General features: G+C 46.2%; 112 protein-coding genes, 1 tRNA gene and 1 pseudogene. 64 read left to right on the top strand and 50 right to left on the bottom strand.

Annotation, left to right across the window (positions count from 1 at the left end; translation table 11 throughout):
* Positions 1-7: 7 nt before the first annotated feature.
* Complete coding sequence (locus QUB08_RS04350; RefSeq protein ID WP_333223618.1) at positions 8-832, bottom strand: NAD-dependent epimerase/dehydratase family protein; 825 nt, start codon at positions 830-832, stop codon at positions 8-10.
* A gap of 112 nt (positions 833-944) precedes the next feature.
* Here QUB08_RS04350 and QUB08_RS04345 point away from each other — a divergent pair, with 112 nt between their 5' ends.
* The gene (locus tag QUB08_RS04345) at positions 945-1796 is read left to right on the top strand and encodes a DUF1232 domain-containing protein (RefSeq protein WP_333223617.1); all 852 of its coding nucleotides are present in this window, start codon (positions 945-947) and stop codon (positions 1794-1796) included.
* 163 nt (positions 1797-1959) lie between these two features.
* On the opposite strand, the gene QUB08_RS04340 is transcribed toward QUB08_RS04345, so the two are convergent.
* Complete coding sequence (locus QUB08_RS04340; RefSeq protein ID WP_333223616.1) at positions 1960-2274, bottom strand: zinc ribbon domain-containing protein; 315 nt, start codon at positions 2272-2274, stop codon at positions 1960-1962.
* A 361-nt stretch (positions 2275-2635) separates the two neighbouring features.
* Here QUB08_RS04340 and QUB08_RS04335 point away from each other — a divergent pair, with 361 nt between their 5' ends.
* Both QUB08_RS04335 and QUB08_RS04330 read left to right on the top strand, forming a co-directional pair.
* On the top strand, positions 2636-3217 hold the full coding sequence (locus QUB08_RS04335; RefSeq protein WP_333223615.1) for a hypothetical protein: 582 nt from the start codon (positions 2636-2638) through the stop codon (positions 3215-3217).
* 304 nt (positions 3218-3521) lie between these two features.
* Positions 3522-3995, top strand: a complete 474-nt coding sequence (locus tag QUB08_RS04330; protein ID WP_333223614.1) for a TspO/MBR family protein — start codon at positions 3522-3524, stop codon at positions 3993-3995.
* Positions 3996-4408: 413 nt separating this feature from the next.
* On the opposite strand, the gene QUB08_RS04325 is transcribed toward QUB08_RS04330, so the two are convergent.
* The gene (locus tag QUB08_RS04325; protein ID WP_333223613.1) at positions 4409-6472 is read right to left on the bottom strand and encodes a hypothetical protein; all 2064 of its coding nucleotides are present in this window, start codon (positions 6470-6472) and stop codon (positions 4409-4411) included.
* A gap of 246 nt (positions 6473-6718) precedes the next feature.
* Entirely contained in the window at positions 6719-7618 is a 900-nt protein-coding gene (hslO, locus tag QUB08_RS04320) for an Hsp33 family molecular chaperone HslO (RefSeq protein ID WP_333153692.1), read from the bottom strand.
* Between the two features lie 698 nt (positions 7619-8316).
* Here hslO and QUB08_RS04315 point away from each other — a divergent pair.
* The gene (locus tag QUB08_RS04315) at positions 8317-8970 is read left to right on the top strand and encodes a Crp/Fnr family transcriptional regulator (protein WP_333223612.1); all 654 of its coding nucleotides are present in this window, start codon (positions 8317-8319) and stop codon (positions 8968-8970) included.
* Positions 8971-9649: 679 nt separating this feature from the next.
* Here QUB08_RS04315 and QUB08_RS04310 read toward each other — a convergent pair.
* A complete protein-coding gene (locus tag QUB08_RS04310; protein ID WP_333223611.1) occupies positions 9650-10870 on the bottom strand; it encodes an FtsW/RodA/SpoVE family cell cycle protein in 1221 nt (406 codons plus the stop codon).
* A 36-nt stretch (positions 10871-10906) separates the two neighbouring features.
* On the opposite strand from QUB08_RS04310, the gene QUB08_RS04305 reads away from it, so the two are divergent.
* Positions 10907-11329: an EamA family transporter gene (locus QUB08_RS04305; RefSeq protein WP_333223610.1), complete on the top strand. Its 423-nt coding sequence runs from the start codon at positions 10907-10909 to the stop codon at positions 11327-11329.
* Between the two features lie 118 nt (positions 11330-11447).
* On the opposite strand, the gene QUB08_RS04300 is transcribed toward QUB08_RS04305, so the two are convergent.
* From QUB08_RS04300 to QUB08_RS04285, 4 genes are all read right to left on the bottom strand, one after another.
* Complete coding sequence (locus QUB08_RS04300; RefSeq protein ID WP_006634929.1) at positions 11448-11651, bottom strand: phycobilisome linker polypeptide; 204 nt, start codon at positions 11649-11651, stop codon at positions 11448-11450.
* A 268-nt stretch (positions 11652-11919) separates the two neighbouring features.
* Positions 11920-12405 carry an allophycocyanin subunit beta gene (apcB, locus tag QUB08_RS04295; RefSeq protein ID WP_006634930.1) on the bottom strand — a complete coding sequence of 162 codons (486 nt, stop codon included), beginning with the start codon at positions 12403-12405 and terminating at the stop codon, positions 11920-11922.
* A 176-nt stretch (positions 12406-12581) separates the two neighbouring features.
* Positions 12582-13067: an allophycocyanin subunit alpha gene (apcA, locus tag QUB08_RS04290; protein WP_333036136.1), complete on the bottom strand. Its 486-nt coding sequence runs from the start codon at positions 13065-13067 to the stop codon at positions 12582-12584.
* 505 nt (positions 13068-13572) lie between these two features.
* Complete coding sequence (locus QUB08_RS04285) at positions 13573-13719, bottom strand: hypothetical protein (RefSeq protein WP_333223609.1); 147 nt, start codon at positions 13717-13719, stop codon at positions 13573-13575.
* A 406-nt stretch (positions 13720-14125) separates the two neighbouring features.
* On the opposite strand from QUB08_RS04285, the gene QUB08_RS04280 reads away from it, so the two are divergent.
* Positions 14126-15397 carry an FHA domain-containing protein gene (locus tag QUB08_RS04280; protein ID WP_333223608.1) on the top strand — a complete coding sequence of 424 codons (1272 nt, stop codon included), beginning with the start codon at positions 14126-14128 and terminating at the stop codon, positions 15395-15397.
* 126 nt (positions 15398-15523) lie between these two features.
* Here QUB08_RS04280 and QUB08_RS04275 read toward each other — a convergent pair whose 3' ends face one another.
* Positions 15524-16108, bottom strand: a complete 585-nt coding sequence (locus tag QUB08_RS04275) for an endonuclease dU (protein WP_333223607.1) — start codon at positions 16106-16108, stop codon at positions 15524-15526.
* A 98-nt stretch (positions 16109-16206) separates the two neighbouring features.
* On the opposite strand from QUB08_RS04275, the gene glpK reads away from it, so the two are divergent.
* Together glpK and QUB08_RS04265 are read left to right on the top strand one after the other, a co-directional pair.
* Complete coding sequence (gene glpK / locus QUB08_RS04270) at positions 16207-17694, top strand: glycerol kinase GlpK (protein ID WP_333223606.1); 1488 nt, start codon at positions 16207-16209, stop codon at positions 17692-17694.
* Between the two features lie 144 nt (positions 17695-17838).
* Entirely contained in the window at positions 17839-18210 is a 372-nt protein-coding gene (locus tag QUB08_RS04265) for a c-type cytochrome (protein ID WP_333223605.1), read from the top strand.
* Positions 18211-18226: 16 nt separating this feature from the next.
* Here QUB08_RS04265 and QUB08_RS04260 read toward each other — a convergent pair whose 3' ends face one another.
* Complete coding sequence (locus tag QUB08_RS04260; RefSeq protein ID WP_333223604.1) at positions 18227-19747, bottom strand: NB-ARC domain-containing protein; 1521 nt, start codon at positions 19745-19747, stop codon at positions 18227-18229.
* Between the two features lie 279 nt (positions 19748-20026).
* Between QUB08_RS04260 and QUB08_RS04255 the strand changes: the two genes are divergently transcribed.
* The 7 genes from QUB08_RS04255 to QUB08_RS04225 all read left to right on the top strand — a co-directional run bounded on the left by QUB08_RS04255 (position 20027) and on the right by QUB08_RS04225 (position 25030).
* Entirely contained in the window at positions 20027-20974 is a 948-nt protein-coding gene (locus QUB08_RS04255; protein ID WP_333223603.1) for a hypothetical protein, read from the top strand.
* Between the two features lie 110 nt (positions 20975-21084).
* Complete coding sequence (locus QUB08_RS04250) at positions 21085-21594, top strand: DUF3122 domain-containing protein (protein ID WP_333223602.1); 510 nt, start codon at positions 21085-21087, stop codon at positions 21592-21594.
* Positions 21595-21922: 328 nt separating this feature from the next.
* A complete protein-coding gene (locus QUB08_RS04245; RefSeq protein ID WP_333145179.1) occupies positions 21923-22138 on the top strand; it encodes a hypothetical protein in 216 nt (71 codons plus the stop codon).
* Between the two features lie 263 nt (positions 22139-22401).
* Positions 22402-22794, top strand: coding sequence for a 50S ribosomal protein L21 (gene rplU / locus QUB08_RS04240; protein WP_333036112.1), 393 nt, complete (start codon positions 22402-22404; stop codon positions 22792-22794).
* A gap of 27 nt (positions 22795-22821) precedes the next feature.
* Positions 22822-23121, top strand: coding sequence for a 50S ribosomal protein L27 (gene rpmA, locus QUB08_RS04235; RefSeq protein WP_190738131.1), 300 nt, complete (start codon positions 22822-22824; stop codon positions 23119-23121).
* Between the two features lie 143 nt (positions 23122-23264).
* A complete protein-coding gene (locus tag QUB08_RS04230; RefSeq protein WP_333223601.1) occupies positions 23265-24281 on the top strand; it encodes an ATP-binding protein in 1017 nt (338 codons plus the stop codon).
* Between the two features lie 560 nt (positions 24282-24841).
* Positions 24842-25030, top strand: a complete 189-nt coding sequence (locus QUB08_RS04225; RefSeq protein ID WP_333223600.1) for a hypothetical protein — start codon at positions 24842-24844, stop codon at positions 25028-25030.
* Between the two features lie 7 nt (positions 25031-25037).
* Here QUB08_RS04225 and thiS read toward each other — a convergent pair whose 3' ends face one another.
* Complete coding sequence (gene thiS, locus QUB08_RS04220; protein WP_333223599.1) at positions 25038-25250, bottom strand: sulfur carrier protein ThiS; 213 nt, start codon at positions 25248-25250, stop codon at positions 25038-25040.
* A 97-nt stretch (positions 25251-25347) separates the two neighbouring features.
* Complete coding sequence (locus QUB08_RS04215) at positions 25348-26430, bottom strand: thiamine phosphate synthase (protein ID WP_333223598.1); 1083 nt, start codon at positions 26428-26430, stop codon at positions 25348-25350.
* A gap of 212 nt (positions 26431-26642) precedes the next feature.
* On the opposite strand from QUB08_RS04215, the gene QUB08_RS04210 reads away from it, so the two are divergent.
* Complete coding sequence (locus tag QUB08_RS04210) at positions 26643-28520, top strand: DUF1565 domain-containing protein (RefSeq protein WP_333223597.1); 1878 nt, start codon at positions 26643-26645, stop codon at positions 28518-28520.
* Positions 28521-29197: 677 nt separating this feature from the next.
* Here QUB08_RS04210 and QUB08_RS04205 read toward each other — a convergent pair.
* Positions 29198-29878: a peptidoglycan-binding protein gene (locus QUB08_RS04205; RefSeq protein WP_333223596.1), complete on the bottom strand. Its 681-nt coding sequence runs from the start codon at positions 29876-29878 to the stop codon at positions 29198-29200.
* Positions 29879-30102: 224 nt separating this feature from the next.
* On the opposite strand from QUB08_RS04205, the gene QUB08_RS04200 reads away from it, so the two are divergent.
* The 4 genes from QUB08_RS04200 (at position 30103) to QUB08_RS04185 (ending at position 36321) form a co-directional block, all read left to right on the top strand.
* Positions 30103-32022: an SdrD B-like domain-containing protein gene (locus QUB08_RS04200; RefSeq protein WP_333223595.1), complete on the top strand. Its 1920-nt coding sequence runs from the start codon at positions 30103-30105 to the stop codon at positions 32020-32022.
* Positions 32023-32681: 659 nt separating this feature from the next.
* Positions 32682-35249, top strand: a complete 2568-nt coding sequence (locus QUB08_RS04195) for an SdrD B-like domain-containing protein (RefSeq protein ID WP_333223594.1) — start codon at positions 32682-32684, stop codon at positions 35247-35249.
* Between the two features lie 102 nt (positions 35250-35351).
* Positions 35352-35483: a hypothetical protein gene (locus QUB08_RS04190; protein ID WP_333223593.1), complete on the top strand. Its 132-nt coding sequence runs from the start codon at positions 35352-35354 to the stop codon at positions 35481-35483.
* Complete coding sequence (locus QUB08_RS04185) at positions 35461-36321, top strand: SDR family oxidoreductase (RefSeq protein WP_333223592.1); 861 nt, start codon at positions 35461-35463, stop codon at positions 36319-36321. Before QUB08_RS04190 ends, QUB08_RS04185 begins: the two co-directional genes overlap by 23 nt.
* Positions 36322-36601: 280 nt before the next feature.
* Here QUB08_RS04185 and QUB08_RS04180 read toward each other — a convergent pair whose 3' ends face one another.
* Positions 36602-37630, bottom strand: a complete 1029-nt coding sequence (locus QUB08_RS04180) for a hemerythrin domain-containing protein (RefSeq protein WP_333223591.1) — start codon at positions 37628-37630, stop codon at positions 36602-36604.
* A 436-nt stretch (positions 37631-38066) separates the two neighbouring features.
* Here QUB08_RS04180 and QUB08_RS04175 point away from each other — a divergent pair, with 436 nt between their 5' ends.
* On the top strand, positions 38067-39332 hold the full coding sequence (locus QUB08_RS04175) for a pitrilysin family protein (RefSeq protein ID WP_333223590.1): 1266 nt from the start codon (positions 38067-38069) through the stop codon (positions 39330-39332).
* Positions 39333-39666: 334 nt separating this feature from the next.
* Positions 39667-40935: a pitrilysin family protein gene (locus QUB08_RS04170; protein WP_333223589.1), complete on the top strand. Its 1269-nt coding sequence runs from the start codon at positions 39667-39669 to the stop codon at positions 40933-40935.
* Here QUB08_RS04170 and QUB08_RS04165 read toward each other — a convergent pair.
* Both QUB08_RS04165 and QUB08_RS04160 read right to left on the bottom strand, forming a co-directional pair.
* Positions 40904-41068 carry a hypothetical protein gene (locus QUB08_RS04165; protein ID WP_333223588.1) on the bottom strand — a complete coding sequence of 55 codons (165 nt, stop codon included), beginning with the start codon at positions 41066-41068 and terminating at the stop codon, positions 40904-40906. The genes QUB08_RS04170 and QUB08_RS04165 overlap by 32 nt on opposite strands.
* Before the next feature lie 117 nt (positions 41069-41185).
* Positions 41186-41674, bottom strand: coding sequence for a GFA family protein (locus QUB08_RS04160; RefSeq protein ID WP_333223587.1), 489 nt, complete (start codon positions 41672-41674; stop codon positions 41186-41188).
* A gap of 770 nt (positions 41675-42444) precedes the next feature.
* On the opposite strand from QUB08_RS04160, the gene QUB08_RS04155 reads away from it, so the two are divergent.
* The 10 genes from QUB08_RS04155 to QUB08_RS04110 all read left to right on the top strand — a co-directional run bounded on the left by QUB08_RS04155 (position 42445) and on the right by QUB08_RS04110 (position 51796).
* Positions 42445-44265 (top strand): efflux RND transporter periplasmic adaptor subunit, encoded by a 1821-nt coding sequence (locus QUB08_RS04155; protein WP_333223586.1) that lies wholly within the window; start codon positions 42445-42447, stop codon positions 44263-44265.
* Between the two features lie 427 nt (positions 44266-44692).
* Positions 44693-45958, top strand: coding sequence for an ABC transporter permease (locus QUB08_RS04150; protein ID WP_333223585.1), 1266 nt, complete (start codon positions 44693-44695; stop codon positions 45956-45958).
* Positions 45959-46424: 466 nt separating this feature from the next.
* Positions 46425-46760 (top strand): cation:proton antiporter subunit C, encoded by a 336-nt coding sequence (locus QUB08_RS04145; RefSeq protein WP_333213781.1) that lies wholly within the window; start codon positions 46425-46427, stop codon positions 46758-46760.
* Positions 46757-48187, top strand: coding sequence for a cation:proton antiporter (locus QUB08_RS04140; RefSeq protein ID WP_333223584.1), 1431 nt, complete (start codon positions 46757-46759; stop codon positions 48185-48187). Before QUB08_RS04145 ends, QUB08_RS04140 begins: the two co-directional genes overlap by 4 nt.
* The gene (locus QUB08_RS04135; protein WP_333223583.1) at positions 48184-48567 is read left to right on the top strand and encodes a Na+/H+ antiporter subunit E; all 384 of its coding nucleotides are present in this window, start codon (positions 48184-48186) and stop codon (positions 48565-48567) included. Before QUB08_RS04140 ends, QUB08_RS04135 begins: the two co-directional genes overlap by 4 nt.
* Before the next feature lie 461 nt (positions 48568-49028).
* Positions 49029-49259 (top strand): hypothetical protein, encoded by a 231-nt coding sequence (locus tag QUB08_RS04130; RefSeq protein ID WP_041622563.1) that lies wholly within the window; start codon positions 49029-49031, stop codon positions 49257-49259.
* A complete protein-coding gene (locus QUB08_RS04125; RefSeq protein ID WP_333223582.1) occupies positions 49256-49543 on the top strand; it encodes a monovalent cation/H(+) antiporter subunit G in 288 nt (95 codons plus the stop codon). Before QUB08_RS04130 ends, QUB08_RS04125 begins: the two co-directional genes overlap by 4 nt.
* On the top strand, positions 49533-50120 hold the full coding sequence (locus QUB08_RS04120; RefSeq protein WP_333223581.1) for a DUF4040 domain-containing protein: 588 nt from the start codon (positions 49533-49535) through the stop codon (positions 50118-50120). Before QUB08_RS04125 ends, QUB08_RS04120 begins: the two co-directional genes overlap by 11 nt.
* The gene (locus QUB08_RS04115) at positions 50120-50785 is read left to right on the top strand and encodes a Na(+)/H(+) antiporter subunit B (RefSeq protein WP_333223580.1); all 666 of its coding nucleotides are present in this window, start codon (positions 50120-50122) and stop codon (positions 50783-50785) included. The genes QUB08_RS04120 and QUB08_RS04115 overlap by 1 nt, the downstream gene beginning before the upstream one ends.
* A 183-nt stretch (positions 50786-50968) precedes the next feature.
* Positions 50969-51796, top strand: coding sequence for a methyltransferase domain-containing protein (locus tag QUB08_RS04110; RefSeq protein ID WP_333223579.1), 828 nt, complete (start codon positions 50969-50971; stop codon positions 51794-51796).
* A gap of 115 nt (positions 51797-51911) precedes the next feature.
* On the opposite strand, the gene QUB08_RS04105 is transcribed toward QUB08_RS04110, so the two are convergent.
* The 3 genes from QUB08_RS04105 to QUB08_RS04095 are packed head-to-tail and all read right to left on the bottom strand — an operon-like array spanning position 51912 to position 54297.
* The gene (locus QUB08_RS04105) at positions 51912-52532 is read right to left on the bottom strand and encodes a Uma2 family endonuclease (RefSeq protein WP_333223578.1); all 621 of its coding nucleotides are present in this window, start codon (positions 52530-52532) and stop codon (positions 51912-51914) included.
* A 50-nt stretch (positions 52533-52582) separates the two neighbouring features.
* Positions 52583-54046, bottom strand: coding sequence for a class I SAM-dependent methyltransferase (locus QUB08_RS04100; RefSeq protein ID WP_333223577.1), 1464 nt, complete (start codon positions 54044-54046; stop codon positions 52583-52585).
* Positions 54043-54297: a hypothetical protein gene (locus QUB08_RS04095; protein ID WP_333223636.1), complete on the bottom strand. Its 255-nt coding sequence runs from the start codon at positions 54295-54297 to the stop codon at positions 54043-54045. Before QUB08_RS04095 ends, QUB08_RS04100 begins: the two co-directional genes overlap by 4 nt.
* Here QUB08_RS04095 and QUB08_RS04090 point away from each other — a divergent pair.
* Complete coding sequence (locus QUB08_RS04090; RefSeq protein WP_333223635.1) at positions 54188-54460, top strand: HNH endonuclease signature motif containing protein; 273 nt, start codon at positions 54188-54190, stop codon at positions 54458-54460. The genes QUB08_RS04095 and QUB08_RS04090 overlap by 110 nt on opposite strands.
* A 204-nt stretch (positions 54461-54664) precedes the next feature.
* Here QUB08_RS04090 and QUB08_RS04085 read toward each other — a convergent pair whose 3' ends face one another.
* From QUB08_RS04085 to ndhC, 8 genes are all read right to left on the bottom strand, one after another.
* The gene (locus QUB08_RS04085) at positions 54665-55030 is read right to left on the bottom strand and encodes a hypothetical protein (RefSeq protein WP_333223576.1); all 366 of its coding nucleotides are present in this window, start codon (positions 55028-55030) and stop codon (positions 54665-54667) included.
* A gap of 41 nt (positions 55031-55071) precedes the next feature.
* Positions 55072-56997 carry a pentapeptide repeat-containing protein gene (locus QUB08_RS04080; RefSeq protein ID WP_333223575.1) on the bottom strand — a complete coding sequence of 642 codons (1926 nt, stop codon included), beginning with the start codon at positions 56995-56997 and terminating at the stop codon, positions 55072-55074.
* Between the two features lie 276 nt (positions 56998-57273).
* Positions 57274-57522 (bottom strand): DUF4926 domain-containing protein, encoded by a 249-nt coding sequence (locus tag QUB08_RS04075; protein WP_333223574.1) that lies wholly within the window; start codon positions 57520-57522, stop codon positions 57274-57276.
* An 85-nt stretch (positions 57523-57607) separates the two neighbouring features.
* Positions 57608-57835 (bottom strand): type II toxin-antitoxin system HicB family antitoxin, encoded by a 228-nt coding sequence (locus QUB08_RS04070; protein WP_332967673.1) that lies wholly within the window; start codon positions 57833-57835, stop codon positions 57608-57610.
* Entirely contained in the window at positions 57832-58056 is a 225-nt protein-coding gene (locus tag QUB08_RS04065; protein ID WP_006635497.1) for a type II toxin-antitoxin system HicA family toxin, read from the bottom strand. Before QUB08_RS04065 ends, QUB08_RS04070 begins: the two co-directional genes overlap by 4 nt.
* A 164-nt stretch (positions 58057-58220) precedes the next feature.
* Positions 58221-58724 carry an NAD(P)H-quinone oxidoreductase subunit J gene (locus tag QUB08_RS04060; RefSeq protein ID WP_333223573.1) on the bottom strand — a complete coding sequence of 168 codons (504 nt, stop codon included), beginning with the start codon at positions 58722-58724 and terminating at the stop codon, positions 58221-58223.
* On the bottom strand, positions 58717-59442 hold the full coding sequence (gene ndhK, locus QUB08_RS04055) for a photosynthetic/respiratory NAD(P)H-quinone oxidoreductase subunit K (protein ID WP_333223572.1): 726 nt from the start codon (positions 59440-59442) through the stop codon (positions 58717-58719). The genes QUB08_RS04060 and ndhK overlap by 8 nt, the downstream gene beginning before the upstream one ends.
* Positions 59433-59795 carry a photosynthetic/respiratory NAD(P)H-quinone oxidoreductase subunit C gene (gene ndhC / locus QUB08_RS04050; RefSeq protein ID WP_006635500.1) on the bottom strand — a complete coding sequence of 121 codons (363 nt, stop codon included), beginning with the start codon at positions 59793-59795 and terminating at the stop codon, positions 59433-59435. The genes ndhK and ndhC overlap by 10 nt, the downstream gene beginning before the upstream one ends.
* A 366-nt stretch (positions 59796-60161) precedes the next feature.
* Here ndhC and QUB08_RS04045 point away from each other — a divergent pair, with 366 nt between their 5' ends.
* From QUB08_RS04045 to QUB08_RS04010, 8 genes are all read left to right on the top strand, one after another.
* Positions 60162-60497, top strand: coding sequence for a rubredoxin (locus tag QUB08_RS04045; RefSeq protein ID WP_333223571.1), 336 nt, complete (start codon positions 60162-60164; stop codon positions 60495-60497).
* Positions 60484-61500, top strand: coding sequence for a photosynthesis system II assembly factor Ycf48 (locus tag QUB08_RS04040; protein ID WP_333223570.1), 1017 nt, complete (start codon positions 60484-60486; stop codon positions 61498-61500). The genes QUB08_RS04045 and QUB08_RS04040 overlap by 14 nt, the downstream gene beginning before the upstream one ends.
* 56 nt (positions 61501-61556) lie before the next feature.
* The gene (psbE, locus tag QUB08_RS04035) at positions 61557-61805 is read left to right on the top strand and encodes a cytochrome b559 subunit alpha (protein WP_006635503.1); all 249 of its coding nucleotides are present in this window, start codon (positions 61557-61559) and stop codon (positions 61803-61805) included.
* Positions 61806-61825: 20 nt separating this feature from the next.
* Positions 61826-61963 carry a cytochrome b559 subunit beta gene (gene psbF, locus QUB08_RS04030; protein WP_006635504.1) on the top strand — a complete coding sequence of 46 codons (138 nt, stop codon included), beginning with the start codon at positions 61826-61828 and terminating at the stop codon, positions 61961-61963.
* Positions 61964-61972: 9 nt separating this feature from the next.
* On the top strand, positions 61973-62095 hold the full coding sequence (locus tag QUB08_RS04025) for a photosystem II reaction center protein L (RefSeq protein ID WP_015176850.1): 123 nt from the start codon (positions 61973-61975) through the stop codon (positions 62093-62095).
* Between the two features lie 69 nt (positions 62096-62164).
* A complete protein-coding gene (locus QUB08_RS04020; RefSeq protein WP_006635506.1) occupies positions 62165-62287 on the top strand; it encodes a photosystem II reaction center protein J in 123 nt (40 codons plus the stop codon).
* Between the two features lie 337 nt (positions 62288-62624).
* Complete coding sequence (locus QUB08_RS04015; protein WP_333223634.1) at positions 62625-64880, top strand: transglycosylase domain-containing protein; 2256 nt, start codon at positions 62625-62627, stop codon at positions 64878-64880.
* 978 nt (positions 64881-65858) lie between these two features.
* Complete coding sequence (locus QUB08_RS04010) at positions 65859-66629, top strand: hypothetical protein (RefSeq protein WP_333223569.1); 771 nt, start codon at positions 65859-65861, stop codon at positions 66627-66629.
* Between the two features lie 196 nt (positions 66630-66825).
* Here the strand turns inward: QUB08_RS04010 and cobA are convergent, their stop codons facing one another.
* From cobA to QUB08_RS03990, 4 genes are all read right to left on the bottom strand, one after another.
* Positions 66826-67635, bottom strand: a complete 810-nt coding sequence (gene cobA / locus QUB08_RS04005) for a uroporphyrinogen-III C-methyltransferase (protein WP_333223568.1) — start codon at positions 67633-67635, stop codon at positions 66826-66828.
* On the bottom strand, positions 67632-68408 hold the full coding sequence (locus QUB08_RS04000; RefSeq protein ID WP_445300885.1) for a sirohydrochlorin chelatase: 777 nt from the start codon (positions 68406-68408) through the stop codon (positions 67632-67634). The genes cobA and QUB08_RS04000 overlap by 4 nt, the downstream gene beginning before the upstream one ends.
* 230 nt (positions 68409-68638) lie before the next feature.
* The gene (locus QUB08_RS03995) at positions 68639-69322 is read right to left on the bottom strand and encodes a manganese catalase family protein (RefSeq protein ID WP_333223567.1); all 684 of its coding nucleotides are present in this window, start codon (positions 69320-69322) and stop codon (positions 68639-68641) included.
* Positions 69323-69518: 196 nt separating this feature from the next.
* The gene (locus QUB08_RS03990) at positions 69519-71045 is read right to left on the bottom strand and encodes a serine/threonine-protein kinase (RefSeq protein WP_333223566.1); all 1527 of its coding nucleotides are present in this window, start codon (positions 71043-71045) and stop codon (positions 69519-69521) included.
* A gap of 639 nt (positions 71046-71684) precedes the next feature.
* Between QUB08_RS03990 and QUB08_RS03985 the strand changes: the two genes are divergently transcribed.
* From QUB08_RS03985 to QUB08_RS03970, 4 genes and pseudogenes are all read left to right on the top strand, one after another.
* Positions 71685-71757 (top strand) — tRNA-His (locus tag QUB08_RS03985).
* A gap of 482 nt (positions 71758-72239) precedes the next feature.
* The gene (locus QUB08_RS03980; protein ID WP_333223565.1) at positions 72240-76544 is read left to right on the top strand and encodes an AAA domain-containing protein; all 4305 of its coding nucleotides are present in this window, start codon (positions 72240-72242) and stop codon (positions 76542-76544) included.
* Complete coding sequence (locus QUB08_RS03975; protein WP_333223564.1) at positions 76522-77412, top strand: hypothetical protein; 891 nt, start codon at positions 76522-76524, stop codon at positions 77410-77412. Before QUB08_RS03980 ends, QUB08_RS03975 begins: the two co-directional genes overlap by 23 nt.
* Positions 77413-77622: 210 nt before the next feature.
* Positions 77623-77958 (top strand): annotated as a pseudogene (locus tag QUB08_RS03970) (XisI protein).
* A 91-nt stretch (positions 77959-78049) separates the two neighbouring features.
* Here the strand turns inward: QUB08_RS03970 and QUB08_RS03965 are convergent.
* Together QUB08_RS03965 and QUB08_RS03960 are read right to left on the bottom strand one after the other, a co-directional pair.
* Entirely contained in the window at positions 78050-78496 is a 447-nt protein-coding gene (locus QUB08_RS03965; RefSeq protein WP_333223563.1) for an S-layer homology domain-containing protein, read from the bottom strand.
* 145 nt (positions 78497-78641) lie between these two features.
* Positions 78642-79367: a DUF3747 domain-containing protein gene (locus QUB08_RS03960; RefSeq protein WP_333223562.1), complete on the bottom strand. Its 726-nt coding sequence runs from the start codon at positions 79365-79367 to the stop codon at positions 78642-78644.
* Here QUB08_RS03960 and QUB08_RS03955 point away from each other — a divergent pair.
* On the top strand, positions 79359-79574 hold the full coding sequence (locus tag QUB08_RS03955) for a hypothetical protein (protein WP_333223561.1): 216 nt from the start codon (positions 79359-79361) through the stop codon (positions 79572-79574). The genes QUB08_RS03960 and QUB08_RS03955 overlap by 9 nt on opposite strands.
* 226 nt (positions 79575-79800) lie before the next feature.
* Here QUB08_RS03955 and QUB08_RS03950 read toward each other — a convergent pair whose 3' ends face one another.
* Positions 79801-80793, bottom strand: coding sequence for a ribose-phosphate pyrophosphokinase (locus tag QUB08_RS03950; RefSeq protein ID WP_006635514.1), 993 nt, complete (start codon positions 80791-80793; stop codon positions 79801-79803).
* 607 nt (positions 80794-81400) lie between these two features.
* Here QUB08_RS03950 and QUB08_RS03945 point away from each other — a divergent pair.
* From QUB08_RS03945 to QUB08_RS03930, 4 genes are all read left to right on the top strand, one after another.
* Positions 81401-81859, top strand: a complete 459-nt coding sequence (locus QUB08_RS03945) for a GatB/YqeY domain-containing protein (protein WP_333223560.1) — start codon at positions 81401-81403, stop codon at positions 81857-81859.
* A 409-nt stretch (positions 81860-82268) separates the two neighbouring features.
* A complete protein-coding gene (locus QUB08_RS03940; protein ID WP_333223559.1) occupies positions 82269-83954 on the top strand; it encodes a serine/threonine-protein kinase in 1686 nt (561 codons plus the stop codon).
* A 60-nt stretch (positions 83955-84014) separates the two neighbouring features.
* On the top strand, positions 84015-84722 hold the full coding sequence (gene bioD / locus QUB08_RS03935; RefSeq protein ID WP_333223558.1) for a dethiobiotin synthase: 708 nt from the start codon (positions 84015-84017) through the stop codon (positions 84720-84722).
* A 206-nt stretch (positions 84723-84928) separates the two neighbouring features.
* The gene (locus tag QUB08_RS03930; RefSeq protein ID WP_333223557.1) at positions 84929-86146 is read left to right on the top strand and encodes a M20 family metallopeptidase; all 1218 of its coding nucleotides are present in this window, start codon (positions 84929-84931) and stop codon (positions 86144-86146) included.
* A gap of 208 nt (positions 86147-86354) precedes the next feature.
* Here QUB08_RS03930 and QUB08_RS03925 read toward each other — a convergent pair whose 3' ends face one another.
* Both QUB08_RS03925 and QUB08_RS03920 read right to left on the bottom strand, forming a co-directional pair.
* Entirely contained in the window at positions 86355-87335 is a 981-nt protein-coding gene (locus tag QUB08_RS03925; RefSeq protein WP_333223556.1) for an aldo/keto reductase, read from the bottom strand.
* A 360-nt stretch (positions 87336-87695) separates the two neighbouring features.
* Positions 87696-89087 (bottom strand): glycoside hydrolase family 10 protein, encoded by a 1392-nt coding sequence (locus QUB08_RS03920; protein WP_445300884.1) that lies wholly within the window; start codon positions 89085-89087, stop codon positions 87696-87698.
* 230 nt (positions 89088-89317) lie between these two features.
* Here QUB08_RS03920 and QUB08_RS03915 point away from each other — a divergent pair, with 230 nt between their 5' ends.
* From QUB08_RS03915 to QUB08_RS03900, 4 genes are all read left to right on the top strand, one after another.
* A complete protein-coding gene (locus tag QUB08_RS03915) occupies positions 89318-89986 on the top strand; it encodes an FAD-dependent oxidoreductase (RefSeq protein WP_333223554.1) in 669 nt (222 codons plus the stop codon).
* Positions 89868-90599 carry an FAD-dependent oxidoreductase gene (locus tag QUB08_RS03910; protein ID WP_333223553.1) on the top strand — a complete coding sequence of 244 codons (732 nt, stop codon included), beginning with the start codon at positions 89868-89870 and terminating at the stop codon, positions 90597-90599. The genes QUB08_RS03915 and QUB08_RS03910 overlap by 119 nt, the downstream gene beginning before the upstream one ends.
* A gap of 126 nt (positions 90600-90725) precedes the next feature.
* Entirely contained in the window at positions 90726-91388 is a 663-nt protein-coding gene (locus QUB08_RS03905; protein ID WP_333223552.1) for a DUF2834 domain-containing protein, read from the top strand.
* Between the two features lie 200 nt (positions 91389-91588).
* On the top strand, positions 91589-92341 hold the full coding sequence (locus tag QUB08_RS03900; RefSeq protein ID WP_333223551.1) for a gamma-glutamyl-gamma-aminobutyrate hydrolase family protein: 753 nt from the start codon (positions 91589-91591) through the stop codon (positions 92339-92341).
* 4 nt (positions 92342-92345) lie between these two features.
* Here QUB08_RS03900 and QUB08_RS03895 read toward each other — a convergent pair whose 3' ends face one another.
* The 7 genes from QUB08_RS03895 to QUB08_RS03865 form a co-directional block, all read right to left on the bottom strand.
* Positions 92346-92534, bottom strand: coding sequence for a CPXCG motif-containing cysteine-rich protein (locus QUB08_RS03895; protein ID WP_006635525.1), 189 nt, complete (start codon positions 92532-92534; stop codon positions 92346-92348).
* The gene (locus QUB08_RS03890) at positions 92518-92979 is read right to left on the bottom strand and encodes an SRPBCC family protein (RefSeq protein WP_333223550.1); all 462 of its coding nucleotides are present in this window, start codon (positions 92977-92979) and stop codon (positions 92518-92520) included. Before QUB08_RS03890 ends, QUB08_RS03895 begins: the two co-directional genes overlap by 17 nt.
* 13 nt (positions 92980-92992) lie before the next feature.
* Positions 92993-93346: a transcriptional regulator gene (locus tag QUB08_RS03885; RefSeq protein ID WP_333223549.1), complete on the bottom strand. Its 354-nt coding sequence runs from the start codon at positions 93344-93346 to the stop codon at positions 92993-92995.
* A gap of 4 nt (positions 93347-93350) precedes the next feature.
* Positions 93351-93683, bottom strand: a complete 333-nt coding sequence (locus QUB08_RS03880; protein ID WP_333223548.1) for a type II toxin-antitoxin system RelE/ParE family toxin — start codon at positions 93681-93683, stop codon at positions 93351-93353.
* Between the two features lie 122 nt (positions 93684-93805).
* Positions 93806-95443, bottom strand: a complete 1638-nt coding sequence (locus tag QUB08_RS03875; protein ID WP_333223547.1) for a radical SAM protein — start codon at positions 95441-95443, stop codon at positions 93806-93808.
* A 205-nt stretch (positions 95444-95648) separates the two neighbouring features.
* Entirely contained in the window at positions 95649-96161 is a 513-nt protein-coding gene (gene lspA / locus QUB08_RS03870) for a signal peptidase II (protein ID WP_333223546.1), read from the bottom strand.
* A gap of 250 nt (positions 96162-96411) precedes the next feature.
* Positions 96412-96990: a biotin transporter BioY gene (locus tag QUB08_RS03865; protein ID WP_006635529.1), complete on the bottom strand. Its 579-nt coding sequence runs from the start codon at positions 96988-96990 to the stop codon at positions 96412-96414.
* Between the two features lie 475 nt (positions 96991-97465).
* Between QUB08_RS03865 and pstS the strand changes: the two genes are divergently transcribed.
* From pstS to pstB, 4 genes are all read left to right on the top strand, one after another.
* On the top strand, positions 97466-98650 hold the full coding sequence (gene pstS / locus QUB08_RS03860; protein WP_333223545.1) for a phosphate ABC transporter substrate-binding protein PstS: 1185 nt from the start codon (positions 97466-97468) through the stop codon (positions 98648-98650).
* Positions 98651-98894: 244 nt separating this feature from the next.
* Complete coding sequence (gene pstC / locus QUB08_RS03855; protein ID WP_333223544.1) at positions 98895-99851, top strand: phosphate ABC transporter permease subunit PstC; 957 nt, start codon at positions 98895-98897, stop codon at positions 99849-99851.
* A gap of 34 nt (positions 99852-99885) precedes the next feature.
* A complete protein-coding gene (gene pstA, locus QUB08_RS03850; protein ID WP_333223543.1) occupies positions 99886-100779 on the top strand; it encodes a phosphate ABC transporter permease PstA in 894 nt (297 codons plus the stop codon).
* 117 nt (positions 100780-100896) lie between these two features.
* Positions 100897-101694 carry a phosphate ABC transporter ATP-binding protein PstB gene (gene pstB, locus QUB08_RS03845; protein ID WP_445300883.1) on the top strand — a complete coding sequence of 266 codons (798 nt, stop codon included), beginning with the start codon at positions 100897-100899 and terminating at the stop codon, positions 101692-101694.
* 234 nt (positions 101695-101928) lie between these two features.
* On the opposite strand, the gene QUB08_RS32090 is transcribed toward pstB, so the two are convergent.
* On the bottom strand, positions 101929-102192 hold the full coding sequence (locus QUB08_RS32090) for an NblA/ycf18 family protein (RefSeq protein WP_445242851.1): 264 nt from the start codon (positions 102190-102192) through the stop codon (positions 101929-101931).
* A gap of 135 nt (positions 102193-102327) precedes the next feature.
* On the opposite strand from QUB08_RS32090, the gene QUB08_RS03835 reads away from it, so the two are divergent.
* The 3 genes from QUB08_RS03835 (at position 102328) to QUB08_RS03825 (ending at position 104909) form a co-directional block, all read left to right on the top strand.
* Positions 102328-102924, top strand: a complete 597-nt coding sequence (locus tag QUB08_RS03835; RefSeq protein WP_333223542.1) for a phycobiliprotein lyase — start codon at positions 102328-102330, stop codon at positions 102922-102924.
* Between the two features lie 272 nt (positions 102925-103196).
* Positions 103197-103952: a phycobilisome rod-core linker polypeptide gene (locus QUB08_RS03830; RefSeq protein ID WP_333223541.1), complete on the top strand. Its 756-nt coding sequence runs from the start codon at positions 103197-103199 to the stop codon at positions 103950-103952.
* 279 nt (positions 103953-104231) lie between these two features.
* The gene (locus QUB08_RS03825) at positions 104232-104909 is read left to right on the top strand and encodes an NERD domain-containing protein (protein ID WP_333223540.1); all 678 of its coding nucleotides are present in this window, start codon (positions 104232-104234) and stop codon (positions 104907-104909) included.
* Positions 104910-105145: 236 nt separating this feature from the next.
* Here QUB08_RS03825 and QUB08_RS03820 read toward each other — a convergent pair whose 3' ends face one another.
* The 4 genes from QUB08_RS03820 to QUB08_RS03805 form a co-directional block, all read right to left on the bottom strand.
* Positions 105146-106111 (bottom strand): RluA family pseudouridine synthase, encoded by a 966-nt coding sequence (locus tag QUB08_RS03820; RefSeq protein WP_333223539.1) that lies wholly within the window; start codon positions 106109-106111, stop codon positions 105146-105148.
* Between the two features lie 195 nt (positions 106112-106306).
* A complete protein-coding gene (locus tag QUB08_RS03815; RefSeq protein WP_333223538.1) occupies positions 106307-107755 on the bottom strand; it encodes a RecQ family ATP-dependent DNA helicase in 1449 nt (482 codons plus the stop codon).
* A gap of 37 nt (positions 107756-107792) precedes the next feature.
* Positions 107793-108191 (bottom strand): DUF4087 domain-containing protein, encoded by a 399-nt coding sequence (locus QUB08_RS03810; protein WP_333223537.1) that lies wholly within the window; start codon positions 108189-108191, stop codon positions 107793-107795.
* A 142-nt stretch (positions 108192-108333) separates the two neighbouring features.
* Positions 108334-108717, bottom strand: a complete 384-nt coding sequence (locus tag QUB08_RS03805) for a hypothetical protein (RefSeq protein ID WP_333223536.1) — start codon at positions 108715-108717, stop codon at positions 108334-108336.
* Between the two features lie 286 nt (positions 108718-109003).
* Between QUB08_RS03805 and QUB08_RS03800 the strand changes: the two genes are divergently transcribed.
* From QUB08_RS03800 to QUB08_RS03790, 3 genes are all read left to right on the top strand, one after another.
* Positions 109004-109159: a hypothetical protein gene (locus QUB08_RS03800; protein WP_333223535.1), complete on the top strand. Its 156-nt coding sequence runs from the start codon at positions 109004-109006 to the stop codon at positions 109157-109159.
* Positions 109132-110217, top strand: a complete 1086-nt coding sequence (locus QUB08_RS03795) for an RNA-guided endonuclease TnpB family protein (RefSeq protein ID WP_333223534.1) — start codon at positions 109132-109134, stop codon at positions 110215-110217. The genes QUB08_RS03800 and QUB08_RS03795 overlap by 28 nt, the downstream gene beginning before the upstream one ends.
* A gap of 472 nt (positions 110218-110689) precedes the next feature.
* Positions 110690-111244, top strand: coding sequence for a M23 family metallopeptidase (locus tag QUB08_RS03790; RefSeq protein ID WP_333223631.1), 555 nt, complete (start codon positions 110690-110692; stop codon positions 111242-111244).
* A gap of 309 nt (positions 111245-111553) precedes the next feature.
* On the opposite strand, the gene ftsH is transcribed toward QUB08_RS03790, so the two are convergent.
* A complete protein-coding gene (gene ftsH, locus QUB08_RS03785) occupies positions 111554-113488 on the bottom strand; it encodes an ATP-dependent zinc metalloprotease FtsH (protein WP_445300886.1) in 1935 nt (644 codons plus the stop codon).
* Positions 113489-114074: the final 586 nt, after the last annotated feature.

Here is a 114074-nt window from a genome sequence, read left to right as displayed (position 1 = left end):
TTTGTATTTAAAACTCCCTAATTTCAGGATGAACAAACTGATAACCCGCCGCCTTAATCTTTTGATTCGACACCCTCGCATTATAAGGTCGCACGCTAGGACTTCCATCCCAAGAAACTTTAGGCAAATTATTAGCTTCAAAAATGCGATCGAGCAATTCACCACTAGATAGCGATACATCGCCAACTAAATTATAAATTCCCTGCAATCGATTTTCCAAAGCAAATGTCAACCCCCCAACAACATCATCCAGATGCACCCAATTAGTAGCATCTTCCCCCCTACCAGGACGAGTGTTCCCAGCCCAACGTCCAAAGATTTTAACTAATTCTCGCCCCTGCCCGTAAATGCCACCCAAACGGAGAATGCACGCGTGCATATTTGGACTCGATGCTGCTAATAAAACTCGTTCGGTTTCGGCGAGAATTTCACCGTTGGGATTGGCTGGTGCGACGGGCGATTCTTCATTTACGAGTTTACCTTGACAGTCGCCGTACACTGAATAACTACTCGTATAAATCACCTGCTTGACTGTCGGTATCTCCTGTAAAACCGATACCAAAGTTGTCGCAGTCTCTAAGTAACTTTCCTGATAAGCATCAGCATTTCGAGCACCGACGCACAGCATAACAGCATCTTGTTCTTGCAGTACAGAGGCGATCGCATCTTTGTCATTTCCTTTGATCACGGCTACCCGCTGCGCGACACCCTCCAATTCACTAACTCGGCTTGCCGTCGTAGTTGTCGCCGTCACGGTACAATCAGATTTGCTGCGTAAATTTTTAGCTGTCGCAGTACCCACATAGCCGCAGCCGACGATCGCAACTTTCATAAAAAATTCTCCATTGTGTCATCCTCTCTCAAATTATTGCCGGTTTCTGAAATCATGGCGCGCTGAGTTTTGTGGTAAAATGCAAAGCGTCGTTATCAATCGGAGTAGCATCATGTCCGAGAGAGATATTTTTGCCACATCCTCAGAAAGCGAACTTTTAGCTTTTTATGGTTCTTTGTTTGCGATCGCAGCCGCCGATGGTTCCGTTGATATCGACGAACTAGATTTGTTGTTTAAAACCATAAATTTAGACAAATTTTCTGACTCTGCAAAGACTCAAATCCAATCCTACACAGCCAGTCCCCCATCCCTGGGCGACTGTTTGCAAACACTCAGTCAGTCAGAAGAACCCCTGCGTTTGGGAGTCATGTATTTTTTAATTAACATTGCTGGGGCAAATAAGACGCTGCATCCCGCAGAAAGCGAGGCTATCCAATCCGCAAAAAAACTGCTGGCGGTTTCCGACTTGCAAATCCAAGCCATGCAGGAATTCATCGCAGACCTGAAACAAATACGGGAGGCCGCCCCTAATAAAAATCAGGCATCAGCCTCCTTCAATTCTGCTGTTTCTAAGCTTAAAACTAAGGGTATTCCTCTCGATTTGATCGACAGAAAAGGAACCACAACAAATCTCAGCAACCCCAAAATTAACTATTCAGATGAAAGTTTTTGGACTAAACTTAAAAACTTTGCTTTAACCGCAGGAAGAGAAGTAGTTGAAAAAGCTTTGATTCTATACTATACGGCTCAGAACCCAAAGGTGCCTGCTTGGGCCAAAGGAGTTGTAGTTGGAGCTTTGACCTATTTTATATCTCCTGTCGATGCCATTCCCGATGTATTAGTTGGCATCGGATTTACGGACGATTTGGGAGTATTGCTGGCGGCAATAGCTACTGTTTCAGTATACATTAATGCTGATACTAAAGAACAAGCTAAACAAAAGATGAAAGATTGGTTTGGCTGATAATATTATGTCCGGTGGGTCGTTTTGTTTCCGTCTGCATCGGAATAATATAATCTGAATAATATAGCAGTTGTCAATCCGATGAAATACAAGACACGGCAGTGCCCTGTCCCTACCCAATATCTGTAATTCACTCAACTGAAAAGTTGATTATTGTGGGTTATCAGTCTTTAATCGGCTTACCATCTCGATTGACAATACGGCTTTCACCATCATTAGCCGTGACATTTTCATAAACCCCTTCATCCCGCTTCACGTACTTGCTGAACCCCTGATTTTTATAATCGGTGTCGGATGTCGGCTTCATCAACCTCGGAGCGCTCAGGAGTCGGCGTACCGGAGCATCTGCGGGAGTCTCCCCGGGTTCGCACTTAGCCAACTCGCACAGTTGGCCCCAAGTCAAAACTTCCAGGTTCATGCTGTGCCAAACTTCTAACTGCTGGTTGTTTTCGGGACACAAATAATCGTATACAGGCATACTAAGAATCTCGTTTGCAACTACTAAAATTACTAATTGCACGGTTATTGAGAATATTATAGCTCAACATTACTAATAATTCAACCCTAAAAATCAAACTTTACTATTTTTAACGGTTGTTGAAACCTTAAATCCGCTATATTATTAACCCTGTGTGCTTGCTCCCGGATGCGATCGAGACAAAGCCCAAAAGTACCCTACCCTGAAATCCTCTGACTCGATCGCACGATCGACGGCTAGCAAATGCCCGCAAGACTTCCCTCAATACCGTCAAAGGATGGATGATCATTTTCAGACTGTACGCAAATCACAGATTCTAAGTTTCAATTTTATTTATTTACTCACCAGCGAGGATTTACCGATGAGCGATTTCAAAGTTACGCCAGAAGTAGAGCTGAACACAGCTCAAATGTTGGAGCGATATCAACTGCAAGATGAGACAACTCTGCGGCGTTGGGCAAAACTGCACGGCATCAACAGCACTCGCGGTTTCTTCTATCCGAGTGAAGTAGATTTGATGGATCACGCTCACCACCATCTCTACAATTTGGGAATGAGCATTGCCGATTACCAAAGCCTTTTAGACCGGCGCCGCACCCATTCCCAAACACCGGGCGACCAAAATAAAACAGTAGCAAGTCAAGTTGCTGACGAAGCATACGATGCCATAGAAACCCTAACCGATCAGTATGCTGAAGCTATTGATTTAATGGGAGAACGTATAGCAGACCATTTCATCGATGAACTCGATTTATCTGTGATGAGGCACCTTTCTAAAAAAGTGCAAGACCGGCGCACTCTCAACGGTCAAACCAAAAAGCCTAACCGTTTTCTCCAAGTGATTAAAGCCGTGTTGCAACCAAGCAGCGAAAATACGCTTCTGGTTCCCAAAAAAGAGGATGACTCTAGTTTAGAATTAGAACAGCACCACCGCCTCGGCTAGTCGCCGATTTTTTTGAAAGACTAAGAGACTTTTTCTTCAATTTACTGGTCAATTTTACTGAAAAGCAGACCCGAACCCTCCCCTTTTCAAGGGGAGGGAGCAAGAGTCACATTTTTTATATTATGAAACGGAATAGAAGAAAATAAATTGAGGTTTTCCAGAAGTCGAAATTACTTTTCAACTAATGTTTGGTTTCGCGAAGCGGCCCAACCTAATAATATAACTAGGGACTGATTGCGCGATCGCCAAAATCCGAGATAATATCTGCTGAATCGAACCCGTCAACCTCGCCCAAGGTAAAAAAATGATTAAATCCTGGATGGTAATTGGAGGCGTCGCCTTTGTAGTAGCTTTAGCTGCTAACATAATCGCGCCCAGCGACATCCAATGGTTCAACCGCTTGCAGCGTCCGAGATGGCTAGTATTTGAAAGAGCAATTCCCCTAATTTGGACAGTAATTTTTATTGGTGCAGCTTGGTCAGCAGTGATTGTGTGGGAAAAAGAACCAGGAACTCAGGAGACTTGGCTGAGAATGGGTTTGTACCTGCTTTTAGAAATAGTAACTATGTCTTACACCTCGGTTATGTGCAAAGTTAGGAGCCTAAAAGTCGGCACAATAATCGGCGGAACGGGCGCTATTTTAAGCGTAATGCTAGCTTTAAGCGTCTTGCAAGTTTCCGAGCCTGCCACCCTGTTATTGCTGCCTTACATACTTTGGAGTCCGATCGGCACTTACACCACTTGGGCAATGATGCACCTAAATCCGGCGGATGTTTAATTGATCTAAAATTACAGGTAATTGGTAATTGATCATTGGGAAAAAGGTCATTGCTAAGCTGTACCTCACCCAATAAAAAACTATAGCAAGCCTCGTATCAATTGTGAACTCTTTCTCTTGTCTCTCTTCTCTTCCTTTTCTTCCTACCCTACCCTTCACCGAACCCCTGCGGGGAACGGGAACGGCTTCGCCGAACGCGCCCTTTGCGTCTTCGCGGTTCGTTAAATAGAGATTCTCTGAGTTTTATCGCGTGGTGGGGGTGGCTTTATTTAATTTGTTGGCAATGTGAGGATTATTCGTAAACCCACCCCTAGAAGTTGATTGAGAATGATGGTTGATTTGAGTTAAAACTCAAATCAAGCACTAATTCTCAGAATTTAAACCCCCGCCCAATGTCGGGCAAACCAGTTAACCTAACGATTTCCAGAGCTGGTCGGAGGCTCAATTTCCGGCGGTTCAGGAGGGGGAGATTCAGACTCAGGAGGATTCAGCGACTCCTCCCAAACTTTGATTTGCGATCGAGCTTGCTCAAAAGCCCGAGTACCCGAAGGAATTTTCTTCAAAGTCGCGATCGCCCCAGCCAGATCCGACGACGACTCTTCCACACCCAGCGCCAAAATCCGCTGGCTCCACTCATCAATCGCCTCACTCGCCTGCCACCGGAGCGAACTCGACTCCGGCACCTGATTTGCCAGCGCAATAGCCGTTTGCAAAGCGTCAGCAGTCCCGGCTCGGGCCGTCTGACGGGCGTTCTGCAAACCTTGCTCGCCCTGAAATTGAGCCTCCCAAGTCCGAATGTTCGATCGAGCTTCCTCATAAAGCACCCGTCCCGATCGAATCCGGCGGGCCATCTCAATTGCCCCCGCCAAATTGCCGCCCGCCGCTAGCTGCTGAGCTCTATCCAAAAACGGCTGGTCAACAAGCCGCTGTCTCCTCTCGATCCAAGCTTGAATTTTGGTTTGAGCTTCTACGTACAGCGCCCTACCTTGACCGATCCGAGAAGCTTGAGCAACGGCCGCTTCCAGAGCATTCGGATCGCCCGAACTTGCCAAATCGTTCGCTCTTTGCAAATACGGACTGTCTTCCAGCAGCTCGATTTGACGGCTCAAGGTGCTAATTTGACGGCGAGCTTCCGAAGCGCGGGGATTTGATTCCGGGACTGTTTGCAATTGCGCGATCGCAGCCCTCAAATCATTTACCCCACCCGGCGCCGCCAGCCTGCTTGCCATATCCAAAACTTTCACATCAGCCATTTCTTGCTGCCAGCGGCCGACTAAATCTTGAGCTTGTTTGTACAAAGGGCGGCCGGACTTCAAAGTTTGAGCGATAGATATCGCCTTCGAGAAACCCTCAACAGAGCCACTCGAAGCCTGAGCTGTAGCATTCGCCAACTGGTTAAAATCCTCAACTTGGCCCCTTAAATTTGCAGCGTCGGGAATCTTGTTAGCGATCGCGATCGCCTGCTCCCAATCCCCTGCCTGCAAGCGTTTTTGGGCGATCTCCATAATTTTCTTGCTAAATTCCGCGATCGCTTTATTGGCAGCTTGATACAAATAACTGTTTTGACCAATTCCCTGAGCCAGCTTAATCCCCGTCACCAGATTGTCGAGACCTCCCTCGGAGGCTGTATTCCGGGCTTTTACCAACTTATTGCCCTCAGCCCGAGTCGTCTGAATTAGCTTAGTCAATTCCTCGTACTTAGCCGATTCCCAGAAAGTATTTCCCAAATCCAAAAGTAGAGTAGCTTGGCGGAAAGCCAGCGGCCACTCTTCCTGACGCAAGTGGTCTTGGGCCGTGCGGTAAATTTTCTCTGCATCGCTCCATATCGACTGCCACTTTTCAATCTGCTTTTCCATCTTCGGGTAAGCCGGAACGTTTTTAGGAACCTTACGAGCGAGCGCAATCGCCTCATCCAGCTTTCCTTCTTGGAAACTAGCATTTCCCAGCCTAATAATATCCTCCGACCACCGATCGATTTGAGTGTTAATTCTCGGCCGCAGCGGATGGTTTTGTGGCAAAGCATTCACTAATTCGATCGCCCTGAGCAAATCATCCGCCGTCCGCTTGCTTGCTGCTTCTTGAGCGCAAAAAAAGCGATCGTTAGCAGAAGCCGTCGGCCAAAAAATCTTTGAGCAATTTGACTGCGAGGTCAGGTTGAGCAAAGACGCAATTGCCACAAACCCCATACCCACCGATAGCATCAAACTCACCGCCAGCCAAAACTGCCACTTATTCGACCAGTTCCGCCAAAACGGATTGTGTTCCTCCGGCGGCTGCGAGTTTTCCCCAGACAAATTTGGCGGTAGTTCCAGATGCCCTCCCGGCAGTTTTCCCGAAGTAACCAACTCTCGGAGCTCTTTAAGTCGTTCAGCCCGGTTTTTCCTTGCTGGTAGCCGCACCAGCGACGAAGTATCCTTTGTTGACTCCAAGGATTCTGATGCCGACCAACGGCCTGATGTTTTGCGATCTTGACTCATATCCTCACCACAAACAGCAACCAGCCTGTCTTAATTATTTCAAAACAGCGATCGCTGCTATTGACTGCTCTATAGAATGTATTCATCACTTTTAAATACTCCTGCAGGCGAAAGACTGCAAGAGCCGATCGCCAAACCGCCAAAATCAAAATTTTGTGATTAGGTAATTGATAATGCGTAATTGGCAATTGGTCAAGGCCATCATCCCTAACTCGCACTCAATAGAGCCAATTACACATTATCGTCTCAAGAACCGGAGTTTGAGCGCAAATCGCCGATCAGTTCCGCGAGTTGGTCGCTATTAGCTTGGTAAACCTCGTTGCAGAAATGGCACGTAGCCTCAGCCCCCCCATCTTTTTCAATCATGTCTTGGAGTTCGGCTTCGCCCAACATTTTCAAAGCTCCCAAAACTCGATCGAACGAACAGCCACAGTCAAAGCGCACCATCTGAGTTTCCGGGAAAATTTCCAGGCCCATATCTCCCAGTAACTCTTCAAGAATCTGGTGCAGCGTTTTGCCCGATCGCAGCAGTGGCGTAAAGCCCGACAATTGAGCAACTCTAGATTCTAAAGTTTGCACCAATTTTTCGTCCGTTGCCGCCTTCGGCAGAACCTGCAACAGCACACCCCCAGACGCTTCTACCCCGCCCGCCCCCACAAACACCCCCAAAACCAGAGCCGAAGGCGTTTGCTCCGAGGTTGCCAAATAGTGAGTCAGATCGTCGCCAATTTCGCCAGAAACCAATTCCACCGTACTTGAATAAGGGAAGCCGTATCCAACGTCCCGCACCACGTACAAATAACCGTCACCTATTGCCCCGCCGACATCTAGTTTGCCTTTAGCATTGGGCGGCAGTTCCACTTCGGGATTATCCACATAACCTCGAACTGTTCCATCAAGTCCTGCATCAACCAGAAGCCCGCCCAGTGGCCCATCTCCTTTGATGCGAATGTTGACCCTCGATTCGGGCCGCTTCATGCTGGAGGCGAGTAACAGTCCCGCCGACATCGTGCGGCCGAGGGCGGCTGTAGCCACGTAGGAGAGCTTATGCCGCCGTCTTGCTTCTTCGGTGAGGCGGGTGGAAATGACGCCTACAGCGCGAATTCCGCCCTCTGCGGCTGTAGCGCGAATTAATTGATCGGCCATGAAAAACCTTACTTTGTCTTTTGATACCTTCTTGAACTATTTTATAAGTTCTTGAAGGTTGTGGCAGCAGAGAGCAGCAGTTGACTCGGCGGGCCTGGATGTGCGATCGAACTTCACAACTCGCCTCTGTTTTCTTTTTTACCTTGATTAACCGACTATTTCTTAACAAATACTCGGATGGATTATTCAACATCAATATTTATTTGAAAAGCCCCAAATAACGAGTACCTTTATTTTTACAAAGCCAGCTTGTTCTAAGTCATTTTATAACAACTAACAAATAAGCTGTGGAGCATTTAAACCACTAACGAGGCCAGTAGGGTGCGTCAGATCGATCGCTTCCATCGGCAAGGGAAACGCTGCGGACTGACGCACCCTACAATACTATTTTAAATGCTCCACAGCTTAACCACTAATAACTAATAACTATAGTCTAGGACGCACTACGAACAAATAAACCTGGCTTTTTAACCTATCTAGAGGCTTTTAAGCCGATGTACTTAATCTAAAAAACCCGGTTTCTGGCTACCGGTGCATAAGTTTTAAACTAACAACTAATGACTAACAACTAATGACTAACAACTAATGACTAAAGCTTATCTTGCCGCTAACCAGACGATTACCAAACCTTTACCTTTGCCGGTTAGAGTCAGAGGCGTAGGTCTCAGACAAATGTTTTTTAGCTGGAAATAAAGGATATGCCACCAACATCCAAAGCACTTTTAGCGGAAATCCAGCATAACACAGGAGCGAGTCGAAACTTGCATTTTTATGCCAAGGGGGAAACCATTCCTATGATGTCGCAAGGCCTTTGGCGAGTGTGTCAAGGTCTAGCACAACTGAGTACGCTTTATCCAAGCGGGGAAGAAGGACTTTTGGGTTGGGTTGGGCCTTCTATGTGCTTCGGTTTGTGGTTGACAAGCTTGCAGACTTACCGAGCTACGGCGACATCAGATATTTATTTGATGTGGTATTCTATGGTGGAAATCGAAGCTTCTCCTCAATTGGCTCACGAGTTACTGCCTCAAATGGTACGGCGGCTGCGGCAAATGGAAGCAATTTTAGCGATCGCCGGACAGCGGCGAGTAGATGACCGTTTGTATCAGCTACTGCTATTATTGCAACAGGAATTCGGTCAGCCTGTGGTTGAGGGAACTCGTTTGAATATCCGCTTGACACATCAAGATATTGCTAATGCGATTTGCACGACGCGGGTAACAGTAACTCGAATGCTGGGAAAATTGCAGCAGCAAGGGTTAATTAGTCGAGATGGCGATCGGCATTTAATTCTTAACAAAGATGTTTTTGCGTCCACGTCGGATTTATTTGGCTGCAACCCTCAAGCTGTGTAGAACCGACAGCAATTTGCCTTTCCACTTTTTTGCATCCACATAAAGTCTTCCAGTATTAGCTATCAAATCTCACTGCATCAGAATTGTTTGTCTGGCTCCTACTCTCCCTATCTACAGCCATACCTTTGCAGTTGGAAAAGATATAATTAAGCGGTGCATCTATTTAGGACTAAACCCAATGGCTAACTCAACTCAAGAAACCCCGCAACCAGACAAAAAAGAATTAACTGAGCTCACAGCTAAACCTCAAGAACAACAAGAAGAACCGCCCAACAAAGGTGACGGGCGGAAATAGTCGATCGTTAGTTTTTATCAGCTATTACTCGTTACCAGGCTCTGCCTGGTAACGCAGATCCGGAGGCTCCGCCTCCAATTTGCCCCAGCAAGAGACGGGCGGAAATAGTCGATCGTTAGTTTTTATCAGCTATTACTCGTTACCAGGCTCTGCCTGGTAATGCAGATCCGGAGGCTCTGCCTCCAATTTGCCCCAGCAAGAGACGGGCGGAAATAGTCGATCGTTAGTTTTTATCAGCTATTACTCGTTACCAGGCTCTGCCTGGTAATGCAGATCCGGAGGCTCTGCCTCCAATTTGCCCCAGCAAGAATCGAGGCTATTCTTCTGGGTATTGGTTCCCAGGCAGATCCTGGAAGTTAATCGGGTGTGTTTACTATTGACAAATTATTCAGTTTGTGTAGTGGCGTTGTTCGATCGCAACTTAGGCTTTCCCGGCTTTCCACGGAGGCCGTTTAAAGAAACCACATCAGCCTCAGAACTCTCCCTAGCCACCCGAATCAGCAACCCCGACAACAACAAACTCGCCAACATCGACGAACCCCCGTAACTAAAAAACGGCAGTGGCAAACCCGTAGTCGGCAAAACCCCCGTCGCCACCCCAATATTCAGCAGCGACTGTCCCACCATCACCACCATCACCCCAATCGCCACCAACTGAGACTCAATATTTCGAGCCTTCATCGCTACCCTCAAAGCCACAGTCGAGTAAGCCGCCAACATCAGCAACAGCGAGAAACCTCCCACCAAACCAAACTCCTCAGCAAACACAGCAAAAATAAAATCGCTGTACTGAATCGGCAAATAAAATAACTTTTGCTGCGACATCCCCAAACCTACACCCCAAATGCCCCCAGAACCCACAGCCAGCAGACTTTGAATCAACTGATAGCCGTCTTGCATCGGATCAGCCCAAGGATTGAGAAAAGACATAATCCGGCGGCGCTGATATTCCCTCAAACTAATACTTAAAACCGCTAAAAGCATTCCCCCCATAGCCGTGGCGCCCAACTGCAAGTAAGGCAAGCCCGCCGCCAAAGCCACCAACCACAAAGTCATCCCGCACAAAGCCGTGGTACTTAAATTCGGCTGCAACAAAATTCCCAAAAGCATTGCGCCGAAAATTAACAGCCAAGTTAAGCGAACTTTATTTGTCAACCGGGGCCAGTTACCGAAAATGCGGGCGCTTTGGAGGACAAAAAACGGCTTGATCAACTCCGAAGGTTGAATAATCGGAACCGGGCCCAGAGATATCCAGCGAGTCGCCCCGTTGATGGTGGTTCCCACTCCCGGAACTAAGGTCAACCAGAGCAATCCCAGCAGCAATAAAACGCCTAACTGAGATGTTTTCATGATGTAGCGCAGTGGGGAGTACACTATCAAGTTAAAGCCGGCCAGCCCGATCGCCACTGCGATGAGCTGTCGTTTAAAATAATAAAGGCCGTCTCCAAATTCATAATTTGCAATGGGATAGGAAGCCGAAAACAATGCTGTCAGCCCGACAAACAGCCACAGAAAAGTCAGCCACCTCAGCCACCGGGCCTCAGCGGCCCATTGAGACGCGCTGGGGTCAAAAAAGGGAATCAAGCGTCGAATGTCATTAGCCATAGGATTTTAGAATGATCTCAATAAACTCTAACAAAGATGGCTAAAGTACCAGATTGGTTAATTTACGCATTAATCTGTTCGCTATTATATGGTTTGTGGGGATTTTTTGGCAATTTAGCGACTAAATATATTGACTACAAAACTGCTTTTGTTTATGAAGCTATTGGCGCTATTTTAACTACTTTATTTATTATTATCCAAACTAATAATTTTAGTTTTGAGGGAGATGTTAGGGGAATTATTTTTGCCATGTTAGTTGGCGTTTGTGGCACTGTGGCATCATTAGTATTTTTTATAGCCCTTGGCAAAGGTGAAGTTGCCAATGTAGTGAGTGTTACGTCTATCTACCCGCTGATTACTATATTATTATCGTCTTTATTCTTGAAAGAGGCTATTACGTTACCACAAATGCTTGCTGTTTTGTTAGCGATAATCGCAGTTATACTTTCTGCTTATTAAAATATTTGTCAAGGATTAGATTAACAACGCTGGACATTATTCCTTCTGCTATAACTATAACAAACAAAAAAGAGGTCGATCGCGACCTCTTACCCCTCTACTAATCCAGCTTCGGCTCTTAAAGTAGACCGGTATTAGCACCGGGCTTACCCGTAGCCAGTTGCACTTTAATAATTCTGCCGCCCATTTTCATAATTCTTTGCTGTTCCCGGAACCAGTTGTCGTAAGGAACGAGCTTAGTAAAATAGGTATTTTGCAATTCGCGCTGAGTGCGGATGCGGGTTTGACTTGGGACGCAAGCAGTCACCTTAAACATTCTCATGGGAAACTAACTCCTGAGTAGGTTTACAGATTATTAGATGGATTTTTTAAAGATTGAAGGCAGGGAGTTAGGAGTCAAAACTAGCTCGTTAAAACTCGTCGGGCTTTCTCGACCAGCCTTTGACGGTCTAGCAATCACTCTCAACTTCCCTGACCTCTTTTCAAAGCCAAAGGTAACAAGTCCAAAGTTAAAAGTTAAAAGAGGCAAGAAACAAATATTTTTCTTTCTTCCTTCTTCTTCCTTCTTCCTTCTTCCTTCTTCCTGAGTCTTAGCTCAAGCCAGAGCAGATGTAGTCGAAATAGACGCCCATTTCTTTACCAGCGTCAGAACCGACCAAACCAGCGGTGACTTCTTTCATTGCTTGGATTGCTTGTACGGTAGAACCGATGGGCACGCCCAAGGAGTTGTAGGTTTCTTTCAAACCGTTGAGCACGCGCTCATCGAGGATGGAAGGGTCGCCAGCTAGCATAGCGTAGGTGGCATAGCGGAGGTAGTAGTCCAAGTCGCGGATGCAAGCTGCATAACGACGAGTGGTGTACATATTGCCGCCGGGACGAGTTACATCAGAGTACAACAGAGACTTAGCAACTGCTTCTTTGACGATTGTGGCTGCATTAGCGCTGATGGCGGTAGCGGCGCGGACGCGCAGTTCGCCAGAAGCAAAGTAGTTCTTGAGCTTGTCTAGAGCGCTGATGTCGAGGTACTTACCTTGAACGTCAGAGGAATTGATAACGGCGGTAATTGCGTCTTGCATGGTTGTCTTGTTTCCTAGAAAGTGGCTGAGTCAGTCCAATTTTGGAGCTAGAATTTGGGATTTGGGATTGGGGATTTGAGATTTTTAAGTAGTTGGTTATCTGCAAAAGCTGTTAGCTTGTTGTCAGCAACCCGCTATTCTTCAATCTAAAATCGAAAACCTAAAATCGAAATTCCTTACTGCATCGCACCGATAACGTAGTCGAAGTAAGAGGAAGCTTCGGAAGCATCTTCTCCAGACAGCAGCGAAGAAGCTGCATTTTTCATAGCGCGAACGCCTTCGGCGACGGCTTCAATCGGGGTGCCGAGAGATTTGTACATTTCGCGGACGCCGACAATACCGATTTCTTCGATCGGAGTAATGTCGCCAGCTACGATTCCGTAGGTGATCAAACGCAGGTAGTAGTCCATGTCGCGCAAGCAAGTTGCTGTCATTTCTTCGCCGTAAGCGTTGCCGCCGGGAGAAACAATATCAGGGCGCTTTTGGAAAAGTTGGTCGCCGGCTTGCTTGACGATGCGTTCGCGGGATTCGCTCAAAATTTGGGCGATGCGGACGCGGCGTTCACCAGAGGTGACGAAGCTTTTGATCCGATCTAATTCACCTGGGCTCAAGTAGCGAGCTTCGGCGTCTGCGTTGACGATTGATTTGGTGACGATACTCATCTTGTGTGTACCCGCTGGATATTTTGCTATATGAACTGCTCTGCGCTGAGCTAGCGAAGGCGGGCGCTTGCGTCCCGTATCTTTCCTGCTCAGGCAGGAGCTTTGACGGGGAAGGCTGGACTTTCCACTTTCAGCAACTGTTGAAGTTGTTGGCGGGTGACTGCCTTCGGTGCTTAACGGCGCTTGTTCTTCACGCCGGTGCGGTTGTGAGTGCTCGCACTAAGCCTGTCGCTTACAATACCATAAATGACTGATGCGATCTTTAATTTATGATCAAGATTGCAGCAGGCCACTTAGTGGCGATCGAGTGACTGTCGGGCAGTTAGTAAGGATATTGCTTCTCTGACACAACTACCTCTCGCAAGTATTTTGAGGCATTATGTTCACATTCTGAGTGTTACTGTAATAGTTTGTAACATTCCTTTTCATATTTGGGCCCTCGCTTTGGTCTTCTCCGTTAAAATTTCATAGTTAAAAAATTGCTAAAATTATCTGGCAGCAATGGTTACAGGCGATCGAGCATTGAGCGGGAATTGTGACGGGCGATCGCGCGGGGTTCAAAGACTTTTCCCTCAGAGAGAGACAAGCGGGAGATAGGGGGAGACAGGCGGGAGAGAGGCGGGGAGAGGTGCGATCGTCTCACATCTTGCACGATTCTCAATAAGTCTGGGACGGGCGGGATCTCTTGCCCAAGGCGTGTCAACTTAAGGTAAAACCGATAGTCCGTCAGGGGTTGAAACCCCTGCCTCAAAGCGAAAGTCCTCTAAAAGAGGACTAATGAATGATTGAGTCCTCTTTTAGAGGACTTTCGCTATTAGACTGGGAATTCATTCCCTGGCGGACTACCGGGTAAGGGGGAGGACTGGCGGACTAAAAGCTTAAGTTGACACGCCTTGGCTGCTGCCAAACCCCTACTACCCACAAGAACACTCACTCTTTGTGTTTGTGGAACAGGCATCTTGCCTGTTCTCGATCGCGATGCCAGATATAAAATCATCGGAAATCGTAACTTTCGAGCTTGTAGCTAGATTTGACTCTCACTTTAAATCTGGTGCGCCGTGAAAAGAAATCTATCAGCCCTTAACAAAGCTTTACAGTTTGGCATTAGCGGTGCAGTCGGCGGTTTCGTCGGCAATCTCATCACCGAACCTTTCATGCAGGGACTCACTGGTTCGGAATCTGTTTTTGACAGTGTATTGTCCACAGCTCGCTGGTTTGGATTGGTAGGCGGTGGCATTGCTACTCCATCTGTTTTTGACAGTGTATTGTCCACAGCTCGCTGGTTTGGATTGGTAGGCGGTGGAATTGCTACGGCTATAATGTTCGGCTATTATTACTATATCAAAGGTAAGCCTCAAATTAAACAGGCTTTAAAAAATGGCGGATTGTTTGGTTTAATTGCAGGAGCCCTTTCTGGAGCGATCGCCGAAGGTATTTACAGCGGGATTGGCGACGGAGACAACGAATTATTGCGAGTAATTTGCTGGGGAATAGCTGGCAGTTTGTTAGGACTGGGACTGGCACAGCGGATTCCTAATTTGGGGGCGCTTCGCGGCATGGGAGGCGGCGGTGTTGGAGGAGTTTTGGGCGGCTGTTTGTTTATTCTGTTTGCTTACAATTTATCCGGTACTGCGGGCCGTTTAGCTGGCTGTGCTGCGATCGGTTTTTGGATTGGCATCATGCTAGTTGTAGCTGAAACTTTGTTCAACAAAGCTTGGCTAGTAATTAGTTACGATACGGGAGCAAATCGCACTCTCACTCTGGGATCGGAACCAGTGACTTTTGGCAGTGATGAAAATTTGTCTATTATCTGCATTCCTAATGTTTCGCCCTTAGCGATGCGGTTTCAATTGGAAGGGGGACAAATTGTTTGCGAGAATGTTGATAGCGGGGCGGTGACTTATTTGCGATCGGGCGACCAAAAGAAAATCGGCAACTGTACAATTACAGTAGGAAACTCTGACTTGCCAGCCCCAACATCGGCAAATATTCCGCCTACCTTTATATCAGATCAGCCCGCAGTAAATTCTTTTACCAGCGGTCAATTTTCTCTCAAATTAGGCAGTCGAGTTATTCCTCTGAGTGCGGGAACTCAACTATTCACCTCTGACATACCGAGTTTAACAGCCGCAGCATCTAACGGGCTTGTAGCTATAGTCACTTCTCGATCGAGAAACGAGCTTTCGTTAGGATTGACAAATTTGTGCGATCGCGCTTGGTGGGCTACAGACATTCAAGGCGATATAAAAATGGTAGAACCTGAAAGTACCCTAACTTTGGCGTTGGGAACTAAAATCGAATTCGGTGAAATTGACGGCGAGATTGTGTAAGTAAGCGAGTAAAAACTGAGATATTGCACCATTGTCAATAAACCTTTCATGGGCGGGCAGGATGCCCACCCCACAATAAAATTTACTCTTTGTGGAACAGGCATCTTGCCTGTTCTTAACAATAATTCAAGCAGAACTGCTGCTAACTCCATTAATTACCGCCGCACCAATCAAATGAGCCAAACGCAAAGCTTCAGGAACTTTACCAGTGTCTGTCAAACGCTGAAGTACCCTCGCTATTACTTCGGGTTGTTCGCCGCACACTTGAAAAAAGAAAGGTTCAAAAGCGTGAATTTTCCCGGCGCGGCGCAACAATTCTAAACGGTATTCTGAATCGGGTAAATGGCGGAGGGCTTTTTCAACAGCAGCTAAATCTGGTTGGCGGCGCATGACAGCAACGCAAGGAATTTGCAGCCGCGATGCTAAATCGGGAAGGTCAATAATATTGAAGCCACCGAAAGCAATTCCGTCTAGCAAAACCAGATGTAATTGCGGCAGAAACTTGCCTCCGAGGAGCAGCCCAGAAATAGCATCCGTGGCATCTAATCCGTCTGGGAGGACTTGTCCCCACACCATTCCTTCAAATCGAGTTCCCCCGCAGACTATGCCCGCGATCGACACTAGACTGCCGCTTGTACGAGAAAACGGAGCGTCGTCAAAGCCAATAACCTTAATTGTGCGATCGAGCCTGAGCAAATCTGCCAGTTTCAACTTGTGGAGTTCCCTAAACTAAAGTTTGTGAGATTAGCTTGTGTTTTACATAGTATCATATACGTTAAATAGCTCATTACTAAAAATATTTTAGACAATTGGTAAAAAAATACGTAGCAGCGATCGACCAAGGAACCACCAGCACCAGATTTATCATATTCGATCGCCTGGGACAGAGAATTTGCAGCAACCAACAAGAACACCAGCAAATCTATCCGCAACCAGGATGGGTTGAACACAATCCCGATGAAATTTGGCAGCGCACCCAAAGCGTGATTAAAAATGCCCTCGAAATCGGCAATATCGACCCCAAAGATATTGCTGCACTCGGTATTACCAACCAGCGCGAAACTACAATTGTTTGGGACAGAAAAACTGGCAAAGCTTACGGAAATGCGATTGTTTGGCAAGATACCCGCACTCACCAAATTTGCGAAAAATTAGCTGAAGTCGAGGGCAAAAATCGATTTCAAAAACGATGCGGTTTGCCGCTGGCAACTTATTTCAGCGGGCCGAAAATTAAGTGGATGCTGGACAATATCGCAGGATTGCGGGAAGCTGCAAATCAAGGGGATGCGATTTTTGGCAATGTCGATACTTTTCTGATTTGGCACCTGACTGGCGGCGCGCACATTACCGATGTTACCAACGCCAGTCGCACGATGCTGATGGATTTGCAAACGCTCGATTGGGATGCCGAAACTTTGGAAATAATGGCAATTCCCCGCCAGATGCTGCCAGAAATTCGCCCTTCGAGTCAAGTTTTTGGCACTGCAAAAGGATTGTTAGATGGTGTTCCAATTGCTGCTGCTTTGGGGGATCAGCAGGCGGCTTTGGTGGGGCAAACTTGTTTCAGTGTTGGGGAGGCGAAAAATACTTACGGTACGGGCTGTTTTATGCTGCTGAATACTGGTGAGACGATCGTCCCTTCAAAGCAAGGATTACTGACAACAGTCGCCTACAAGATGGGAGAATCGCCCGCTGTGTATGCTTTGGAAGGCAGTATTGCGATCGCCGGAGCATTAGTGCAGTGGCTGCGGGACAATTTGGGCATCATCAACACATCTGCGGAAGTAGAAACCTTAGCAAATACAGTCGAAGATAGCGGCGGAGTTTACGTTGTCCCGGCATTTTCTGGACTCTACGCACCCTATTGGAAAGACAGCGCGCGGGGAGTAATTGCAGGTTTAACTCGTTACGTGACTAAGGCACACATTGCCCGCGCAGTATTGGAAGCGACAGCGTGGCAAACGCGAGAAGTATTGGATGCGATGAATCAGGATTCAGCAGTGCAGCTTTTGTCTTTAAAAGTAGACGGAGGTATGGTGGGAAATCACACGCTGATGCAGTTTCAGAGCGATGTTTTGGGAGTGCCAGTGGTGCGGCCTGTGGTAGCAGAAACTACTGCACTCGGTGCTGCTTATGCGGCAGGTTTGGCGGTGGGTTTTTGGAGTCAGCTAGCGGAATTGCGGGACAATTGGGCGGTGGATTGTACTTGGGAACCGAAAATGCCGATCGCACTTCGCGAGCAAAAATATCGCTTTTGGAAAAAAGCAGTTTCCCGCACATTCGATTGGGAAGAATGAATATAAAGCCTTTAGAGGCGGGCTAGAAACCCACCCCACAAGTAGAATAAAAATTCACTTTTTGTGGAACAGGCATCTTGCCTGTTCCGGCTATGTATTTAGTGCTATCATCAAATGTAGCACTATTTTTCAACCTGCAAATAGATGATTTCGCTAAATAACTTAAAAAAAATCCTCGCCACCGTTCTATTAATACTGACACTGGCATTTGTAGAAATCGCTGCTAATTCCCAAATGGCGATCGCAGATACAGCGACAAATCCCGCAACCGCAGCCGAAGTCTTCAGCACCAACTGTGCCGGCTGTCACATCAACGGCAGCAACATTATCAGGCGCGGCAAAAACTTGAAACAAAAAGCATTAAAAAAATACGGCATGGATTCCATAGCCAATATTTCCAACTTAGTAACCAACGGCAAAGGTATTATGCCCGCTTACAAAGATCGTTTGTCGGAACAACAAATTATCAATGTTTCAGCTTACGTGCTATCCCAAGCTGAAACCGATTGGAAATAGCACCTCGGTAGATTATTTATAGCTTAGGCAATCTTGCCATAGACATCAGATATTTCTTGATCGCAGGTTGAAGCGCGAACAGGGTTTCACTTTCGCCTTGGACTGTTTCAATTAGCGATCGCCTTAAAAGCGATTCCAACGTCTTATTAAAAAATTCTGAGTCCCCCTCTTGCTGAATATCTGAGTACAAATTTTCAATATCAACAGGCTTGACTTCTTTCACCATACAGTATAATAGTTCGATTTCTAATGCTGATAAGCGATTAAACTGCCGAGATAACATATCGCTATAATCTCCCAGAAACAGCCCATTTCTTAAAAACTTAGCAATGCTGTCCCCAAACATATCATGAATAGTTGTGGTTACTATTTTTAACGCTAAAGGATTGCCGCTGTATGCCTCTATCAATTGTGAGTATTCACCTTCTTCAGACAAACCCTTGTTTTTAATGATTTCCACAGCCGCTTCTCCCAAACTACCCAATTTCAACGACCTTACAGGTTGATTTTGACCTTCTAACGCTGCAATTTCTTTAGGTTTTTCGCAGCTAGTCAATAGCAAGCAACTTTGATGCTGCGATTTTCCTAGTTGTTTCAAAAATTCCCCATACACTTGATATCCTTCTCGATAATTTCCTGTTAACTCCTCAGTGCTGAAAACAGCTTCCCACTCATCTAAGATTATCAGGCAGCGACGCTTTTGTAAACACTGAATCAGCCGCTGGATACCATCAGCGATGATTGTCGGTTCTATTGCATTTGTGGAAGCAATTAGGTGATCCAGGGAAAATTCAAGCTGCGATATCGCAGCTTGAAAAAATTTTTTATCCTGAGTAATTAACTGCAATTTCTCTAAATCGTTTGGCGGTTGATCTGATAAAAATTCGATTAAATTTACCAGAGTATCTGCCAACAGAGGTGCATGACTAAGGTTGAGCCAAATCAAGCACTCAAACTGGTGTTTAATCATATCTGTTAGCTTAGATGCTAAAGCAGTTTTGCCAATGCCCCCCATACCCAATATAGTAACTAAGCGACAGTTTTCTTGTAAAATCCATTGCTCTAAGTTAGCCAGTTCTGTTGTACGCCCGTAGAAAATAGACGTATCCACCGCCAGCCCCCATTTAGTTCGATTTTCGATGCGAGTTTGGGTAGAATTTATGAATTTAGGATGGAACATTTCTCCATGAATCTTTTGTTTATAACCAAATATTTCTAACATAGTTGGGATTTCTTTCCAGTCTTTCGGTTGTTGCAGCGTCAAAACTTCTATGTAGCGATACAGCCCTCTCGATAAGTCTACTCTAATACCCGCACAGTCGCGATGGAGTGCGGCGGCGATTTCCACCGGACTATAATTGCAAAGCAATCCTCGCAGGTAAGTTTTTTCTAAAGGAGTTAGTCGCTGCTTTCCACTGCTAGCGTACTCTTGCTTTGCCACTGTCAAGTCTGCATATAACTGTTCGAGATTCCACCAAGTCGCAGCCTCTATAAACTTCTGTTCTGGTATTTGTAAGGGTTTATTTGGAGGTGTCATGTATATTCACAAGCAGAAGCACACTCATAATTACTTATGATTTTACCAGATTAAAGATCTAACTTATTAAGTATTTTTACTTGCTTGTGAGGTTATTTTAGATCCGTTATAAAATTTATTGTAAATAAAACCCATCCCTATGCTGGTCTACTTCTCACACAAATACCTAATAAAAATACTAATAGCTCTTAGGTAACTTATCGGTCTTGAGTGTTTTATAAATGTAGAAAGCAGGATTTTATAACACTTGCTATCAGAAAAGTTAAGAGGACAGCTTAAATGGCATCAATTCAACTGAGAAATCAGCTAACTGCAACAGACAGGGTTATCCCAACTCCCGACCCGTTTGATGCTCCTGGTGCAACAACTCGCGCTAAAGATTACATCTTAGAGGTACAGTTAGTTAATCAGCCAATATCAATCGATCTTTTGAGAGATGTGGGCACCAGTAACTATGACCCTTACGTGCAAGTCTTTCAGGTACCCAAAGGCAGCAAGGGTGCGAATGTCGCTAATACGGGTTTTGTTGTTGCTGAGGATGATGATAGCGGCGGCGGCGGCCTAAACTCAAAAATAGCGGCGCTTACAAGTCAGCCTGGTGTGGACTATGTAGTCCGCGTGACTAGCCCCGGTTTCTTAACACTTCCTGAGCCTTTCACATTACAGGTTTCAACTCCCACTGGCACTGTCGCCTTGAAAGACCCCGTAACAGGTGCGACTTTAGATGCACAAGGCAACATTATCGGAGGCGGTCCCGGCGACCCTCTAACAGGCAATCTTCCCGTCCGGCGTTTCTTTGACAAGGTGGCAGGAGGGCATTTTTATACCACAGACCCGACAGAGAAAAATGACCGACTAAACAACCCTGTTCGTTACCAGAGTGAAGGCGATGAATTTATCGCTCCCGCCGCCGGTAACGCCAAGGTTCAACGCTTCTTCAATACAGCATCAGGAACCTTTTTCTATACGAATAAACCTGGTGAGATACAGTTTGTTCGCGACAACTTACCCCAGTTCCGTGCTGACGGGGAGGCTTTCAATTCATATAGCACGGCAGTTTCGGGTGCGATACCCGTCTTTCGTTTTACCAACCTGGCGAGGGAACGGGAAAATTCCCAAAATATTACACACTTTTTCACAGCAGACCCAAACCAGCGGAGGCAGGTACAGGGGAGGTCAGATTTCCGGGATGAGGGGGTTGCTTTTTATGCTCTTCCCCCCGCCTAAGCAGGCAGTTGGATTCATCTAGGTTTAAAATGAGTAGTAGGGTGCGCCGCACGCACCCTACTTTTTTATCTATTAAACTTTTGGGTAACAAGCGATATTTTGGTCATCCTATGAACAATCTCAGTACAAAACCTTCCCTATTCAAGGCTTTAACTGTAATTATCTTGTGTTTGTATCTAATCTTAGCTGTCAGCCCGCCCGCTTTGGCTTCGATTCACAAATATCCCGAAACTGCCGAGACAGTAATGTTCCGATCCGTACAAAGCCTGCGTGATAAAGATGACAAAGCATGGCAAGTTGTTTTGTACAAGCGAGTCAAGTCGGGAGTAGTAAAGTCTTTAAATCTGAGATTAGTAGGATTTCCCGGAACAGAATTTCAGCATCCTTTTCCGCTGAAAGTTGCGGCGGGCAAGCGCGAAATTGGCAAGGCAAATGATATTTGGAACGAGTCGGGTTTGCCAATTAATGTCGGAGAATACGATTTCAAATCAATAATTACACAATTGGAAAGTAATCGACCTTTGCTGTTGAGTTTGCCTGTGAAAAATCACAATGAGACACAATTGCTGGTTCCTCCTTTTGCTGTCAGAGAATGGAGGCTGTTGTTAGACAGAAACTAAATATACCTATTTAAGCGCACTCTACATTATTTAAAATCGATACAATTTCCCATGTCACAAATCGTTATGTTTAAATTATGCCTTAAGGTAGATTTAACGCAAGCGAAGAATAATATCTTAGGGCAAAAACTAAATAGATCAACTTAATCGCACTGTACATTTAAAATCGCTCAAGTTTCCTGGATGTATTAAAAATAACTTTATTTACATAGACCTTAAGGTAGATTTAACCTATTTTAAGGGTAATTATGAAACAAACTAAAAGCTGAGTTAGTCGGTTGACAAAACTTCAGTGTTTTAACGTAGGTGTATTCAGGGTGAAGCTACTATGACTTTAATCAGTAAAATTGTCCGAAAAGCTTTGGCAACAGGTTACTTAACGGTTGAGGCAGAAGAACAGTTGCGACAGCAGTTGCAGATGACTAAGTACGGTTTAGAAGATTTTGACGCTTTTATTAATTTGCAGAAAGAGGTGATGGAAGGTAGGGTGAAACAACAAGCTTTGGAATTGTTACGATCGCGCAAATGTTCTGCGACTGCTTAAATCCAGTTCGATCGACCTTTTGGAGAAATGGGATAAAAAAGTTACAGCATCTTGTATTTTTATCCCTAATTAGAAATTTCCGGCGCGATCGAACTTGACAAAAATACCAAAATCGCGAATAATGGTAGATTGTCTGTCTAAATCCGGCTCGGATCAGGTTAAGACATTCCAAAAGCTGGAGAGCAGTCAGCAGTCAAAAGTCCACAACGACCAATGACCAATGACTCATCAGCTACCTGTACGGCAATCTCAACAACCATCCCATGACTTACGCAATCATTGAAACCGGCGGCAAACAATTTCGGGTAGAACCAGGCCGCTTCTACGACATCGAACTGCTTCACGTTGAAGCTGAATCCAAAGTCACCATAGACAAAGTATTTCTGATCCAGCACGAAGGCGAGGTTCATATCGGCCAGCCTCTACTAGAAAATGCCACTGTAGAAGGAACGGTTCTCCGGCATTTCCGGGGCCGCAAAGTCCTCGTCTACAAGATGAAGCCGAAAAAGAAAACTCGGAAGAAAAAAGGGCACCGTCAAGAAACAACTCGCTTTATGATTGACTCGATTAGCGTCAACGGTACAGTCTTAGCAGCCAGAGACTTAACTCAAGCAGTTGTTGAAACTCCCCAAACCGCCGAAACTGATTCAGAATAAAACATAGTAAATACAGTTGAGGATATTATGGCCCACAAGAAAGGTACAGGCAGTACACGTAACGGACGCGACTCTAATTCTCAGCGTCTGGGTGTCAAAAAGTACGGCGGTCAAGTTGTCAAAGCTGGCAACATTTTGATCCGTCAACGCGGCACTAAAGTTCACCCCGGTAATAATGTTGGTATCGGCAGAGATGATACTTTGTTTGCCATGATTGACGGTGTGGTGACTTTTGAAAGAAAAGGCAAAACTCGCAAGAAAGTCAGCATTTATCCTGTGGTTGCAGCACCTGTGGCTGAGCCCGTGGCTGAAGCTGTCGCAGTTTAATTATTCGTTCCTAGGCTATGCCTGGGAACACATATCTAGAGGCTCTGCCTCCTGATTCTCTATCTCAATATACCCAGATACCCGACTTCTTTAAGAAGTCGGGTATCTAAGGTTTGGTAGACAAGTTTTGTGAGAAATAACCGATGATAAACAGCCTTGAACTCAAGAACTTTGGACCTATCCATCAGTTCAAGTGCGAGAACTTAGGTCACATTAATTTGATTATCGGCGGCAATGGAACAGGTAAAACCATTCTGCTCACAGCGCTTTACAGTGCTATGCGAACCCTAGAAGAGTATAAACGGGGAAACGAACCACGCAATGCTTCCGAAATACTCGCAGACAAACTGTATTGGACTTTTGAGATAGAGAAAATCGGCGACCTTGTGAGCAAAGGAGCAGATGAACCACTATCTTTCAAGCTCAATTGTGATGGTCAAGATTTTTCTTATAGATTTGGTAAAGACACCACGAAAAATATCCAAACTCTAGAAAATCATGTTCCACCTCGAATGAGTAATTCTATTTTTTTACCTACAAAAGAAGTTCTCTCCCTGCATCATATCATTCTACAATCCCGCGAACTGAGCAAGACCTTTGGTTTCGATGATACCTATCTCGATTTAGCACGAGCACTGCGCCAACCTCCTACAGGTGGCAGAAATTACCAGCAGTTTGCTAAGTCCAGAAAGAACCTAAGCGAGATTCTAGAGGGAAAGGTTGAGTATGATGAAAATTTGGGGCGTTGGCAGTTCAAGAAGGGGAATCAAAAGTTCCCTATTGGCGTAACCGCAGAAGGTATTAAGAAGATTTCCATTCTTGACACCTTACTAGGGAACCGTTATCTTGACCAAAAATCGGTAATCTTCATCGATGAGCCAGAATCAGCACTACATCCAGCCGCAATTTCAAAGTTTCTCGATATTATTGCCATGTTAGCTGAGTGTGGAATCCAGTTTTTCATGGCGAGTCACTCCTATTTTGTCATCAAAAAACTGTTTCTCATTGCACAGAAAAAGGATAGACTCTCAATTCCAATAATTTCTGTGAAAGATAATCGTTGGGATCTCGCAAATCTCAGGGAAGGGTTGCCAGACAACCCAATTATCGACGAATCAATCCAGCTCTACAAAGAAGAGGTGGAGCTGGCATTGCAATGACGACTGAGCCAATTATTGAGTCTGGCATGACATTCGGCCCTTACCCAGAAGGAGATTGCTTCTACCCCACATTCCGCACTTCTTAACACAGTTAAAAGTATTTTGACGATAAAACGTCATTCTAGAGATTTAAATTGAGAATATTTCTCAATAATCTAAAAAAATTGATCGTAAAAAAATAATTATCAACAAAAATTAATATTTCTATACAGTGGCTATAACGCTTGTATAGAATGGAAGATAGCCATTTTTTAGCCAAAAATTCCAGATTTTATGTTAAGACCTGCGGAAAGTGGGTTCTACATTGAGAAAAGCGAAACTTACCAAAAAATCAAGGAAGGCGTGAAGATAGCGGAGTTCTTACTGCTCCATTCCCAAGATGAGTCTATAGTATGGATTGTTGAGGCAAAATCTAGTTCCCCACGGCCTGAAACTCAGCCGAATTTCGATGATTTTCTCCTCGAAATTCAAGAGAAGTTGACCAACTCGCTCACGTTGAGTGTGGCAACTTGCCTAAAGCGCCATTCTACCTGGGAAGAATTGCCTAACTCCTTTCAAACGTGGATCTCGAAAAAGTTGATTTTCGCTTAATACTGGTTATCAACGGACATCAAGAGGCCTGGCTAGCACCGCTACAGGATGCGCTCAAAAAAGCACTCCACCCTACCATCGAAACTTGGAATTTATCTGCGACTTCTGTGGTGGTGCTGAATGACACAATGGCGAGAGAACAAAAATTGATTAGCTAATTAGTGGCTAACCTCCTCCGACAATTGTGACAACTTCTAAGATGTCGCCCTCTTTGATGTCTGTAGTTTCCCAAAATTGTTTGTGCAGAATTTCGCCGTTGTACTCCACAGCCACCAAGCGCGGGTTTAATCCCAATTGTTTTAGTAATTCGGGTAACGGTGTGTCGATCGCACAATTGCGGGTTTCTCCGTTAACTTGCAGCGCAATTTGATTTATCATAAGTAAAATATCAGTTTTCAGGGCGGGTTTTGTAACAAAATTATATTTGATGCACAGATTTCCTGTGCTAAACCCGCCCTACGAATCGCCAATAAACCTAGCTTTTTCCGTGCAAAGCTTTTTGAGCTTTCAGATTCTGCATCCGAATCAACTGCGAGATGAAAAACTGCGTGACTAAAGTAGGCTGTTCTGCTTCCATGATTGCGCGTACTATGGCAACCCTTTGAGCTCCGGCATTCAATATTTCATCGATGTTGTTGATATCAATTCCGCCGATCGCAAACCACGGAATCGGCGACTTAGTAGCAGCATACCGCACATAGTCCAAACCCGCCGCCTGTTTATCAGGTTTAGTAGGAGTGGAGTAAACCGGCCCAACTCCAATATAATCTGCTCCCGCATCAATAGCTCGCTGCATTTCCTCGCCGTTCGTAGTCGAACAACCGATGATCCGTCCCGGGCCGAGCAACTTGCGCGCTTCCGCCACAGGCAAATCTCCCTGTCCTAAGTGTACGCCGTCGGCATCCGCTGCGATCGCAAAATCCACGCGATCGTTCACAATCAGCAAAGCATCATAGCGGTGACAAAGTTCGCAAAGCTTACGCGCGTTAGCCAACTTTACCCCGTCGTCTGAGGTTTTGTCGCGGTACTGCACCAAAGTCAGTCCGCCTTGCAAAGCAGCTTCCACAACTCCCAACAAGTTGTCTCTCGGCGAAGTTACAAGGTATAACTGCGATCGAAGTAACTGCTGGTAGCGCCGGTAAGCCAGCAAATCGCTTTCGAGAGTATAAACCCGATAGCGCATCTGCTTAAAAGCCGCGCCCATATTGCGATCGTAAATTTTGCCATACTCTTCGAGTACCCGCAGAGCTTCTTCCACCCGACAGAAATTCGCCTCCAGTAGCTGCTGAATGCTCGAACGCTGCTCTTCCTGCGGGTGAGTCAACTCCGTACCCGGATCAGCCGGCGTATCCCTAGCACTGCGAAGTTCTGCGACGTGCCAAGCAGCCAATTCTTGACGCAGTTGCTTGCACACGAGGGCTAAATCGGCGTTATTGAGACCAAACCTGCACCATTCTTCAATAATTCTCAACCCTTCGCGCGATCGATCTAAATTTGCATCTAAAATCCGGCAGAGGGCTGGCTGTGCCGGTAAAGTTCTGTTTTGTTTGTCGGTCATTCAGAACCACCCTAATTATAATTAATCCTACCAGTCAAACCGCTATATTCTCCCACGCCCTCAAGATTGTGGCAAAGCAGGCGGCTTAATTTTGGCATAAACCAATGTAAATTCGACAATATTTTTTTAAGTTTGATGAAAACAAAGCATAATAGATCAAACTTGATGAGAGTGGAATCGTTAAACTGCATACCACACTTCGGAGGAGAGCCGTGAGGTTAGCAGAACAACACAAAAGATTAACAGAAGAAAAACCCAGCAGGCGGGTGAAATCAAAGTTCGATCGCGAAAACCCGACAGCGAACTCGGGAAGCGGAACTCGGATCGCAAATCAGTGGGGTTTATTTATGCTCCTAAATTCTCAATATAGCGAGTGCAAAGAAAAGCGATCGCCAAAATCTTGTTTGAGTTCTTGTCTTCTGCTCGTTTTTGCGATGACCGCCCTTTGCAACCATCAACCGTCAGTTATCGCTGCCGGGATGCCGGGAGTGCAGCTACTTTCTCAGACGCTGCAGAGCGACATCAACATACTCTACGTCAGCTCGACAGGGGGCAGCGACACAGGAGGCAACGGCAGCGATCAAGCTCCGTTTAAAACCCTTACCTACGCCTTAAGCGTGGCACCGCCCAAAACAGCGATTTTGCTAGCGCCCGGTACTTACAGCGAGCAAACCGGCGAAAAATTTCCATTAATGCTCAGGCCCAGCGTGACAGTTCAGGGAAATCCCAACACTCGCGGTCAGAATATTGTCATCAAAGGCGGAGGATACTTTATCAGTCCGACTTCGGCGGGTCAAAATATTGCGATTTTAGGCGCAGATGGGGCGGGACTCAGCGGGGTGACGGTGACGAATACCAACTATCGGGGTTACGCTTTGTGGATCGAATCGAGTTCTCCAACGGTTGTCAACAATACTTTTTCTGGCAGCACTCACGACGGCATTTCGGTAGTGGGTACTTCCAGGCCGACGATTGGCGGGAATGTTTTCTCGAAAAATGGAGCTAACGGCATCACGATTTTTGGGAGTTCCCAGCCGGAAGTTCGAGATAATGTGTTTGAAAACACGGGATTTGGGGTGAATGTAGCGCAGAACGCTTCGCCTCTGCTCATCGGTAACAAAATTACTCGCAATAAGGACGGCGTGGTGGTGCAAGCTAATGCTAGACCTGTGCTGCGTAACAATTATATCGAGAGTAATCGCCGGGACGGAATTGTGGCGATATCGAGCTCTCTGCCGGATTTGGGAACTGCTGCCGAACCGGGGGGCAATGTCATTCGCAACAACGGTCAGTACGATGTCAACAATGCAGCCAAAGGTCAAGTAATCCCCGCTTACGGCAATCAATTGTTGAGCAGCCGGACTACGGGATCGGTTGATGTGGCGGGAACTTTTACACCGCCTCCAATGGGGGGAAGTGCTTTGCAGCTAAGGGCCGATCGACCTCCCAGCATCGGTGGCCCAGACACTTCTCTCCCTGCTTACACTCCCGGGCGGCTAAGTCCCAGAGTTCAAGGAGCACCTATTGCTCCACCTGCGCCCGTTTCCAGGCGACAGGTGCAAAATCAACCCGCACCGCGAAGTCCTCAGTTGCGACAAGAGCTTTCTCCGAGGAATGCCGAACCTTCACCCGTAGTCCCAGGGGCGATCGCAATTCCTGTGTCCGATCCGAATTCTCGATCCGTTTCGGAAATTTCGGTACAGCAACCAATTATTCCTCCCAATTTTGATAGTTCGAGTTCGGTTTCTTCTGAGGGTAGATTGCCGGTTCCGGGCCGCAACATTCCGATCGGAAGGGGCGGCTATGTACCTGCACCTTTAGGGGGGAATTCTTTGCCCGATTCCACGGATAATTCGCCGTCATTTGATCGAGCCAGAGCTTTGGGTTTCCGGTATCGAGTTGTGGTGGATACCGACAGTTGGCGCGATCGACAAAAAATGCAATCCCTCGTTCCCGGTGCTTTTCGCAGTTTTGCCAGCGGACGACCCGTGATGCAAGCCGGTGCTTTTCGGGAACGCGAAAAAGCTGAGGAATTGCTACAAATTCTCAACGCTAACGGTTTGAATGCTCAAATTGAGGAGATTAAATAGTTATTGGGCATTGGGCATTGGGCATTGGGCATTGGGCATTGGGCATTGGGCATTGGGCATTGGGCATTGGGAATATCCTTTCCGGCTAAGCTGTTCGGCATTTAAAGGAGCTTAACCAATAACCAATAACCAATAACCAATAACCAACAACAAAATTTTAGGGCCTAGCATATCGGATGCCAGACCCTAAAAAGTTTGTAAATTCAGTTGATTCAAGTGGGTTTTTAGCTCTGCTGAGTTTCAGCAAACTACAACTAAGGTGGACTTTTTTGCAACTACTCTGCGGACGAGCTAGCTATCAGCGGAGTCTATTCAGACTTCTGTGTTTGACTGTGCGATCGCAACTTTTGATTAATCCAATAGCCTCAAGCTATTTAACAAATCCCGAGCGCAATGTCAACCTTTCTTTGCTAATAAGCTACAGGGTTCAGGCGTTGCCTGTGAACTAGAGCCGATCGGGACAAATACTCTAATTCCAAATTTTTTATCCAAGTTTTTTGTGCTTCTTGGTTTTGCCCCTCATGTTTTTAAGTTAACACCAACTGCGCGCATAAAAACACTTTGTTTACCAAACTTGACACTTTTTGACGTGATGAAATACTTCCAAAAGCGATTATTAACAATTTGTACTATCGCCCGATACCGCAACGTGCATAGTCGGCACTATTGGCTTGCTGTCAACGCAGCACAGCTTCCCAAGTAGCGCGGCCGACAATGCCGTCTACTGGCAATTGGTATTGTCGCTGAGCGGCCTTGACAGCAGCTTGAGTTTCCGGGCCAAACACGCCGTCAGCACTCACCCGCAAAAATCCCTTGGCCCGCAGCCTTTCTTGCAAATCTCTGACTGCGGCCCCCCGCATTCGTCTTCTCAAAACCGGAAAATTAGTTGACTGCACTTGAGGGTTAATCTCTGAGTAGTCGGCAGTTACAGGATCGTTGGCGATGGGGTTTTCGATGAGCGCGCTCGGAGTCGCAGGAAACAGCCGATTCCAAGTATCTTGACCAACTATTGCGTCGGGAGCCAAGCCTGCTGCTTCCTGGAACTGAGACACAGCTATAGCGGTGCTTTGTGAGAAAATCCCGTCTACAGTGTCAACGTAAAAGCCCAATAGTTTAAGAGCAGCTTGGAGTTCGATCACTTCCTTGCGACGGCTGCCCAATTTGAGCGTGGGGCGGACGATCGCACCTGTTTGAGCGATCGGGCTGTTAATGTTACCTTGTTCGGAGGTAGGTAGCTGTGCAGCAGCAGGAGTAGGGGCGATCGAGCCTATTGCCAATAAACCGCACAAACTCCAGCCTAAGAGCAAACTCGGAACCTCGCGGGCTTCATTCCAGCTTGCTGTCAAGTTTTGGGACATTGGGAATTCGACCTCTGCAAAACTGGTGGCGATCGTACATCAAATCTGGAAAAAATTGGGAATTGGGCATGGGGCCTGGGGCATCGGGCATCGGGCATTTTTGATTCCCAGTCCTTCCCTCCGATCAAAAAAATTATCCCCTGAAATAGCTGCAATTGGCAAAAAAACTGCTAGATTGCCCTACAGAAAACATTGAACCGCGTTCATTGGGCCCCAGCAACACCATGTCCGAATCCAGAACCGCCAGCCAAATAGACATCGGCAACGTCAACATCGGGAACTTCCAAGTCGGCAGCATCAGCGGCACCAAATACAACGACTTCAACGCCAACGGCCTCCCAGATCCCGGAGAAGTTCCCATTCCCAACTGGCAAATCTACCTCGACCTCAACAACAACGGCCAGCTAGAATTTAACGAACCTTCCGCTTTCACCAACCCGCAAGGCAACTACATCTTCGGCAACCTGCCGCCGGGAACTTACCAAGTTAGGGAAGTCCAGCAGCCGAACTTTCGCCAAACTACCCCAAATCCCGCACCCATCACAATTACCAGCGGGACAAACGCTGGCAATATTAATTTTGGTAACAACTTTAATGCTGGGACGATCGCAGGCACAAAATTCAACGACATCAACAACAACAGCAGCCGAGATCCGGGCGAACAAGGGCTAGCTAACTGGCAAATTTACCTCGACCTCAACCGCAACAACAGGCTCGACGGCGGCGAACCTTTTACTTTTACAAACGTTGAAGGCAATTACGCTTTTGTCAATATTCCCGCAGATACATATTTGGTAAGAGAAGTCCAGCAACCGGGTTTTCGCCAAACCACGCCTGACCCCGGCCCGGTTAACGTTACTTCCAATGCCACTGTCAACAACATCAATTTTGGCAATGTCTTTTTTGTCGGCAGCATCAGCGGTCTCAAATACAACGACCTCAATGCCAACAGCGTCCGAGATGCGACAGACCCGCCTCTGACCAACTGGCCAATTTACATCGACCTCAACGGCAACGGCAGCTTTGATCCGGGCGAACCCAACACCATCACAAACCCGCAAGGCAACTACACTTTTGCCAATGTTTCTCCCGGCCGATATTTGGTGAGGGAAGCCCAGCAACCGGGATGGGTACAGACTACGCCAAATCCAGGCCCGATCGACATCATCGGCAATACCAACGTTGTCGGCGTCAATTTCGGCAACAATTTTCCTACCGGCAGCATCAGCGGCTTCAAGTTCAACGACCTCAACGGTAACGGTATCAACGAACCGACGGAACCGAGAGTTGCCAACTGGCCGATTTACCTTGATTTCAACAACAACGGCAGTTTAGATCCGGGCGAACCTTCGACTTTAACCAACCCTGAAGGTAATTTCTCTTTTATCAATTTGCCTCAAGGGACTTATGTGGTCCGGGAAGTCCCGCAGCCCGGTTTTCGACAAACTACGCCCAATCCGACTCCGATCACCGTGGGCAACGGCACAAATGCCACTAATCTCAGCTTTGGTAACGTGTTGGTGACTGGCACGATCAGCGGTGTGAAATTCAACGATTTTAACGCCAACGGCCGCCTAGATCCTGGGGAACCGCCGATCGCCAATACTCAAATTTACATCGACCTCAACAACAACAGCAGTTTAGATCCGGGCGAAGCGAGTACCCTCAGCGATGTTCAGGGCAATTACAGTTTCCGTAACGTTCCTGTAGGTAGTTATGTTGTCCGCGAAGTTCCGCCGCCCGGTTTCATTCAAACGACTCCGCCTGCGGTGGTTGTTGTGTCGGCAGATATTCGGGCTAGCAGCATCGATTTGCTGACGGGAGAGGCTGAGGGTAATTCGGCTAAATCCTTGAAGGGCGATCGGCTGACGGATGGCAGCAGCTATGCGGGGGAACCTTTGGGTAATATGGGGACGGATAGCTTGCTTTTGAGTTCGGCTCGTGATAGTAGTTATCAAATTAGTGATTTTGGGGTCGATCGACCTGTTGCGAATTTAGGCGATCTTCCTAACTTTGGGCAAGAAAATGTGGGTATGGGTTCTCATGCACAAATCGGTGAATTTGTCAATAAAAATGAATTAATTAAAGGGGCGATCGGGAACTCGGTCAGCACTGTGGCCGCGAGAGATTTCGGGGTTATGTAGGGTGACACAAAGCTCGATCGCCCAGAATCCCAAACCGCAGATAAAACTCAGGAAGAGGTTAAAGGGCGATCGCGTGATACCCTATTGTTGGCAACCTCCAACACTCAAGCCTAAGTTCCGGCAAATCCGAAGCTGGCTTGTATATTGGGTGCAATATTCAGAGGCAGTAGCATCTCTGTAAGTGAGAAACTATCAGGTAATTCCCCCAAACCCGATCGGCGTATTTGCAGGCAAAGCAAGTCATATCAAGTCCGGTAGCTCGATCGCTCATAGTTCGCTGTGAAGAGGCAATCGCTGAGGCTGCGATCGCCATCCACAGCGAACCATGACAAACAAGAACGATGCAGCCGGACTAGATATCAGGGGGGAGCACTCAGTCTTAGGCTTTTTAAAGCTCGAAACAGCAAGTATGTACGGACACAGAAGGCGTGCAAATCATGAAGATGTTGCCCTCAAATTGCCAGGGCTCTTCAAAACCTGATATACTTGCCAGCGACAAAGCTTGAGGCATTGTTGTGTGAGATGGGAACATTACCTCAAGTGCAGACGTATGTAAAATCGAGTAGCGGTTGTCAGCTATTAGTAAAAACTACTCAGCAAGTTACAACCCATACAGTAGTCTGTAATTTACGTGGATTTAGGTGTGAAGGAGAGAAATCATGGCTTCAATTAACGAAGAGCAAGAGCGCATTGCCCAGCAACTACAGCCAGTTGTGGTTGGAAATGCTGGCCCGGCAATTTTAGGCATCAAGTTCAATGACCTGAACCGAGATGGGGTCAGACAGCCCAATGAACCAGGTCTGGGAAATATCCCCATCCTCCTCGAACCAGCAACAAGCAGCAACGGTGTATTTAATGCTGGTACTGGCGAAGTCTCAACCACGACGGACGCTAACGGCGCGTTCTCATTCATAAATCTTGCCCCTGGCAATTACGTACTCACCGAAACGGTACTACCTGCTGGTTTCACCGCTACTACTCCCAACCCCCTGGCTGTCACTCTCGGCAACCGAAATGTCAACGTTTTCTTTGGCAACGCGGGAGTTCCACCAGTTACAGGCAGTCGTATCGTAGGATGCAAATACTTAGACATAGATGCCGACGGCTTCCGAGATGGGAATGAACCGGGGATTAAAAATGTCAGGATATATATTGATTCAAATGGCAACGGTCAACGCGATGCAGGGGAACAGAACACTTTAACAGACAAAAATGGTGGATGGTCGTTCAACGTATTACCCGGAAGCTACAAAATTCGGGAAGAACGGATCAGACGACAGATTAGTTCTGTTACCGGACTAGAAGTTAATGCTACGGACGCAGAACCCTTAGAAACACAAGATTTTCCCCAAAGCACTCCCCCCGGCAACGTTCCGGTACTGGACGTGACGGTAGCAGCAGGTCAAACCTTTGCCTGCGCTCAAGTTGGCGATACTCCGCTCTATCAAATTGAAGTTAACAAATTTCGAGACATAGACCGCAGCGGCACGCGAAATGTGGTTAGTGGAGAATTGGAACCCGCCATTGCCCGAGTACCGTTTATTTTAGATGTGAACGGGAACGGTCGCTGGGATGGAGCAGGCTCCGAACCGATAGCCATCACAGATGCGAACGGAGTAGTTACCTTCAAGGATTTGCGAGCTGGCGATTACAGAGTGTTGGAAATTTTTCCAGGTGTACTGCCTGCAGAAGTAGGTGGCGGTGCCCCAGGAAACCTGAATGCTCCAGTAGCAACCACTCCCAACCCCGCTCTGGTTTCGGCACCAGGGCCACAGGCGCGATTCCAGGGTACTATCAGCAGAGAGCAACCGCTGCTAGTAGCAGACTCAACCTACACGCTGAAACCAAACGACCCTAAATTCGTAGACACCAACCGCGACGGCGTTCAACAACCAGGTGAAAGATCGATCGCCACCACTGGTGAGCGGCCGATTTTTGCAGCGCCAGTTACAACTTTACCAGCGCCCAACCCATCGCCATCACTTACCTTTACTCCTGTGGGAGCAACTCAGGGTATTGGCAACAATGCCGGTGTGGGCAACACTCGACCGAACATCACTGTCTTCAAATACAATGACCTGAATGCCAATGGTCGCTTTGAACCAACTCAAGGTGAAGCGCCAATTAGCGGTGTCACTGTCTTCCTCGACACCAATAACAATGGCACTGCCGACGCTGGAGAACAGCAAATCACGACAAATGCCCAGGGGAGAGGTGCCTTTACCAACTTGGCAACAGGCAACTATGTCGTCAGGGAAGTTGCACAGCCCAATTTCTCCCCTTCTACGGCAGATCGCGTCGATGTGACCCTCAGCACTCAGGATGCCAACGTTACCTTTGCCAACACACCTAACAGCAACATCACCGGGTGTAAGTTTGAGGACTTCAACCTGAACGGTTATCGAGATGGGAATGAACCAGCTATTCCTGGTGTCACCATTTTTATCGATAGCAATGGTGACGGTCAGTTGCAAGCAAATGAACCCACTACTACTACCGATCAGTTTGGTACCTTTGCATTCAACAATTTGCGCCCCGGCAATTACAGCATTCGAGAAGTAACGCCTCCTGGTTACTTCCAAACGACTCAACCGGTGGATGTTGTTCTCGGTGCGAATCAAACCTTTACTTGTGCTTTGGTCGGTAACTCTCGCCGCTATGACCTCTTGGTTCCTAAATTCCGAGATGACAACCGCAACGGTGTACGGGACCCCAATGAAGAGCCCCTTTCCAATATACCATTCACCTTGGATTTGAACGACAACGGCCGCTATGATGCTGCAACAGAACCGCTGGTGAGAACTGATGCTGCTGGTATTGCTCGGTTTAATAATTTGTCTCCAGCCACTTACTCGGTTTTGGAAGTCTTCGATGCGAGCGTTAATAACCCGTTCCCTATCCCAACTGGGCCCAACCCGGTTAGCTTTGACGTGCCTGGCCCTAACACAGTGCCTACGGTGGAGGTAGCGAGGCCAGTCGATCTGGTGACAGGTGGCCCGGGTGTGGTAACTGCTTCTAGCTTCGCTGATGATGAGCTGCTTGATGGTGGTGGCTCAGTCACTTCCGACAGCAGCATAGTTACCCGCTTTTTATCGGGGAATAATGTTGTTAGCAATTTTTACGCTCCTGAGCCGGAGAGAATGGTGAGTTCCCTGACTGAAACGACAGATACTTCTTTCGTCGATCCCTTACTGTATGCTGCAGTTCCTACAAACAAACTGTTCTAATGTTAAGTGGAGTCTCTAGTTTGAGACTTAGCAATTAGCAGTTAGGTTGTTTTTAAATAAACCCGCCCTCCACAACCATAGGTTAGGAGGGCGGGTTTATTTATGCGATCGCCCAAACTGTCTTTAGTAGTAGAGCGCGATCGGCAAAAAGAGCGATTCCCTAGTTCCAGAAAACCTTTATTTATAGAAGTAGAACTTACAGGAATTTTTTATGCCAACCGAACAGAAGATTAATCCGCCTCAACATCAAGAACAGCAACCCGGTATTGAATCCGAAATGACCCCGCAACCTCAATCCTTCGCGGAGGGATATCGCGGTAGCGACAAATTGCGGGATAAAGTAGCCTTAATTACCGGCGGAGACAGTGGGATCGGGCGTGCAGTGGCTGTTGCATTTGCCAAAGAAGGCGCTAACGTGGTCATCAGCTATCTTAACGAAGATGATGATGCCAAAAAAACCAAAGAGGCGATCGAACAACAAGGCCGGCGCTGTATGGCGATCGCCGGCGACATCGGCGAGGAAAGCGTCTGTCAAAACCTTGTAGAACAAACAGTTAAAGAATTCGGCAGCCTCGACATCCTCGTCAACAACGCCGCCGAACAGCATCCCCAAGAAAGCATCGAAAACATCACCGCCGAACAATTAGAGCGCACCTTCCGCACGAACATTTTCTCAATGTTTTACCTCACAAAAGCCGCTCTCAAACACCTCAAAGAAGGAAGTGCAATTATCAACACTACCTCTGTCACCGCCTACAAAGGCAATCAACAATTGCTAGATTACTCATCCACAAAAGGAGCAATTGTTGCCTTTACTCGTTCTTTGTCTCAAAGTTTAGCTGAGAAAGGAATTCGCGTCAACGGAGTCGCCCCCGGCCCGATTTGGACGCCTCTAATTCCTGCAACTTTCCCTGAAGAAAAAGTGGAGAAATTTGGTGCAGACACGGCATTGGGACGCGCCGGTCAACCCGATGAAGTTGCCCCCAGTTACGTGTTTTTAGCTTCAAAAGATTCGTCTTACATGACTGGTCAAATTTTGCATCCCAACGGCGGATCTGTAATTAACGGCTAAAATCTTCTTGCTCCCAAGGCTCCTAGGGGCGGGTTTTACCGAAAATCTTTGAATGAAATTCATAATATAAATAAACCCGCCCCCGAGTTGTGGATGGCGGGTTTATTTATATTATGAATTACCCGAAATATCTTTCGTGAAACCCGCCTTTACAAATAATTTATTTATTTAAAGTGTCTTTCAAAAATACAGTAATCCCGCCACCTTGGTAGCGGGATTGATAGGTTGCAGTTTAGCTAGTTTTTAGCTCAGCTAGAGCTACAATTAGCTCGCTGCTGAATTAGCTCAGGTTAGCCATTTCTTGCTGGATGGTGCTTTTGGCTGCTTTGAATTGAGTAGCCATTTGTTCCATTTGTGCTTCGCTCAAGTTGCGGCGAATTTGAGGAAACATATCGTTTTCTTCTTCTTTTACGTGATCTTTAACCGCTGTTTGGAGCAGTTTGATTTGGGCTTTGAAATCAGAAGAACTGGGGCTCATTGACTTAATCTTGGCGAGCATTTGCTTCATTTCGGCTTGCTCGTTGTACAGTTCTTGAGTGTTGCTGTAGTAGCTGCGAATTGCTGGGTAAACAATTTGTTCTTCGGCTTCGGCGTGAACGCTGAGGTCTTTGTAAAGTTGACCGAAGAATTCTTGCAGTTTTTGAGGATCGTCGGTGCTGGCGATTTCCATAAAGAGGGTATCGGCTTTGCGGTGATCCATTGAGATGATTTCGGTGATGTTCATCTCATCTTTGCTGCGGGTAACTGCACCGCCGATGATGCCGGTCATGGCTGCCATTGCATCTTGTACGCGGGCCCAAACGCCTTGGTCGGGGTCTTTGCCGGTCAGTTCGCGCACTCCTAAAATTTCGAGAACTCCTTTGAGTTGTTCTTGGTGAGCGCGGTTCTCAAAGTTAACTGTGTTGAGGGGAGTAATGGCAGCTTCGATGTCGGCGCCGACTACTTGAGCAGCTTTGTGAATTAACAAACCGGCCATTGTTTGTTTGTGTTTGAGCAGTTCGTGCTGGGCGACTTTTTCAAACAATGTGAGTTCAGAACCTTGCATGAGTTTCTGAACTTCTTCAATCATTTTGGCGCTGGTTTCTTTGGGCTCGGCTTGAATGCCGTATTGCACGATCGTGGTTTCTAATACGCCCATGTTTTTGCGATCGTCTTCGAGCATATCCCGGAAGCGCTGGGCTAGTTCGGAGTCGTTGCAGGAATTGATGAACAATTGCTCGTTGGCGATCAACAGGTTTTGCAGCGCTTTCATGTCTGCTAATTTAGTTGCGATCGCTTGGCGCTTGGTATCTTCTAAGGTAGCTACCATCTGTCGTTTCTCCTCTTAAGGTCTTTAGTGTTCTTACATCTCTTAATTTATTGATATATTCTGATAACATCCTCTTTCTCCCGACTGATTCATTAATATCCCGCACAACCTATTGACTTTTGAGCGAAAAAAAGGTAAGTATTTGAGACTGCTTGAAAAAAAGCAAAAAGCAAAAAATAACTGATGAGTAAGGATTAATGGCAGAAGACTCCGCCCAAAAACGGATACCGTGCCACGTACTCCTGTCGCGATCGGCTCAAAATTTTAGACTCTTGTTCAAGCCCCCAGATTCATCTGTGCAGTAAATCTAAAATCTAAAATCTAAAATCTAAAATCGACTGAGTGATAATTTCTGTATCAATTAATCCCGATCGCAGAGCTGGAAAGCGCTACCATAGTTGCAGCCGAAGTTAACTAAAGTTTAAGAATAACTAGCTTGTCTCAACTGCTCACTGCTTTAGAGTTCCCAGCCAATGTCTGGAAGATGAATAATGGGTTAACGGTCATTCACCAGCGGATTTCGGCCACACCGGTGGTCGCGCTAGACGTATGGGTGAGGGCTGGCGCTACGCTGGAGCCGGATTCTTGGTCGGGAATGGCTCATTTTCTAGAACACATGATATTTAAAGGGACGGATTCGATCGCCCCTGGAGAATTTGACCAAGTAATCGAAAATCGCGGCGGTGTCGCCAACGCAGCTACCAGTCACGACTACGCCCATTTTTTCGTCAACGCTGCGGCCGATTATTTAGCAGAAACAGCGCAGCCGCTGGCAGAATTGCTGCTGCGCGCTTCGATCCCCGATCGGGAATTTGATCGCGAGCGAGATGTGGTGCTAGAAGAAATCCGTCAAGCTCAAGACAATCCCGATTGGCTGGGTTTCCAAGCCATGATGGAAACAGTTTATCAGCGACATCCCTACAGGCGATCGGTATTGGGCACGGAAGAACTGCTGATGTCGCGAACTCCCCACGAAATGCGCTGTTTCCACCGATCGCACTATCAGCCGGAAAATATGACTGTGGTGGTAGTGGGGGGAATTGATGAACAACAGGCTAGAGATATTACGGGGAAAGCTTTCGAGCAGTTTTCCGATCGGTGGGATTGTCCCAAATTAACCGCAGAGGCGGAACCGCCACTGATAGAAATTCGCCGTCAGGAACTCTGTCTCCCGCGATTGGAACAAGCGCGGCTGATGATGGCCTGGACGGGCCCGGGAGTTGAACACTTGCAAAGTGCTTGCGGCTTGGATTTGCTGTCGGTGTTGCTCGCAGACGGGCGGACTTCGCGTTTAGTCAGGGAACTGCGGGAAGAATTACAATTGGTAGAGGCGATCGACAGCACTTTCTCGTTGCAACGGGAATCGAGCTTATTTACTATCAGTGCAGTCTTGGACGCGAAGGATATCGAACAGGTGGAATCTCGGATTTGTGATCGACTTTGGCAATTGCAGTCTGAGCCAGTTTCCGAGGTAGAATTGCTCCGCTGTAAGCGTTTGCTGTGCAACGATTTTGCTTTCTCGCTCGAAACGCCAGGACAGCTAGCGGGTCTTTATGGATATTACAATACGATCGCCACTGCGGAATTAGCGCTTAGCTATCCCACCAGGATTAAAGCATTTGGGCCATTAGACCTTCAGCGCCTAGCTCAACAATATCTTTCTCCTCGCCGCTACACGGCTGTGGTGCTAAAACCAATCTAATTGGTAAACGGGTAAAAATATATATATTTTTGGTACCGGAGAGATGTTCGGCATTTGTCCGGGGTTCTTTGTGCTTGTGGCGCACCCTAGGGATAGAGGTTCGGCGTTTGTCCAGGGTTCTTTGTCCTTGTGGCACACCTTACAGGATAGATGTTGTTACATTTAGATGTTGTGCGTCAGGCCCTGCCCGGTATGACATCATACAAGATGCAAATGGAAAATAGAAAAATGGCAATCAAGTAATTACCAATTACCCATTACCAATTACCCATTACCCATTTTCAATTACCAATACTTCAGCTACTCTCAGTACAAGTTCCCAACTAAATTAACCATGAAAAATGAAATCCAGCGCACGGTTTTAGACAACGGTATTGTTGTCTTAGCAGCAGAAAATCCAGCAGCAGATATTATTGCAGCTAGGATATTCCTGCGGGCCGGCAGTCGCTACGTGCAGCCGGAACAAGCAGGATTGTGTCACTTGCTGTCGGCGGTAATGACTAAGGGAACCGATCGACTGTCTTCGCTGGAAATTGCCGAGTGTGTAGAATCGGTGGGAGCGAGGTTGAGTGCCGACTCTACTACAGACTATTTTTTAGTGAGTTTGAAGACGGTTTCTGCGGATTTTGAGGAGATTTTGGAGTTGGCGGCGCAATTGACGCGATCGCCCACTTTCCCGGAAGCTGAAGTCGAACTCGAACGCCGCATTGCCATATCGGCAATTCGATCGCAACAAGAACAGCCATTTGCGATCGCCTTCGAGCAATTGCGGCACTCGATGTACCAGGAACATCCCTATGCTTTCTCTCCATTGGGCACGGAAGCTACTATGTCAAAGCTCACCAGAAACGAGCTCGAACAGTTCCACAAAACCTATTTCCGCCCCGATAATGTAGTTATTTCTGTAGCCGGCAGAATCTCGACCGAAGATGCGATCGCCCTGATCGATCGAACTTTTGGGGACTGGAAAGCGCCTTTAACACCCCTACCAACTTTAACCGTCCCCCCTCTCTCACCTTCCCCTGAATCGGTCGTTACAGCGCAAGATACGCAGCAATCAGTGATTATGCTGGGCTACCTCGCACCCTCGGTCAAAAATCCCGATTATGCAGCGATTAAGTTGCTGAATACTTATTTGGGTAACGGTTTGTCAAGCCGATTGTTTGTGGAATTGCGGGAAAAGCGGGGCTTGGCTTACGACGTTTCCGCGGTCTACGCGACGCGCTTGGACACGGCTCAGTTTGTCGCGTACATGGGTACGGCGCCGGAAAATACGGCGACTGCTTTTGAAGGATTGCGCGCCGAAGTCGATCGACTCGCCAACACCGAGCTAAGCGAGGAAGAATTGCAAGCTTGCAAGAATAAAATGCTGGGTCAATATGCTTTAGGAAAACAAACTAATTCGCAAATTGCCCAAGTTTTAGGCTGGTATGAAATTTTGGGATTGGGAATTAAATTTGACCAGCAATTTCAAGAAGAAATTGCACAGGTGACAGCTTCACAAGCGCGGGATGCTGCTAAGAAATACTTCATCGAACCGTATATTTCTTTGGTGGGTCCGGAGGCGGCGATTACAGAGTTGGGTGTAGCGGCTGTTTGTTGAGTAGGAAATTGGCGATCGAACTTTTCAAAAGTTCGATCGATGCGATCGCAGATAAAAAGACTTTTCGCTTAACAATTATTTGTGCTTTGCGAGCGCCAATAACTTCTCTGGACTCAACAACGAAGCCGATCATTTTTGCTTGCCTAATCTCGGCTAAAAATAGACAATCTCAACGGATAGATCGGGTTTAGGTATAACGTTGCTGTTAGGCGGCGGCAAATAGCGTTGAGCTCAGCACCAACGACTTAATTCAGTCTGCTGCAACAGCGTTGTTGTACTGCGACGAGACGTTAGAAAACTTTTCCAGGAGCTGTGAGAACTCATTGGGATTCGGCTGTCCTTCGTAATTCAGCATCTCCTCACTGCACTTTATCCAGGGTTGAGCATTGTGAGTCCACAAATTGCCGACAGGTCGTAACCAACTCGTATCATCCAGGGTTCCAGGCTTAATGTTAGTGATATCGGGATTACGAGTGGGATTATGAAACAGCCGCGTACCGCACTCACCACAAAAAAAACAGATAACTTCACGCCTACTATCAGACACCCGACTCCATTGCCTTGGCTCTCCTTGCAGAATGGTCACGGCATCACGAGGAACTGGCATTGACATTCCAAAGGCACTAGCCGATTGTCGTTGACATTCTGTGCAATGACAAACATAAAGAGTTAGTGGTTCAGCCTGAATCTCGTATCTAATCCGCCCACATTGACACCCCCCAACGTATGGAACCACCATAGCTATCTACCTTTGAAAAATCTCTGTGTACGCCTTCGGCAATTGAAAGTATAGAACATTATATCACAGACTCAACCTGCCCTATCCTTGCCAGAGCTAGACATCGAAATGGATTACCGTTCGTAGAGAGTAAGGCGGAAAACAAAATATTGGTGTCAAAAATTGAAGTGCTTTACAAACTTGGTGCATATTCTGAGAGTCTTGGATTAGCTCCATGACAACAAAGCCGGGAACACTAAATACCTCTGAAAGACTAGAAAACCCAGAAATTGCAGGTGCGTGACCCCGTTGAATAGCAATTAAAACATCAGTGTCTAAAAGGTACATAGCGTTTCTTATGTCCGTGTCCGTGTTTGTGCCTGATGCCGCAGGTTTCGAGCATATACTTGACTATCGGTGATATCAGGTCGTGAGTTGATGACTCCTTCACTTTGCCAATAAGCAACCAGCTCGGCTCCAGTTTTAGGTGGGTTGCTCAGAAGTTATCCGATCGATAAAACACGTAGGATGTACTCAAATAAAGGCAGGTTTAGCCCCAAAGCTTCACTAGACAGTTGACTTTCTAACTCCGGCGGCAAGTCTAAGTGAATGCTCATTTCTGCGTTCCTCATCGATCGAGATTCTAAATTAATCGTAGCTGATGTCCTGATTATCCAAAATTATCCGAAGATACCTGCGCTACAACCGAAAAAACTTAGTGCGACTTCAATTGAACCTTTTCTGTTCCCCATCGGTCTAAATTCAAGACAGACCCATCAGGTCTAATTTATATGTACTTAGTAAAGCACTTTCAGATTAAAAAAGAGCTGACTCCCTGGCTTAGCGGACTCCTGGCCGCTTCCCTGCTTGCAGGAGTGGGCTACACAGCTTACAGCCAACTCACAGTCAAATCCAGCCGCGAAACCAGAGGCAGGGAAAAAACCGTTGCTGTCGAAAGGGTGAACCTGCCGATTACAATTTCGGCAAATGGCACAATAGTGCCCGAACGTTCCGTTAACGTCAGCCCCAAAACTTCAGGAGTGCTCAAAAGTTTGCTTGTCAAGGAAGGAGATAGGGTTGAAAAAGGGCAGATTCTCGCCTACATGGACGACTCCAACCTCCAAGGGCAACTTACCCAAACTCGCGGACAACTCGCAGCCGCCGAAGCAAACCTGGAAAAATTGGTCAACGGCACTCGAACCCAGGACATTGCTGTGGCTAAGGCAGTGTTAGCAGAACAACAAGCAAGTCTGGAAAAATTGCTCAACGGCAATCGAACCCAAGACATTGCGGTAGCTGAGGCACAAGTAGCTGAACAACAGGCTAATTTACAAAAATTGCTCAACGGCAATCGAAGCCAGGATATTGCCGTAGCCGAGGCACAACTAGCTGAACAACAGGCTAATTTACAAAAATTGCTTAAGGGCAATCGGCCTGAAGACATCGCCCAAGCGATCGCCAAACTCAGAGATGCCGAATACGCCAAAAACCAAGCAGAGGAAGACTTTCAGAGAAATCAGGAACTCTATAATGCCGGAGCCATTGCTTTGCAAGTTGTCAACAACTCCCGCACCGCGCGCGATCGAGCTCAAACGCAAGTCAGGCAAGCTGAACAAGCTGTAGCTTTGCTGCAAGCGGGTACTCGTCCCGAAGAAATCGCTTCTGCGCGGGCTGCTGTGGAGCAAAAACGGCAAGCTTTGACCCTGGCGCGATCGGGCGCACGCCCCGAAGACATCGCTGCGGGGCGGGCTGCTGTGGAGCAAAAACGGCAAGCTTTGGCCCTGGCGCGATCGGGCGCACGCCCGGAAGACATCGCAGCAGGGCAAGCCGCAGTGGAGCAAAAACAGCAAGCTTTGGCGCTGCTAGAAGCCGGTTCCCGCCCGGAAGACATCGCCCAAGCCCGGGCCCAAGTTCTCGCCGCTAGAGGCAGCCTGCAAAGCGTTCAAGCGCTGATCGACGACAGTGTGCTGCGGGCTCCTTTCACCGGCACTGTCACCCGCAAGTACGCAGATCCGGGCGCTTTTGTGACTCCCACTACGGCAGGTAGTGCGGTTTCTTCGGCGACTTCTTCTTCGATTTTGTCCTTAGCTTCCAAAAATCAATTAGTAGCAAACGTAGCAGAAACTAATATTTCTCAGATTAAGATCGGCCAGGCTGCGTCTATTCAAGCCGATGCTTTTGCGGGAAAGACTTTTGCAGGTAAAATCACTCAAATTTCGCCTCAGTCGATCGTCCTGCAAAATGTGACAAGTTTTGAGGTAAAAGCGGCAATTATTAATGATGATAAAGAAATGCTGCGATCGGGCATGAATGTGAATGTTGAGTTTAAGGCTGGTGAACTCAAAAATGTTTTGGTAGTTCCGACTGCGGCAATTGTCCGCCAACAAAGGGAAACGGGGGTTTATGTTCCCGGTGGAGAAGATGGCAAACCTGCTTTTATGCCGGTTAAGACTGGTATGACGGTGGATGACAAGACGGAAGTGCGATCGGGTTTGAAAGGAAATGAACAAGTGCTGCTTAGTTTACCCCCCGGATTGCGGCCTCGATCTCAAAATCCATCGTCGGGGGGGATTCCGGGTTTGCAACCGGGTGGCGGAACGCGCTTGCGTTAGTAGTCAGTAGTCATTAGTTAGTCCGCGAGTGAGTCCGACAGTCCGACAGGGATTGAAATCCCTGTCTCATAGCGAAAGTCCTCTGAAAGAGGACTGAAGAGTTAGTTGATCTACATCAGTTTCAGACGAATTTTCAGTCGGTTTCAAGTGAGATGTTGCACCATTGTCAATAAGCTTTTTAGGAACAGGCTTTTCGGCCTGTTCCACAAGAAAATTCACTCTTTGTGGAACAGGCCGAAAAGCCTGTTCTTGAGAATAGTGCAACATCTCAGTTTCAACCGACTTTAGCTATGAGACGGGGGTTTCAACCCCCGGCGGGTCGTGCCACAAATCCTATCGTTTCCGGTTGCATCGTCAGGTGATAAATTAGAGACCAATTTAGGCATAATTCTTAGAAGTTGCCACCAAATAACAAATCACAAATAACATGAAATTACAGACTCGCCCAGTTATTAAGAAAATCTCTAACGTTCAAATCGCTTTCATGGCGACAGAGGCGCTGTGGAATAACAAATTGCGTACCAGTTTAACTATGCTGGGCGTAATTATTGGGATATCTTCGGTAATTGCTATTACTTCGGTGGGACAGGGAGTACAAAAATCAACTGAAGAACAGTTAAAGGCTTTGGGTACAAATGTGCTGTTGGTTTTATCGGGCGCTTCGCGATCGGGCGGTGTCAGTCAGGGAAGCGGTTCTGCTACTACCCTGACTTGGGATGACGCTAAGGCGATCGGCAAACAAGCTCCCGCAGTTAAGGCAATTTCGGCTTATTTGCAGCGCCAAGTGCAAGTTGTTTATGGCGGACAAAATTCATTTACTTCGATTTTGGGAACGGATTTAAACTATCCCGATGTGAAGAACATTCAACCCCAAGAAGGACGGTTTTTTAACGAGGATGAATTGAATGCTGCTGAGCCTGTAGTTGTCCTCGGTTCTAAGGTGCGGGACGAACTTTTTGGAGCCGGAGTTAATGCGCTATCTTCCGATATTCGCATTCAGGGAAACCGCTACAAGGTCATTGGAGTTATGGAAACCAAGGGGTCTGTAGGGGGAACAGATCAGGACGATCGAGTGTATATTCCTCTCAAAAATATGTCTTCGCGGATTGTGGGGAGAAATTCTTTAGCGGGTATTGCAATATCGGGTTTTTGGTTGGAAACTGCGGGCGAAGCGGATTTAGCGGATGCTCAATTTCAAGTGGAAAATATCATGCGCTTGCGCCACAATATTTATCCGCCCCAACCGGATGATTTTCGAGTTGTAAATCAAGCTGAAATCGTTAATACTTTCAGCAATGTGATAGGTTTATTTACGGTTATGGTGGGTGCGATAGCCGGAATTTCTTTGGTGGTTGGCGGTATCGGTATTGCTAATATTATGTTGGTGTCTGTTGTGGAACGGACTAAGGAAATCGGGATTCGCAAAGCGGTAGGCGCTACTAATGCAGCAATTCTCATTCAATTTATGGCGGAATCTATTTTAGTTTCCACGGTGGGGGGAACTGCGGGTATTGGGTTGGGAGTTGCGATCGCCTTTGGGGCCTCGACAGCCTTCAAATTTCCGTTTGTGGTTTCTGTATGGTCGATCGCGGCAGGTTTTGGGCTGTCTTTTACTGTAGGCTTATTAGCTGGAGTGCTACCGGCTCGGAATGCGGCTCGCTTAGATCCGATCGCAGCTTTGCGGAATGATTGAACTTAGTGACGTTTGCCCCAGTTAAATTGAACACTCCTGGACGAACGAGTGGTCAGAAACCGGGGAAAGATGGACGATCGGACTTCGTTGTCGGCCACAGATTCGCTAACGGGACTTAGAAAAAATCACGTCAAAAATGGCTGCAAACGGCGACAGGTAAACGGTTTGAGCTTGAATTGGCTTGGGTCCTGAATTGATAAGGGTTTTACCTCTGATATCAAATCCGCGCTCGATCGCCGGGCGTAAAATCGAGTCAACAGTTAACACTCAACCATCATTCAGTTTTTCGACTGACAGTTAACCGCCAACAGTCAACAGCCAACAGTCAACAGTCAACAAACTCTTTTCCTTACCTAGACAGGTTTTCAGGTATTTGAGGGGCTAGAAAATGTTTAAGTCTCATTATAACTAATATACGTTAATTCAAATATAATAACCAAAACCCCTTATCCAACACGCAATTTCCATGTTAGAAGCATTGGTATTGGCAACAGTATTTTGCGGATTTTTTGGTATCATCTTTAAAAAGAACCTGATCATGAAAATCGTCTGTATGGATGTCATGAGTACAGGGGTTATAGCCTATTACGTGGTGGTGGCATCGCGAGAAGGCTTGCTGACACCAATTATTTCAAAGGGGAAAAATGTCGCTTACGCCGATCCGGTGCCCCAGGCGGTGATATTAACGGCGATCGTGATCGGCTTTTCGATTCAGGCTTTAATGCTGGTCAGTGTGATGAAGCTGGCACGAGATAATCCGACATTAGAAAGTAACGAAATCGAGATGAATAATACCCCATGAATACCCTGACGCTAGCCTGGATTGGACTCCCGTTTTTTGTCGGGTTTAGTATTTATTTGATTCCGAAGTTTGACAAGTATCTGGCAATATTCGGAGCGATCGCGTCCGCTGCCTATGCGTTCCAGCTTTTTGCCATGCCGTCAGCGGTGACGCTGGAGTTACTGGATAATTTCAGTGTCACGTTGTTAGTCGATCGCTTGAGCGGGTATTTCATCTTAACCAATGCCTTAGTCACAGCAGCGGTGATTATCTACTGTTGGCCCACAGAGAAGACGGCATTTTTTTATGCACAGATTCTGATGGTACACGGCAGCCTGAATGCGGCCTTTGCCTCTACGGACTTTATCAGTTTATATGTAGGGTTAGAGGTCAGCGGCATTGCGGCGTTTCTCTTGATTGCCTATCCTCGCACCGATCGATCGATTTGGGTGGCTTTGCGCTATCTATTTATTAGCAACACGGCAATGCTGTTTTATCTAGTCGGTGCCGTGCTGGTTTATAAGGCAAGTAATTCGTTTAGTTTTGCAGGCTTGGGTGCAGCGCCCCCAGAGGCGATCGCTCTGATCTTTATGGGACTCTTGGTTAAGGGAGGTGTGTTTGTATCGGGGTTATGGCTACCGTTAACTCACTCGGAAGCCGAAACGCCTGTGTCGGCTTTGCTGTCAGGGATTGTGGTCAAAGCGGGGGTATATCCCCTCGTGCGCTGTGCGCTGATGGTGGAGGAGGTGGCACCCATCGTCCAAATCTTTGGCGTCGGGACGGCGCTGCTGGGCGTGTTCTATGCCGTTTTAGAAAAAGATAGCAAACGGATGTTGGCTTTTCACACGGTTTCGCAGTTGGGCTTTATCCTCGCTGCACCTTCCGTGGGTGGGTTTTATGCGCTGGCACACGGTTTGGTCAAATCGTCGCTGTTTCTGATTGCAGGATCGTTACCGAGTCGTAATCTGAAAGAATTGAAACAGAAGCCGATCGATACCAACATCTGGATTGTCTTAGTCATAGCTAGCTTATCAATCTCTGGTTTTCCCTTGTTGGTTGGCTTTGGGGCAAAGGTGTTGACGCTGAAGAATTTGGAACCCTGGCAAGCGATCGCAATGAATGTCGCAGCAGTCGGAACAGCAATCTCTTTTGCTAAATTCATCTTTCTACCCCGTGGCGGACAAACAGCAGCCAAACCCGGTTTTTGGCCTGCGGTGTTGCTGTTACTAGGTGGCCTGATTGCAGCCAATGCCTTTTATGTTGAGGCCTATACGCTGGAAAATATGCTTAAGGCGATCGCCACCATCGGTGTTGGTTGGTTAGCCTATTTTCTGATTTTTCAACGCACGGCAATCAAACTGCCACGTATGCTTGAAGAATTCGATCATTTGGTCGGTTTTATGAGCTTGATTTCGCTCCTACTATTCTGGATGGCATTACCCACATGATTGGACAGCTAATATTAAGACTGACCATCTGGTTTCTACTCACTGCCGATTTTAGTTTGGCAAATATTGCGATCGGCATCATCATTGCTTTCCTGTTGCCGCGCAGCTACGCACCCCCGGAACCTTTGAGGGAATGGTTGGGGGTGTTGGGTAAAATCTTCATGGCGATTCCGATAGCTTATCTGGAAGCTTTTGAACTCATCTTCCGTCCCCACAGACACGAAGATGTGATCATGGAAAAAGTGCCAAACCATCGATCGCCCTTGCTGATATTCCTAGATGTCTTCCTGATAACTTTTACTCCTAAGACGATTGTTGTGAAATATCACGAAGAGGGTTTTTACGAAGTACACAGGGTGCGGCGGACTTCGAGTAATTAGCTGAAGTTTTTTCGGAATTATTTAACCGCAGAGAACGCAGAGAACGCAGAGAGAGGAGAAATAAATAAGTAGATCGGCGATAAAATACGTAAGTATGTCCGCAGTTAGTAAAAGTGCTCTATCGCAGGGGTTACGATACTTTACATTTTGTGACATACCCGAGTTTATTTACACGCTCGATATTGGATCATTCTCAAGAATCTGTAGGGGCGGGTTCACCAATAGCTTTAAAGATTGCAGACAGGTTAAATAAACCCGCCCCCACCCGCGAAACAGCCCGTCAAGAACAGGCAGGATGCCTGTTCCACAACAATTATGGCAGAGGTCTATTAAGTTGCACTATTCTCAAGAGTTTCTTGTGGGGTGTAGGGGGTTGGGCACGCGAGCCCGCCCCGATATTAAGTAAGAAAAATCAGGAGTACACACAATTGAACAACTTGAACAACTTGATTCTAATTGCGATGATTTTGGCTCTGCTCATACCCATGTATGAGGTATGGAAAGATCATGATATCTGGCAGACAATGTTGGCGTTTGCCAGTATTTCGACCAAGGCGGCAATCATCGCTCTCGTCATATCCGTCTGGCGCGATGATTGGATGATCGGTGTGGTGGCGGCGATTATCCTCAGTGTGGGTAATGCTGGATTGATGTTGTTGGCACATATAATCAAACGTATCAGTGAAGCATGATCGTAATAGATGTATTGAGCTATACCTGCATCGGTATAGGGATTTTTTTCTGGTTTTGGGGTACTTCTTACCTACTTGGGAAGCGATCGGTTTTATATAAACTGCACAGTCTTTCGGTAGCAGATACGCTGGGTTCGATCGCGATCGTCGTCGGATTGCTGCTGAAAATACCCAGTAAATGGCCGCTGCTGATTCTGGCGCTCATTTGCTTAGCAACCTGGAACACAATGCTGGGATATGTGTTGGCTTATTGTTCCAAAACAGGGACTGACTATGAACGATAATAGCTACATTTATGTCCTCGTCGCTCTGCTACCCTTAGCTGCTGGTATGGTGGTATTTCAGGTCAATCCATACCACGCATTGCTACTGCGGGGGGTATTGGGAGCGATCGCCGCCTTGGTGTATACAATTTTAGGCGCGGGGGATGTGGGCTTGACCGAAGCCTTGATGGGTACTCTACTCGCGATTACACTTTATGCAGTGACGGTGCGTTCATCCCTCGTGCTGCGTCTGGGTGTAATCGAAGAGGGGACAGAGGGCGATGCTATACCAAACGACAAAACCGCAGGTCATTTTAAGCAACTGATAGATGACATCCGCACAGTTTTTCAGAAACGCCATATGCGCCTGGAATTGGTTCCCTATGCGAGTGCACAGGCATTGCAGCGGGCGTTGATGGAAAAAGAAGTTCATGCAGCTTGTGCGCCACAAGACCAACTAGAACACAGCGGCGAAGCGCAACTTTATAACACCGCAATCAGAGTTCGGCGTGTCTACGACATCATGCAAACCGAACTTTCATCACCAGGGACAACCCTAACCTATGTAAATACACCAGACGCAGAGGACAAACATTGATGAAGTGGGTTTACTTTTTATCAGGGATAGCGCTGTTTGTCAAAATGCTGCTAATCGCCAATCCAACAATGGAGTTATCGCAGCAAAGTTCGATCGTCGAATTGGTTGTTCAAGATAGTGGAGTAACCAATGCGGTTTCCGGTATCATTTTGCGAAATCGGCTGTACGACACGATCTTTGAAGTTGTGGTATTTACGATCGCCATCTTGGGTGCAAGTTTTATGCTAGCCAATGAACAGCCGTCTTGCGCCATATATCAGTTTACAGATCAACCCTCGATTATTTTGGCGCGATTGGGAGCGACGATTGCCGCCTTGGTGGGTATCGAACTAGCAATTCGCGGGCATTTAAGTCCAGGCGGTGGTTTTGCGGCGGGTGTAGCGGGGGGAACTGCGATCGGCTTGGTGGCGATTACCTCATCACCGCAGTGGATGCAAGAAATCTACCAGCGCTGGCACGCCGCGACTTTGGAGAAGGTTTCGGTACTTGTTTTCATTGTATTGTCCGTTATCACTCTGTCAGGATATGAGTTACCGCACGGAGAGTTAGGCACACTTTTCAGCGGTGGAATTCTCCCCTTGCTCAATATCCTGGTTGCAGTCAAAGTCGCATTAGGATCGTGGGCGGTGATGTTGGTGTTTATTCGCTATCGCGGATTGCTATGACAAATGTTCCGATCTCAAATCCATTGACATAGAAATTATTCATCTCTCTCAATCTCTAACTCTGTGTCCTCTGTGTTCTCTGCGGTTTAATCATTCAGAAACAACCGTAAACGATATGACCCCTGACTCCTGATTCCTGGTATAGAAGCGTCTCGCCTGTCAACTTCAACAGAAAAAACCTGGATGAGCAACCAACCTAAATTAGACAAATACAAGCAAGAAATCGCAGATTTGTACACCCGCCGAAGTCAAAATTATGACAATAGCGATTGGCATTTACAGATTGCTCAGCGTCTCGTTGAATACGGGCGAGTTAGTCGCGGACAGCAGGTTTTAGACATTGCAACGGGAACGGGTCATGTGGCGATCGCAGCCGCTCAAATTGTCGGCGCTGAAGGTCGGGTTATTGGCGTAGATATTTCGGCAGGAATGCTCGATGTAGCCAGAAACAAAGCTCAAGAATTAAATCTCAACAATACAGAATTTTTGCTCGCGGATGCCGAAAATCTCGACTTTCCAGGTAATATTTTCGACCGCATTTTTTGCTCTTCGGCCTTCATTTGGATGTCCGATCTGCACGCAGCACTCACTCACTGGCACACATTTCTCAAACCAGGGGGAATCCTCGGCATTCATGCCTTCGCCGACACCGCTTTTGTGGGCGGAGTTGTCACGCAGAAAGTTGCCAAAAAATACGGCATTTCATTCAATATGAGTAAACCCACAGGCACTGTTAAAAAATGCCACAGACTGCTCGAACAAGCAGGATTTGAGGATGTAGATGTTAAAATTGAGCAAGATGGTAGCTATATCAGTTTAGAAAAAGCCAAAGCCATGTGGGCCGGAAGTTCCCATCCCGCCCCCGGACAATATCCACCCCCATTATCAACACTTTCTACCGAGCAATTAGCACAAGCCAAGGCTGAATTTGAAGCAGAACTACAAGCATTGCAAACCGAACAAGGAATTTGGAACGACATCACCAATTTTTACGTATTCGGTAAAAAATAGCAGCCTACAATCTTCCTGCAAAAATCAACATCTAAATTATCAATCTCTCTCTTATCTGACTCTGCGTTCTCTGCGTCCTCTGCGGTAAAAAAATCCCAATCTCCAAGCTCTCAGCTTACACTAAACCCGCTCCAAAAACCTGATTTGCAGTCAGGTTTAAATCAGGAAAAGTTTGCGACACAATGCGATCGTTCTCTCGAAACTTGAGGACTTGATATTCACCATCAACCAAATTACACACAGAAATTGTCGGTTGTTTAGGATTGCCAATAAAATTGCGTCCACCCAACGCAGCATAATCCACAATCCAATATTCAGGGATACCCATCTCCTCATAATCAGCATATTTCAAATAGTAATCATCGCGCCAATTGGTTGACACAACCTCAATTACCAACGGTATCGATGCACCAAAACTGAGGACAGATTGTTTTTGCCACAAAGTTTCGTTCACCAGATTTGCACGATTCAGCACCAACACATCAGGCAAATAACCAGAATCTTTTTCAGGGGGTCTAACAATCACTTGGTTGGGGATACCGTATGGCAATCCCAGACGTTTAATTTGAACAGCAATTTCGACAGTAAGAAAGCCTGTAACTTCTTGATGTTCGCCTACTGGTTGTATTATTTCAATAATCTTTCGATTGTGCAGTTCGTAGCGTACCGCCGAATTTTCAGGCAGCCACTCCACAAATTCCTCGAAGTTTACGAGTTTTGGTAAAGCTTGAGTCATAGATTTTCAGAAATACCGATAATATCAATTATATCTCTATCTATCTGCGTTTATCTGCGTGCATCTGCGGTTACAAATTCCAAATCTGCCAGCCTTGCTAGATTCAGACAATTTAAAATGCTGGATTTAATCGGACGCTTTTCATCCCAAAATACGATCGATGAATAAAAGTTAATTGCCGCAGATGAATTCAAAAGCTCAAAAGTTTGACGTGCAACTCTCTCGCTGTCAAAGCTGAGAAAGTAAACAGTATCATCGAAGATTGCAGGTTTATTAGCTATTTCACCGATTAACCTAAAATCCAATTTTTTATAAAGCCCGCAAATCGCAATTTTCCAAGGTTGGAAGCTATAATCGCCTACTCCAAAAATCGAAAATCGAGGGTTATTTTGATAAATTTTGCTTTTGCGATTATCTAGATATTGCCCGCACTTCTCTAGATAACGTCCGGTTTTAGGAGCTATAGTTTTGATATTTTCGGTTGATTCACCGATAAATTTTTGAGTAACTAGGATATATCGATCCGTAGCATTAATGCGATTTTGAGCAACATCAGAGCCTTTAAGTAGCGGAAATAGATAAGTTTCCTCAAGATCGACAGCTTCCCCAAATCCATTGACAAACAAATTATCAATTTTCCGAAACTCCATCACGCCAGAACAGTCGTGCTTGACGCCCGATCGCCATTTCGTATCTGACTTTACAGCATATAAATTACTCAATTTATTGAAAGCATCTATATCTTTAACCAGGAGATTGTTGTGATATCCGATTCGATGACCGTCAGAACTTTCTAAACTGCTAAATACATTGCAGAAGTAGTTTTGTGAGCATGAGTCAAACTGGCAGTATAACAAACACGCATCCACATTTGCACCAAAATACTTTTTAGCATCTATTTTGTAAGTTGCACAGCTAGCGAGATGAAGTTTTTTTGAATGAATGTAACTCAATAACTTTCTGGCAACGGAAGTCTTGCAAAGCATTGCCAGAGTGGCGTCACGATTTTGCAACCATTGTATCGCATGGATCAACATCCATTCTGAGATATCGAAGTTACTTTTACCTGTTAGTGCATCTAAGCCTGTGTGGTTTTGAAAATTACTTTTTTTCGGCAAGTTTTGACTGCCAATAGTTCCTTGTTGTGAGTTTGTTACCCAAGGAAAGTTGCCAATTACCAGTACCCTATGATTAAATTGGTTAATTAATGATGTCCAGTCAAACTCAAAAAAATCTCCGTGCTTAACCTCACATCTTTCATCCTGTAACAATTGATGCTTAGCTCTTAATTCTCTTAAATAACTTTGATTTATTTCAACCCCGATAATCTTGCTGGCCGATGGAAACGAATTTGCAGCAGCTTTAATGAAATTACCTATCCCGCAAGTTGGCTCAATGATGACTTTGGGGTTAACATCAAGTTCTATCAATTTCCGACACACCATCTCGGCTAATTCCAGCGGTGTCTGAAAATTCCCATATTCTAGTTTCGTTTTGCGATCGTTGGAACTCATCGGTTAGATTGATAAACTGCGATAACCCCTTCCTGTTGTCCGGCACGCTCAATGACTCTTCCATACTGAAGTCGCCATTGCAACGCATTAGAAATGGTTAAAAAACCTTGCAATGGTGGGTTTCTCAGTATTTCGTCGGCAATGTTACCTGCTTCAATTTCGTCAACAGGTAAATTTTTGTCAAACATGAAAGCAAGCAAATCATCTACAAGGATAATTAGAATGGCTATTTCCGAACAAGTCAAAGCCATAATTCGCGCACGAGATCACAACCGATGCGGTTATTGCCGCAGTCTACAAATGTATGTCCTGGGAATATTGGAAATCGATCGTATTATTCCCAAAGCAGTTGGTGGCACTGACGATGAAGAAAATCTTTGGCTGGCCTGGAGTCTGTGCAATAATTACAATTGAAGGAAGTCAGCGGCAGCAGATACCCTCGAACAAAGTCACCAGAATTTCTCCATCCGCTGCACCGATTTGTTATGTCCCGCCCGCTAGTGAACTTTTATAAGTAGTAGGACACAATTAATTACACAAAACTTTGGGCGACAAGCCTTGTCTAGTAAAGAATCAGCAAAAAATCAGTGTGTAATTAATTTTGTCCAATTACTTAACTTATGGCAGCGGAATTCCTGCTGAACGGATAGCAAACATGACCACACTTTTAACCACATCACTTACCGTTGCATCTGCCAACGATTTACCCCACTTTTCTAATTTCTCTTTCACTGTTTGATTTTCCTTGGCCTGAACAGCGATGGTTTCAGCTACTTGTTTCTCGGCATCCTGAGTCGTTACATTTCGTTTTTGTAACTGCTCTATTAAGTCCTGGATTTGAACCGCTGCTTCAGTTAAGTCCTGACTCATATCAATCTTGATAGAGTTACCTTCAATTTTGATTAAGTCTCCTGCCACAAAAGTTTCGGTAGTGACTGAATCAAATTTTTGGAAATCACCGTGCACGTTAATTGTATCGCCCATGTTCGCTCCAAATGAATTAAGATGTTTTTGAGTTAAAAAGTTTACGAATTGTCATTAGCACTGATGGAATCACCCTGAATAAAGCTGTGAGTAGTTACCTGATTAAACACAGTATAACGATCCACATGTATTGTACCCCCAGCTACACGCTCATTGATTTCCTCAAGAATCAACATAAGCTTCGGGACAAATTCATGCAAGGACTGACTACTATCACCTTGCAACTCAGAAACCTGTTGAGTTTCTTGTGCAGATTGTCTAAGTGTCTGGTAAAATCTATTCCTAATAGTATATTTGTTAGTGCCTTGCGAGACGCGAATCTTAACTAAGACATTGTTGCCTATCACCTCAAAACCTTGAAATGCAAAGGGTGTATTTGTGTCATCTGCCAACTCTTTAAAGGCAGCAGTTAGAGCTAGTCGGCTATCGCTGCCTCGGACAAGTAACTGAATCGTTGCACTATCTTTGCTAAAAAGTGTTTCAAATTCTCCAGGATTAAAGTCACCGTCAGCCTTATCAGGAAGCCGCTCTATGTCATAATCATTCATATGCCCGACTTCATACTTCAAAAAGACGAACTCACAATTTACACCATTCAGAATCGTTTTCTCATCGATACACCATGACCGTATACAAGCTCCTGTTAAATTAGCACATTCCAAATTTGCACCATCTAAACTTGCCTTCTTCAAATTTGAATAAGTCAGGTTTGTACCCCGAAGATCGGCTTCGCTTAAGTTAGCGCCAATAAAGCTAGCTTCTTCGAGGTTTGCCCCTCCTAAATTTATACCCTTAAGGTCTAGTCCATTGAAATTACTTCCTTTTTTCCATTTTCTTAGTACGAGTAAGTAACGGATAAATGGGTATTTTAAATAATTATTCTTACCAGTATTAACACAGTCTAAATATTTAGAATTATGCCAACAAATCTTGTCAATCGTTGCATTCTCAAAGCTTGTTCCTTTGAGGTTTGCTGAAGTAAAGTTAGCACCTGTTAGATGAGCGTCATTGAATTTAGTGCCACCAGTAGACACAAACTTTATATACGATCTCCACAGCCAGTCAAAATTAAACCATTCAGAACGCTGATTATTGCAGATTGCCAATCGAGAAAACCAACACCCAAAATAGGCTCCAATTACTGCTCCAAATATTCCTGAAATTATTCTACCGTTGGTATTAGTGCCTAATCCTTGAATAAAGTTTGCCAAAAATGTATTTTTTAATGATACCTCAAATTTATTTACTTGAGGGAAGAGTTGCAGTAAGAGTGGAGATAAAGCAGCTACAATTATGACCAATAAACTACCAGGATCGGCTTTGGAATCACTCATTTTTCTGCCCAGTAACAATAGGGTTAAAATTAAACCAACACCAAATACTATATGCCAAATAATCCATTCATTTCTCATCACATTGTTAAAGAATATGCGGATAATTACCATCAAAAAAACTGATAAGCAAAAAATAATAAATGAATCTAGGCGAGAAGGCTTTTGACCAGGCCGCGCAGATTTTTCAGGAGAAGTAATGAAGAGATAAAAAAAGAACGTACTAGCAATAGCTGCTGTAAACCCTGATCCGATCAAAGCTACAAGAGTGAGAAGCTTGATATGAAACTTCTGTGTTAGTCCTGCCTTTGCTTGAGTGAAGTTTGCACTATAAAGCCTAGAACTAGAGAAATCTGCTCCTTGAATTTGGGTTTTACTGAAATCTACCCCTTGTCCAACCTCAGTATCAGTTGAGGCTTCGGTAAAGTTAGCTCCGCGAAGGTTAGCTCCACAAAATCTTGCGCCTCCGAGCTTTGCGTGAGAAAAATTTGCTCTGCAAAGTGTTAACCCAGATAAATTTGTCCCTTGTAGATCTGCATAACTAAAGTCTGCTTCTACGAGATCTAGCTTATTCTGAATCGCAATTTGTTGAAAGTCCCTATTGCTTAAATCTGCATTATGATAGTTCAGAGGCATAGTGTATAAGTGGCTTATTCCATATAACATCGAGACTGCTTATATACAGAATTACACCTAGAACTTGTAGAGCTCCGGATGAAAAATAAAAAAATTAAAATCTCTTCTAAGACTTGCTTCACCAATATCTGTAAGGGAAACCGCTTGTTGCTCACCTGCACCTAGTTGGCTGGGAAGAGTAAGCGTGGGTAGGCGATCGCCCCCGCGCCAGACTTCGCTTTAACGACCAAGTTGTTCGGCTTGTGACTGTCCGCTGCATTTGAATTGTTGTGCCGCTTACGCTGTCACCATTTCAGCTTTGGCATTTGGAGATGCTGGCTCAAAACGTAGCACCATTATTTGCTCTTTCCGCAACCCTAAAGATTCGTAGGTGCGTCCGTTGCGATCGCTAAATTCAACCTCCAACGCTGCACTCTCAGCCAACAGTTCAACCACTGTCCCAACTTGTCCGCGCCACAGATTGTATTCAGGAATGTCAACTGTCAAGGCAACGACATCTAGTAATTTAATTGTATTCTTTGTCACTCTTATTACCTCCACACATTACAGAGGATAGCAGGTTGTTAATCTCGGAATCTCCGAATCATTCTCAATGACTTCAAATCTATGCTCAAGCAAACAGCAAGTTTTGTACTAAAGTTTTAGGTGCTGGGAGAGATTTACCATCTGCCTGATATTCTTCAACTAAAAGCTCTAATACCTCCACTGCATTCTGCAAAGCTTCTTCGTAGGTATCTCCGTGAGTGTGGAACTGCTGAGATGGAAAATCAGGTAAGTGAACTAGGTAGCAGTTATCTTCATTTGACCATTGAATAACAATTATATAAGGTAATTTCATGATTCAGACTCCTCTTCTTCAATTGCTTTCAATATTCCAATTTTTCGATTAACTTCTCTCTCTAAATACAGTTTTGCATCATCGCCATCATTTCCAGCAATGGTAATTGGTTCATTAGGTAGTAAAGGATGAACCCATCTTGTATGACTGCCTTTTGCCGAACGATAAGTAAACCCAGCTTTTAGCAACAGGCTTTTGAGTTCTCTAATCTTTTTGGGCATAAGCAGACATTAAAAATATGGCAAGGTGATGGGTACACTTTCATCATATCCCAAAAAATTTTGATCGACATTTCAAAAAAACGCACAAAAAAAATGTACCCACTCCTCAAAGAAGTGGGTGCAAAATAACCAACTGTATTTTGAGCTAAAAACTCAAAACTCCGTTAATAAGCGTCTTGCAATTCGTAGAAATCAGGGGAAATGTAATCTTTCCGCAACGGCCAGCCTACCCAATCTTCGTTCATCAAAATCCGTTTCAGATTCGGATGTCCTTCATAGACTATGCCGTACATATCGTAGGATTCCCGCTCTTGAAAGTCGGCTGCTTTCCAAATCCAGTAGACTGATGGCACTCTGGGATCGTCGCGGGGAATAAATACTTTGACGCGGACTTCTTCGGGATGGGAAGCATTATCTGTCAGTTTTGCCAAGTGGTAAACGCTGACTAAATCTTCTCCGGGCCCTTGGTCGTAAGCGCACTGGCACTGCATATAATTAAACCCGTAGGCATACAGTGCTGTTGACATCGGAATTAAGAAGTCTCGATCGACCTTTAATATCTCCACGCCCAAATTATCGGCCGCTAAAGCTTCGTGTTCAAAGCCATTTTGAGTCAACCACTGGGAAACCTTCCCGGCTTCAACAATTGAGGTTTCTGTCTCAGCCACGGTTTACCTCCTGTTTTTGTCCTGCAAGCAGGGCCGGCGGTACTGGCATTCCCATTGCTTCGGTCAATTCTTTCGGTGGCGCCATCCGGCCTGGAATAGACAAGTATTTGCCGTCCAAAATGTCGTCTACTACTTTCATTTTGTGGGGTCTGGTGTAGTAACGGTGGGTTGGCAGCAAATTGGCCCGTTCTTGCATAGAATCGTTGGCGATTTTTTTCCGCAGTTTGATAATTGCGTCAATAATCGCTTCTGGGCGGGGGGGACAGCCGGGGATGTACACGTCTACGGGAATCAGTTTGTCAACGCCTCTGACTGCTGTGGGGGAGTCTACGCTGAACATTCCGCCGGTGATGGTGCAGGCGCCCATCGCGATCACGTATTTGGGTTCGGGCATTTGTTCGTACAGCCGCACCAAGATGGGGGCGTACTTCATGGTAATTGTGCCGGCCGTGATGAGCAAGTCGGCTTGTCGCGGACTCGATCGCGGTACTAAGCCGAATCTGTCGAAGTCAAAGCGCGATCCGATCAAAGCTGCAAATTCGATGAAGCAGCAAGCGGTACCGTAAAGCAGCGGCCACAGGCTCGAAAGTCTCGCCCAATTGTAGAGGTCATCCACTGTTGTCAGGATGACGTTCTCTGATAATTCGGATGTGACTTCAGGGCGAATAGCGGGGTTGACAATTAGAGGTTTTTGTGATTTGTCAGAACTTAAGACCATTCCAAGGCTCCTTTGCGCCATGCATAGACAAGAGCAATAACGAGGATCGTGATAAAAAACAAGGCTTCGATGAAAGCCAAGAGTCCTAGCTGGTTGAAAGCAACCGCCCAAGGATAGAGGAAGACGGTCTCTACGTCGAAGATGACGAAGACCAGGGCGAACATATAATATCGGATGTTGAACTGAATCCAGGCTCCACCGATCGGCTCGACGCCCGATTCGTAGGTAGTGCGGCGGTCGTAGGGACGACTTTTGGGCCGCAGTACCTTAGACGCCGTGAGGGCGAGGATAGGGACTAGGCTGGAAATTAACAGGAAGCCTAAGAAATACTCGTAGCCGCTGAGTGCAAACACGATGAATAATTACTGCCTAGGTGAAAGGGTTCTGTAACTTGTCTGTTACATTATATAGATTTTGGGTAGCTAAAATTACGAGTTAGTTGAGATTAATCCTCCATCTTCTGCAATAATTTTTAATGTATATTTTAATATTGTAACTGCCTGTGGAAGACGGGCGGCTGCCTGTGGACGCTAAGTAAGACCATCCTCGACTTAAGTGTCGAACACCCAAGTGGTGTCCCTAACGTGGCATCGGCGGTTGAGACGGGAAACCTTGAAGACGAATAAGACCGTCCTAATATGAGTTTTAGTTGGAAGCCCCAACTCGAACGAAGTTTAGTTGAGGTACTTCACGATTAGCTGACCCATAATTTTGGATTTATGAGCGATCGAGCCACTGAGACTAAGACCCTCGATCGGCACGAGTGCCGCGCCTGCGGCTACGTCTATGAGCCGAAAAAGGGGAATCCTAAAAGTGACATTGCCCCGGGCACGGCTTTTGAAGATTTGCCCCAAACTTGGGTCTGTCCCGTTTGCGGGGCGCGCAAATCGGTGTTTCAAAATCTCGGTCAGATGGAAGGGGTATCGGGATTTAAGGCAAATCAGCGCTACGGTGTCGGTGTCAACGGCATGACCGAAGGTCAGAAAAGTTTGCTGATTTTTGGCGGCTTGGTCGTTGGTTTCTTGTTGTTACTTAGTATGTATGGTTTGCAGTAAAACGATTGTGAGATTTTGGCAACGAATTGTAATGTTATTGGCGGCTGCGCTCATCTGTACGAGTTGCAGCACGATCGGTTCTGTGAGTTACAACCCTTGGCAGGTGATTTCCTTGCCAACGTCGGCTAACTTGCAGGATATTGCCTTTACAGGTAATGACGATCGCCACGGCTGGGTTGTCGGTTCGGAGGCGACTCTGTTTGAAACGACCGACGGCGGGACTAACTGGAAACAGATCGCACTGGATATCGACGAGCCGAGATCGCGTTTTGCGTCGGTGAGTTTTTCAGGTTCCGAAGGTTGGATTGTCGGCCAGCCTTCAGTTTTGCTCCACACGAACGATGAGGGCAAGTCTTGGACGCGGATTGCTTTGAGCTCTCAGTTACCGGGTTCTCCAAGTACGATCGCAGCTATTGGCCCAAATACGGCTGATATGACGACGGATGTAGGCGCGATTTACCGCACTTCTGACGGCGGCAAAAATTGGAAAGCGATCGTGCAAGACTCTTTTGGGGTGGTTCGCAATATCAACCGTTCTGAAGACGGGCAGTATGTTGCGGTTTCCTCGAAGGGCAATTTCTACTCGGTGTGGAAACCCGGACAACAAGCTTGGGAACCTCACAACCGCAATAGTTCTCGCCGCCTGCAAAATATGGGCTTTACCAAGGATGGGCGTTTGTGGATGCTCGCCCGCGGTGGTCAAATTCAGTTTAGCGACCCGGAAAGTGCCGAAGGTTGGGGAAAACCGTTTTTTCCCGATCGCAAGGCGAGTTGGGGTTTGCTGGACATGGCTTACCGGACTGATAATGAAGTTTGGGTAGCCGGCGGCGGCGGCAATTTGCTGTGCAGTTTGGACGGCGGGAAAACTTGGCTAAAAGACCGCGAAGTAGAAGATGTTCCCGCTAATTTTTACAGGATTGTCTTTATGGGCCCCGATCGCGGATTTGTGATCGGCGCGAGCGGTACTCTACTTAAATATCAAGGTTCAGCGCAAGCTGCTTGATAGTAGAATAGTAAGAGAGATTGTCTGTCAATTTGTTGTTGAAAGGAGGATTCTAAATGGCTGGTACAACTGGAGAACGTCCGTTTGGGGACATTATTACAAGTATCCGTTATTGGGTAATTCACAGCATCACCATTCCGGCTTTGTTTATTGCTGGATGGCTGTTTGTGCAAACGGGTTTGGCTTACGATGCTTTCGGAACTCCTCGCCCTAACCAGTATTTCACACCGCAGCGCGAAGAAGTGCCGATTATCTCGGATCGCTTTGAAGCTAAGAAACAAGTAGATCAGTTCATTGCCAAGTAATTTAACAAGGATTTGGAAAAATGACGAGCAGAACCCCAAATAATGAGCCAATTTCGTATCCGATTTTTACGGTGCGCTGGTTGGCAGTTCATACTTTAGGTGTCCCAACAATTTTCTTTTTGGGCGCGATCGCAGCAATGCAATTTATTCAACGATAGGAGTTTACAATGCCTGAGCGCGTTCCTAATCCCAACGAGCAGCCTGTTGAGTTAAACCGGACTTCTTTGTATCTGGGTTTGTTGCTGATTTTTGTTTTGGGTATTTTGTTCTCCAGTTATTTCTTTAATTAACTGGTGTCTGAGTTGGCTTTCGATAGTTCGATCGAATTTGTTTAGCTGTACATTAGTGAGGTGATGGCTATGTTTAGTGAAAGTGGAAGAATTCCTTTGTGGCTGGTAGCTACTGTCGCTGGTCTCGGTGTTCTGAGCATTGTGAGTCTTTTCTTCTACGGTGCTTATGCCGGTTTGGGTTCTTCGATGTAAGGAGAATCAAGCTGATTTTCGGCTTTTAACCCCCCTTGAAAAAGGGGGGTTTTAATTATGCGAAGTTTGTTGGTAAATCAGGGATAAATGTTATCGAAAGTGTGGATATTTGGGCAAGTTTATGATAATTTAATTTTCTGGTGATATCGGGATTTTTGGTGGTTGGGTGGAGATTTGCTCAAGAAACTGCTCGCCTTGCGGGTTCACCAATAACTCCAAAATCGATCGCCACTAGCCGACGATCGCTAAGAGAGTGTGGGCAGATCGTGAAATTAGCCAAAAGTTGCGAGTAGAATGGTGCAAGAGCCGATCGCTCGATCGTAGTGCACAGCGAAATATGACCCCACCGCCGCCGCCCCGCAAACCTCAAACCGTCTTGGGTGCGATTACCCAAGCAGTCCAGACTATTGCTAAGGTTAATTTTAACCAGCTAGCGCTGAAACCTAATGCCAAAGTACCCGAACTGTGGGTGCAGGATGCGGGTGCAGCTAAAGCTGAGGTTTATCCGCTGTTGGGCGATCGATATTTGTTAGGTCGATCGTCCAAATCTTCAGATATTGTAGTTCGCAATCCCGTTGTCAGTCACGTGCACTTATCCCTGTCGCGGGATAGTCGGCGGCGGACTCCTTTTGTGATCAAAGATGAAGACTCCACCAACGGCATTTACAGCGGCAAAAGGCGAGTTAAAAGTATGTCCCTGCGTCACGGAGACGTGTTTACTTTAGGGCCGCCGGAACTAGCCGCCGCTGTTAGAATTCAATTCGTATATCCGCCACCTTGGTATTTGCAACTTGTGCGTTACAGCTTTTACGGCGTCAGCGGAATCACCGCTTTGATTGCCGTGTTGGTAGGCATGGAATCCACAAAGTTTCAAGTGCGGCCTCTGCCGAGAAGTATCAATGGCCCCGTGATTGTTTACGCCCGCGATGGGCAAACTCCGCTGCGTCCTCCTCAGAATAACGCTCACTTAGAATTAAAGCAATTGGAGGATTTTTCGCCTTATTTATCCAAGGCGGTACTTGCTTCGGAAGACAGCCGCTACAATTGGCATTTGGGGGTAGATCCGATCGGAGTTTTGCGCGCGCTTTTGACTAATGTTCGCGGGGGAGGAATTCGCGAAGGCGGCAGCACTGTGACGCAGCAGTTAGCTAGGAGTTTGTTTCGAGATTATGTGGGAACTCAAGATTCGGCAGGACGCAAGTTACGGGAAGCTGTAGTTGCCTTGAAACTGGAGAATTATTACAGCAAAGACGAGCTGTTGCTGACTTATTTGAATCGCGTGTTTTTGGGAATTGATCTTTACGGTTTTGAGGATGCGGCTCGGTTTTATTTTGGGAAGTCTGCGAAGGATTTAACTTTGTCAGAGGCGGCAACTTTGGCTGGCATTTTGCCGGCTCCAAACAGTTTTAATCCGATTCAAAATTATCAGTTGGCGGTACAGTATCGCGATAGAGTGATCGAACGGATGCGGGTCTTGGGGACGATTTCTCAGGAAGAAGCCGATCGCGCGAGGCGATCGCGAATTGAGATCAATCCTAAAGCCCGCCAATATCTGCAAAGTACGATCGCTCCTTATTTCTACAGTTATGTATTTGACGAATTGGAGTTTTTGCTGGGGGAGCAGTTAGCCCGAGAAGGAAATTTTATTGTAGAAACAGGTTTGAATCCCGGCCTGCAAAAAGTGGCTGAAGCTTCCCTCAGAAATGCTGTTGAAAATGCCGGAGCAAGTGCTGGCTTTTCTCAAGGAGCCGTGGTCACTCTCAACAGTACAACCGGGGAAGTCTTAGCTTTAGTTGGGGGCGTAGATTACTTGAAAAGTCAGTTTAATCGGGCTACCCAAGCTTTGAGACAGCCCGGTTCTACATTTAAGATTTTCACCTATGCAGCTGCCCTGGAACGGGGAATCTCACCCGATAAAACTTATTCTTGCGCTCCCCTTTCCTGGGGAGGACAAAGTTATAGTGGTTGCGAAAGAACCAGCGGTAATACTGATATGTATCGCGGCTTGGCATTGTCGGAAAATGCAATTGCTTTGCGAATAGCACAACAAGATGTCGGTTTAGACAATGTGGTGCAAATGGCCAGACGTTTGGGGATTACTTCTGAACTGCGTTCTAATCCTGGTTTAGTATTAGGTGAAAGTGAAGTTAACGTATTGCAATTAACGGGTGCTTTCGGGGTTTTGGCTAATCGGGGTTTAGGAAATCGCCCCCACGTAATTAAGCGAATTATTGACAGCAGCGATTGCAAAGATCGAAATGATTTTAACAGTTGCCGGGTGATTTATGAGTATCAAAAAGATGGCATTGCCAATCGGCGGTTAGTTTCTGAAGCAGTAGCGGATACGATGACTGATATGCTGCAAGGTGTGGTGCGGGGAGGTACGGGTAGCAGTGCTGCTTTGGGCTTGGGAGAAGCTGGAAAAACAGGCACGACTAATGATAATAGAGATTTGTGGTTTGTCGGTTATATTCCGAGTCAGCAACTGGTGACAGGAGTTTGGTTGGGAAATGATGATAATTCTCCGACTGGGGGAGGTAGTGCAAATGCCGCTCAGTTGTGGGGGGAATATATGCGGGAAGTGGCGCGTTAATTGATGTTTCCCCCCTTGACAAGCAGGGTTGATTCATTCTAAAACTTTCAATTTCTCCAACCCTTATACTGTGAGGTGTTGGGTCGATATTTCTGGTTATACCGTTTTGACAAATTGTTGCTACGGTTATTAATCGTATATAAATTATCTTTCATAAGCATAAACTACCGGATACGGCACTGCCGTATCCCTACAGGTAAAAACCTCTAATTTTTTTGTAGCAATGTTTTTTCACGCTTGGTATTAATAAACCCCTAATTGTTGAGAGGCTTTGCAGGGTGGTTTTATTCTCGAAACAGGAAACCTGAAACTACCGAAAGCTCGTGCCATCTGAGATCGAGCATCGCTCAAAGGTCGGCGCAGCGATCGGCCTGTTAAAATTGTATGATAAAAATAAAACCACCCTGCTTGCTGCCAGAGGCTTTGTGTCTTGACGAAAATCGTTCATTGGAATTGAGAATGAATCAGCCCTGCATTTCGTCGATGTTTCACTCAGATGAAGTCAACGAGGAACCTGTGGTGTTTGCAAACTGGGCTTAGGGCAGCATTCACGATCTTATTGTGCCGTATCGAGATATAATCGCTGGTAGTTCTTTGTCCTGGCAGATCCCACTACCAGATGCTATGGAAATCCTCTGTTCGACGGCGCTAGATGGTAAAATTGTTACCGGATGTTCGGCAACCTGTATTAACTACAAAGATTTGGAAACTCAGAAAATCTGTGAGTTTTTTACGTGCTAGTTCCATCCAGAACTGCTTTCGGGTTGGCAAGTGATGGGTAGCGGTGAAGATCCATCTTATTTCACCTTGAAAAATGATGATGGTGTCCGCTTATGTGTCCGACTGCTGTATGCAGGAATGCCAGAGTAATAATGTTAATTTTTGCCACCAAGTTGGTGTCATAGGCATGGCTTTTAGTATTCGTATTACTCTTGGCTCGCCAGCTACTTGATATCAATAATCCGAAGGATAAATGTCATGAATTTTAGAACTTTTATTAATCAGCCAAAGTGGGGAATCTTACTTAAAGTTATTCCCTTGACAGCAATATTTTGCTTGACGAAATGGTTTATTCATCAGAGGCATTGGGAAATGGGTAAGTCCGATAGTCAGATCGGTTCTTTGTTGGCGGCGGTAACATTTATTTTGGCATTTGTGTTGACCGCAACCCTAAATGATTACCGTGCCAGCGAAGATATGCCAGACCAGATTGTGAATGCGGTTGAAACTATTCAAGATACAAATTTGCTGATTGCCGCCCGCCAGCCCGACTACGACCCAACTCTGCTTACTCAAGGATTAGCTGAGCTGCTCAACTCTGTGCTACTCTGTTTAAAACAAAATAAGCCATTCTTAAGAGTTGAAAATGCTGCTACGAACCTCAATCAATTATTGGTTCCATTGTCAAAGTTTTGCGAAGCTCCTTTGATAAGTCGCATTCAAGGTGAACAGGCAAAAGTTCGTCTGATTGCTGCCAGAATACAAAGAATTCGTGATACCGAATTTTTGGCACCTGCCTATCCCTTGCTGCATATTCTTCTAATTGCGGCCAGCGTTGCTATGTTAACAACGTTCACCGACGATTTCAGTACCAATTTGTTGGTAACAGGTTTTCTATTTACGTCATTCATGTATTTGTTATTGCTCATCTACGATCTTGAGAATCCTTTTGAGTACAACGGAACATCTAGTGCGGATATTAATTTATCATCTATAGAGCAGTCGTACCATCGACTGGATAGGGGGTAGATGAGGTATGCAATCAAACTTAAGAAACTTGGCAACACAGGTTTCGGCGTACCCAATTTTTGTGAGAAAGGCTATATTACCTATGGGCGCAACGTTGACACCAGTATTTTATGCTATTTCTAAAAAGTATTGAAAAATGACTCAATTTTGTATAATGATGTAGGGGCAATCCCCCGTGGTTGCCCCTACGTCCGGCTTATTCTACAGTCTGAGAAACTGGCCGACAGCCCGACAATATCGAGTGCAAATTGACGACATTTCCGATGACCGCGATCGCAGGTGCTGCAAATCCGATCGCCTCAACTTGCTCTACAATTGTACCCAAAGTCCCGATCAATTCTTCTTGTTCCGGCCGCGTTCCCCAGCGTACTAATGCTATGGGCGTTTCTGCACTCAATTCGGCTGCGGTCAACTGACCGATAATGTAAGGCAAATTGTGGATTCCCATGTATACTACAATGGTTTCGGAGCCACGGGCGATCGCCTGCCAATTTACCTCCGGTCGATATTTTCCCGCCGATTCGTGACCGGTGACAAAGGTGACAGAGGAACTGTAAGCTCGATGTGTTAAAGGAATGCCCGCATAAGCAGGGGCCGCAATCCCAGAAGTTACACCTGGCACGACTTCTACAGACACTCCAGCTTTTACCAACTCTTCCATTTCTTCGCCACCGCGGCCGAAGATAAACGGATCGCCGCCTTTGAGACGAACTACGATCGCATTATCTCCAGCTTTTTCTATCATTAGCTGAGTTGTTTCATCTTGCATTAACGAGTGACGGCCTTTGCGTTTTCCAGCATCAATTCGTTCTGCTTGCGGGTTGATTGCTGCCAAAATTTGAGGGCTGACTAAAGCGTCGTAAATCACCACATCCGCGCACTCTAACAGAGCTTTTCCCTTCAAGGTCATCAATCCCGGATCTCCGGGCCCCGCACCTACTAAATACACTTTTCCTAAAGACATTTTTCTTGCTTCCTTTACCTCTTCTGTGCCTCTGGGGTTCATTTTTGAATTAAATTCCCAATTAAGTCTGCTAATTGTACACTTGCGCCTAGAGGATTTGCGAGATGAAGTTCCGCCGCAGGAAATTGCTGCTTTAGCTGTGCGACATTTTTGGCGATCGCATCTGTAATTCCTCCATTAAATAAGAAGTATGGCACAATCCCTATTTGCTGCTGTCCACCACGAACCAAACTGTCAATTTGCTCGGACAAACTCGGCTTTACCGACCAATAAGCTGTCAGCGCACCGAGTTTGCTAGCCATTTCCTCAAATGTCGAGTTACCTCCGGGGCGACGGCTGCCGTGAGATAATAAAATCCATTTTGGCAATAGCAGATTGGGGAGAAAAGTCACCTCTTCCATCTGACTTTTTACCAATTTTGTTAAGCCTGCTTCCTGGGAACCTAAATGCGGGCGCAATTCAATTTTTAGCTTGTCACCAAAAGTTTGTTGGGCAATTTCCACCTCTGCCGGTATGTCTTCGGCGACGTGAACTCCCGGCAATAAAAATACAGGCAGGATTTGCAATTCTGTCAGTCCCAGCGACAGGGTACGTTCGCCAAAACTGCAAATTTGTTCGTGCAGCGGTGCGGGCCCCAGTTCTAAGGTGGCGGTTGCTACTGCGGGGAAGGAGTCAGCCAAATTTTGAGACAGCAGTTGACCTAGGTTTTCCAAAGCTTGTTGGGGTCTGGGGTCGCGGCTGCCGTGAGAAACTAATAAATAGGTCGATCGCAATTTCAATATGGATTGGATGTTAAGGTTCGATACGGATTTCAAATAATTATAACACCGTAGGGCGCGTGACTTGAAAAATACTCAACCCTCCACCTGAAGCTTGCGAGTCACGCACCTCTAACAACTAAAGCAAAGTACCCGGCTTGGAAATTAATCAACACAGGGCTTAACTTTTCTAAGCCGCCCACCTTCTTTTGTAAGGTGCGCGGCTTAAAAATTACTTAATACTGGGCTTAAATCTTCTAAGCCACACAGCCTAAACAAATCTCAAATTAACCTTTGGGAGCGGGATCGGCAATGTATTGGAAAGTAGGTTCCGAGTTCCAAGGGCCGCGTTCATCCTTGCCATTTGTGGACAAGTTAAAGTAGAGATCCACAGTGGAATCGGGCGGAATATTGCCGAACATCGGATCGGTGAGTTTGCCCAGCGATTCTAGAGCTTTCATGAACATTTGAGTGTGAGAAATTTCGCGAGTCAGCAGAAACTGCAACGTCTTTTTCGTTCCCATATCCGGTGCTAGTTTAATCAACTCTTCGTAGGTTTGGCGAGCTCCTGCTTCGGCAGCGATATCAGCGCGCAAATCGCGCACCACCTCCCCGCCTTCGTTGATATAAGCTGCCGTCCAAGCTTGACCTTGGCTGTCCAACAAGTGTGGGCCTACGCCACGCACCGCAAACAAAGTGCTTTTGTAAGCTTCTGTTTGGTCAACGTTTTTGGTGTGCATTTCGATGAGTCTACCCACCATTTCTAAGTGGCTAAATTCTTCGAGCGCAATATCTTGAAGCATATCCTTAATCCCTGCATTTTCACAGTGGAATGACTGCACCCAGTATTGCAAAGCTGCTGTGAGTTCTCCAGTTGCTCCGCCAAACTGTTCTAGCAGCAATTGGGCAAAACGGGGGTTGGGTTCGTCTACTCTGACTGCAGCCATTAATTCTTTTTTATGAAAAAACATGGATCGGTACCTCTTTTTAGTTCGGTTGTTAAAGTCTCAAGGATTGTAGACTTTATCTGTGTTCGCCTTCAGAATCCATTGTGCGACAAGCGATCGCACCGAACCTCGGTCGCTGGTTACATCTAACGAGACAAATTTCTCTGCTTTCAGGTAGAGTTTAAACTTAAAATTTTACTTACTTATTCGGTAGACCAAATTACAATTTAGGAGCCGAATTATTGTCGCACTCGGTTAATTTTGCAGACAGGGCATCGAGGTGTCGCAGCCACTGAATCCCGCCAACCCAACTGCGAGAGGGGAGGTGTCCGATTGGTGCTTGCTGACTAAATTTAATCTGCCCTAAAGTAGTAGCAGAATTGTAGGTTTGCCAGTTTACCCGATCGCAAAATCTGATATAGTCTCCCTTAACGCTTTCATAAATCTGCTTTTGGACGCTGAAGCCAAACCGACCTTGACTGTAGTGCAGCCAAAGGCGATCGACTGTTTGCAAATCTTCGCACGGTAGCTCGTAAATTTGGCTAATTTCTAGCTGAGTTCCCGGTTGCTGGGAAAGGGACTGACACATCAGAGTCCAAGTTTCGCGATCGGCTTCTTTCCACTTTTTGTTTGACAAAAAATCCCGCAGTTTCGTATAATCAACTCCCCGTGCAGAAATCATGGTCGGATCGAGATTTGAAGTAACACATAAGGAAAAAGTTTCTGCGGAATTTACGACGGCGTTTGTGGGTAAAATCGGAGAATCAGGAGTTTGTAGCGCGCTGAGATAGGTTGAGTTGTTGCTATTATTAAGAGCAGGAGCGATCGGCTTTTCGGGCGAAAGCAAATTTTGATGGCGAACATCTAAAGCTGCTTTGATATCTTGCAAAACTTCAGTAGCAAAACTGTACCGCTGAGTGAGACGAGTTTGCAGCAATTTATCTAAAATTTCACCTAACTCGTCGCTAATACTCCTGGCTTTGGGAAGAAACTCTCGCCACCACCAGCGCTCGTTGTTGCAGTCGTACATATCCAAGGGAGGAACTTGCGTCATTAGGCGAATGCAAGTAACACCTAAACTGTAAAGGTCGCTAGCCGGAAATACTTTGCCGCGCATTTGTTCCGGAGCTACATAATCTTGACTACCGATGAGCGTTGCTGAACGAAGTATGGCTGAATCAGTCAGCAGTTTGGCAATGCCGAAATCGATCAATACGAGTTTGTTGTCCGACTGTCGGCGGATAATATTTTCGGGTTTGATGTCGCGGTGAATGACGCGGTTGTCGTGGATAAATTGCAGCACGGGCAATAAGTCTTGCAGCAGTTGCCAAATTTGATTTTCATCGTATACACTCTGGTCTAATTCTTGTTTAAGAGTCGATCCCTCTATAAACTCTTGAACTAAATAAATATGACCTTCTTGTTCAAATCCCGCTAATAATGTGGGGATTTGCGGGTGTTTTCCGAGTTCGTCTAAACGGACTGCTTCTTGCCGAAATAATTCAACGGCTTTGTTGAAAATTTCGGGGTCGCGGTCGTGAAAATAAAATTGCTTGACTGCACAGCGCGGTTGAGATGGGATGTCTTGATCAATTGCTAGGAAAGTTTTACCAAATCCGCCTCTACCTAAAAGTTCAATCGGGCGATATCGCTGTCTCAGCAACAGGTTAAAGCCGCAGTTTAAGCAAAATTTGGCGGTGTTGCAGTTTTGAGGATTTTGACATTCTGGGTTGATACAGTAGCTCATATCGATTTTAGATTTTATATTGCGGGCAAGACTTTTTTTTAAACGAACCGCGAAGACGCGAAGCTGCGCGAAGGAAGAGGGAATAGAGAAGAGAGAGAAGAGAGAAGAGAGAGAAGAGGGATGGTTGATAACTCATGCGGTGTGGGATAAGTTGTCCCGCTTCTTGCATTGTCTTTTTCGGGCGGGCGGGACACCCCACAAGCATTTCATCTGAGATGTTGCACCATTCTCAATAAGGCTTTTAGGGGCGGGTTAGAAGGGCCCACCCTAAAATAAATTCCTTCTTTGTGGCACAGGCATCTTGCCTGTTCTTAAAAATGGTGCCAGATGTGAGTTTTATCAAACAGGACTGTAAAATGTAGATGCGCCTGGGGTGATAAGGCTATTTTAATGCGCTGGATCGAATCGGGACGCTGCCAAAGCTGCCGAACCCACGCCGCATGATTGCTGGGGGCGGGATAATTGCCGATCGCACCGGCCGATCGCGCAGAGCGAGAATTGTGCTAAACTCTTACTGTGCGTTGGATTTAAGGCACAATCGATCTGTCGGGTTCAGGGACGCTCAGAAATATTTCAAAATATTTTTGCCTTACCCCTAGACTTGTGCTGAGATCTGATGCTATAGTTATAAACGTTATGGCGAGTGTAGCCAAGTGGTTAAGGCAGTGGTTTGTGGTACCACCATTCGTGGGTTCAATTCCCATCATTCGCCCTTTTAATTTTATTGTGCAGATGCAGACGCGCGTTGTGTGCGTAGATGCCTCAAAGCTTTTGTATCTCTGGTTTGTATCGAAGTCTAGATCACCCTGGCGCCCCCCTTAAGAAGGCTACGGTGTACACACAAGTCATGAGATCACCCTGGCGCCCCCCTTAAAAAGGGGGGAACCGGAGTCAAAGTCCCCCTTTTTAAGGGGGATTTAGGGGGATCTCCGAGGATTTTGGTTCTACACAGAGATGTGTGTACACCGTAGCCTTAAGAAGGGGGGGACAAGAGCGAGCTCAAAGTCAACCCCTACTCCCCTTCTTAAGGGGGATTTAGGGGGATCGAGGCTTCGGAAAAAGCGAGTTGACATCAGCAAGCTGTACGGTGTTTGTGCGCGCACGTTAATCTTTGGGATTTAGCGGTTGTGTCGGCACAAGTTCCGATGTGCTAATCTTGAATGCAATCTAAAATCTAAAATCTAAAATATAAATATGCCGTCTTTAGTAGCAGAAGATTGGGGATATAAATTTAGTGGTGATCGCACAATTAATAAGTTTATTCGCGATGTAGAAGGAGAAGCGGCTTTAGGGAAATATTGCGATTGGGAATGCAGAGAACGTGCGGAAATTCTGATGTCGGAGATAGCTGGCAAATCGCACAATCTTTTCTACGTGCGTCGCCAAAAGGTAAATGAGAGATTTTCGGAAGAAGAAATCTGGGAATTGCTGCTTGCTACGGATGGAGATGATTTTGAATTACCCCAATTGTTGCAAAAAGCCGATCGCACTTTGCGGTTGTTAGCAACTGTACGCTGTGAAGACGGAATTGGCGGTTTAAAACTGCTGGATGCTGGTTTGGTGGCGGTTCCCAGAGGGAGGAAAGATGGGTATTCTTTGCCGGTGCAGTTGCGACTTTTGGCTAACAGTAGATCGCCAATTCCTGTAAAGTCGATCGCCCGCGTCCAAAAAATGCCATTTTGGGACGACAGACACATACCGACTACCGAACAACTAAAAGTTTGGCATACTTTTTTAAATGTGGAAAAACGCATCGCGGAAGCGCGTCAATTTTGCGTGCCTTTCCGAGCGCACAATTACGGTTCAGGCTTTAAAATCGTCACTTTTGAAATCGATCGTAATTCCGCAACTCTTGACGGCTACGAGGAAAATTCCTTAGAATTGGGCGACTTTCGCGAAAGGTTAAAAAAGGCGCGAAATGAAGAAATTATTCTGTTTGATTCGCCGCCGGGAAGCAGAAGCAGCCGCGATGGAGAGACATTGGGTAGCATCGCTGAAATTGACTTTGAACATGGTAAATTACGGATTAAGTTAGATGTTGATTTAGGCGATCGCATGGCGGGCGGCAGATATCAAATGCCCAAACAAGGATTCTTGTATTTTGAGGCGGCGGGGGATATCAGTCAGATCGAACGCAAGAAGAAAGCTTTAAAAATGCTGACGGATGGGCGCGCTCAAAATCCCTATTTGAGTGAGTTTTTATTCGACTCTTCTCAGGCGAGAATGCCCGAAAAACTGATTAAATTGGATCGGGAAAACTTATTAAATCGCAATGCTAATGACGACCAACTTGCCGCCGTAGAAACGGTGCTTTCGGCGCGGGATTTAATTTTGATTCAAGGGCCGCCGGGAACGGGGAAAACGACTGTGATTGCGGAGATTTGCTATCAAATTGCCCGTCAGGGCGGCAAAACGCTCATTGCTTCGCAAGCAAATTTGGCTGTAGACAATGCTTTGAGTCGGTTAGTTCACAATCCGGCGATTCGGGCTTTGCGGAAGGGAAAAGCTCATAAGGTGCAGGAAGAAGGGCAGCCGTTTTTGGAGGAAAATGCGATCGGCACTTGGCTGCAAAATACGGCGACTGACTGCGAAGAAAAGCTCTCGCAGCGCCTGACTAATATAAAATTTTTGCGGCAGATGCTGGCAGAATCAGAGCGATATACCGCCTACTGTGCCGCCGAAAAAGCTTTTTTCAATGAACTAAAACACCTGCACGACAGTAAAGCAAATATTGAGGAAAAGTGCAACCAGCAAGCAACAAATTATGAACTAATTTTAACCCAAAAAAGCGAGATTGAATCTGTTGTTGCGGGGCTAACCAATCTACTGGATGTGCCGCAAGTTAACTGGGAATCTCCAGAAGTTGCCGAGTTTATGCCCCGACTAAAACCCTATTCCGAAGGCAATGTTTTAGTAGAAAACTTTATGGCAAATGTTCGGATTGCCGCTAGCAATGCTACTCAAATTGGGTTCGATCGCCCTGCTTGCGGCTCGTTTGGGATTGCGGTTTGGCTGCAGGAAACTGTAGCAGCGCAAATATCGGAATTTAAGACGGCATTCGATCGCGCTGATGATGTTTGTCACGCTATGTCAACGGTTGCGGAGTCGTTGCGGGTGTCGCGGCAGATGTCGGATGCTGTGAATCAACTCGAATTGGGCGATCGGCAAAATCAGATACACCGCCAAAATCTCGAACAGAAAATCAAGAATTTGGAACTGCGAAAAGCGGAAATTGCAGCCGTTGTCGTCGCCGTTGCACAGTGGATCGAGACGGCTGATACGGGACTCTATGAAGTCGTGAAAACTTGCTGGGAAACGGGCGCAATGCTCACGGATGATATGGTAGAATTGCCCGCAGGATTGCTGAAAATTGCCCGATCGCTCAAATTGCCGATCGTGCCGCCCAAATGCAAAATCAATTTTCCCGATTTGGATCGGTTGCAAAAGGCAATATCCCACGAAGAAAGCGCAGGTTTTAAGGATATACAAGGGCAACAATTCCGGTTTAGCGAGTTTTTGCACCTAAATTTGAGTCAAACGCCGATCGTGCTCTCTGCGGGCGATCGTACACAGTGGCAGCAACTAGCCAAAGACTTCGCCAGCTATTCCCAAGTCAGCCCAAGTCAGCGCAAATTTATCATCGAAAAAGCTGGCACTTTCTTAGGTAGCATTCAACAATTTTATAGTGAATCGTTGCAGCCCAATCAGATCCAGGCTACCTTCGATCGCCTAGTCAAAGAATTGCTGCACAGTATCCTAGCAAATGCGCGTCAGTGTGTGGTTCCCCTGAAAACCGAAACCGAACAGCAGCTTATAAAACAGCAACAATTATTAGATAAAATCGGTCAAACCTTAAGCCAGCAGCAAATATCCGCCGCTAAACTTCAGGTAGAAACAGCGCAGCAACAGGCGAACTTAAAAATTAGCGAAGTTACTAATTTGTTGCAAGCAATTGTCCAACAGCCAAATGTACCTGAAAAGTTGCGGATTTTATCCGAACAATATCTCGCCCAAAAATCGAATATTTGGGAGCAACCGCAGCAGTTTGTCAAGCAAGTTGAGGCTTGGAAAGCAAGCCTGATTCAGCTTGAAAAATCCATTTCTGACTTAGATCCTTTTGGGGTTTTGGAGACTATCAAAAACACTCTTGACGAGCATTTATCCCCGCTGCAAATTGCGGCTGCAACTTCGCAGCAGCAACTCGCAGAACTTCAAACAGAATTGAGCGAAATTAACGCTCAACTACAACAGCAGCAACCAACAGCAGCATTACTGGTTGAAAGAAATTGGTGGGAGTCAGCATGGCAAACTATCCCGACTCAATATCAGCCAGAAGTTCCGAATACAGGATTATTCAGCGTAGCTTTTTTAAGCAAAATTAAGCGTCTATTCAAAACATGGCAACGGAAATTAGAACAAGAAGAAACAGCACTAAATCGCTCTCAAAACTTTGTTACAGATTGGATTCAAAAACTCCGCAATCCATCAGAAAAAGACCGCAACGATTTAAAGCAAATTTATATTGACAATGCCAACGTAATCGGCATTACTTGCGTGCAGGCTGCTAGCTTCGATTTTACTAAAAACTTTCCCAGCTTTGATGCAGTCATCATTGACGAAGTTAGCAAATGCACTCCCCCAGAGTTATTAATTCCCGCTTTGAAAGGCAGAAAGTTAGTATTAGTGGGCGATCACCGGCAATTGCCGCCGATGTTTAATCAAAGTACGATCGACGATATTGCCGAAGACATCGGCTGTACCGGAGACGAATTAAGTTTTATCAAAGAATCTTTGTTTAAAGTATTGTTTGAAAATGCCAGCGACAGCATCAAAAAAATGCTGACCACTCAGTATCGAATGCACCCACAAATTATGGGTGCAATCAATCAGTTTTACCAGCAAAAGCTCAACTGTGGTATTCAGGAAGCTGACACTAAACGCGCCCACAACCTCGCAGGTAGAATCATTCAAGAAAATAATCACATTCTGTGGGTAAAAACGCCCGTAGCACAAGGGTTTGAAGAGGAAAAACAGGGTACTTCGCGGTTGAATGTCAAGGAGATTGATGCGATCGAGCGTTTGTGCGAACAAATGGAGATAGCTTGGCAGACCAAAGTTGCCGACGGTGAACTGCCCAAAGAAATAGGGATTATCACTTTTTACGGCGCTCAATTGAACGCAATTAAAGACAGAATCGAACCCGAAAGATTCCCTTCTTTGAGCATCCGCACTGGTACGGTTGACATATTCCAAGGCATGGAAAGACCTGTAATTATTGTTAGCACAGTGTGTAATAATGTTAGGGGCGATATTGGATTTGCTAAGGAACCGGAACGGGTGAATGTGGCATTTTCCCGCGCTCAAGAATTGCTGATTGTTGTCGGATGCCACGATTTATTTACCCAACAAATAGGTACTGTGGGAAAAATGTATCAGGAAGTTTCAAAAACGGTGCGTCACTGCGGAGGTTTTGTAGATGTTTCTAGCGTACTCAACTAAACCAATAGACTCGAATTTAAGTTCGCTTGCCGAACAAATTGAGCAACAAAATCCGGGTTTGTCAGTGTTGGCGGCGCGTCAATTCCGCTTTGCAATCCGCCAAACTCCGCTGGAGGTGGCGGTTAGCGAACCGCGCGAGTTTAACGTGTTGGAAGAGTTCATTTTGCGGGCGGGTGTTGAGTTTGAACCTGCGCCAACTTTGAAGGAATTGGCGGATTTGCTGGGGTTGGATGAGATTTTTGTGAAGACTACGGCGGCGACTCTGGTTAGTTTGGAAAGCTTGGAGGTGGCTGAAAATGGGCAAATTGCGCTCGCCCCGCAAGGTAGAGATTTTTTCGAGAAAGGTGCAGTTAGTCGATCGCAAATTCAATCAATTTATGCCATTTCCGATCCGCTGAATCAAACTCTTACCTTTAAATTCGATGCTTTAGCCGCAGAATCGGTCAACTTACCCGATTTAGCCGATTTAGTTTCGCTAGAACATAAAATTACTGACCTTGCGGATTTAAGTATAGCAGAAATCCAGCCGTTAATTCAAGATTCCGGCTTAGGAATTCACGCCCCACAAAACGGCAAAATTGTCTCTGCTTGCGATGTCGTCGGCGACGATTTAGATATTTGGCAAACAGTCTCGATTTTTGTGTTGCTAGATGCGATCGAAAATAAAACTACAATTCAAGTCAGACAGGGAAAACAAATATTAGAAACAGCATCAAACTTGCTAAACGAACTTGAATCGCAACAAAAACTTTCCTTGAATGACTTGTGCCAATTAACCCCAGACATTGCACAGCAAGAATCAGAGACAATCCAGGTTCCGAAAACTCCTAAAAAGCCATCTAAGAAGAAACCCAAGGAAACGATATGATGAGGACTAAAGTCCAGATTACGAACTGGTTTATATTGAGGACTTTAGTCCTGATTAACTGATATCTTGCACCCTTCTCCATTACTTGTTTAGGAACGGGCAAGATGCCCGTTCCACAAAAGTTTATTTTATTGTGGAACGGGCATCTTGCCCGTTCAGGAAAAGATTACAACATATAATATATTAACCAACAAATGAGGTAATTGTGCAATGGACAAACTAACTCAATATCGTCAATACGTTCAGACATTAATCACCCGTTATGCCGAAGATGATGTTTCCGATGATCAAGTCGAAGTGCAACTAATTTTAGACACAGAACGAGATCATTATCAGTGGATGAATGTCGGCTGGGAACACTTAACCCGGATTTATCGAAGCATCATTCACATTGACATCAAAGATGGAAAAATCTGGCTTCAGCAAAATTTGACAGACCAAAATCCTGCGGAGTAATTAGTTGAAATGGGAGTACCGAGAGAGGATATTGTTTTGGGATTGCACCCCCCATACAAACGACCGTATACTGATTATGGTGTAGCGTAAAATGTCAAGCTAAAAAAAACAGAATACTCAGATACCCGACTTCGCCAAAGTTGTCGGGTATCTACTTGGCCCTACTAAGCCTTGACGCATTTCAGCATCCGTAAAGTAGCCGCCGCCGCGTAATTGCGCTTTGCAGAATTCTCGAAAACAAACCGAGCCCAATTTCCTTAATAGCGGCAGCAACAGAACAATAAGAAGACATTTGAGTAATAATAGAAGCAGCCCAATAATTTTGAGTGTCTGAAAAAGTTTTAAACGGCTCTTTAGCAACTAAATTTGGCTGCATTCCCGCCGACAAACCAAATTTCGCCACTCGACGGCGCACCGCCATCAATTCAGCGCGAGTGACGGGCTGCGTAGGTTTAAAAGTTCCATCTTGATAGCCGTTAACTATCTTGTTGTCCCGCGCAAATAGAAGTTTTCCGGCACTCCAGCGGGAAATATCAACCTCGCTATAGGGACGGATAGAAACATGGCTAGGAAAGGTGATATTAGCACCTTGTATTCCTTGAAAGGATTCCCAAACTAAAGATACCAATTGCTCTCTGGTAACAGCAAGTTGCGGTCAAAAGGTATTATCTTGAGAAAACCGGGCTACAAACCCAAGGCCCACAGCTTCTTTAATTTCGGAAGCCTAGATATCATCGGTAGCTATCTCCGAATTGTAGAAAAGCCAGTATTGCCTACGGTATTGGTATTTCCTGCGGTATTGGCTGCGGTATTGGCTGCGGTATTGGCTGCGGTATTGGTATTGGCTGCGGTATTGGTATTGGTATTGGCTGCGGTATTGCTTCGGTATTGCCTCCAGTATTGCCTCCGGTATTACCTCCGGTATTGCCTCCGGTATTGCCAATTTCTCCAGGTGCGGATTGATTGGTAGTGAAATAAAAGTGGCCTAATGTGCGGCCTTGGTAAGCTCTTTTACTCAACCGCCAAGCAGGATCGAGACTGATTTTCATGAAGTCGTTAACATCGCCGTTTGTGCGACCAATAATCACCGATTTACCTTGGTAATCTACCGGAGTTCCCATTAGAAGAACATTGCCATCAACAATTTCCAAACTTAGGGTGTATTTTAATGCTAAATCGGTGCCTGCCATGCGAATTGAAAAGCCGTTGCTGTCAGTTGCGCGGCCACAAATACCGGTGAAATCAAAAGTAACTAATAAGGGATCGACTTTCACGGGATTAGAGCCACTTTCGCTCCAGCATTTTCGCTTGTCAGATACTTGTTCTACAATTAGCAATTGGTAGCCACCGAAAGGGCGGGGTTGGGCGATGACAATTACTCGGTCTTGGTTAATGTCGGTTTCGTCAAAAGTAAATGCTTTAGCCGAACCGATCGCGCCAAGTGTTAAAATTGCTGAACCTGCCAGTGCGGCCACTGTTCGTACAAGTGAATGTTTCATGATTTTTCCCTATTGGCTCCTTATGGTGATGAGACTTATCTAGAATATAAAAAAGTCGCCCTCTTCCAACAACAAGATAGAATTTTACCATCTCTTGTTCCGGTGGTACCAAGTGCGATCGATCGCCGATCGTCAAATTGGTTCGTAGTGAAAACTCAAGTCCGAGCGAATTTTATGAGGACTTTAGTCCTCACTACAAAGTTATAACCGTTATTTTACCGAGGAACTTGATAAGCTGTTCGGCATCTAAATTGTATTTTCCGGGCGGGCGGGACGCCCACTCCACAAGAATTTGATGGGAGTTGACAGTAAAATTTAGATGCGCCTGGGCTGATTACTTGCGGGAAACGATCGCACTATTGGGCAAAAAAACGGTGCGTTACACTCTTGTTAACGCACCCTAAAACAAACATTCAAAAAGCGCCTTTCCTGTCTAGCGGAACATACTACTTACAGAACTATCTTCGTGAATCCGCCAAATAGTTTCTCCGAGCAAATTCGCTACCGAAAGCACCGTCAACTGCTTAAAACGGTTCTCTTCCGGCACAGGAATTGTATTCGTAACAATTACCTCTTCCAAAACCCCGCTAGACAAACGCTCGATCGCCGGAGGCGAAAACACCGCATGAGTAGCACAAGCATAAACCTGCCTCGCACCCTCGCGGCGCAACAATCTCGCGCCCTCAGAAATCGTGCCCGCAGTATCGATCATGTCGTCCACCAAAACAGCAGTTTTGCCCCTGACATCACCGATGAGGTTCATCACTTCTGCCACGTTGTGAGCTTGGCGGCGCTTGTCAATAATTGCCAGGGGAGCATCACCAAGCTTTTTGGCAAAAGCTCTCGCCCTAGCGACTCCGCCAACATCCGGCGAAACCACAACAATATCCGTCAATTGCTTGCTCGCCAGATAATCCAAAAGCACTGGCGAACCGTAAACGTGATCGAAAGGAATGTCAAAATAACCTTGAATTTGAGCCGAGTGCAAATCCATCGCCAAAATGCGACCTGCCCCAGCTTCCGTAATCAAATTAGCCACTAATTTTGCAGTAATCGACTCTCTTCCGGCCGTTTTGCGGTCAGCCCTAGCATATCCGTAATAGGGAATGACAGCAGTAATTTGTCTAGCCGAAGCGCGGCGACAAGCATCGATCATAATTAACAATTCCATGAGGCGATCGTTTACCGGACAGCAAGTTGGCTGAATCAAGTAAACATCGCAACCCCGAATCGATTCTTGAATTTGAACGTAGAGTTCCCCATCAGCAAACCGCTTGCGAACCATCGGCCCCAAATCTATCCCCAGATAGCGAGCCACCTCTTGGGCGAGGGGAACATTAGCAGAACCGGAGAACAGCCGCAGACGGTCATGAGCGGAAACCGGCGGCTCGGGAAGCGGAAGCGGTAAAGTAGCAGAACGGATCACAGCAGGCCTCTTGCAGGACGTTTATTCCATCGCTATCTTACCATCTGAAACTAGAAATATTCAGCCAATTTTTTAATAGATTTAACTTTCGGGGCGACCACAAGTGTTAGGTTAGGCGAATTGAATAGGACTTGCAGAAATACCTCCGAGAAACCGGGTTTCTAGCCCACTTTCGGCACCCTCAACGGTCACAATCGGTTTTTACTTATTTTTATCCAGCAATAAAACTATAAATTATACTTGAATACCGTAGATTAACGGATAAATTACTTTTAAAAGGCATAATTTATTACTTTAAAGATAGAGTTTTCTGCGTAATTATGCTGTGTGACACCCCAGGGCGTGGAATGTGGGTTCTAGCGAACTCTGTACTGGCAGAAGTACGATCGCACTTCTGCCCCTACGTCTAAAAATTCTGGCGTGAGTCAATTTGGGGTCGAGGCTGGAAGTGCAGCCACCCAAAATTTAGTCGAAGACCGAAGGCATCCGGGTTTAATGCGAGAAAAATGCCACCAACAGGCAATAAACTTGAAAAATACTGTAAAAAAAGTTAAGAATCGGAGCATACTCCAGATTTTTGATATCGGGCAAAGCAAGGTAGAAATCGATGAGCTTAAGAGAACGCATTGACGCAGAAATCAAAGCAGCCATGAAGTCCAAGGACAAAGTTCGCTTGGAAACAGTTCGTGGCATCAAGAAATTTATTCTCGAAAAAGAAGTCAGCCTCCGTCCCTCCGGCCAAGACACGCTGACAGAAGCTCAAGAAATGGAAATTTTGATGCAAATAGCCAAACAGCGCCGGGATTCGATCGAACAATACCGCAAAGGTGGCCGCGAAGATTTAGTCGCACAAGAGGAGGCGGAGTTGGCAATTGTTGAAGAGTATTTGCCGGCGCAGATGTCAGACGAAGAGGTGAGTCAAGTCGTTGACGAAGTGATTGCCTCGGTTGGCGCTACTTCTGCAAAAGATATGGGCAAGGTGATGGGCAAGGCAATGCAGCAGCTTAAGGGCAAAGCAGACGGTAACAGAATTCAAGACATGGTGAAAGCAAAGCTTAGTCAGTAGTCAGTAGTCAGTAGTCAGTAGTCAGTAGTCAGTAGTCAGTAGTCAGTAGACATCTCCCATAAATAATCTCAAGCTTTATAGAGATTTATGGCTTAGGCCGAGGGGCGACAATTTATTAGGGCTAAGGCCAAAAAACCCGGTTTCTACGAAAAATCGTGCATTTCTCCCTTGAGATATTGACGCAGAAACCGGGTTTTCGATCGGATCTGCGGGTTACAACCTGTGTATTTTCGTGAAAAAACCCGGTTCCTGACCATCCTTGCGTCCAAGAATGTCAAAAAAATGTAAAATACTAACTTTGGTCGGGACTGGGAACTACAGACAGTGAAGTACGATCTTGAGCATTAAAGATTTAACATTCTAAGTCTGCCAGCGATCGTCTATTTTTAAACAGTTTCTACTTAAACTTATGCAGCCACCTATTGCTATTGGAACTCTCCTACAAAACCGCTACCGCTTGGTGAATATTTTAGGTCAAGGAGGATTTGGCCGGACTTATTTAGTAGAAGATTTGGGACGGTTTCAAGAACGCTGCGCCCTGAAGGAATTGATTCCGGTGCAAAGCGGGCCTTATGTTTTGGAAAAATCGAAGGAATTGTTTCAAAGAGAGGCGGCAATACTTTACCAAATTGGGCACCCACAAATTCCCCAGTTTCGGGCAATATTTGAAGAGAACCAGCGTTTGTTTTTAGTGCAGGATTACGTGGAAGGGATGACTTACCGCGAACTAATGCTCGATCGAACTTCAAATGGTCGCAGCTTCACCGAAGCCGAAGTATTGGTATTTATCCGGCAAATGCTGCCGGTACTGGCTCACATCCACGCCCGCGGCATCATCCACCGCGACATCTCCCCAGAAAATATCATCCGCCGGGAAAACGACCAGTTGCCGGTGCTGATTGACTTTGGAGTGGTGAAGGAACTCGCCACCAAAGTCCAGTCTCCCGAAGGAACAGCCCACGCGACAACTGTCGGTAAAATCGGCTACGCGCCGATGGAACAGTTGCAAAGCGGGCGGGCAACAGCCAGCAGCGACCTCTACGCTTTAGCCGTAACGGCGATCGTCCTGCTGACAGGCAAAGAACCGCAGGAATTGCTCGATCAAACAACGCTGCAGTGGAATTGGCAGCAGCAAGCGCAGGTGAGCACGGGTTTGGCTTTGGTGCTGAATCGGATGTTGAATCGGTCTCCGGGCGATCGATATCAATCTGTCAGCGAAGTCGCCCAAGCACTCGACGCCCAAACTAATCCTAAACCTAACCCGCCAACTGTACCGCCCGCGCCAGCAGTAGTAGTGCCGACAAACCCTTCGCTAATAGCAACGGTGGCCGTGGGCAGGCCGCCAGAGCCCGCCGCCCAGAGTTCCCCCCCGCCAAACCAGCCAGACCCTTTAAGTGAGCCTGTTGGCGGCTCTTTTTGGGACAATCCCATCGCTGCGATCGGACTGCTGGCCGGCTTAGTAATCTTGACGGGCTTTGGTTCCTGGGCTTTAGTCGGCTCATTTCTCAACAATTCGCGCCCCAAACCCACTCCGACAGCGCCAGCACTCATAAATCCGACGCCGACACTAACTCCGATACCAAACCCGCTACCTTTGCCGACCCCAACCCCCCAACCTTTGCCAACCCCAAGCCCAGAACCTTTACCAGAACCAAGCCCAGAACCTTTACCAGAACCAAGCCCAGAACCTTTACCAGAAACAAGCCCAGAACCTTTACCAGAACCAAGCCCAGAACCTTTACCAGAACCGAACCCAGAACCTTTGCCGGAACCAAGCCCAGAACCAAGCCCAGCGCCAACTCCGGCACCAAAACCGACGCCAGCGCCGACTCCCGCACCAACTCCCGCACCCAAACCGGCGCCCGCACCAACTCCCGCACCCAAACCAACACCCGCACCATCGCCAACACCCGCGCCAACACCCGCGCCATCACCGGAACCGGAACCAACACCCGCACCGTCGCCGGAACCGGAACCAACACCCGCACCGTCACCGGAACCGGAACCAACACCCGCGCCGTCACCGGAACCGGAACGAACACCCGCGCCGTCGCCGGAACCAGCACCAACACCCGCACCATCGCCAGAACTCTAAACTTCTGGCAAAATTCCCCTAGACTGAGGTTGAGGCCAATTACTTGTTAGCTATTTGTCAATGAACTCGCTGCTAATTGCTGGAACTGATACCGACGCGGGCAAAACTGTTTTGACCAGCGCTCTGGCTGCTTATTGGCAAATGTATTTTCCCGATCGCAGTTTGGGAATTATGAAACTCATGCAAACAGGAACGGGCGATCGCGAACTCTACACCCGTTTGTTTTCTCTCGACCAATCCCCCGAAGAACTCAATCCGCTGCACTTTGATGCGCCTCTAGCACCACCAATTGCAGCCGAACGGGAGGGGAGACGTATCGAACTCGAAAAGGTCTGGACGGCTTGGCAAAGCCTCTCTGAGCGCAAGGATTTTGTGTTGGTGGAAGCTTTGGGAGGGCTGGGATCGCCTGTAACGTGGGAACTGACGGTGGCCGATATTGCTAGGGATTGGCGGCTGAGAGGGGTTTTGGTAGTACCTGTGAAGTTGGGGGCGATCGGGCAAGCTGTGGCGAATGTTGCTCTCGCCAAACACACTGGTTTTAAGCTCAGAGGAATTGTGCTCAATTGCGTTAAAGCTTATTCTGAACAAGAAATTGCCGATTTAGCGCCCGTTGATTTGATCCAGTCGCTGACTCAAATACCTGTGTTGGGTATTTTGCCCCATTTAGATGACCCGACTGACCTTGCTAAATTAGCTAAAATTGCTTCAGATTTAGATTTAGAACAGTTACTGCCAGGGGTTAATTTAGTTCCTCAGACTTCTAAATAACCCTATTCTCAACACCTCTCTTTCTCATTCTTCTCTTCCTCTGCGTACTCTGCGTCCTCTGCGGTTCATAAAAAAAAATTCCTGCACAAATCAGATAGGATTGAAGAAGATTTTATTTTAACCGCAGAGAGCGCAGAGAGCGCAGAGAAAGAGCAGAGAGAGTTTCACAAATTATTCATTCTGAATAGCTATAAGGAGAATAAAAAATGGTTTCTACTTTACCGAATTTAACCTCTGTCGATTTATCTCAGTTGCGGCTGGAAATTAGAAATTTGCAGCCTCTGCTAGTCGAATGGCGTCGCCTTTTGCACCAAAGGCCGGAATTGAGTTTTGAGGAAAATTTAACGGCGGAGTTTATATCACAAAAGTTGCAGGAATGGGGAATAGATCATGAAACTAATATTGCTCAAACTGGTATTGTCGCCACTATAGACAGCGGCAAACCGGGGCGGGTTTTGGCAATTCGAGCTGATATGGATGCTTTGCCGATTCAAGAGGAAAATGAGGTGGATTATCGATCGCAGCATGATGGAATTATGCACGCTTGCGGCCACGACGGCCACACTGCGATCGCCCTCGGTACTGTTTGTTATCTCGCCCAGCACAAACACAGCTTTTCTGGTAAAGTAAAATTTATCTTTCAGCCCGCCGAAGAAGGGCCAGGAGGCGCAAAACCGATGATTGAAGCGGGAGTTTTGAAGAATCCTGATGTTGATGCGATCGTCGGCTTGCATTTGTGGAACAATCTACCTTTGGGCACTGTAGGCGTCCGCAGCGGCGCGTTGATGGCGGCTGTGGAAGTTTTTGACTGCACGATTTTTGGCAAAGGTGGACACGGCGCAATGCCACATCAGACTGTGGACTCGATCGTAGTTACAGCCCAAATTGTCAGCGCTTTGCAGGCAATCGTCGCGCGGAACATTGACCCGATCGACTCAGCGGTAGTAACTGTCGGCAAATTCCACGCAGGCCACACCCACAACGTCATTGCCGATACCGCTCAAATCGGTGGCACGGTGCGCTATTTCAATCCTGCATATCAAGGTTATTTTGACAAGCGAATCGAGCAAGTAATTGCCGGAATTTGTCAGAGTCACGGGGCTAATTACCAATTAGATTATTGTGCGCTTTATCCGCCAGTTATTAATGATTCGAGAATAGCTGAATTGGTGCGCGACGTGGCAGAATCCGTTGTCGAAACTCCTGCAGGAATCGTTCCAGAATGTCAAACAATGGGCGGCGAGGATATGTCGTTCTTTTTGCAAGAAGTTCCAGGTTGCTATTTCTTTTTAGGTTCAGCAAATCCAGAGAAAAACTTGGCTTACCCGCACCATCACCCGCGTTTTGATTTTGATGAAACTGCGCTGGGGATGGGTGTAGAAATGTTTGTGCGCTGCGTGGAAAATTTTTGTGTGAATCAATGAAAGATTGTGTCATCCGGTGGGGGCGGGTTTATGAGATTATTGATTTTAGGCAATGATAGTTTGTAAAACCCGCCCCTACAGCAATCATATCTATTTAACCGGATCTCTTGCACCCGCCGTCACAAAACTGTAGGGGCGGGTTCACCAAAAGATTTAAAGAATGCAGACAGCTTAAATAAACCCGCCCCCACCCCACGCGAGAGTCTTTTTACCGAGTTTGAAAAATATTCTGCACCATTTTTTTATCTACACTCGCCGCCGCCTTATCCAATTCGGCAATCTCCCCGGAGTCCAACTCCCACCCCAAAGCACCAATATTATCCCTCGCCTGTGCCGCAGATTTCGCCCCCGGAATCGGAATAGTTTCTTTGCAGATGCACCAGTTGATTGCTACCTGCGAAACAGTCTTGTTTCTGAATGCCGCTATTTCTCGTAAACATTCCAAAAGCGATCGCATTCCCGGAAGTAGCTGCTTGCACGCCAAACCTCGGATACCTTTAGGAAGAGAGCCATTTTCCGAGTATTTACCCGTCAGCAACCCCAAGGCTAGAGGACTGTAAGCAATCAATTTTATCCCCAATTCATCGCAAACATCTTTCAATCCGAGTTCTGTCACCGGATAGGTGGAAAGTAGCGAATATTGCACTTGTAAAGTAACAATAGGAATTTGGCGATCGCTAAATTTCCGATGCACCCATTTCAGCCGTTTCGGCCCGTAATTAGACAAGCCCACTCCCTTGACCAATCCTTGCTCGTAAAGGTCAGCCAAACCGTCTAAAAGAGCCCCCTCTTGCCAAGGTGCGTAATTGGCTGTAGACCAGTGCATTTGCACCAAATCTACATTTTTTCCGAGCCGCGCAGCAGAGGCTTTGCAAGCCGATATCATTGATTGTCGCGTCAGCCTCCAAGGATAAGCAGCCAGTTTTGTCGCAATACAAATACTGTCTTTGTTTGCACCTTGATATTGTTGAGAAAACTGCCCCAAAAGCTGTTCACTGCGTCCGTTTAATTTCCCTGTTCCGTAAGAGTCGCCGGTATCGAATAAAGTGACACCGCTGCTGACGCAAAGATTGAAAACGGCTTGCAATTCCTCGTCCATACTTTCATTGTAGCCCCAGAGGAATCTGTTGCCCCAGGCCCAAGTGCCGCAGCCCATTTTTGGAAGTAAAATTTTTTGGTTAGTTGGCATTTTTTTTAGTGTTGTTGTTGGTAATACGGATATTTTATAGGAACATAATTCGGTATCCCCTAGCCCCCAGTAGAGCTGTTTCATTCTGCCACAGGCCGCCAGGGACTCAAGTCCCTGTCTAATAGCATAAGTCGGTTAAAACCGACTCAAATAGTAATCTCAATTTTGAAAATTAGAGTTACACATATAAGCTAAACAGCTTGTTCGGTGCTAACTCTATACAAAAACAGCTTTGATAGAATTGCTACAGTCGTCTTTAGACGACTTGAGCTATGAGACAGGGGTTTAAACCCCTGTCGGACTGTCGGACTAATTGCACAGCCTACAAAATTACCAATGACTGATGACTCTTTAATTCTTTTACGTGGTTGGCGAAGGCGAAGGTGGGCTGTTTTTGGTAGGTTGCTCTGGCTTAGCTTTGGGGTCGGGTTTGGGTGGCGCAGGTGGAGGGAAATTCGCCGCGCGTCGGGGTATTTGTAGCGCTGTTCGGAATGCAGAAGACGGGAAGAAAGCACTAAATTGAGAAAGTCTAACTGCTAGAGGTTCTGGTGCATATTCCCACAAGCTTTCGTAGTAGAAGAAAGCGACGCCTAAGCCGTATCCTTGGACTGCTTGCACCTGAGATTTAATTTGCTGAATCGGTACGGGGTTATTTCTCAAACCAGTCATAATCCCAACTCCGGTGGGAATCTTTTGCTGTGCTTCTTGCATTTCTGGACGGTTAATTTTGTCCACAAATGATTCTAAATTGGGACGGTACACTTGCACGATTAGCTCGTCGGCAATATCCAAACGCACCCAAGTCAGCCAATCTTGCAGGTGATGTTTATAAGCAAACTCGTAGTAATTGGGAGAAATTGAGAAAATTGCATGGGGTTTTACTGCTTTGACAGCTTGATTTAGCTGCGACATAAAAGCGGTAATTTTATTGGCTCGCCATTGCACCCATGCTGGGTTTTGAAAATCTTTGGGCGGAGCTTTTTTTGTTTCTTTGGTATACAAAGCAACTGTGTACTCATCGTATCCAAATTCCGACGGCAAACTCATGTGATCGTCAAATTGAATGCCGTCGGCGTTATATTTAGTGGTGATTTCTAGTACGAGTTCGGTAATGAATTGCTGAACTTCTGGATGAAAGGGATTGAGCCAAACTACTTCCCCACCTGCACCGTTTGATGTTTGGCTGCCGTCCTGTTTTTGTGTCAGCCAATCGGGATGATTTAAGGCTAATTCTGAGGTGGGAGGAGCCATGAAACCAAACTCAAACCAAGGAATTACTAGCAGGCCTTGGCGGTGAGCTTGAGCGATTAAATCGGCGATCATATCCTGTCCTTCTAACCCTCTGTAAACAAAGGGTTGAATGTCTTTTTGCTGCGCTACATTGCTGGGATACATTGCATACCCAGAATTCCAGACAACGGGATAGATTGTGTTGAAATTTAACCGTTTTAGTTTGCTGACAGCATCTCCTAGTTTGCGACGATCTCTGAGGATGTCTTTGTCGTTTGTCGTCATCCAAACGCCGCGAATTTCCTGGCGGGGTTGCTGGGCGATCGCCGGAATGAAGTGGTTCGCCAGCAATACTATAATGAATGAGAGGGCAAACAGAAGCGGGAAAAAAGTTTTAATCGATCGCTGCCAACTGCGCGGAATGATGCGTAATGTCATAGTTTTAAATGGTGGGTTAGCTATTGAAACACACCCCGGCATAATTTGGTGATAAAATTTGCTCGCTCTACAGTCTACAGCCATTGGCGCTGAATGTGGGATCGGTTAACTGAAATGGGTGAATTGATGTTATGCGATCGCAACTGAGCTCAGTATAATCTCTGAGACAGAGGGTAAGTGACAGCATTCTGTCTAACTGCTGGGAAATCATTAATTACGCACTGCAAGCTCTCCTGACCGGACAGTGCGGCCCAAGGAGTGCAAGTGCTGTACAATATCGGGGAAAAGAACATCTCGATCGAACATCTGTAATTGTGAAAGATTTAGTGTTAATTGGCGGCGGTCACAGTCATGCTATCGTATTAAAAATGTTCGGTATCAAACCGCTGCCGGGAGTGCGTTTGACTCTGATTAGCGACGTGCTGCACGCGCCTTATTCGGGGATGCTGCCGGGGCACGTTGCCGGGTTTTACGATTATGATGAATGTCACATCGATTTGCGATCGCTCGCGGAATTTGCCGGGTGTCAAATATTAATCGATCGGGCGATCGCGATCGACCTTAACAAAAATTTAGTTATTTGTCAAACTTGCCCTCCGATTAATTTTGATGTGCTTTCTGTGGATATCGGCAGCACTCCTGCGACTTTATCTGTACCGGGTGCTGCAGAATATGCAATTGCAGCTAAACCCGTACCGGAGTTTTTAGCTAGCTGGAATCAGTTAATTTCCGAAAGGAAAAACCATCCCCAAAAACCGCTGCGGATAGCGATTGTAGGCGGCGGTGCAGGCGGCGTAGAATTAGCATTAAATATGCAATCTAGATTGGGGAAGGAAGAAGGAAGAAGGAAGAAGGAAGAAGGAAGTGGGAAGAAGGAAGTGGGAAGAAGGAAGTGGGAAGAAGGAAGTGGGAAGAAGGAAGTGGGAAGAAGGAAATTTAGAAAATTTATTATCAGAAATTCATTTGTTTCACAGCGGCGCTGAATTAATGCCTGCACATAACCATCGAGTGCGTCACCGCATTCAAGAAATTTTTATCAGTCGCGGTATTCAATTGCATTTAAAGGAAAAAGTCTGTGCTGTAGAAAAGATTAAGAGAGAAACCACTTGCCAAATCCCAATTACTGATTACCAAATTTCATGTAAATCTGGTTTAAAATTAACGTGCGAGAGCATTTTTTGGGTGACACAAGCATCGGCAGCCAATTGGATAAGAGAATCCGGTTTAGCAGTAGACTCCAACGGCTTTATGCAAGTCAACGATTGCCTGCAATCAGTCTCTCATCCCAACGTATTTGGGGCGGGCGATATCGCTGCGATGGTTAATTATCCCCGTCCCAAAGCAGGCGTGTTTGCCGTGCGTCAGGGCAAACCGCTGTTTGAAAATTTGCAGCAGTTTTTATTTGGAAAACCGCTGAAACCCTTTGTACCGCAAGAACAATACTTAGGGTTAATTGGTACTGGGAATAAAAGGGCGATCGCATCTCGCGGATCTTTCATGTGGGAATCGGCGCTGCTGTGGTACTGGAAACATTGGATCGATCGCCAATTTATGCAAAAATTTAGCAATCTACCCAAAACCCGCAATATTAAATAGCAATACCTTCCGATCTAATCTCCTCTTCCTCTGTTTCCTCTGCGTCCTCTGCGGTAAATAAAAAAAGTCTTATTCAAAAACCCTTTAAGCTTGCTATAGTAATATCAGAAGTCAGAAAAACTAACTATGTTCAGAAAAATTGGATTTTGGCTGATTTGGATTGCATTTAGCACCTACGCCTTTGTATTTGCACCACCCGACAGCCCAGAAAAAACCATTACACTAATTACCAATCTTTCCACAGGCAAAATAGCAGACATCAACCCTTTAATTGTAGCGTTGTTCAACATCATGGGAGTCTGGCCGCTCATCTACAGTTGCGTCTTATTTGCTGACGGCAGGGGCCAGAAAATACCTGCATGGTTATTCGGCGTTTTATCCTTTGGCGTCGGCGCCTTTGCCTTGCTGCCTTATTTAGCCCTGCGCGAACCGAATCCAGAATTTTGCGGTCATAAAAATATCTTTTTAAAGATATTAGACTCCCGTTTTACTGGAATTTTCTTAACCTTAGCTGCTGTTGGTTTAGTTGCCTTTGGCTTGACAAAAGGCGATTGGTCTGATTTTATTGGACAGTGGCAAACCAGCCGCTTTATCCATGTAATGAGTTTAGATTTTTGTATGCTTTGCCTACTATTTCCTGCATTATTAGGAGACGATATGGCGCGCCGAGGAATGCAGAGTTCTATAGCATTTTGGGCAGTAACATTAGTGCCACTTTTCGGGCCGCTGGCTTATCTGTGCACGCGCCAACCGCTGCCGGAAACTAATAGTAAAACTGTTACAAATTAGACAGCAGTGCAGGGAATGCTCAGTTTAATCTAGGAATCAATCACAAGTAATCAGATAAGAAACAGGCAAGATGCCTGTTTCACAATAAGTAAGTAAGTTTTATTGTGGGCCGTTGCTCCTAGCCCGCCCATGAAACACGGATTACAAATAGTGCCAAATCTGAGTATTAATCTAAATAATTATCTCCCAGTCTCTAGCAAATGAAAAAATTTCCTATTGTTGGCATCACAACATACAACCGCTGTCCAGCAGGCGAATATCGCTTAAATGGAACTTATATTGATGCAGTTCAGGCGGCTGGTGGAATTCCGATTTTACTGCCGCCCAATCAATTAGATCCGGCTAGTATTTTTGATGCAGTAGATGGTTTGATTTTTTCCGGGGGCGGAGATATCAACCCAGAACTTTATGGCGGTTATGTCGATCGCACAGTTTACTCAGTTAATGCAGAACGCGACAATTTTGAATTAAGCTTAGCAAAGCTAGCTTTGAAGGCTGACATACCTGTGTTGGGAATTTGCCGAGGAATGCAAATGCTGAACGTAGCCAGCGGCGGCAGTTTGGTGATTCACGTACCGGATGCTTACGGAGACGAGGTTAATCACGGATCGGGAATTCCCCCGCGTGCGATCGAGCATACCATTGAAATTGAGCCAAACAGTCGGCTAGCAAAAATTATGGGAAAAACTTCAACAACAGTTGTTTCCTGGCATCATCAAGCAGTGCGAAAGGTAACATCCGATTGGCAAATAGTAGCCGATGCACCTGACACTTTGGTAGAAGCAATGGAGCACTGCTATCACCCTTGGATGATAGCAATTCAATGGCACCCAGAAATGTCGCCAAACTGTTCGGTAAACTCTCGAATTTTTCGGGCTTTCGTAGAAGCAGCCGCTTCAAGATTGATAAATTCTACCAAGTCAGCATCAAAGGCAATTCCGACATTTTTATAGTCACTTATTCTTGATAGTCAGTATCTATTTCAATATCCAGGGTATCTTCATCTATTCTGACATACAGAACATTCGGGCGACAGCAAACCTGACAATCTTCGATATAAGATTGCTCCATACCACCGCTGATATCAACAAAAGTTGTACTCGGTTCGCCGCAGAAAGCACAGTAATATTCAGCCGTTGTTTGCATCTTTTTCGCACTCTCTTTTTGTGACTTCGTGGCGGTAGCGAAACATATCTGTTAACCGCATTTCTACCCACCAACCTAACAGCAAATCGACAATCGGGCCGCCCGGTATCGAAAATGCGATCGCATCTGTCAATCTAGTCTGGCCATTTTCTGAGGTAAACTCGTGTCGGTGAGTCCAACGTGCCATCGGCCCCTCAGTTTGTTCATCAACAAACAAGCGGTATTGTTCGCACTCAGTGTGAGTCGCCACCCATTTTACAGGAATCGGCCCCAATAACAGGCGAAATTCTGATACAGCACCCACATCGAGTCCCCCTTCGCGGCGAATGATTTTCACCGGTTGCCAAGGCGGAGTCAAAAGTTGCAGAATGTCCGGCATTTCGTGAAAGTTCCAGACTGTTTCAACGGTGGCATTAATTAGGGATGAATATCGAAAATTAGGCATTTTGTAGATTAAGTTAAACAGTTATTTGCGATCGCGTTTCAGCATTTGCAGTATTATCCTCTGTATCAGTACAAACGGCAACAGTTAGTTTCAATCCCAAAGCATTCAGCCAAGTTCCCAGATTGTAAATAGCATCGCTTCCTTGCTGCGAGAGCAATTCATCCAGTTTTTTTAAGTGCAATTCATATTGTTCAGGAGTCATTTTTGGTTGACCGAGAGCTTCTGCTACATCGCCCAGAGCAAGTTTCAGCAATTCAGGTTCCGGGTCGATTTCCTCTATAGTCGCCGTTATATAGGCGGCTGACAATGCCGGGTTTTTTCTCAGAGATTCAATCAAAAACGGATGATCTGGAATACTTTTAGCCATTGTTTTAAATCCTGTTGTAATCTGTCCAGTATTCTTTTGCTTGGAGGATATCTCGGTTTTGAGTGCTTTTATCTCCACCGCAGAGGAGAAGCACAATTGTTTTTCCAACTTGCCCAAAATAGATTCGGAAACCAGGGCCATAGTCTATTCTGAGTTCGCAAACTCCTTCTCCCACTGAACGATAGTCTCCCAAATTACCAGTTACAGCCCGATTTAGCCTAGATCGAATCTTTGCTTGAGTGTTTGTATCTTTGAAGGAATCAAACCACTCAGCGAAAGGTACTCTGCCATCTGAGGTGACATAACGCTGAATTTCCCTGGGTTGGACTTCTGGCATAATTGTATTATAGTATGTCGCTCCTGATCTTATCTTGTTAATTTAGCTTTCGATATACTTACTTGCAAAGATGCGATCCTCTTCGAGGGCTTCGCTAACGCACTTTCGCATCCCGCTATTTCCTAAGTCGTCAACTGCAAATCCTCCATCTTAAAATGACTCATCGCCTCAGCCAAATGCTTCTTCAAAGTCGCTTCCGGTAGCGGCCCTTTCAAATGACTCCAAGGCAAAACCTGATCCAATTCCCACTCTTGAAAAACATAAAAATCCATCTCCGGCAACTGTCCCCGCAACTCCTTAAAAGCCCGTCGATAACTGCCCAAAGTATCGCCGTAATGCCGCACTAATTCCAATAGCCGAGACAAGCGCCGATCGCCCTTTGACAACAAACCCTGAATCACCGACCAGTTATAGCTTTCAGGTCTAAAATCTAAACCTAACTTCCGCAATTCTTTATCTAAAAACTTCAGCCTCTTCTCCGCATCTTTATTCACTCCCAACCACTGAAAAGGAGTGTGAGATTTCGGAACAAAAGTGCTGCATCCCAGAGTCAACCGCAAACCGGGAACAGCTTTTCTAATCGCCCGCATCATCGCCACCGTCTCCTCTAAATCCTCCATCTCTTCACCGGGAATTCCCGCCATCCCGTAAAGTTTAATTCCCTTTAAGCCGCCAGCCTTAGCATTGATAGCAGCTTGAATAATTTCGTCATTTGTGAGTTTTTTATTGACGATTTTGCGGAGGCGATCGCTCCCGCTTTCCACCGCAATAGTCACAGATTTGCTGTCTCTGTTGGTCAATATTTCTGCTAGCTTAACTGTCACCGTATTCGTCCTTACCGAAGAAAGACTCAGCCGCACGCCGTCGTATTTCGGATGATTCAAATGATCCAGCAACGCTTCAAATTCCGGGTGCTGAGTCACCGAAGCACCCAACAAACCCAAACGATTAGTCACAGCTAAACCGCGATCGATCGCCGGAATTAGCGAATCCTCCAAACTCGCAGTTCTAAACGGCAAAGTCAGATAACTTGCCAAACAAAAACGGCACATTTCTGGACAACTACGAACCACTTCCACCATGTAAATATTTTCCCACGCCGCTTTTTCTGTCACCACAGTGGAAGCAGATAAAGTATTGCCCCGATAAGTCTGTTTTTCAACCATACTGGGAATTGCCGAATCGACAGGCTGAATCGATTTAATACCCTCAGTCGCATCCAGATAAGTTACTTCGTACAAACTGGGAACGTAAACTCCCGGAACTTGGGCTAAATGCCGCAATTTAGTTTGTCTGTCGGCGGTACGGACTTCTTTATAAGCATCAATAAAATTGTCAATGAGATGTTCCCCATCTCCCAGCAAAATCACATCAAAAAAATCGGCAAAAGGTTCTGGATTCGCCGTAAAAACCGGGCCACCGCCGAATACTATGGGATGATTATCCGTTCGTTTAGACGCCCAAATCGGAATTTCTAGAGATTCCAATAAATTGAGAATATTTACATAGTCTAGTTCCCAAGAAAGCGAAAATCCCAGTAATTCTGGATGTCGGGGAAGTTGTTCGCGGATATCAGTAAATAAACGGCCCACTTCAATATCCGATCGCACAGCCAAAGTTGCCCACACTATCTGATAGCCGAGACTGGTAATACCCACCGTGTACTCGTTGGGAAAAGCAAAAATAGTCGGGATAGCATCAGCATCGGGGGTTGCTGGGGCAAATAGTAAGCGTTCTTGGGCAAAGGGATTAGGATTCACGGGCAAATTTAGTTTTAACAATAGGTTTGTTCTTATCTCATTTTAAGCCATTTCCAAAGTCATTGTAGGGTGGGTCAGGCTTGAATGTGGCGACCACAAACTAAGGATCTCCCCGCTGACGCACCCTACAGTTAGTTAGCTGTTACATCCGTTACATCCGAAGAAAGCGAATCGGTTGGCGAACTTCCTTCTTGCTTCTTCAAATTTACTCTGAAATAGAATTGCGATCGTCCTGACTTTTCGGAGTCGGCGGTTCACTGTGAAAAGTTGCAATCAGCAAACAGATAATCCCAGCATTAATAAACACATCGGCTAGATTAAATACGGGGAACCGAATGATCCGAAAATCGATAAAATCTACAACATGGCCCGAAACAAATCGATCGATCCCGTTCCCCAGTGCTCCCCCCAAAATCAAACCGTAGCCAGCTTGTTCCCAGCGGTTAATTCGCGGCCCGAACCAAGCCAGCACAATCAATCCCACACTAACGCCCAAAGACAGCCAGCGCAACCAAATCGCCCCGCCATTGCTGAACAGACTAAAAGCCGCACCGGTATTAACAACATAAGTGAAGTGAAACACCCCAGGTAACAGCGGCTGCGTCTGCGGAGGAACCGTCAAGTCAAAATTTTGCACCACCCACAACTTAGTCAGGTGGTCTAAAACTAAACTGATAACAGCAGCAACCCAGAACAAGGGATTTCTTTTAAAACGCATGAATTAAGCAATAGAAAATAGGGCATCGGACATGAGAGAATTTACTCCAATCTCACTTGTCATTGCGAGCAGAATGCAGTGGATCAAAGCAATCCCAGCCGCAGCGAGATGACTCTCCCGTTTCGCAATGTATAGTATAACCTTATTTTGCACAATTACCAGTTACCTCTTCCTTCTTCCCTCTTCCTTCTTCCTTCTTCCCTCTTCCTTCTTCCCTCTTCCTTCTTCCTTCTTCCTTCTTCCTTCGCAATTAATAAAACATCAAGCGGCGTAAAGTAAATGACAGCACTGCGATCGCACAAACTACCGCCAATTGTCCCGGCAGAGGATAAACCGAATATTTAAGAATCTCATCGAATAAAGGTGTTTTTTTTGCCGGAGGCAGCCAGTAAGTAAAAATTAGATAAATTAAGCCGATCGCGTGAACAGTGAACAAACCGCACAAACAGCTAAAAGCCATAGATTCCAGTCGCGAAGCCACCTTAAAAGCCACCCAGCCGCACACCCAAGCACCAGGAACAAAACCCAGCAAATACCCAAAACTCGCTTCTTTGAGATAGCCGATGCCGCCGCCTTGAGAAAAAACTGGCCACAAAGTTAATCCTAATGCCAAATAAGCAATTTGCGAGAGAGCCGCAGCATTTTTCCCCCCCATGCAGCCTACTAGCAAGACGGCTCCAATTTGATAGGTAACACCTAAAGAGTATGCCTGAAGTCCTCGATCGTCCCACAACCCAATAGGAATTGTGACAGATGCAGGCAAAAAAGTGCCTCCTATCGTCAGGAGCAAACCAATAACAGCCCAGATTAATTCAATAGGAGCAGGCATTATAGCAGAAGGAAGAAGAAAGAAGGAAGAAGAAAGAAGGAAGACCGAAGTTGCAATCGACCGTTTATGTTTGTGCAATTAAGAACGTCCTAACCGTCAGGGCGGTTGCTATATCATCAAACGGCATTCCTCAGAAGGTATTTGTCCGATGCAAGCTTCAATGCCCCCAGCTTTTAAATTCTTAATAGTAGCACCACTGTCAAAATAACCACCATTGTATGGTTTTCTGGTTCTCAAGCCTGGATATTGTGATAATTTAATGGGGAATTTTTCGTGATCGGGCGATCGAATCCTGGTTTCCGTACAAATCTATTTTGCCTTTATCTTAGAAAATCACCCTTGTCAAGCTCATCAATTAATAATATTAATTAATATTAAATTGCCATTAAGTGTAAAGATTCTTAACCTAACCTTTACTTTTGCGCGCTATGCTGATGCGGGAGACCCATATAACGATCGCAGATTTTTTATACCTATGCTTTTTCGTCTCAACTTGATTAATTCAAACCGTCTGACTACTGCAATTTCCGCTATGGCGATCGCCCTCAGTGTAGCAGCTTGCGGCAGCGGCAGCACAACCACAAGCAGCAGCCCCAGCCCCGGCGACACCGCAGCATCCCCCGGCGCTTCCCCCGTTGCAGCCACCGGCACAGCGGAAAACACCAAACTCGCCCTAGCCTCAGACGTAGCCATCACCGCAGCCGGCGCCTCATTCCCCGCCCCCCTTTACCAGCGTTGGTTTCAAGACTTCAACAAAATCAACCCCAAAGTACAAATTAACTATCAATCAGTAGGCAGCGGCGCCGGAGTCGAACAATTTACCAAAGGCACAGTAGACTTTGGGGCCAGCGACACCGGCATGAAAGACGACGAAATCGCCAAAGTTCCAGCAGACAAAGGCGTGATACTGCTGCCCATGACAGCCGGCAGCATCGTCCTGGGCTACAACCTGCCAGACTTAACCGAACCACTGAAACTGCCACGGGATGTGTACGCAGATATCTTCGCCGGTAAAATTACCAACTGGAACGATCCCAAAATTGCAGCGGCCAACCCGGGCGCTAAATTGCCAGACCAAGCCATCACCATCGTCCACCGTTCCGACGGTAGCGGTACCACCGCCGTCTTCACCAAACACCTGAGTGCCATCAGCCCCGACTGGAAAAGTGCAGTAGGCGACGGCAAAACAGTACAGTGGCCCGTAGGCGTAGGCGCCAAAGGCAACGAAGGCGTCACAGCCCAACTCCTGCAAACCGTTGGCAGCATCGGCTACGTAGAATACGGCTATGCCAAAAACAACAATCTCAAATTTGCGTCTTTGGAAAACAAAGCAGGCACATTTGTAGTACCTAACGACGAGTCAGCTTCTCAAGCTTTAGCGACTGTGCCGCTGCCGGAAAACCTGCGAGCATTTATCGAAGACCCCGAAGGCGCTCAATCCTATCCAATTGTCACCTACACTTGGATGCTCGTCCCCAAAACAGTTACTGACCCCAACAAAGCCAAAACCATCGAGGCAATGGTTGAATACGGCTTAACTGAAGGTCAAAAAGTTAGTTCCGAATTGGGCTACGTTCCTCTGCCCCAAAACGTTAGAGAAAAAGTAGCCGCGGCCGCAGACGGCATCAGCCCAGACTACAAGATTGAGGTTGCCAAATAGTAATTGAAGGAAGAAGGAAGAGGGAAGAAGGAAGAAGGAAGACGGAAGAAGGAAGACGGAAGAAGGAAGAAAAAAAGAGAGATATTTCTGTAGGGGCGGGTTTTACCAGAAATATTTGTTGAAAACTCAGGGGATTAATAAACCCGCCTCTCTTTGATTTTATTTATGGTCTTTCTTTCTGCTTCCTTCTAGCTTTTTCCGAAACAGGCTATTTTCGGCTACTATATATTTGGTTTTTTTTTCTATGCTTTCAGATAATCACAGCCCTCAATCAGAGAGCCGATCGCGCTCTGGGGCAGAAAAATCCTTAGATCAAGGCTTTATCTGGCTGACTCGGATTTTGGGAATAGGAGTTGGTGTAATTTTGCTGGTAATCGCGCTCACAGTTGGTTACAGGGCTTTACCTGCGATTCAACAGTACGGTTTGGGCTTTCTGGTTGGTAGTGATTGGAATCCGGTTAAGGAAGAGTACGGCGCGCTGCCGATGATTTACGGGACGATCGTCAGTTCGGCGATCGCGCTCCTAATTGCAGTACCATTAGGAGTAGGGACTGCCATTTTCTTGAGCGAGGACTTTCTGCCGCTGCCAGTGCGTACAGCTTTGGTTTTTTTAGTAGAACTTTTAGCCGCCATTCCCAGCGTAGTCTACGGTTTGTGGGGAATTGCTGTATTGATTCCCATGATTACCACTCTCGGCAAGTTTCTCAACGGCACTTTCGGATGGCTGCCGATTTTTAGCACCCCGCCAGTGGGTCCGGGAATGTTACCAGCAGGAGTAATTTTGGGAATCATGACTTTGCCGATTATTACTGCTATCTCCCGCGACTCTTTGGCAAGTCTCCCGCCCGAATTGCGGCAAGCATCTCTCGGTTTAGGAGCTACTCGGTGGACAACAATTTTTAGAGTGCTCGTACCGGCGGCTTTTTCCGGTATTGTCGGCGGAATTATGCTTGGGCTCGGTCGCGCGATGGGAGAAACAATGGCTGCGACTCTGTTAATTGGCAATTCCAATCAGTTAAGTCTTTCTGTGCTAGCTCCGGCAAATACTATTGCTTCTCTGATGGCAAATCAGTTTGCAGAAGCCTCCGGGTTGCAAGTAGCAGCTCTGATGTACACGGGGCTAATTCTGTTTATTCTGACGCTGATTGTTAATATTTTGGCAGAGTGGATTGTTTCTCAAGTAAGAGCGAAGTACAACTAGAAATTGGCAGCAATTTCCTACATAATTTTAGTTTATGTCAAATAGCGTCTCCGATGAGAATCCTTTTGGATCGAAAATAGGAAGTTTGAAGAAGGTTAAAAACAGCCCACAAGCGCTGTTTAGTCTGGGTATGACTGTAGTAAGTGGATCTGCTTTGGCAATCACTCTGCTACCTTTGTTTGCAGTGCTTTCCTACGTCACAGTACAAGGTTTCAATCGCCTGAATTTAGACTTGTTTACCAAGCTGCCACCGCCGCCCGGACTATCGGGAGGCGGTATTGCTAATGCAATTCTCGGTACATTGATGACGGTGGGAATTGCTTCTTTAATTGCTGTTCCTTTTGGTGTATTGGCAGCCGTTTATTTGTCGGAATTCAGCAGCGGCCAAATCGCTCGCTGGGTGCGCTTTGCTACTAATGTCCTCAGCGGCGTTCCTTCGATTATTGCAGGGGTATTTGCCTACGGTTTGTTCGTGGTAAATATGGGAGGTTTTTCGGCAATTGCAGGGGGTGCGGCGCTGGCTGTGCTGATGTTGCCGACGATTGTGCGGACTACTGACGAAGCTCTACAAATCGTCCCGCAAGATATTAGATGGGCGTCGGTTGGTGTGGGTGCTTCTAATTATCAGACGGTGTTGCAGGTGGTTTTGCCTGCGGCAATTCCGGCTATTTTAACGGGTGTGACTCTGGCAATTGCTCGCGCTGCTGGAGAAACTGCTCCTTTGATTTTTACGGCGCTGAATTCGCCTTTTTGGCCGGCAGGATTTGATAAGCCAACTCCGAGTCTTTCGGTTTTGGTGTATAACTTTGCAACGGTGCCTTTTAAGGCACAGAAAGAATTGGCTTGGGCTGCATCTTTGATTTTGGTGTGTATGGTGTTGCTGACGAGTATTCTTTCTCGCTGGGCTACTCACAAAAAAGTGTATTAATCAGTTGACAGTTGACAGTTGACAGTTGACAGTTGTCAGTTGTCAGTTGTCATTGGTCAGTTCTCATTGGTCATTTGTCATTGGTCATTTGTAAAATTCGATTGGAGTATTAACTGTATGATGGATTTAGACAAGCAAACGGAAACAATTTTACGGACAGAAAATATCAATATTTTTTACGGCGCTTTTCACGCGGTTAAAAATGTTTCTATGGAGATTCCTAAAAATCGCATTACTGCGTTGATTGGGCCGTCTGGCTGCGGTAAAAGTACAATTCTGCGATGTTTTAACCGCCTCAACGATTTAGTTAACGGTTTTCGTTTAGAGGGTAGAATTGATTACTACGGTCAAAATCTTTACGATTCTGATATTGATGCTGTAGAGGTGCGCCGCAAGATTGGGATGGTATTCCAAAAGCCGAATCCTTTCCCGAAGTCGATTTATGACAATATTGCTTACGGTGCGAGGGTGAACAATTATAAGGGGGATATGGATGAGCTGGTGGAGAAGTCGCTCCGCCAAGCTTATTTGTGGGATGAGGTGAAGGATAAGTTGAAGCAAAGCGGTTTTTCTCTTTCGGGTGGCCAGCAGCAGCGTTTGTGTATTGCTAGGGCGATCGCGATTAATCCTGATGTAGTGTTAATGGATGAACCTTGCGCTTCTCTTGACCCGATTTCTACGATTAAGATTGAGGAGTTGATGCGGGAACTCAAGGAGAAGTATACGATCGTGATCGTTACTCACAATATGCAGCAGGCTTCTCGGGTTTCTGACCTGACTGCTTTTTTCAATGCTAAACTTTCTGACGATGGGAAGCGGTTTGGCTATCTTGTGGAGTGTGACAAGACTGAGGTAATTTTCCAAACTCCGAAGGAAGAGTCTACTTTAGATTATGTGAGCGGCCGTTTTGGTTGAGTCCCCGACAGGTTGAAGCCTTTCGCTACACTTGCCTCTCGTCTCTCTCGCTTGAGACTAAAAAGATTTAATTTGCTGAGTATGGTAGCAACAAAAAAAACTGTGTAAAACTTTCCTGAATTGAGAATCCCGCTTTCTTGGAGAAAGCGGGATTCTGGATTTTATGATTAAAAGCTCGATCGTACTTTTTGCAGATACAAGCCACTGATTTTTGTGAAGAAATGCTCGAAGAGTTCACATATTCTTCATCCAATGCTTTAACAGGTTTTCTTTAACCATGTTTTGCCGCATAACTTCGAGCAAGTATTCCTGAGCTTGGTCTTGGCTTAACCTTTTGACTTCTTCGCGCAAGACTTGCAGTTTGAACTGCTGTTCCATGCTGAGGCTGGTTGTAGGCATATCCATAAATCGCTCCTCCAGTTTGCTGAGATTGATGCGAAATTGATCGGAATGACGTTTCGCAGGATTTGTTGTGTCTCCTACATTGTAAACTATCATAACATTCACTTGACAATATGTCCAAAGTACACATTTTGAGACTAATTTGTGTAGTAAAAGTACATCTAAGTGGGGGGAGCTCTATCATAAAAAGGCGTCAAGAGCGGGAAGCATAAGCCAAAGGAGATAGTTTGTATGGATGCCATGGAGTTTTTTCAAAGCAGTGCTGGGGAGTGGCGTTCTCAGCGCAGCACTCACCACCTCGCTTTCCGCCAAGCGGAGATTGGGGATTCAAATATTCAGGTAACAGCGCTGGGTGCGGATGACGCGAGAGTCGCGGAGATTTGCAAGATGCACGAAGTCGATCCGAGCCGGGCTGCTGGAGGGGCTTTTGTGACTTGGCACGGCTCGATGGCGTGGGATAAGGATGATGAGAATCATAAAGGGTCTACGGTGTTTGCGATCGTCCCCGATCCTGAAAATCCCCGGCAGGGCTTGATGTTGCGCGAACGGGGCTATGCGGAAATTGTGCCGGTGGCTGGCCGTTTTGAGATGGATGATGAGGATGGGCTGCTGCTGATTACGGAATACGAGACGATGAGTTCGATCGAGCGTTTCTGGTTTCCTAATCCGAACGTGCGGATGCGGACGAGTAGCGTAAAGCGCTTTGGCGGTTTCAGCACTTCGACTTTTTGCACCGAAATTCGGGTGCAACCAGACTCGGATGCAACATCAGAAGCAGCAGCAGATCAAGTGCCCGCCAGCGAGTTTTATTCGGCTCTGGGCTGGTAATTTGGCTGTTGGATGTTGACTGTTGACTGTTGACTGCTGACTGCTGACTGTTGACTGCCCACTGCCCACTGCCCACTGCCCACTGACCACTGACCACAGTCAACAGTCAACTGACAACAGTCAACAAATGTTACAGATTGTTGCAAAAATTCAGGAAAATCAGATTTAGATTGCGGGAATCCCCTAATCTGTATGTTGGTTAGTTGTATCCGTTTTGCTGGCAGCTCACGGTGTCAACTATTTCTGAAATTTGAGATAACGGAGATTTTAACGTGGCGCTTCCTTTATTAAGCTACGCCCCCAACAGCCAAAACCAGCGCGTTGCTGGTTTTGAAGTAGGCGGCGACGAGCAGCCGAGAATTTTCACAACTGAAAATGTGCTCTCGTCTGGAGACATGGAAAATTTGATTTGGGCTGGATATCGCCAGATTTACAGCGAACACCAAATCCTCAAGAGCAACCGCCAAAAGTCTTTGGAGTCGCAACTCAAGTTCGGCCAAATTACTGTGCGAGACTTTATTCGCGGTTTGGCGACTTCTTCTCCTTTCCTAGAGCGGAATTACCAAACTAACAGCAATTATCGGTTTGTGGAAATGTGCGTGCAGCGCATTTTGGGCCGGGATGTGTACAGCGAGCGCGAAAAGATTGCTTGGTCGATCGTGGTAGCCAATAAGGGGCCTCAAGGCTTTATTGACGAGTTGGTCAATAGCGAAGAGTACCTGGATAAGTTCGGCTACGATACAGTACCTTACCAGCAGCGCCGAATTTTGCCTCAGCGAGTTGGAGGAGACACTCCTTTCAACTTGAAGACGCCCCGCTACGGTGAGTACCACCGTTCGCAGCTTGGCTTCCCGCAAATCATCTGGCAGACAAGCGTCCGCCGTTTTGTTCCTCAAGAACAGCAGGCGAAGGCTGGCGATCCGTCGAACTATTTGGGTATGGCGCGCAATATGCCCCTGCCTGCTACTCCGCCGCAGCGCGTGCCTCTGGCTAATATCAATATTGCCACGATGGTTCCTCGCCGCTAATTGATCCTGTCTGATGCAATTATTTGTGTCGGGCGATCAACTGAATCGATCGGCTTTTAGGCTGAGAGAGTTTTGAGTCTTGAGTTTTGAGGTTTGAGTTTTTTGATAAACTTGGAATCCAAAACTCGGGACTCATAATTTTTTGTCATTAGTAATTAGTCATTAGGAAGAAGGAAGAAGGAAGAAGGAAGAAGGAAGAAGGAAGAAGGAAGAAGGAAGAAGGAAGAAAAATAATTTGACCTTTTCCCATTAGTTAACTATAAGTACATAGGTGCATATATGCAGCCGCAATATAACGAAGGTGCTGGAAAACCATTGCGTCGCCATGCTCAACAGCTTCGTACCAAAGCCTTATACAGGTACGGTGCGGCGACAGGGTTGGTGTTGTTGCCACTGCTGGTATACGCGGTAGCACCTTTTGCTCCTTTATTTTTGGTCGCGGCTATTTTGATAGGGGTATTAATCGCCCCTCCGTTGATTGAGGACGGGAAAACGTTTTGGAAGTCGTCTCAGAGATTTGACCAAGGGGCCTGTGGTGAAGAAAAAACTCAGCAAGTTTTGGAGTCCCTAATCCAATCTGGATGGATAGCTGAGTACAACTTAAGATTGCCGGAAGTAGGCGATATCGATGTGTGGCTGCGATCGCCTAAAGGGGTCAATTTTATCCTTGATGTGAAGTCTCACTCAACCGTAGTTCTGTTGGATGGGGATGTACTCAAGCGTCGATATTATGGGAAATTGAGAGATTTTGAGAAAGATTTTCTGGCACAGATTGCCAAAGAAGTCACGGCTATCAAAAAAGCTAAGAAGTTAACCAAGGTCACTCCAGTAGTTGTATTTAGCGATGCCAAGGTCAGTTTTAGCAACAAACAGAAGATTAGGGGTGCTTACGTCATGGAACTGGGCAATCTGGTGTCAGGGTTGCAAGAACTCGATCGCACCTATAAAAGTAGATAAGATTGGGAGAAATGAGATAAACGGCTACATCGATATGTTCGACATCAACAAATTTGCACACAGCAGTACCATCCCAGACTTGCCCTAGCATCTAAGTTATACTTGTGCTATAAAAAACAGTTAAGGTAGAAACAGTATCCTGGAGGGAATCTTGAACAAAGCACTCAAGGTAGATAAAATTCTCAACGCCTGATGGCGACTTGTCATAACAGCGTTGGTGACTGCTATACCACTTATCAAATGTGAGATCGCAGGCGCAATATTTTTAACAAAGTGTTGAATTGATCGGGTAAAGGTGCGATCGCCTCTATTAATTCTCCTGTTACGGGATGCTGCAATGTCAGCCGCCATGCGTGGAGGGCTTGTCCGGTTAAATTGACGCCGATAGAACGGTTGGAACTGTACATCGGGTCGCCGACAATCGGATGTTTTATTTCGGCTGTATGCACGCGAATTTGATGAGTGCGGCCTGTTTCTAATTGATAGTGCATTAAGCAATAGTTGCCGATTCTTTCTTTGATTGTCCAGTGAGTAACTGCGGGGCGACCGCCTTTTTCTACTGGTACTACCGCCATTTTTTTGCGGTCTGTGGGATGCCGCCCGATGGGTAAGTCTATTGTGCCTGTTTCAGTGTTGGGAGCGCCGTAAACTATGCCTAAATATTCGCGGCGGGCGGTTTTGGTTTTGAGTTGGGCTTGCAGGTGTTGGTGGGCGATGTCGGTTTTGGCGATCGCGATCGCACCTGTTGTATCTTTGTCTAATCTGTGTACGATTCCCGGCCGCTGAACTCCGCCTATTTCTGCTAGGGGGCAGTGGGCTAAGAGGGCGTTGACTAATGTACCGTCTGCGTGTCCGGCGGCTGGGTGGACGACTAATCCGGCTGGTTTGTTGATGATAATTAGGCTGTCATCTTCGTAGAGGATAGAGAGGGGAATTGCTTCGGGCTGCAACTTTGTGGGCTGGGTTTCGGGTAAAGTGAGGTGGATGCGATCGCCCGTTTTTACTGATATTTTTTTCGAGGTGCAGGTTTCGTCGTTGACTTTGACGTTACCTTGTGATATGAGGCTTTGGATTCGCGATCGAGATAAGTCCGGTATCTGGTTTGAAAGCCAAATATCTAATCGCTGATTGACATTACTGCGATCGAATTCCTCTGTATTTTCTACTGTGTAAATCTGTGCCGCAGTGTCTGTTTCTATCATTTACTTTTTAATATTTTTTGCCAAGTGTGTAAAGCAAATATCTTAATCATAACATCTGTGAGTTAGTTCGCGATCGCACGGGTAGCGAGAAACCGGGGTTTTTCACAGCAATACTTCATTTTGGCCCGCAGACTGGGTAAAAAACCCGGTTTCTTGGGTTGGAGTCGTTAAGTCGTTTGAGTATAATTGTCAATTCTATCGACAATTGTCACAGTGCCCGCACCGCATAGATTTTGCCTCATTTGCAAACCCAAAAGCTTGCAGCAAAAATTGCCACCTGCACTCCCGATGTTTGAGATATTTTGCCATTTCTTCCGCTGCGGTAAAATTTGATTTTTCCGCTTTTTGCTGGGGAGATTTATTGATCGCATAATTAAAAGGATCTTGCCATATTAATTGTCCGCTGCTGTGCAAAATTGAAAGGGCGATCGCACTTTCGGGAAATTCGCGGGAAACTGCTTCTATATCGCCTTTAACTGGTAGTTTTTTTGCCAATTGCTGAGCTTCTCGGTATTGCGATCGCAATTTATCTTGAAAAAATTCCTTTCTTTGTTTATCTTCAGGATAAAGCAAACCCGTAGGTTCGCTAATCAATGTCAGGGCGATCGCCGGTTTGCCGTCGCGTCCGCCTCTACCAATTTCCTGAATGTATTCCGATAATAGCAAAGGTGCTTGATAATGAACAACCCAGCGGACATCGGGCTTGTTAATTCCCATCCCAAATGCTGAGGTACAAGTCACGAAATTAAGCTCATTGTTCAGCCAAGCTTTTTCTATTTTTCGTCGTGATTCTGGACTTAAACCTGCATGATATGCTGCTGTTTCATAACCTGCTTCTTTCAACAAATCTGCCAAGTTCTCGCTATCTTTTCTAGTGCGGAAATAGACTAAACCTGCTTGTTTTGGTCGAGCTTTAATAAAATTCAATAACTGCTGTTTTCGTCCTCTCGGCGTCCAGACTGTCTGCACTTGCAGGTGCAGATTAGAACGGTAGGGAGTTAGCAAAAATGCTTCGGGTTTTTGCAGTTGCAAGACATTTTTGATTGTCTGCTGTGCTTCCGGGTTGGCTGTAGCGGTGAAAGCTGCGATCGCAATTTTACTATTTGCTGGTTTAGCTTTCAACAAAGCCGGCCGCACTGTTCCCAAACGGCGGTAAGCTGGTCGAAAAGTATCACCCCACTGCACTAAACAGTGAGCTTCATCTAATATTAAACCGTTGATTTGGATGTGTGACTGACTGAGAATTTCCCAAACTGGTTTACTGAGTAATGTTTCGGGAGACAGGTACAGCAATCTTAATTTATTTTGTTGCAGCGACTGCATAGTTTGTCGGCGCTGCGCTGTTGGCAATTGACTGTGGAGGAGGGAAGCGGGAAGATTGCGATCGCGCAATTCTTGTACTTGGTTTTCCATCAGTGCAACTAACGGCGAAACTACCAAAGTTAAGCCTGTTTGTAACAAAGCTGGCAGTTGAAAGCAGATGGATTTGCCGCCACCTGTCGGCATAATTATAATTGTATCTTTTCCGGCTAATAAACTGCTGACAATTTCTGCTTGGGGCGGGCGAAAGTCGTCGTATCCCCAATTTTTTTTAAATGTGGCGCGGGCTTGATTTAATGATGTTAATTCTGGTTGAAAGTTCATTTTACTGAGTTAAAAGAATTGTATGGTTTCGCCACAACTAACGAATTTTTGGCAAATTCGGATCTTTTCGACAAGTCGAGAGTGGTAATTGTTCACCACCTTGTATCGTGGTAATTTTCATTCGATTTCTATCTGTCACCACATTTAAACAAGCACAGCCATATCCATAATTAACATTAGTTTTGACATATTCATCGTCGTTAAAAGGAGGAATATTGTTCATTCCTCCGGCTTGATATCCTCCTTGCGCCGAGATAGTCCACTGAGCATCTTTGTCTTTGAGATACCAATTAGCAGGCGTGGGATTTATTAACCATCCGCACCGGGTTTCAGCCGCTTTCGCAGGAATAACAACGATTGAAAAAGATGAGATAATTGCAGGTATTAACCACTTGAGTTTCATAGCTTTACATCCTAATTTTTGATCGACAATCATACAGGAATTACCCGCTTCGAGAAAAGAAACAGAAACCGGGTTTTTTAGCGAATCTGCGGGTGACAACGAAATATTGTCGCAAAAACCAGGTTTCTAACTACCTGCGCGTAAGTCCTGTCCAAAATCCCAAATCCAAAATCCCCTAAGACTCCTCGCCGTCTCGGCGGCCGAGCTCGTACACGCCGCCACCAATACAGGCGATCGTACCCATAGATACCGCCCAACCAGTACCCAGAGACAATTCGACGCCCCAATTGCACAATCCGCCCACAATCAAAAAGGGTACAATGCTCAACAGCGAAGCGTAAAACGTATTTTGGGCTTCTCTGGCTTGGCGGGTTCTTTCAAACTCGGCTTCTGAGGTGTAGAGGGATCTCTCCGCAAAATTCATCCAGCGGTTCAGTTGCAGGATTACCCATTCTGTGAGGGGCGACAGGCCCCAGTACAGGGCTAAAGACCACAAGGACGCACCGGCGATCGCAGTTGCGTCTATGGCAAAACTAAAGGGAAAAATTTCAGTAAGCATTGCTTGATGTGTTATGAATTTGAAATTTTGAATGACATCCAAAATCCCGGAACTAACTATAGTGTCAAGCAAAAGCTCGATCAAATTCAACCGCAGCACGAATTCCTCGGCCAATTTTTTTTTATCACCCCTGGGTTAGAATCTGCAACTTAATTGTTGGATAAAGCTACCCATTATTACTCAACAATGGGTAGCTTTGTAGTCTAGTTCGGTGTGTGTACGGTTTTCAGCACTCGCTTCTTGGTCTATTTTTGGTCATAATAAGACTATAGCTTCACAGAAAAGTATGCCTAACAGAGACAGATGGTTTAAAGCTTTGCTGACTCAGCAAGAGCTAGACAAACTCCATGCCTATGCCGACAGTCAAGGTTGGAATATGTCACAAGCATTTAGAGAATGGATTAAAGAATTACCATGCTACTCGGATTCAAAACAGAATTAAAACTGAATAACTCTCAGCGGACGCAGTTAGGTAAACATTGTGGTGTAGCGCGTCACGCATGGAACTGGGGATTGTGGTTGACAAAAAACATACTTCACCACAATAAAGCTAATCCAGATGAAAAACTCAAATTCCCCACAGCTATTGACCTGCACAAACTGTTAGTAGCTATGGTGAAGTCGGAGAATGCTTGGTACTATGAATGCGCTAAATCTACACCGCAACAAGCGTTAATGGCTCTACGCGAGGCATGGAAGCGGTGTTTTAAAAAGACTGCGGGAGTGCCAAAGTTTAAGAAAAAAGGGCAGCGTGACTCTTTTACGTTAGAAGGAGCGGTCAAAATTTTGGGGAGCAACAAAATTCAAGTTCCCAAAATCGGCATTCTTAAAACCTATGAAAGACTGCCCCAAGTCTCCATTAAATCTTGCACGATATCCCGGCAAGCTGATAGATGGTTTATTAGCTTTGGCTTTGAGGTGGAAACGCAAAAATCAGACCAAACAAGCCTTGTAGGAGTTGACTTAGGTATCAAGGCACTAGCCACCCTCTCAACAGGCGAGGTAATTACTGGTGCTAAGTCCTACAAGCAATATGCAGCAAAACTATCAAGAATGCAGTGGCTGAATCGCCATAAAGTCATCGGCTCAAGCAATTGGAAAAAGGCGCAAGTCAAGATAGCTCGACTGCATAGAAAGATAGCCAACATTCGTAAGAATACATTACACAATCTAACGACACTACTTGCTAAAAACCACGGCACAGTAGTAATGGAAGACCTTAACGTATCTGGGATGATGGCTAATCACAAACTGGCTGCATCTATTGCTGATATGGGATTTTATGAGTTTCGCAGACAGTTAACCTATAAGTGCGAGTTGTACGGTTCAAAACTTGTGGTTGTTGACCGTTGGTTCCCGTCCAGTAAAATCTGCTCTAACTGTGCAATCAAAAAAGAAACACTTTTTCTTTCGGAACGAGTATTTGATTGCAGCGATTGCGGTTTTGTCATTGAACGTGACTTAAACGCGGCAATCAATTTGTCAAAAACCGTCAGTTAGACGGAGTTAGCCTGCGGAGTGGTAAGTGCCGACACTGCCAGAATGAAACAGGAAGTAAACTTCAAAGTCCAGCTTTATATAAAGTGGGGTAGCTTTGGGTAAGTTTTATTTAACGGCATTTACCCGGAAGCCTTGACACGGGTTTTGGATGGAGTAAGATACACGTTGTTGATAAACTGATTCGCGATCGCGGGTAGAGCTCAAAGCCAATCTTGCAGCGAATTGGCATAACTTACATCTTGCACCCTTCTCGGAAACGGGCAAGATGCCCGTTCCACAAAAAATGATTTTTTTGTGGGGAATAGGGCTCGGCCGGAAAGCCCGCCCCTGAAAGCTTTATTGACAAGGGTGCAAGATGTGAGGCTAACAGACAACGCACACTCCCACACACATTTAACTTTGAGCCGTGAAAAAAATCCTGCAAGACTCTAGAGGCCCGCTGACGGCAAAACGCTTTTTTCGTCTCAGACAGATGCTGCTGCTGGCACTTTCGATCGGCATTGTGTTGATTAGCCCTTATTTGCAGCAGCAGGTGGTCAAAGCTCAGTCAGGTTTACCAACCAGAGTAGCGACGGGTAATTTGTGGCAAGAAGCTTCTTTTCCAGTCGAAAACTTTGAAACATACACTTCCCCCTTCGGCCCGCGTGGCGGGGATTTTCATTACGGTTTGGACTTGGCCGCCCCGGAAGGCAGCTATATCCGCAATTGGTGGGGCGGGCAAATTGTGGAAGTTTGGGAAGATGGCCGATGCGGCACTGGTATGGTGGTGCGATCGGGAAATTGGGAACACATCTACTGTCACCTCAGAGGCCGAGTGCTAACGGCTAACGGCGGGCGTTATTATACCGATCGCGAAGGTACTTTGCAAATTTGGCAAGGTCAAACAGTGCCTGCGGGTGCGAGAATTGCCAGAGTTGGGATGACAGGCCGCACGAGTGGGCCTCACTTGCACTGGGGATTGAAGTACGGAGGCCGCTGGGTAGACCCGGCTTTGGTTCTCCGGGAAATGTACGCGCAACAATCTTAAACAGTTGACTGTTGACTGTTGACTGTTGACAGTTGTCAGTTGTTAGTTGGAAGAGGGAAGAAGTAGTGCGCCCCACTGAACCCTTACCAATGACCAATGACCAATGATATCGTTTCCGGTTGCATCGGAATTATATATTTGGATCAGGTCAGTGCGAGCGTCCCCGCTCGCAATTGATCTCGCGAGCAGGGACGCTCGCACTACATAATTCCGATGCCACCGGATTTGATATGACTGCTGACAACTGACAAACCAACTACTAACTAATGACTGTGGACTAATGACTAATGACCAATGACTAATGACTCTTTACGTTGGTGCTAACTCTTTTTTTGTCAACTCGGTGTACCGATCGACAATTTGACGGAATTCGTCGCCGTCGATCGTTTCTTCATCCAACAGCGCTTCGACAAGTTTGTCTACCAAAGCGCGGTTTTCGCGGATTATCCGGCGGGCTTCTTCGTAGCAGTCAAAGGCAATTTCCCGGACTTGCCGATCGATCTTAATTGCCATGTCTTCGGAATACTCGGATCGCGAATTCCAGTTTTGGCCCAAAAACACCTCATTGTTCGGACTTTCCAAAGCCACAGGCCCCAAATCCGACATTCCATAAAGCGTTACCATCTCCCTCGCGAGACTGCTAACTTTTCTGAGATCACTACCAGCACCGGTGTCGATTTCAGCATCGCCATAAATTTCGGCCTCCGCCGCCCGTCCCCCCAAAGCTACTTTAATTCGGTTTAACAGCAAAGCCCGACTCCTTAAACCTTCGCTGTCGAGCATTTCGTCGTCGAGCACAAAGCTAGTAAAGCCTTCAATGCCACCGGAACGGGGAATAATCGTTACTTTTTCCACGGGGTCGGCATTTTTGAGCATGGTCGCGACTAGGGCGTGTCCGACTTCGTGGTATGCTGTCATCCACTTTTTCTTGCTGTCCAGCAGCGGGTTGAGGGTAAGCCCGATCGTGATCCGGTCGATCGCGTCGTGAACTTCTAAGTTAGTAATCGTGTCTTTGCGACGCCTCGCTGTGAGAATAGCTGCTTCGTTGAGCAAGTTTGCCAAGTCAGCGCCCGAAAAGCCGGGAGTGCGGCGGGCGATCGTATCTAGGGCAACTTCTGGGTCGAGTTTTTTGTTGCGCGCGTGAACTTGCAAAATCCCCAAACGCCCTTTGTAACTGGGTAAATCTACCGTTACTTGTCGATCGAACCTGCCGGGCCGCAGCAGGGCGGTATCGAGCACGTCGGGGCGGTTGGTAGCTGCAATCACAATCACGCCGCTGTTACCCTCAAAGCCGTCCATCTCTGTCAGCAACTGGTTGAGAGTTTGTTCGCGTTCGTCGTTGCCGCCGCCGATACCAGCGCCGCGCTGCCTTCCTACGGCGTCTATTTCGTCGATGAAGACGATGCAGGGCGAATTTTCTTTAGCTTTGCGGAACAAGTCGCGGACGCGGGAGGCGCCAACTCCGACAAACATTTCGACAAATTCGGAACCGGAGATGCTGAAGAAGGGGACGGCTGCTTCGCCTGCAATGGCTTTTGCCAGCATTGTTTTGCCGGTTCCTGGAGGCCCGATTAACAGAACTCCTCTGGGAATTTTGGCGCCGATGGCGTTGAAGCGTTCGGGTTTTTTGAGGAAGGTTACGACTTCTTGCAGTTCTTCTTTAGCTTCTTCGATGCCTGCTACGTCGTCGAACATCACGCCGGTTTTGGCTTCCATTTGGAAACGGGCTCTGGATTTGCCGAAGTTCATGGCATTTCCTTGAGATTGGGTCGATCGGCGTAGGATTGCCATCAGCACTGCCAACACTGCAAAAATCACTAGCAAGTTTACTACTAAACTGACTGCGGCGGCGTTGTCGGCTGTTTGTTTGACTTCAAAGTCAATCTTTTTGGCGCGGATTTGCGAGTACAGTTCTCGGTTGTTGTAGTCGAACAGACTAACTGATTGGGTTTGATCGCTTTTTTGATTTTTTAGCCTAACCTTGGCAGTTTTTTGAGTTTCGTCTACTTCGATTTTACTGACTTGCCCTTTTTCTATGTTGTCGATTAGTTGGCTGTAACTCATGGTGTTTGGCGCGCTGTCGGCAAACACCGGGGTCGAGAGCAATATTCCTTGAGAAATCACCAAACTGCCCAGGATGCGCCAAAGATTCCGTCCTGGAATTGATTTTTTAGGATTCTGGCTCGACTTGTCTTTGTTTACAGCTAGATGCCCCAGCCATGCGTGTTTCCAAGAATTTTTCATATTGCTTTGCCGCTTGTTGAAGACTGCCAAGATTGACCGCTTGTGGTTTGCTACGTTCATTTATTTTAACAAGAGGGCGGGTGTTGGATGGGTTTATCTCTCGCGGGCCTCTTCAGAGACCCCTCAAGAGGGGGGCGGTTTCATTCTCGGTAGGGGCAATCCCCCCGTGGTTGCCCCCATGTCCCAAACGCCTGTGCAATCGTCTGTGGGTGGGGGCGGGCACTCTTGGCACCGCCCCTACAAAAGCCTGATTTTCCTGAGAATGAAACCGCCCTGCTCTTGAGGGGGGTTTTGAATCCACGGCTGCTCAAGAAACCGGGTTTTTTACCTCATCTGCGGGCTATAACCCAGGATTTTGCTCAAAAAACCCGGTTTCTCGGCTCCCTCCGTCAATCTAAAATCTAAAATCTAAAATCTAAAATCGATGGATTTTGCTCAAAAAACCCGGTTGCTGGGCTCCCTCCACTGAACTTACCCACGGCTGCTCAAGAAACCGGGTTTTTTACCTAATCTGCGGGCTATAACCCAGGATTTTGCTCAAAAAACCCGGTTTCTCGGCTCCCTCCGTCAATCTAAAATCTAAAAT

Origin of the sequence: Microcoleus sp. BR0-C5 (assembly GCF_036705045.1) — a bacterium.
Lineage (GTDB): Bacteria > Cyanobacteriota > Cyanobacteriia > Cyanobacteriales > Microcoleaceae > Microcoleus.
Note: the sequence above shows the minus strand (reverse complement) of the source record. Positions and strands in the feature narration are given on the sequence as shown.

What these genes read in the sequence shown, in the direction of transcription:
- QUB08_RS04300 (WP_006634929.1), bottom strand. Translation starts at nt 11,651, where the DNA reads ATGAGAATGTTTAAGGTGACTGCTTGCGTCCCAAGTCAAACCCGCATC.
- pstS (WP_333223545.1), top strand. Translation starts at nt 97,466, where the DNA reads ATGCTTTTTCGTCTCAACTTGATTAATTCAAACCGTCTGACTACTGCA.
- QUB08_RS03825 (WP_333223540.1), top strand. Translation starts at nt 104,232, where the DNA reads ATGCAGCCGCAATATAACGAAGGTGCTGGAAAACCATTGCGTCGCCAT.
- apcA (WP_333036136.1), bottom strand. Translation starts at nt 13,067, where the DNA reads ATGAGTATCGTCACCAAATCAATCGTCAACGCAGACGCCGAAGCTCGC.
- cobA (WP_333223568.1), bottom strand. Translation starts at nt 67,635, where the DNA reads ATGAACCCCAGAGGCACAGAAGAGGTAAAGGAAGCAAGAAAAATGTCT.
- QUB08_RS04340 (WP_333223616.1), bottom strand. Translation starts at nt 2,274, where the DNA reads ATGCCTGTATACGATTATTTGTGTCCCGAAAACAACCAGCAGTTAGAA.
- QUB08_RS04150 (WP_333223585.1), top strand. Translation starts at nt 44,693, where the DNA reads ATGAAATTACAGACTCGCCCAGTTATTAAGAAAATCTCTAACGTTCAA.
- QUB08_RS04090 (WP_333223635.1), top strand. Translation starts at nt 54,188, where the DNA reads ATGTTACCTGCTTCAATTTCGTCAACAGGTAAATTTTTGTCAAACATG.
- QUB08_RS03980 (WP_333223565.1), top strand. Translation starts at nt 72,240, where the DNA reads ATGCCGTCTTTAGTAGCAGAAGATTGGGGATATAAATTTAGTGGTGAT.
- QUB08_RS04195 (WP_333223594.1), top strand. Translation starts at nt 32,682, where the DNA reads ATGGCTTCAATTAACGAAGAGCAAGAGCGCATTGCCCAGCAACTACAG.
- QUB08_RS03895 (WP_006635525.1), bottom strand. Translation starts at nt 92,534, where the DNA reads ATGCAAACAACGGCTGAATATTACTGTGCTTTCTGCGGCGAACCGAGT.
- QUB08_RS04120 (WP_333223581.1), top strand. Translation starts at nt 49,533, where the DNA reads ATGAACGATAATAGCTACATTTATGTCCTCGTCGCTCTGCTACCCTTA.
- QUB08_RS03975 (WP_333223564.1), top strand. Translation starts at nt 76,522, where the DNA reads ATGTTTCTAGCGTACTCAACTAAACCAATAGACTCGAATTTAAGTTCG.
- QUB08_RS03890 (WP_333223550.1), bottom strand. Translation starts at nt 92,979, where the DNA reads ATGCCTAATTTTCGATATTCATCCCTAATTAATGCCACCGTTGAAACA.
- QUB08_RS04350 (WP_333223618.1), bottom strand. Translation starts at nt 832, where the DNA reads ATGAAAGTTGCGATCGTCGGCTGCGGCTATGTGGGTACTGCGACAGCT.
- QUB08_RS03990 (WP_333223566.1), bottom strand. Translation starts at nt 71,045, where the DNA reads ATGAGCTACTGTATCAACCCAGAATGTCAAAATCCTCAAAACTGCAAC.
- rpmA (WP_190738131.1), top strand. Translation starts at nt 22,822, where the DNA reads ATGGCCCACAAGAAAGGTACAGGCAGTACACGTAACGGACGCGACTCT.
- QUB08_RS03995 (WP_333223567.1), bottom strand. Translation starts at nt 69,322, where the DNA reads ATGTTTTTTCATAAAAAAGAATTAATGGCTGCAGTCAGAGTAGACGAA.
- QUB08_RS03795 (WP_333223534.1), top strand. Translation starts at nt 109,132, where the DNA reads ATGCTACTCGGATTCAAAACAGAATTAAAACTGAATAACTCTCAGCGG.
- QUB08_RS04085 (WP_333223576.1), bottom strand. Translation starts at nt 55,030, where the DNA reads ATGGGCGATACAATTAACGTGCACGGTGATTTCCAAAAATTTGATTCA.
- QUB08_RS03790 (WP_333223631.1), top strand. Translation starts at nt 110,690, where the DNA reads ATGCTGCTGCTGGCACTTTCGATCGGCATTGTGTTGATTAGCCCTTAT.
- QUB08_RS04140 (WP_333223584.1), top strand. Translation starts at nt 46,757, where the DNA reads ATGAATACCCTGACGCTAGCCTGGATTGGACTCCCGTTTTTTGTCGGG.
- QUB08_RS04265 (WP_333223605.1), top strand. Translation starts at nt 17,839, where the DNA reads ATGATTTCGCTAAATAACTTAAAAAAAATCCTCGCCACCGTTCTATTA.
- QUB08_RS04040 (WP_333223570.1), top strand. Translation starts at nt 60,484, where the DNA reads ATGGTTTGCAGTAAAACGATTGTGAGATTTTGGCAACGAATTGTAATG.
- QUB08_RS04100 (WP_333223577.1), bottom strand. Translation starts at nt 54,046, where the DNA reads ATGAGTTCCAACGATCGCAAAACGAAACTAGAATATGGGAATTTTCAG.
- pstA (WP_333223543.1), top strand. Translation starts at nt 99,886, where the DNA reads ATGTCAAATAGCGTCTCCGATGAGAATCCTTTTGGATCGAAAATAGGA.
- QUB08_RS04335 (WP_333223615.1), top strand. Translation starts at nt 2,636, where the DNA reads ATGAGCGATTTCAAAGTTACGCCAGAAGTAGAGCTGAACACAGCTCAA.
- QUB08_RS04110 (WP_333223579.1), top strand. Translation starts at nt 50,969, where the DNA reads ATGAGCAACCAACCTAAATTAGACAAATACAAGCAAGAAATCGCAGAT.
- QUB08_RS03885 (WP_333223549.1), bottom strand. Translation starts at nt 93,346, where the DNA reads ATGGCTAAAAGTATTCCAGATCATCCGTTTTTGATTGAATCTCTGAGA.
- QUB08_RS04155 (WP_333223586.1), top strand. Translation starts at nt 42,445, where the DNA reads ATGTACTTAGTAAAGCACTTTCAGATTAAAAAAGAGCTGACTCCCTGG.
- QUB08_RS04065 (WP_006635497.1), bottom strand. Translation starts at nt 58,056, where the DNA reads ATGCCCAAAAAGATTAGAGAACTCAAAAGCCTGTTGCTAAAAGCTGGG.
- QUB08_RS04010 (WP_333223569.1), top strand. Translation starts at nt 65,859, where the DNA reads ATGAATTTTAGAACTTTTATTAATCAGCCAAAGTGGGGAATCTTACTT.
- QUB08_RS03955 (WP_333223561.1), top strand. Translation starts at nt 79,359, where the DNA reads ATGTTTCATGATTTTTCCCTATTGGCTCCTTATGGTGATGAGACTTAT.
- QUB08_RS04215 (WP_333223598.1), bottom strand. Translation starts at nt 26,430, where the DNA reads ATGACCGACAAACAAAACAGAACTTTACCGGCACAGCCAGCCCTCTGC.
- QUB08_RS04200 (WP_333223595.1), top strand. Translation starts at nt 30,103, where the DNA reads ATGTCCGAATCCAGAACCGCCAGCCAAATAGACATCGGCAACGTCAAC.
- QUB08_RS04330 (WP_333223614.1), top strand. Translation starts at nt 3,522, where the DNA reads ATGATTAAATCCTGGATGGTAATTGGAGGCGTCGCCTTTGTAGTAGCT.
- QUB08_RS04080 (WP_333223575.1), bottom strand. Translation starts at nt 56,997, where the DNA reads ATGCCTCTGAACTATCATAATGCAGATTTAAGCAATAGGGACTTTCAA.
- QUB08_RS04160 (WP_333223587.1), bottom strand. Translation starts at nt 41,674, where the DNA reads ATGGTGGTTCCATACGTTGGGGGGTGTCAATGTGGGCGGATTAGATAC.
- QUB08_RS03865 (WP_006635529.1), bottom strand. Translation starts at nt 96,990, where the DNA reads ATGCCTGCTCCTATTGAATTAATCTGGGCTGTTATTGGTTTGCTCCTG.
- QUB08_RS04095 (WP_333223636.1), bottom strand. Translation starts at nt 54,297, where the DNA reads ATGGCTTTGACTTGTTCGGAAATAGCCATTCTAATTATCCTTGTAGAT.
- QUB08_RS03925 (WP_333223556.1), bottom strand. Translation starts at nt 87,335, where the DNA reads ATGCCAACTAACCAAAAAATTTTACTTCCAAAAATGGGCTGCGGCACT.
- lspA (WP_333223546.1), bottom strand. Translation starts at nt 96,161, where the DNA reads ATGCGTTTTAAAAGAAATCCCTTGTTCTGGGTTGCTGCTGTTATCAGT.
- QUB08_RS03940 (WP_333223559.1), top strand. Translation starts at nt 82,269, where the DNA reads ATGCAGCCACCTATTGCTATTGGAACTCTCCTACAAAACCGCTACCGC.
- psbF (WP_006635504.1), top strand. Translation starts at nt 61,826, where the DNA reads ATGACGAGCAGAACCCCAAATAATGAGCCAATTTCGTATCCGATTTTT.
- QUB08_RS04105 (WP_333223578.1), bottom strand. Translation starts at nt 52,532, where the DNA reads ATGACTCAAGCTTTACCAAAACTCGTAAACTTCGAGGAATTTGTGGAG.
- QUB08_RS04020 (WP_006635506.1), top strand. Translation starts at nt 62,165, where the DNA reads ATGTTTAGTGAAAGTGGAAGAATTCCTTTGTGGCTGGTAGCTACTGTC.
- QUB08_RS04115 (WP_333223580.1), top strand. Translation starts at nt 50,120, where the DNA reads ATGAAGTGGGTTTACTTTTTATCAGGGATAGCGCTGTTTGTCAAAATG.
- QUB08_RS03880 (WP_333223548.1), bottom strand. Translation starts at nt 93,683, where the DNA reads ATGCCAGAAGTCCAACCCAGGGAAATTCAGCGTTATGTCACCTCAGAT.
- QUB08_RS04130 (WP_041622563.1), top strand. Translation starts at nt 49,029, where the DNA reads ATGATTTTGGCTCTGCTCATACCCATGTATGAGGTATGGAAAGATCAT.
- rplU (WP_333036112.1), top strand. Translation starts at nt 22,402, where the DNA reads ATGACTTACGCAATCATTGAAACCGGCGGCAAACAATTTCGGGTAGAA.
- ndhK (WP_333223572.1), bottom strand. Translation starts at nt 59,442, where the DNA reads ATGGTCTTAAGTTCTGACAAATCACAAAAACCTCTAATTGTCAACCCC.
- QUB08_RS04205 (WP_333223596.1), bottom strand. Translation starts at nt 29,878, where the DNA reads ATGTCCCAAAACTTGACAGCAAGCTGGAATGAAGCCCGCGAGGTTCCG.
- QUB08_RS04170 (WP_333223589.1), top strand. Translation starts at nt 39,667, where the DNA reads ATGAAAAATGAAATCCAGCGCACGGTTTTAGACAACGGTATTGTTGTC.
- QUB08_RS04310 (WP_333223611.1), bottom strand. Translation starts at nt 10,870, where the DNA reads ATGGCTAATGACATTCGACGCTTGATTCCCTTTTTTGACCCCAGCGCG.
- QUB08_RS03930 (WP_333223557.1), top strand. Translation starts at nt 84,929, where the DNA reads ATGGTTTCTACTTTACCGAATTTAACCTCTGTCGATTTATCTCAGTTG.
- QUB08_RS04015 (WP_333223634.1), top strand. Translation starts at nt 62,625, where the DNA reads ATGACCCCACCGCCGCCGCCCCGCAAACCTCAAACCGTCTTGGGTGCG.
- psbE (WP_006635503.1), top strand. Translation starts at nt 61,557, where the DNA reads ATGGCTGGTACAACTGGAGAACGTCCGTTTGGGGACATTATTACAAGT.
- QUB08_RS04190 (WP_333223593.1), top strand. Translation starts at nt 35,352, where the DNA reads ATGCGATCGCCCAAACTGTCTTTAGTAGTAGAGCGCGATCGGCAAAAA.
- QUB08_RS03920 (WP_445300884.1), bottom strand. Translation starts at nt 89,087, where the DNA reads ATGGCTGTAGACTGTAGAGCGAGCAAATTTTATCACCAAATTATGCCG.
- QUB08_RS03805 (WP_333223536.1), bottom strand. Translation starts at nt 108,717, where the DNA reads ATGCTTACTGAAATTTTTCCCTTTAGTTTTGCCATAGACGCAACTGCG.
- QUB08_RS03900 (WP_333223551.1), top strand. Translation starts at nt 91,589, where the DNA reads ATGAAAAAATTTCCTATTGTTGGCATCACAACATACAACCGCTGTCCA.
- QUB08_RS03835 (WP_333223542.1), top strand. Translation starts at nt 102,328, where the DNA reads ATGGATGCCATGGAGTTTTTTCAAAGCAGTGCTGGGGAGTGGCGTTCT.
- QUB08_RS04125 (WP_333223582.1), top strand. Translation starts at nt 49,256, where the DNA reads ATGATCGTAATAGATGTATTGAGCTATACCTGCATCGGTATAGGGATT.
- QUB08_RS04185 (WP_333223592.1), top strand. Translation starts at nt 35,461, where the DNA reads ATGCCAACCGAACAGAAGATTAATCCGCCTCAACATCAAGAACAGCAA.
- QUB08_RS04135 (WP_333223583.1), top strand. Translation starts at nt 48,184, where the DNA reads ATGATTGGACAGCTAATATTAAGACTGACCATCTGGTTTCTACTCACT.
- QUB08_RS04255 (WP_333223603.1), top strand. Translation starts at nt 20,027, where the DNA reads ATGGCATCAATTCAACTGAGAAATCAGCTAACTGCAACAGACAGGGTT.
- apcB (WP_006634930.1), bottom strand. Translation starts at nt 12,405, where the DNA reads ATGCAAGACGCAATTACCGCCGTTATCAATTCCTCTGACGTTCAAGGT.
- QUB08_RS04315 (WP_333223612.1), top strand. Translation starts at nt 8,317, where the DNA reads ATGCCACCAACATCCAAAGCACTTTTAGCGGAAATCCAGCATAACACA.
- QUB08_RS04345 (WP_333223617.1), top strand. Translation starts at nt 945, where the DNA reads ATGTCCGAGAGAGATATTTTTGCCACATCCTCAGAAAGCGAACTTTTA.
- QUB08_RS04305 (WP_333223610.1), top strand. Translation starts at nt 10,907, where the DNA reads ATGGCTAAAGTACCAGATTGGTTAATTTACGCATTAATCTGTTCGCTA.
- QUB08_RS04180 (WP_333223591.1), bottom strand. Translation starts at nt 37,630, where the DNA reads ATGGTAGCTACCTTAGAAGATACCAAGCGCCAAGCGATCGCAACTAAA.
- QUB08_RS03800 (WP_333223535.1), top strand. Translation starts at nt 109,004, where the DNA reads ATGCCTAACAGAGACAGATGGTTTAAAGCTTTGCTGACTCAGCAAGAG.
- QUB08_RS03905 (WP_333223552.1), top strand. Translation starts at nt 90,726, where the DNA reads ATGTTCAGAAAAATTGGATTTTGGCTGATTTGGATTGCATTTAGCACC.
- QUB08_RS03960 (WP_333223562.1), bottom strand. Translation starts at nt 79,367, where the DNA reads ATGAAACATTCACTTGTACGAACAGTGGCCGCACTGGCAGGTTCAGCA.
- ftsH (WP_445300886.1), bottom strand. Translation starts at nt 113,488, where the DNA reads ATGAAAAATTCTTGGAAACACGCATGGCTGGGGCATCTAGCTGTAAAC.
- QUB08_RS03945 (WP_333223560.1), top strand. Translation starts at nt 81,401, where the DNA reads ATGAGCTTAAGAGAACGCATTGACGCAGAAATCAAAGCAGCCATGAAG.
- QUB08_RS04260 (WP_333223604.1), bottom strand. Translation starts at nt 19,747, where the DNA reads ATGACACCTCCAAATAAACCCTTACAAATACCAGAACAGAAGTTTATA.
- QUB08_RS04045 (WP_333223571.1), top strand. Translation starts at nt 60,162, where the DNA reads ATGAGCGATCGAGCCACTGAGACTAAGACCCTCGATCGGCACGAGTGC.
- QUB08_RS04325 (WP_333223613.1), bottom strand. Translation starts at nt 6,472, where the DNA reads ATGAGTCAAGATCGCAAAACATCAGGCCGTTGGTCGGCATCAGAATCC.
- QUB08_RS04165 (WP_333223588.1), bottom strand. Translation starts at nt 41,068, where the DNA reads ATGATCGGCTTCGTTGTTGAGTCCAGAGAAGTTATTGGCGCTCGCAAA.
- QUB08_RS04250 (WP_333223602.1), top strand. Translation starts at nt 21,085, where the DNA reads ATGAACAATCTCAGTACAAAACCTTCCCTATTCAAGGCTTTAACTGTA.
- QUB08_RS03815 (WP_333223538.1), bottom strand. Translation starts at nt 107,755, where the DNA reads ATGAACTTTCAACCAGAATTAACATCATTAAATCAAGCCCGCGCCACA.
- pstB (WP_445300883.1), top strand. Translation starts at nt 100,897, where the DNA reads ATGATGGATTTAGACAAGCAAACGGAAACAATTTTACGGACAGAAAAT.
- pstC (WP_333223544.1), top strand. Translation starts at nt 98,895, where the DNA reads ATGCTTTCAGATAATCACAGCCCTCAATCAGAGAGCCGATCGCGCTCT.
- QUB08_RS04245 (WP_333145179.1), top strand. Translation starts at nt 21,923, where the DNA reads ATGACTTTAATCAGTAAAATTGTCCGAAAAGCTTTGGCAACAGGTTAC.
- QUB08_RS04230 (WP_333223601.1), top strand. Translation starts at nt 23,265, where the DNA reads ATGATAAACAGCCTTGAACTCAAGAACTTTGGACCTATCCATCAGTTC.
- bioD (WP_333223558.1), top strand. Translation starts at nt 84,015, where the DNA reads ATGAACTCGCTGCTAATTGCTGGAACTGATACCGACGCGGGCAAAACT.
- QUB08_RS03810 (WP_333223537.1), bottom strand. Translation starts at nt 108,191, where the DNA reads ATGATTGTCGATCAAAAATTAGGATGTAAAGCTATGAAACTCAAGTGG.
- QUB08_RS03820 (WP_333223539.1), bottom strand. Translation starts at nt 106,111, where the DNA reads ATGATAGAAACAGACACTGCGGCACAGATTTACACAGTAGAAAATACA.
- QUB08_RS04025 (WP_015176850.1), top strand. Translation starts at nt 61,973, where the DNA reads ATGCCTGAGCGCGTTCCTAATCCCAACGAGCAGCCTGTTGAGTTAAAC.
- hslO (WP_333153692.1), bottom strand. Translation starts at nt 7,618, where the DNA reads ATGGCCGATCAATTAATTCGCGCTACAGCCGCAGAGGGCGGAATTCGC.
- thiS (WP_333223599.1), bottom strand. Translation starts at nt 25,250, where the DNA reads ATGATAAATCAAATTGCGCTGCAAGTTAACGGAGAAACCCGCAATTGT.
- QUB08_RS04070 (WP_332967673.1), bottom strand. Translation starts at nt 57,835, where the DNA reads ATGAAATTACCTTATATAATTGTTATTCAATGGTCAAATGAAGATAAC.
- QUB08_RS04145 (WP_333213781.1), top strand. Translation starts at nt 46,425, where the DNA reads ATGTTAGAAGCATTGGTATTGGCAACAGTATTTTGCGGATTTTTTGGT.
- QUB08_RS32090 (WP_445242851.1), bottom strand. Translation starts at nt 102,192, where the DNA reads ATGATAGTTTACAATGTAGGAGACACAACAAATCCTGCGAAACGTCAT.